Source organism: Atlantibacter hermannii (genome assembly GCF_009907385.1).
Classification (GTDB): domain Bacteria; phylum Pseudomonadota; class Gammaproteobacteria; order Enterobacterales; family Enterobacteriaceae; genus Atlantibacter; species Atlantibacter hermannii_A.
Map to the genome: position 1 here is coordinate 1 of NZ_JAAATR010000002.1, position 115,343 is coordinate 115,343.

Annotated in this window: 98 protein-coding genes, 1 tRNA gene, 2 pseudogenes and 1 riboswitch (1 of these 102 running past the window's edge); of the genes and pseudogenes, 48 read left to right on the plus strand and 53 right to left on the minus strand. The window is 55.9% G+C overall.

Features of this window, described 5'->3' with window-relative positions; all coding sequences use genetic code 11:
- The 4 genes and pseudogenes from GV764_RS00355 to GV764_RS00370 all read left to right on the plus strand — a co-directional run.
- Nucleotides 1–329 (plus strand): hypothetical protein (locus GV764_RS00355; protein ID WP_236651807.1); only part of this gene is annotated, 329 nt, incomplete at its 5' end.
- Between the two features lie 236 nt (nucleotides 330–565).
- A pseudogene (locus GV764_RS00360) lies at nucleotides 566–1,413 on the plus strand (RHS repeat-associated core domain-containing protein); the annotation flags it as partial.
- Nucleotides 1,414–1,820: 407 nt separating this feature from the next.
- Nucleotides 1,821–2,201, plus strand: a complete 381-nt coding sequence (locus tag GV764_RS00365; protein WP_161658540.1) for a hypothetical protein — start codon at nucleotides 1,821–1,823, stop codon at nucleotides 2,199–2,201.
- 129 nt (nucleotides 2,202–2,330) lie between these two features.
- A pseudogene (locus tag GV764_RS00370) lies at nucleotides 2,331–3,009 on the plus strand (IS1 family transposase).
- A gap of 300 nt (nucleotides 3,010–3,309) precedes the next feature.
- Here GV764_RS00370 and GV764_RS00375 read toward each other — a convergent pair.
- The 4 genes from GV764_RS00375 to GV764_RS00390 form a co-directional block, all read right to left on the minus strand.
- Complete coding sequence (locus tag GV764_RS00375; protein ID WP_161658549.1) at nucleotides 3,310–3,672, minus strand: YibL family ribosome-associated protein; 363 nt, start codon at nucleotides 3,670–3,672, stop codon at nucleotides 3,310–3,312.
- Between the two features lie 56 nt (nucleotides 3,673–3,728).
- The gene (gene mtlR / locus GV764_RS00380; RefSeq protein ID WP_161658551.1) at nucleotides 3,729–4,319 is read right to left on the minus strand and encodes a mannitol operon repressor MtlR; all 591 of its coding nucleotides are present in this window, start codon (nucleotides 4,317–4,319) and stop codon (nucleotides 3,729–3,731) included.
- Nucleotides 4,316–5,464: a mannitol-1-phosphate 5-dehydrogenase gene (mtlD, locus tag GV764_RS00385; protein WP_161658553.1), complete on the minus strand. Its 1,149-nt coding sequence runs from the start codon at nucleotides 5,462–5,464 to the stop codon at nucleotides 4,316–4,318. The genes mtlR and mtlD overlap by 4 nt, the downstream gene beginning before the upstream one ends.
- 105 nt (nucleotides 5,465–5,569) lie before the next feature.
- Entirely contained in the window at nucleotides 5,570–7,489 is a 1,920-nt protein-coding gene (locus GV764_RS00390; RefSeq protein ID WP_161658555.1) for a PTS mannitol transporter subunit IICBA, read from the minus strand.
- Between the two features lie 649 nt (nucleotides 7,490–8,138).
- Here GV764_RS00390 and GV764_RS00395 point away from each other — a divergent pair.
- The 6 genes from GV764_RS00395 to yiaY all read left to right on the plus strand — a co-directional run bounded on the left by GV764_RS00395 (nucleotide 8,139) and on the right by yiaY (nucleotide 14,973).
- Nucleotides 8,139–8,474 carry a DUF3302 domain-containing protein gene (locus GV764_RS00395; protein ID WP_161658556.1) on the plus strand — a complete coding sequence of 112 codons (336 nt, stop codon included), beginning with the start codon at nucleotides 8,139–8,141 and terminating at the stop codon, nucleotides 8,472–8,474.
- A gap of 2 nt (nucleotides 8,475–8,476) precedes the next feature.
- Nucleotides 8,477–9,613, plus strand: a complete 1,137-nt coding sequence (locus GV764_RS00400; RefSeq protein ID WP_161658558.1) for an HlyD family secretion protein — start codon at nucleotides 8,477–8,479, stop codon at nucleotides 9,611–9,613.
- Between the two features lie 98 nt (nucleotides 9,614–9,711).
- A complete protein-coding gene (locus GV764_RS00405) occupies nucleotides 9,712–10,320 on the plus strand; it encodes a glutathione S-transferase (protein ID WP_161658560.1) in 609 nt (202 codons plus the stop codon).
- A 69-nt stretch (nucleotides 10,321–10,389) separates the two neighbouring features.
- On the plus strand, nucleotides 10,390–11,781 hold the full coding sequence (gene selA, locus GV764_RS00410) for an L-seryl-tRNA(Sec) selenium transferase (RefSeq protein WP_161658716.1): 1,392 nt from the start codon (nucleotides 10,390–10,392) through the stop codon (nucleotides 11,779–11,781).
- Nucleotides 11,778–13,622 carry a selenocysteine-specific translation elongation factor gene (gene selB, locus GV764_RS00415; protein WP_161658561.1) on the plus strand — a complete coding sequence of 615 codons (1,845 nt, stop codon included), beginning with the start codon at nucleotides 11,778–11,780 and terminating at the stop codon, nucleotides 13,620–13,622. The genes selA and selB overlap by 4 nt, the downstream gene beginning before the upstream one ends.
- Before the next feature lie 199 nt (nucleotides 13,623–13,821).
- Nucleotides 13,822–14,973, plus strand: coding sequence for an L-threonine dehydrogenase (gene yiaY, locus GV764_RS00420; protein ID WP_161658563.1), 1,152 nt, complete (start codon nucleotides 13,822–13,824; stop codon nucleotides 14,971–14,973).
- Between the two features lie 23 nt (nucleotides 14,974–14,996).
- Here yiaY and GV764_RS00425 read toward each other — a convergent pair whose 3' ends face one another.
- Entirely contained in the window at nucleotides 14,997–15,881 is an 885-nt protein-coding gene (locus GV764_RS00425; protein WP_161658565.1) for an ROK family protein, read from the minus strand.
- Nucleotides 15,882–16,108: 227 nt separating this feature from the next.
- Here GV764_RS00425 and GV764_RS00430 point away from each other — a divergent pair, with 227 nt between their 5' ends.
- Nucleotides 16,109–16,597: a 4Fe-4S dicluster domain-containing protein gene (locus GV764_RS00430; RefSeq protein WP_161658567.1), complete on the plus strand. Its 489-nt coding sequence runs from the start codon at nucleotides 16,109–16,111 to the stop codon at nucleotides 16,595–16,597.
- 4 nt (nucleotides 16,598–16,601) lie between these two features.
- On the opposite strand, the gene avtA is transcribed toward GV764_RS00430, so the two are convergent.
- Nucleotides 16,602–17,858, minus strand: coding sequence for a valine--pyruvate transaminase (gene avtA / locus GV764_RS00435; protein WP_161658569.1), 1,257 nt, complete (start codon nucleotides 17,856–17,858; stop codon nucleotides 16,602–16,604).
- Between the two features lie 134 nt (nucleotides 17,859–17,992).
- Nucleotides 17,993–20,029 carry an alpha-amylase gene (locus GV764_RS00440; protein WP_161658571.1) on the minus strand — a complete coding sequence of 679 codons (2,037 nt, stop codon included), beginning with the start codon at nucleotides 20,027–20,029 and terminating at the stop codon, nucleotides 17,993–17,995.
- A 312-nt stretch (nucleotides 20,030–20,341) separates the two neighbouring features.
- On the opposite strand from GV764_RS00440, the gene GV764_RS00445 reads away from it, so the two are divergent.
- Entirely contained in the window at nucleotides 20,342–21,166 is an 825-nt protein-coding gene (locus tag GV764_RS00445) for a protein bax (protein WP_161658573.1), read from the plus strand.
- 52 nt (nucleotides 21,167–21,218) lie between these two features.
- On the opposite strand, the gene xylR is transcribed toward GV764_RS00445, so the two are convergent.
- From xylR to xylF, 4 genes are all read right to left on the minus strand, one after another.
- On the minus strand, nucleotides 21,219–22,397 hold the full coding sequence (gene xylR / locus GV764_RS00450) for a D-xylose utilization transcriptional activator XylR (RefSeq protein WP_161658575.1): 1,179 nt from the start codon (nucleotides 22,395–22,397) through the stop codon (nucleotides 21,219–21,221).
- 96 nt (nucleotides 22,398–22,493) lie between these two features.
- Nucleotides 22,494–23,675 carry a xylose ABC transporter permease XylH gene (gene xylH / locus GV764_RS00455; RefSeq protein WP_125292803.1) on the minus strand — a complete coding sequence of 394 codons (1,182 nt, stop codon included), beginning with the start codon at nucleotides 23,673–23,675 and terminating at the stop codon, nucleotides 22,494–22,496.
- On the minus strand, nucleotides 23,653–25,194 hold the full coding sequence (locus GV764_RS00460; RefSeq protein ID WP_161658577.1) for a xylose ABC transporter ATP-binding protein: 1,542 nt from the start codon (nucleotides 25,192–25,194) through the stop codon (nucleotides 23,653–23,655). The genes xylH and GV764_RS00460 overlap by 23 nt, the downstream gene beginning before the upstream one ends.
- A 68-nt stretch (nucleotides 25,195–25,262) precedes the next feature.
- On the minus strand, nucleotides 25,263–26,255 hold the full coding sequence (gene xylF, locus GV764_RS00465; protein WP_161658578.1) for a D-xylose ABC transporter substrate-binding protein: 993 nt from the start codon (nucleotides 26,253–26,255) through the stop codon (nucleotides 25,263–25,265).
- A gap of 571 nt (nucleotides 26,256–26,826) precedes the next feature.
- Here xylF and xylA point away from each other — a divergent pair.
- The 4 genes from xylA to GV764_RS00485 all read left to right on the plus strand — a co-directional run bounded on the left by xylA (nucleotide 26,827) and on the right by GV764_RS00485 (nucleotide 31,211).
- Nucleotides 26,827–28,149 (plus strand): xylose isomerase, encoded by a 1,323-nt coding sequence (xylA, locus tag GV764_RS00470; protein WP_161658580.1) that lies wholly within the window; start codon nucleotides 26,827–26,829, stop codon nucleotides 28,147–28,149.
- A gap of 43 nt (nucleotides 28,150–28,192) precedes the next feature.
- Nucleotides 28,193–29,647, plus strand: a complete 1,455-nt coding sequence (gene xylB, locus GV764_RS00475) for a xylulokinase (protein ID WP_161658582.1) — start codon at nucleotides 28,193–28,195, stop codon at nucleotides 29,645–29,647.
- A 107-nt stretch (nucleotides 29,648–29,754) separates the two neighbouring features.
- Nucleotides 29,755–30,297, plus strand: a complete 543-nt coding sequence (locus GV764_RS00480; RefSeq protein ID WP_161658584.1) for a cysteine hydrolase family protein — start codon at nucleotides 29,755–29,757, stop codon at nucleotides 30,295–30,297.
- Nucleotides 30,294–31,211: a helix-turn-helix domain-containing protein gene (locus GV764_RS00485; RefSeq protein WP_161658586.1), complete on the plus strand. Its 918-nt coding sequence runs from the start codon at nucleotides 30,294–30,296 to the stop codon at nucleotides 31,209–31,211. The genes GV764_RS00480 and GV764_RS00485 overlap by 4 nt, the downstream gene beginning before the upstream one ends.
- Here the strand turns inward: GV764_RS00485 and GV764_RS00490 are convergent.
- A complete protein-coding gene (locus GV764_RS00490) occupies nucleotides 31,204–32,199 on the minus strand; it encodes an acyltransferase (protein WP_161658588.1) in 996 nt (331 codons plus the stop codon). The genes GV764_RS00485 and GV764_RS00490 overlap by 8 nt on opposite strands.
- Before the next feature lie 173 nt (nucleotides 32,200–32,372).
- Here GV764_RS00490 and GV764_RS00495 point away from each other — a divergent pair, with 173 nt between their 5' ends.
- From GV764_RS00495 to GV764_RS00515, 5 genes are all read left to right on the plus strand, one after another.
- Nucleotides 32,373–32,681: a YsaB family lipoprotein gene (locus tag GV764_RS00495; RefSeq protein ID WP_161658590.1), complete on the plus strand. Its 309-nt coding sequence runs from the start codon at nucleotides 32,373–32,375 to the stop codon at nucleotides 32,679–32,681.
- Nucleotides 32,682–32,842: 161 nt separating this feature from the next.
- Nucleotides 32,843–33,754, plus strand: a complete 912-nt coding sequence (glyQ, locus tag GV764_RS00500; protein WP_125292786.1) for a glycine--tRNA ligase subunit alpha — start codon at nucleotides 32,843–32,845, stop codon at nucleotides 33,752–33,754.
- 9 nt (nucleotides 33,755–33,763) lie between these two features.
- Entirely contained in the window at nucleotides 33,764–35,833 is a 2,070-nt protein-coding gene (gene glyS, locus GV764_RS00505) for a glycine--tRNA ligase subunit beta (protein WP_161658592.1), read from the plus strand.
- 291 nt (nucleotides 35,834–36,124) lie between these two features.
- Nucleotides 36,125–36,283 carry a Hok/Gef family protein gene (locus GV764_RS00510; RefSeq protein ID WP_161658594.1) on the plus strand — a complete coding sequence of 53 codons (159 nt, stop codon included), beginning with the start codon at nucleotides 36,125–36,127 and terminating at the stop codon, nucleotides 36,281–36,283.
- A 325-nt stretch (nucleotides 36,284–36,608) separates the two neighbouring features.
- Nucleotides 36,609–36,767 (plus strand): Hok/Gef family protein, encoded by a 159-nt coding sequence (locus GV764_RS00515; RefSeq protein ID WP_161658596.1) that lies wholly within the window; start codon nucleotides 36,609–36,611, stop codon nucleotides 36,765–36,767.
- Nucleotides 36,768–36,914: 147 nt separating this feature from the next.
- Here the strand turns inward: GV764_RS00515 and GV764_RS00520 are convergent, their stop codons facing one another.
- From GV764_RS00520 to GV764_RS00550, 7 genes are all read right to left on the minus strand, one after another.
- Nucleotides 36,915–37,205, minus strand: a complete 291-nt coding sequence (locus tag GV764_RS00520) for an HTH-type transcriptional regulator (RefSeq protein WP_125292777.1) — start codon at nucleotides 37,203–37,205, stop codon at nucleotides 36,915–36,917.
- Between the two features lie 274 nt (nucleotides 37,206–37,479).
- Nucleotides 37,480–41,052, minus strand: a complete 3,573-nt coding sequence (gene uca, locus GV764_RS00525) for an urea carboxylase (protein WP_161658598.1) — start codon at nucleotides 41,050–41,052, stop codon at nucleotides 37,480–37,482.
- A gap of 74 nt (nucleotides 41,053–41,126) precedes the next feature.
- A complete protein-coding gene (locus GV764_RS00530; RefSeq protein ID WP_161658600.1) occupies nucleotides 41,127–41,762 on the minus strand; it encodes an urea amidolyase associated protein UAAP2 in 636 nt (211 codons plus the stop codon).
- Nucleotides 41,756–42,475 carry an urea amidolyase associated protein UAAP1 gene (locus GV764_RS00535; RefSeq protein ID WP_161658602.1) on the minus strand — a complete coding sequence of 240 codons (720 nt, stop codon included), beginning with the start codon at nucleotides 42,473–42,475 and terminating at the stop codon, nucleotides 41,756–41,758. Before GV764_RS00535 ends, GV764_RS00530 begins: the two co-directional genes overlap by 7 nt.
- 9 nt (nucleotides 42,476–42,484) lie before the next feature.
- Complete coding sequence (locus tag GV764_RS00540) at nucleotides 42,485–43,285, minus strand: ABC transporter ATP-binding protein (protein WP_161658604.1); 801 nt, start codon at nucleotides 43,283–43,285, stop codon at nucleotides 42,485–42,487.
- 9 nt (nucleotides 43,286–43,294) lie between these two features.
- Nucleotides 43,295–44,107: an ABC transporter permease gene (locus GV764_RS00545; RefSeq protein WP_161658606.1), complete on the minus strand. Its 813-nt coding sequence runs from the start codon at nucleotides 44,105–44,107 to the stop codon at nucleotides 43,295–43,297.
- 15 nt (nucleotides 44,108–44,122) lie between these two features.
- Nucleotides 44,123–45,178 (minus strand): putative urea ABC transporter substrate-binding protein, encoded by a 1,056-nt coding sequence (locus GV764_RS00550; protein WP_161658607.1) that lies wholly within the window; start codon nucleotides 45,176–45,178, stop codon nucleotides 44,123–44,125.
- 54 nt (nucleotides 45,179–45,232) lie between these two features.
- Nucleotides 45,233–45,327, minus strand: a riboswitch (guanidine-I (ykkC/yxkD leader).
- 311 nt (nucleotides 45,328–45,638) lie between these two features.
- On the opposite strand from GV764_RS00550, the gene GV764_RS00555 reads away from it, so the two are divergent.
- The 3 genes from GV764_RS00555 (at nucleotide 45,639) to GV764_RS00565 (ending at nucleotide 49,492) form a co-directional block, all read left to right on the plus strand.
- On the plus strand, nucleotides 45,639–46,349 hold the full coding sequence (locus GV764_RS00555; protein WP_161658609.1) for a DUF3053 domain-containing protein: 711 nt from the start codon (nucleotides 45,639–45,641) through the stop codon (nucleotides 46,347–46,349).
- Nucleotides 46,350–46,544: 195 nt separating this feature from the next.
- Nucleotides 46,545–48,125, plus strand: a complete 1,581-nt coding sequence (locus GV764_RS00560) for a PTS transporter subunit EIIC (protein ID WP_161658611.1) — start codon at nucleotides 46,545–46,547, stop codon at nucleotides 48,123–48,125.
- Nucleotides 48,122–49,492 carry a family 4 glycosyl hydrolase gene (locus GV764_RS00565; RefSeq protein WP_161658613.1) on the plus strand — a complete coding sequence of 457 codons (1,371 nt, stop codon included), beginning with the start codon at nucleotides 48,122–48,124 and terminating at the stop codon, nucleotides 49,490–49,492. The genes GV764_RS00560 and GV764_RS00565 overlap by 4 nt, the downstream gene beginning before the upstream one ends.
- A gap of 13 nt (nucleotides 49,493–49,505) precedes the next feature.
- Here GV764_RS00565 and GV764_RS00570 read toward each other — a convergent pair whose 3' ends face one another.
- Nucleotides 49,506–50,228 (minus strand): MurR/RpiR family transcriptional regulator, encoded by a 723-nt coding sequence (locus GV764_RS00570; protein WP_161658615.1) that lies wholly within the window; start codon nucleotides 50,226–50,228, stop codon nucleotides 49,506–49,508.
- Nucleotides 50,229–50,306: 78 nt separating this feature from the next.
- Here GV764_RS00570 and GV764_RS00575 point away from each other — a divergent pair, with 78 nt between their 5' ends.
- Nucleotides 50,307–51,500: an MFS transporter gene (locus GV764_RS00575; protein WP_161658617.1), complete on the plus strand. Its 1,194-nt coding sequence runs from the start codon at nucleotides 50,307–50,309 to the stop codon at nucleotides 51,498–51,500.
- Between the two features lie 9 nt (nucleotides 51,501–51,509).
- On the opposite strand, the gene ghrB is transcribed toward GV764_RS00575, so the two are convergent.
- From ghrB to GV764_RS00605, 6 genes are all read right to left on the minus strand, one after another.
- Nucleotides 51,510–52,487, minus strand: a complete 978-nt coding sequence (gene ghrB / locus GV764_RS00580; protein ID WP_161658618.1) for a glyoxylate/hydroxypyruvate reductase GhrB — start codon at nucleotides 52,485–52,487, stop codon at nucleotides 51,510–51,512.
- Between the two features lie 66 nt (nucleotides 52,488–52,553).
- Nucleotides 52,554–53,834, minus strand: coding sequence for an MFS transporter (locus tag GV764_RS00585; protein WP_161658619.1), 1,281 nt, complete (start codon nucleotides 53,832–53,834; stop codon nucleotides 52,554–52,556).
- Nucleotides 53,835–53,877: 43 nt separating this feature from the next.
- Entirely contained in the window at nucleotides 53,878–54,837 is a 960-nt protein-coding gene (locus tag GV764_RS00590; RefSeq protein ID WP_161658620.1) for a sugar kinase, read from the minus strand.
- 3 nt (nucleotides 54,838–54,840) lie between these two features.
- On the minus strand, nucleotides 54,841–55,590 hold the full coding sequence (locus tag GV764_RS00595) for a sugar phosphate isomerase/epimerase family protein (protein ID WP_161658621.1): 750 nt from the start codon (nucleotides 55,588–55,590) through the stop codon (nucleotides 54,841–54,843).
- 108 nt (nucleotides 55,591–55,698) lie between these two features.
- Nucleotides 55,699–56,718, minus strand: coding sequence for a LacI family DNA-binding transcriptional regulator (locus GV764_RS00600; protein WP_161658622.1), 1,020 nt, complete (start codon nucleotides 56,716–56,718; stop codon nucleotides 55,699–55,701).
- Between the two features lie 113 nt (nucleotides 56,719–56,831).
- Nucleotides 56,832–57,494, minus strand: coding sequence for an OmpA family lipoprotein (locus GV764_RS00605; RefSeq protein WP_125292748.1), 663 nt, complete (start codon nucleotides 57,492–57,494; stop codon nucleotides 56,832–56,834).
- Between the two features lie 166 nt (nucleotides 57,495–57,660).
- On the opposite strand from GV764_RS00605, the gene GV764_RS00610 reads away from it, so the two are divergent.
- Complete coding sequence (locus GV764_RS00610) at nucleotides 57,661–59,994, plus strand: molybdopterin guanine dinucleotide-containing S/N-oxide reductase (RefSeq protein ID WP_161658623.1); 2,334 nt, start codon at nucleotides 57,661–57,663, stop codon at nucleotides 59,992–59,994.
- Here GV764_RS00610 and GV764_RS00615 read toward each other — a convergent pair.
- Together GV764_RS00615 and tag are read right to left on the minus strand one after the other, a co-directional pair.
- The gene (locus GV764_RS00615; RefSeq protein ID WP_161658624.1) at nucleotides 59,957–60,403 is read right to left on the minus strand and encodes an N-acetyltransferase; all 447 of its coding nucleotides are present in this window, start codon (nucleotides 60,401–60,403) and stop codon (nucleotides 59,957–59,959) included. The genes GV764_RS00610 and GV764_RS00615 overlap by 38 nt on opposite strands.
- A complete protein-coding gene (gene tag / locus GV764_RS00620) occupies nucleotides 60,400–60,963 on the minus strand; it encodes a DNA-3-methyladenine glycosylase I (protein WP_161658625.1) in 564 nt (187 codons plus the stop codon). Before tag ends, GV764_RS00615 begins: the two co-directional genes overlap by 4 nt.
- A 182-nt stretch (nucleotides 60,964–61,145) precedes the next feature.
- Here tag and GV764_RS00625 point away from each other — a divergent pair, with 182 nt between their 5' ends.
- The 4 genes from GV764_RS00625 to GV764_RS00640 all read left to right on the plus strand — a co-directional run bounded on the left by GV764_RS00625 (nucleotide 61,146) and on the right by GV764_RS00640 (nucleotide 65,368).
- A complete protein-coding gene (locus GV764_RS00625) occupies nucleotides 61,146–61,856 on the plus strand; it encodes an autotransporter domain-containing protein (protein ID WP_161658717.1) in 711 nt (236 codons plus the stop codon).
- A 174-nt stretch (nucleotides 61,857–62,030) separates the two neighbouring features.
- Nucleotides 62,031–63,230, plus strand: a complete 1,200-nt coding sequence (locus GV764_RS00630; protein WP_161658718.1) for an L-lactate MFS transporter — start codon at nucleotides 62,031–62,033, stop codon at nucleotides 63,228–63,230.
- Nucleotides 63,231–63,525: 295 nt separating this feature from the next.
- The gene (eptB, locus tag GV764_RS00635) at nucleotides 63,526–65,202 is read left to right on the plus strand and encodes a kdo(2)-lipid A phosphoethanolamine 7''-transferase (RefSeq protein ID WP_161658626.1); all 1,677 of its coding nucleotides are present in this window, start codon (nucleotides 63,526–63,528) and stop codon (nucleotides 65,200–65,202) included.
- Nucleotides 65,203–65,291: 89 nt separating this feature from the next.
- A tRNA-Pro gene (locus tag GV764_RS00640) sits at nucleotides 65,292–65,368 on the plus strand.
- 79 nt (nucleotides 65,369–65,447) lie between these two features.
- Here GV764_RS00640 and GV764_RS00645 read toward each other — a convergent pair.
- The 7 genes from GV764_RS00645 to GV764_RS00675 form a co-directional block, all read right to left on the minus strand.
- On the minus strand, nucleotides 65,448–66,992 hold the full coding sequence (locus GV764_RS00645; RefSeq protein ID WP_161658719.1) for a diguanylate cyclase: 1,545 nt from the start codon (nucleotides 66,990–66,992) through the stop codon (nucleotides 65,448–65,450).
- 137 nt (nucleotides 66,993–67,129) lie between these two features.
- Entirely contained in the window at nucleotides 67,130–68,728 is a 1,599-nt protein-coding gene (locus tag GV764_RS00650) for a regulator (protein ID WP_161658627.1), read from the minus strand.
- Between the two features lie 17 nt (nucleotides 68,729–68,745).
- A complete protein-coding gene (locus GV764_RS00655; RefSeq protein ID WP_161658628.1) occupies nucleotides 68,746–69,141 on the minus strand; it encodes an allophanate hydrolase-related protein in 396 nt (131 codons plus the stop codon).
- A gap of 54 nt (nucleotides 69,142–69,195) precedes the next feature.
- Nucleotides 69,196–70,149 (minus strand): carbamate kinase, encoded by a 954-nt coding sequence (locus tag GV764_RS00660; RefSeq protein ID WP_161658629.1) that lies wholly within the window; start codon nucleotides 70,147–70,149, stop codon nucleotides 69,196–69,198.
- On the minus strand, nucleotides 70,146–71,549 hold the full coding sequence (locus GV764_RS00665; protein WP_161658630.1) for a YlbE family protein: 1,404 nt from the start codon (nucleotides 71,547–71,549) through the stop codon (nucleotides 70,146–70,148). The genes GV764_RS00660 and GV764_RS00665 overlap by 4 nt, the downstream gene beginning before the upstream one ends.
- Before the next feature lie 3 nt (nucleotides 71,550–71,552).
- Nucleotides 71,553–73,103 (minus strand): acyl-CoA synthetase FdrA, encoded by a 1,551-nt coding sequence (gene fdrA, locus GV764_RS00670; protein ID WP_161658631.1) that lies wholly within the window; start codon nucleotides 73,101–73,103, stop codon nucleotides 71,553–71,555.
- A gap of 70 nt (nucleotides 73,104–73,173) precedes the next feature.
- Nucleotides 73,174–73,833, minus strand: coding sequence for a cysteine hydrolase family protein (locus GV764_RS00675; protein WP_161658632.1), 660 nt, complete (start codon nucleotides 73,831–73,833; stop codon nucleotides 73,174–73,176).
- 239 nt (nucleotides 73,834–74,072) lie between these two features.
- Between GV764_RS00675 and GV764_RS22265 the strand changes: the two genes are divergently transcribed.
- A complete protein-coding gene (locus GV764_RS22265; RefSeq protein ID WP_161658633.1) occupies nucleotides 74,073–74,903 on the plus strand; it encodes an oxamate carbamoyltransferase subunit AllH family protein in 831 nt (276 codons plus the stop codon).
- Here GV764_RS22265 and GV764_RS00685 read toward each other — a convergent pair.
- The gene (locus tag GV764_RS00685) at nucleotides 74,886–75,794 is read right to left on the minus strand and encodes a LysR substrate-binding domain-containing protein (protein WP_161658634.1); all 909 of its coding nucleotides are present in this window, start codon (nucleotides 75,792–75,794) and stop codon (nucleotides 74,886–74,888) included. The two genes, GV764_RS22265 and GV764_RS00685, sit on opposite strands and share 18 nt — an antisense overlap.
- Before the next feature lie 729 nt (nucleotides 75,795–76,523).
- On the opposite strand from GV764_RS00685, the gene dppA reads away from it, so the two are divergent.
- The 5 genes from dppA to dppF all read left to right on the plus strand — a co-directional run bounded on the left by dppA (nucleotide 76,524) and on the right by dppF (nucleotide 82,169).
- Nucleotides 76,524–78,128 carry a dipeptide ABC transporter periplasmic-binding protein DppA gene (gene dppA, locus GV764_RS00690; RefSeq protein WP_161658635.1) on the plus strand — a complete coding sequence of 535 codons (1,605 nt, stop codon included), beginning with the start codon at nucleotides 76,524–76,526 and terminating at the stop codon, nucleotides 78,126–78,128.
- A gap of 114 nt (nucleotides 78,129–78,242) precedes the next feature.
- Complete coding sequence (gene dppB / locus GV764_RS00695) at nucleotides 78,243–79,262, plus strand: dipeptide ABC transporter permease DppB (protein WP_161658636.1); 1,020 nt, start codon at nucleotides 78,243–78,245, stop codon at nucleotides 79,260–79,262.
- 9 nt (nucleotides 79,263–79,271) lie between these two features.
- Nucleotides 79,272–80,174: a dipeptide ABC transporter permease DppC gene (gene dppC / locus GV764_RS00700; RefSeq protein ID WP_161658637.1), complete on the plus strand. Its 903-nt coding sequence runs from the start codon at nucleotides 79,272–79,274 to the stop codon at nucleotides 80,172–80,174.
- Nucleotides 80,175–80,185: 11 nt separating this feature from the next.
- Nucleotides 80,186–81,178 (plus strand): dipeptide ABC transporter ATP-binding protein, encoded by a 993-nt coding sequence (gene dppD / locus GV764_RS00705; RefSeq protein ID WP_161658638.1) that lies wholly within the window; start codon nucleotides 80,186–80,188, stop codon nucleotides 81,176–81,178.
- Nucleotides 81,165–82,169, plus strand: a complete 1,005-nt coding sequence (dppF, locus tag GV764_RS00710) for a dipeptide ABC transporter ATP-binding subunit DppF (RefSeq protein WP_161658639.1) — start codon at nucleotides 81,165–81,167, stop codon at nucleotides 82,167–82,169. Before dppD ends, dppF begins: the two co-directional genes overlap by 14 nt.
- Before the next feature lie 94 nt (nucleotides 82,170–82,263).
- On the opposite strand, the gene pgaD is transcribed toward dppF, so the two are convergent.
- The 5 genes from pgaD to GV764_RS00735 all read right to left on the minus strand — a co-directional run bounded on the left by pgaD (nucleotide 82,264) and on the right by GV764_RS00735 (nucleotide 89,164).
- Nucleotides 82,264–82,761 carry a poly-beta-1,6-N-acetyl-D-glucosamine biosynthesis protein PgaD gene (gene pgaD, locus GV764_RS00715; RefSeq protein WP_161658640.1) on the minus strand — a complete coding sequence of 166 codons (498 nt, stop codon included), beginning with the start codon at nucleotides 82,759–82,761 and terminating at the stop codon, nucleotides 82,264–82,266.
- A 2-nt stretch (nucleotides 82,762–82,763) separates the two neighbouring features.
- Nucleotides 82,764–84,092: a poly-beta-1,6-N-acetyl-D-glucosamine synthase gene (gene pgaC / locus GV764_RS00720; protein ID WP_161658641.1), complete on the minus strand. Its 1,329-nt coding sequence runs from the start codon at nucleotides 84,090–84,092 to the stop codon at nucleotides 82,764–82,766.
- Complete coding sequence (gene pgaB / locus GV764_RS00725; RefSeq protein ID WP_161658642.1) at nucleotides 84,085–86,103, minus strand: poly-beta-1,6-N-acetyl-D-glucosamine N-deacetylase PgaB; 2,019 nt, start codon at nucleotides 86,101–86,103, stop codon at nucleotides 84,085–84,087. Before pgaB ends, pgaC begins: the two co-directional genes overlap by 8 nt.
- 9 nt (nucleotides 86,104–86,112) lie before the next feature.
- Nucleotides 86,113–88,569: a poly-beta-1,6 N-acetyl-D-glucosamine export porin PgaA gene (gene pgaA, locus GV764_RS00730; RefSeq protein WP_161658643.1), complete on the minus strand. Its 2,457-nt coding sequence runs from the start codon at nucleotides 88,567–88,569 to the stop codon at nucleotides 86,113–86,115.
- A 370-nt stretch (nucleotides 88,570–88,939) separates the two neighbouring features.
- On the minus strand, nucleotides 88,940–89,164 hold the full coding sequence (locus GV764_RS00735) for a hypothetical protein (protein WP_161658644.1): 225 nt from the start codon (nucleotides 89,162–89,164) through the stop codon (nucleotides 88,940–88,942).
- A gap of 497 nt (nucleotides 89,165–89,661) precedes the next feature.
- On the opposite strand from GV764_RS00735, the gene hmsP reads away from it, so the two are divergent.
- The 3 genes from hmsP (at nucleotide 89,662) to GV764_RS00750 (ending at nucleotide 94,793) form a co-directional block, all read left to right on the plus strand.
- The gene (hmsP, locus tag GV764_RS00740; RefSeq protein WP_161658645.1) at nucleotides 89,662–91,656 is read left to right on the plus strand and encodes a biofilm formation regulator HmsP; all 1,995 of its coding nucleotides are present in this window, start codon (nucleotides 89,662–89,664) and stop codon (nucleotides 91,654–91,656) included.
- Between the two features lie 177 nt (nucleotides 91,657–91,833).
- A complete protein-coding gene (locus tag GV764_RS00745) occupies nucleotides 91,834–93,120 on the plus strand; it encodes a dicarboxylate/amino acid:cation symporter (protein WP_161658646.1) in 1,287 nt (428 codons plus the stop codon).
- A gap of 197 nt (nucleotides 93,121–93,317) precedes the next feature.
- On the plus strand, nucleotides 93,318–94,793 hold the full coding sequence (locus GV764_RS00750) for a M16 family metallopeptidase (RefSeq protein WP_161658647.1): 1,476 nt from the start codon (nucleotides 93,318–93,320) through the stop codon (nucleotides 94,791–94,793).
- Nucleotides 94,794–94,832: 39 nt separating this feature from the next.
- On the opposite strand, the gene GV764_RS00755 is transcribed toward GV764_RS00750, so the two are convergent.
- Both GV764_RS00755 and pdeH read right to left on the minus strand, forming a co-directional pair.
- Complete coding sequence (locus GV764_RS00755) at nucleotides 94,833–96,893, minus strand: AsmA family protein (RefSeq protein WP_161658648.1); 2,061 nt, start codon at nucleotides 96,891–96,893, stop codon at nucleotides 94,833–94,835.
- A 58-nt stretch (nucleotides 96,894–96,951) separates the two neighbouring features.
- Complete coding sequence (gene pdeH / locus GV764_RS00760; protein WP_161658649.1) at nucleotides 96,952–97,725, minus strand: cyclic-guanylate-specific phosphodiesterase; 774 nt, start codon at nucleotides 97,723–97,725, stop codon at nucleotides 96,952–96,954.
- Between the two features lie 231 nt (nucleotides 97,726–97,956).
- Here pdeH and kdgK point away from each other — a divergent pair, with 231 nt between their 5' ends.
- The gene (gene kdgK / locus GV764_RS00765) at nucleotides 97,957–98,889 is read left to right on the plus strand and encodes a 2-dehydro-3-deoxygluconokinase (RefSeq protein ID WP_161658650.1); all 933 of its coding nucleotides are present in this window, start codon (nucleotides 97,957–97,959) and stop codon (nucleotides 98,887–98,889) included.
- On the opposite strand, the gene rsmJ is transcribed toward kdgK, so the two are convergent.
- On the minus strand, nucleotides 98,861–99,640 hold the full coding sequence (gene rsmJ, locus GV764_RS00770; RefSeq protein WP_161658651.1) for a 16S rRNA (guanine(1516)-N(2))-methyltransferase RsmJ: 780 nt from the start codon (nucleotides 99,638–99,640) through the stop codon (nucleotides 98,861–98,863). The two genes, kdgK and rsmJ, sit on opposite strands and share 29 nt — an antisense overlap.
- Nucleotides 99,641–99,648: 8 nt before the next feature.
- A complete protein-coding gene (prlC, locus tag GV764_RS00775) occupies nucleotides 99,649–101,691 on the minus strand; it encodes an oligopeptidase A (protein WP_161658652.1) in 2,043 nt (680 codons plus the stop codon).
- A gap of 177 nt (nucleotides 101,692–101,868) precedes the next feature.
- Between prlC and GV764_RS00780 the strand changes: the two genes are divergently transcribed.
- Nucleotides 101,869–102,711, plus strand: a complete 843-nt coding sequence (locus tag GV764_RS00780) for a 23S rRNA (adenine(2030)-N(6))-methyltransferase RlmJ (RefSeq protein ID WP_161658653.1) — start codon at nucleotides 101,869–101,871, stop codon at nucleotides 102,709–102,711.
- Between the two features lie 71 nt (nucleotides 102,712–102,782).
- Nucleotides 102,783–104,135: a glutathione-disulfide reductase gene (gorA, locus tag GV764_RS00785; RefSeq protein WP_161658654.1), complete on the plus strand. Its 1,353-nt coding sequence runs from the start codon at nucleotides 102,783–102,785 to the stop codon at nucleotides 104,133–104,135.
- A gap of 106 nt (nucleotides 104,136–104,241) precedes the next feature.
- Here the strand turns inward: gorA and GV764_RS00790 are convergent, their stop codons facing one another.
- Genes GV764_RS00790 through GV764_RS00800 form a run of 3 tightly spaced genes read right to left on the minus strand, consistent with a single transcriptional unit; the run spans nucleotide 104,242 to nucleotide 106,412 of the window.
- Complete coding sequence (locus tag GV764_RS00790; protein ID WP_161658655.1) at nucleotides 104,242–104,487, minus strand: putative Se/S carrier protein; 246 nt, start codon at nucleotides 104,485–104,487, stop codon at nucleotides 104,242–104,244.
- Nucleotides 104,484–105,251, minus strand: coding sequence for a putative 2-hydroxyacyl-CoA dehydratase activator YjiL (gene yjiL / locus GV764_RS00795; protein ID WP_161658656.1), 768 nt, complete (start codon nucleotides 105,249–105,251; stop codon nucleotides 104,484–104,486). Before yjiL ends, GV764_RS00790 begins: the two co-directional genes overlap by 4 nt.
- 9 nt (nucleotides 105,252–105,260) lie before the next feature.
- Nucleotides 105,261–106,412 carry a double-cubane-cluster-containing anaerobic reductase gene (locus GV764_RS00800; RefSeq protein WP_161658657.1) on the minus strand — a complete coding sequence of 384 codons (1,152 nt, stop codon included), beginning with the start codon at nucleotides 106,410–106,412 and terminating at the stop codon, nucleotides 105,261–105,263.
- A 414-nt stretch (nucleotides 106,413–106,826) separates the two neighbouring features.
- Between GV764_RS00800 and GV764_RS00805 the strand changes: the two genes are divergently transcribed.
- Both GV764_RS00805 and GV764_RS00810 read left to right on the plus strand, forming a co-directional pair.
- Nucleotides 106,827–107,273, plus strand: coding sequence for a DUF4231 domain-containing protein (locus GV764_RS00805; protein WP_161658658.1), 447 nt, complete (start codon nucleotides 106,827–106,829; stop codon nucleotides 107,271–107,273).
- A gap of 27 nt (nucleotides 107,274–107,300) precedes the next feature.
- On the plus strand, nucleotides 107,301–107,708 hold the full coding sequence (locus tag GV764_RS00810) for a hypothetical protein (RefSeq protein WP_161658659.1): 408 nt from the start codon (nucleotides 107,301–107,303) through the stop codon (nucleotides 107,706–107,708).
- A 39-nt stretch (nucleotides 107,709–107,747) separates the two neighbouring features.
- On the opposite strand, the gene GV764_RS00815 is transcribed toward GV764_RS00810, so the two are convergent.
- Both GV764_RS00815 and GV764_RS00820 read right to left on the minus strand, forming a co-directional pair.
- Nucleotides 107,748–108,665 (minus strand): manganese catalase family protein, encoded by a 918-nt coding sequence (locus tag GV764_RS00815; RefSeq protein WP_161658660.1) that lies wholly within the window; start codon nucleotides 108,663–108,665, stop codon nucleotides 107,748–107,750.
- Between the two features lie 70 nt (nucleotides 108,666–108,735).
- Nucleotides 108,736–109,248, minus strand: coding sequence for a ferritin-like domain-containing protein (locus GV764_RS00820; protein ID WP_161658661.1), 513 nt, complete (start codon nucleotides 109,246–109,248; stop codon nucleotides 108,736–108,738).
- Between the two features lie 676 nt (nucleotides 109,249–109,924).
- Here GV764_RS00820 and GV764_RS00825 point away from each other — a divergent pair.
- Both GV764_RS00825 and GV764_RS00830 read left to right on the plus strand, forming a co-directional pair.
- A complete protein-coding gene (locus tag GV764_RS00825; RefSeq protein WP_161658662.1) occupies nucleotides 109,925–111,202 on the plus strand; it encodes an MASE1 domain-containing protein in 1,278 nt (425 codons plus the stop codon).
- A gap of 23 nt (nucleotides 111,203–111,225) precedes the next feature.
- Entirely contained in the window at nucleotides 111,226–112,557 is a 1,332-nt protein-coding gene (locus GV764_RS00830) for an HdeD family acid-resistance protein (protein ID WP_161658663.1), read from the plus strand.
- Here the strand turns inward: GV764_RS00830 and GV764_RS00835 are convergent.
- Together GV764_RS00835 and GV764_RS00840 are read right to left on the minus strand one after the other, a co-directional pair.
- Nucleotides 112,554–113,294 carry a MipA/OmpV family protein gene (locus GV764_RS00835; RefSeq protein ID WP_161658664.1) on the minus strand — a complete coding sequence of 247 codons (741 nt, stop codon included), beginning with the start codon at nucleotides 113,292–113,294 and terminating at the stop codon, nucleotides 112,554–112,556. The two genes, GV764_RS00830 and GV764_RS00835, sit on opposite strands and share 4 nt — an antisense overlap.
- Before the next feature lie 16 nt (nucleotides 113,295–113,310).
- A complete protein-coding gene (locus GV764_RS00840; protein WP_161658665.1) occupies nucleotides 113,311–114,075 on the minus strand; it encodes an Lnb N-terminal periplasmic domain-containing protein in 765 nt (254 codons plus the stop codon).
- Nucleotides 114,076–114,174: 99 nt separating this feature from the next.
- Between GV764_RS00840 and GV764_RS00845 the strand changes: the two genes are divergently transcribed.
- Nucleotides 114,175–114,396 (plus strand): hypothetical protein, encoded by a 222-nt coding sequence (locus GV764_RS00845; protein WP_161658666.1) that lies wholly within the window; start codon nucleotides 114,175–114,177, stop codon nucleotides 114,394–114,396.
- A 321-nt stretch (nucleotides 114,397–114,717) separates the two neighbouring features.
- Nucleotides 114,718–115,308 carry an ATP-dependent Clp protease proteolytic subunit gene (locus GV764_RS00850; protein WP_161658667.1) on the plus strand — a complete coding sequence of 197 codons (591 nt, stop codon included), beginning with the start codon at nucleotides 114,718–114,720 and terminating at the stop codon, nucleotides 115,306–115,308.
- Here GV764_RS00850 and GV764_RS00855 read toward each other — a convergent pair.
- On the minus strand, nucleotides 115,301–115,343 hold the final stretch of the coding sequence (locus GV764_RS00855; RefSeq protein WP_161658668.1) for a P1 family peptidase. It continues 920 nt past the right edge of the window; 43 of the gene's 963 nt are visible here — the last part of the coding sequence; its start codon lies off the right edge, out of view; it ends in the stop codon at nucleotides 115,301–115,303. The genes GV764_RS00850 and GV764_RS00855 overlap by 8 nt on opposite strands.

The window sequence follows — 115,343 nt, forward strand, 5'->3', positions numbered from 1 at the left end:
GTACATATACTGTAATGAGTGATAAAGAATTACAATTACGGTATGTTTACAAGCTTGAAGTAATTAATGTCAAAGAGAGCCCTGAGTATGGAGGGATTAAAAAAATGTTAAATATTAAATATTTAAATCATAACAAGAAAAGCGATATAAGATGGGGAGTTCGTATTTCATCTGAAGATAATAAATTTTGTCAATTATATTTTGATGGTTTTGGGAAATATGGCAAAATTAATGATGCAAATGTGCTATTTGAAAAAAACAATATTATTGAATGGGTTAGAAAAAAAGCTCCACTATTCGTTGAGTATGATAACCTCCCATCGGGGTAAGTTGAATAAATATAATAACGAGTACTTGGCTTGGTGGGAAAACTATGGTCATTGAGTGTAACTGCTAGAAAAAGATCACCGTGTGCTGCTGACACACGAGTTAGTGATACAACGGAAGTGACGCTAACTCATGTATAAGCTTATGAAAAGATGGTGGCAGGCCCACCGAAAGCTGCTGTCGGAAGCCGCTTTCAAACAGCCCCGGCAGTTGTTGTAAAGAGCCATGGTGGTGAGCGCACCGGCTGGGGCATTATGTCCGCACACAGTACGACAAACGCAGTCGAAGGGGCGGTATGTGTACGACCCGCTGGGGCGAAGAATCGGAAAACAGGTGTGGAAACGGGAGCGGGAACACCCGGACCATGAGCAGATGGCGCTGTCGCGCAGGCCATACACCACCTGGTACGGATGGGAGGGCGACAGGCTGGCGACCATCCGGACGCAAAAAACGAAAATCCAGACAATCTACGGGCCGGGGAGCTTCACGCCGCTCATCAGGATAGAGACGGACAATGCGGAGCTGGAAAAGGCGGCGCACCGTACGCTGACGGAGACATTACAGCAGGACGGGAGCGAGGATGGCGGGGACGTGGTGTTCCCGGCGGAGCTGGTGCGGATGCTGGACAGGCTGGAGGGGGAAATCCGGCGCAACCAAATCACGGAAGAGAGCCGGGAATGGCTGGCGGGGTGTGGACTGACGGTGGAGCAGATGGCGGCGCAGATGGAGGAGGCGTGTGAGCCGGAAAGGCAAATTCATCTTTACCACTGCGACCACCGCGGGCTGCCGCTGCCGCTGGCGCTGGCGCTTGTCAGCCCGGACAACAGCATCGACTGGCGGGGGGAGTATGATGAGTGGGGAAACCTGCTGAGTGAGGAGAGCCAGCACAACACGGAACAACTTATCAGGCTGCCCGGGCAGCAGTACGATGAGGAATCGGGGCTGTACTACAACCGTCACCGGTATTATAACCCGGAGCAGGGGCGGTATATCACGCAGGATCCGATAGGGTTAAAAGGCGGGTGGAACTATTATAAATATCCCCTAAATCCAATTGAATATATTGATCCGTTAGGGCTTGATGTACGGTTGGTAAATACCGATGCTGTAGGTGGCTGGCATAGAAAAGTTGAAGTAGATGACGGCACAGGAACCTATGGTATAAGCTTTGGGGTCTACACTGCTGACCCTGATATATGGGGAAGTATATCTGGAACCCCTGATGTAGGCAAAGCTGGAGATGGGATGGTATATGTAGACAATGATAGCGCTATTAAAGTAGCTGAGTCATTTAAAACCACACCAGAAGAAGATGCTTTGATAAAAAAACATTTGGAACAGCAGGTAGGTAAGACAGGTTCATACAATGTTATTTTAAATAATTGTAGAACCTATTCTAATGGGGAATATAATGAAATGGTTCGCATGATTATGAAAAAAAGAGTGAAAGATAAAATAAATAATGTAATAGATACAGTGAAAGGGTTCTTTAAATGAATAAAGTCGCATTCTTTATTCTAACTTTTATACCTTGGTATAAAACTAGTGTGCCGATAGATTTTCTATCTGGTTCATATCATTATGCTTTATACGATTCAGGAAAAGTGATTAAACAGGGGGATATTTTAGGTGGAAGGATTAAAGCGCTTTTCCTGAGAAAGGGAAACTTATCTGGGTGGTCTTATGATATAAAAAGCTATGCCCCAAAATTAAAATTAACATCAATATCTGGTTCTATTGTTTGTAATGATTCTGGTATTATAATAATTAATCAATTAAAAGAAAATACAGGTTCAGTACAATTGTCAAAAAATGATCCTGCTCTATGTGAATTGATATATTTTGTAATAAAAAATGATGGTGGAATTGAATGAGATGAGAACCATAAATTATCCGCCGAAGAGGTATATAAATAGCTGCGCCTAATACCGCTACACCTGCCATTTGGTCAGGTATTCAACGTGTTGATCGTGTTGTAGGATCACTCTTTTTTCCGAGTGCATCTGACGGCTAAAGTTGACGTAAAATGCCCGTTTTGTGAACAGACTGAATCCGTTAAAAAAACATGGACTCGGTAAGGCCAAACTTCAGCGTTATCGGTGCCAGTCATGCTGTCGTACTTTCCAGCTCGATTACGCTTATCGCGCGTGCCAGCCCGGCATGAAAGAACAAATTGTTGATCTTGCCATGAACAACGCAGGTATCCGCGATACCGCACGGGCGCTGTATATCAGCATTAATGCCGTTGTCCGTACTTTAAAAAACTTGCGCCGCGATGTGTAACTACACTCCCGCTGGACAATCTCCAGATTCAGCTTATTTGTGAAGTTGATGAAATGTGGTCGTTTGCTGGCAACAAAAAGCAACAGCGTTGGTTGTGGTATGTATGGGAACCTCGCCTGAAACGCATTATTGCCCATGTTTTCGGGAGTCGGGGCAAAAAGATGCTACGTAAATTACTAGGGTTATTGTCGGGCTTCGGTGCCGCCTTTTGGTGTATATGAGCTGTTGTCGGGTAAAAAACACATCACAGGCAAGCTTTATACACAAGGATTGAGCGAGAAAACCTGAACCAACCAGTTAAAACGACTGAATCGCAAGACTCCTGGGTATTCAAAATCAGGGGAAATGCACGACAAAATAATCGGTACATTCATCGAACGTGAGCATTATTTGCAATGACCTAATCTACACATTGAATACGCGACCCTGTATCAGGCGTCGTTCGTCATGGGGAATGGGTGCTATGATCGGCATCACTCAGTCGGACGGGTAGTTTTGATTGGTTTGGCGATTACACAGATCGCACAATCCAGGCGGAGTTCTCTTGAAGTAATCTACTATTTGGCGCAGCTATTTAAAGCTTAAAGAGCCCCTATAAGATGAAAGCAAATCCGCCTTCTCTTAAGGCGGATTTTTACTGTAAACATCTTGTACTAAAGAATATCTCTTATTGTTCGTGAGTCGTATTCTGATCAAGAACTAAAACTCGCCCTTCGCAAATCCGGTCATGACTTTCAGACCCATTTCCCGGCCCAGCGCGGTCATCGGGTGAACCACCACCAGACCGCGGACGCTTTTTTTCAGCTTGCCCATATCTGCCTGCTCTTTTTTAGTGATGGCGCGCTTAAACGGCATATCCATCAGCTTTTGCGCTTCTTTGCTGAGCTTCTGGCTGACCACGCCGTGCAGACGGGCGATTTCGGTTTCCAGGGTCGCTTTTTCTTTTTCCAGCTCGGCGTATTTATCCGCGTGCTCAACCAGCGACAGGCCTGCCTGCTGGTGGCGAATGGCGTCCAGACGATCGCTAAGACGTTTAATTTCGTTTTTTTCGACTTCTTTCATGATAATGGCTCAAAACTGTGGGAATTCACTGCAAGGATACACTATTGTGCGCGGGCTTACTTCTGGAAGGCTTTTTTTAAGCTTACCCGGGAGATAAGCTCAGTCAGGGAGAGAACCATGGTGGAGCGGACAATTTGCTGGTAGCGCTGTTTCTGCATCGCGTTAAGCGCCGGATCGCCGCCAACGTCAAAAACCGGCGCGGGAGGCAGGGCGCTGACGCAGTGCAACTCGCCAAACGGGCCGAGAATTTCATCGTCAGTGAAGGCGTATTCATTGCCGTCGTGATTCAGCTCTTCGCGCAGCGCCATTAATAACTCGCAGTCTTCATATTCGGCGCGGCTGATCACGCCAAGGCCGTAAATGAGCTTTAATCGCACGGAAAGATCGCCCAGCGGGCCGTCGCCGTCCAGCAATGGCTCAACCGCGTATTTCACCGCGTAGTCATCTTTGCGGAAGACCTGAAGCACCAGGATATTAACCGCCTCGGTAAGCAATTCTACCGCGGCGATTAACAGGCTTCGGACGGTTTTGCCAGCATTCAGACGCTCAAGCACACGGTTTTCAAAAGCCTGTGTTTCTTCCATTTTTGCCTGCATATCTGACAATCTTAAAACGGGTGCGGGCTGCACCGCACCCGGACACATCATGGTTGCGCGTTATACGCGTTAACTGCCGCCGCCACAACCTCGCTGTTGGCATCCAGACCGGAGATCTCAGCCAGCGTGGCCTGCGGACCTTTCTCAGCCAGCAGCTGCGCCAGTTCCTGAGCTTGCGGATCCTGTTCGCTGCGATAGTGCATCGCGGCGGCAATTCCCAGCACCAGGTTATCGTGCGGCAAACCGTATTCCAGCGTGCCCAGTAATGGCTTGATCAAACGGTCACCCGCGCTCAGTTTACGCAGCGGCTGGCGGCCTACGCGCTCAACGTCGTCTTTTAAATACGGGTTTTCGAAACGGCCGAGGATTTTCTGGATGTATGCCGCATGCTTATCGGCATCAAAGCCGTAGCGCTTAATCAGCACCGCGCCGCTCTCTTCCATCGCGCCTTTCACCACGGCGCGGATTTTCTCATCGAGAATGGCGTCGCGAATGGTCTGATGACCCGCTAGTTTTCCAAGGTACGCGGTTATAGCATGCCCGGTGTTAAGGGTGAAGAGCTTACGCTCGACAAACGCCATTAAATTGTCGGTCAGTTCCATGCCCGGAATGTTCGGCAGATCGCCTTTAAACTGGGTTTTATCAACAATCCACTCGCTGAAGGTTTCTACCGTCACTTCCAGCGGATCGTGGGTAGCGGATTCGGACGGCGGCACGATGCGGTCAACGGCGGAGTCCACAAAGCCGATATGCTCATCCACCCACTCCTGATCGTCAGCCGCCAGCGCCGCCATGACGTGGCCTTTCAGTTGGCTGGTGCCGCGCACCATGTTTTCACAGGCGATGATATTCAGCGGGGCGGTGTTGCCGTTAGCTCTGCGCATCATCAGGCCTTTGGCGATGGCGGGCGCGATGCGCTCTAATACCACCGGGCCGACCGCCGTGGTGACTAAATCGACTTCTGAAATCAACGTAACCACATCGTCGCCAATGCTGCTGACCGCGTTCACGCCGGATACCGTGTCGACCTGTTCGTTTTCGCCGACAACGTGTACCTGATAGCTGTGACGCGCGTTCAACGCATCCAGGACGGTCTGGTTTACATCGGCGAAAGTGAGGCTGATACCCGCGTCCGCGAGCAGTTTGCCGATGAAACCACGTCCAATATTACCTGCGCCAAAATGTAATGCTTTCATTGTCTGAACCTTCCTAAATTTGAATCACCCGAGAGGGTTGGGGTGAAGAGCCGAACGTCGTGCCCCTCACCCAAACCCTCTCCCGTGAAGGGAGAGGGAAAGGAATTACGCTTTCTTGCCGCTTAACAGGTCGAGAACTTCCTGAACGCTGGTGGTATTCGCCAGACGCTCAATCACGGTTTCATCATCCAGCGCGTTGGTCAGGCTGGTGATCACCTGGATGTGCTCGTTGTTGCGAGCCGCGATGCCGATAACCAGACGGGCAATATCGTCTTCCTCTTCGCCAAAACGCACGCCTTGCGGGTACTGGCAGAAGACTACGCCGGTTTTCAGTACGCGATCTTTCGCTTCTACGGTGCCGTGCGGTACCGCGATAGACTCACCCAGATAGGTCGGGGTCAGTTTTTCACGCTCCAGCATCGCATCCACGTATTCCGGCTGCACGTAGCCGCCTTTTACCAGTTGCTCGCCGGCAAAGCGAATCGCTTCTTCTTTGTGGCTCGCGGTGCGGCCCAGGAAGATGTTTTCCGCGCTCAGCTTAAACAGGTGGGTGTCGTTGGCGTCAAAGCTGTCCTGCAGGCTGGTGCGGACTTTCGCTTCGTTGTCAGTATGACGCTGCGCGGCAACCAGACGCTCGGTCAGGCTGGTGTACAGGCCGCTGTCCAGGAAGTTGGTCAGCGAAATATGCTGGGCCTGCGGCGCCTGGCGCATCGCGCGCTCGGTCAAATCGCGGTGGGTGATCACCACATCCACGTCAGACGGCAGGCTGTTGATCGCGCTGTTGGTCACAGAGATGTTGGTCAAACCCGCATCCTGTACTTTCTTACGCAGCACGCCTGCACCCATGGCGCTGGAGCCCATACCGGCGTCGCAGGCCACGATGATTTTACGCACGTGGCTCAGGTCGTTGGTCACTTCGCCAGCAGACAGTGGGCTGGCCACGCCTTTGGACTGCGCTTTCATATCCTGCATACGGCGAGTAGCGGCTTCGATGTCGTCTTCTTCTTTCACCTTGCTGGTTTTCAGCAGGATGGCGGCGATCACGAAGGATACGCCCATTGCCGCGAAGATCGCCACCAGGTTGGCGAAGTAGGCGCCTTTCGGGGTCATGGCCAGCACTGCCAGGATAGAACCCGGAGAAGCCGGAGAAACCAGGCCGCCGTCCAGCACGCTCAGGCAGAACACGCCGGTCATACCGCCGAGGATGACGGCGATCAGCAGACGCGGGTTCATCAGCACATACGGGAAGTAAATTTCGTGGATACCGCCCAGGAAGTGAATGATTGCCGCGCCGCCCGCAGACTGCTTGGCGCTGCCACGACCAAAGAACATGTACGCCAGCAGGATACCCATACCCGGGCCCGGGTTGGCTTCAATCAGGAAGAAAATAGATTTGCCGAGTTCATGAGACTGCTGAATACCCAGCGGCGAGAAGATGCCGTGGTTAATCGCGTTGTTCAGGAACAGAATTTTTGCCGGTTCAACGAAGATGGACGCCAGCGGCAACATATCATGGACAACCATGAAGTTAACGCCTGCCGCCAGTGCCTTAGAGAGCACTTCTACCATCGGGCCAATGCCGAGGAACGCCAGAATCGCCAGGATCATACCGATGATGCCAGCGGAGAAGTTGTTCACCAGCATTTCAAAACCGGATTTGATCTTACCGTCTACCCAGTTATCGAAGTGTTTAATCGCCCAGCCGCCCAGCGGACCGGCAATCATTGCGCCGAGGAACATCGGCATATCCGCGCCCACGATCACGCCCATGGTGGTGATGGCGCCGACTACGCCGCCGCGGTCACCGCCAATCAGACGGCCACCGGTGTAACCGATCAACAACGGCAGCAGATAGGTGATCATCGGGCCGACAAGCTTCGCCAGCGTTTCGTTCGGCAACCATCCGGTGGGAATAAACAGCGCCGTGATAATACCCCAGGCGATAAATGCGCCGATGTTTGGCATTACCATGTTACTTAGAAAACGACCAAAGCTTTGCACCTTGATCTTGATATCGGATGACATAAAACACCCCTTCTTATGTTTACGCGCAGGCTTGCGGCCCGAGGTTTATTGTGAACGTGGCGGCAGAGGTAGCCGGCTCAATGTCCTTGTGATGCGAAATCTGGCACTGAATCGTTCAACTGTCCAGTCGACGGGAAATAGTGTGATTTAGATCTCCTTTTTCAGGGGGTAGGCCAGGTATATGAAGTGATTATGATCACAAATTCACTGTGTAGAAAAAGAACAAAGATAAAGAAAGTGCCGTTTTAGAGGGTTAAGTGTGACAATAATCACATTTTATGACGGCTGGTTTGTTATTTGTTTGTGATGACGATCACAATAAATTTTGACTCGGATTTAACTGAATGTGATCAACAGCAAATCTGACTACGGCTTAGCTGCGGCCTGTAATTTTGCGACATTCAGAAGGGTCATCATCCTTCAGTATGAGGCAAAGCGCCCGTAGCTAAATTATTCTATTATTGAATTATCAAGCGGTACGGGCCTGCAATGGGCTACTTAATAACAGTAAACCATGACAGCCAGATAACAGCCTGATCTCCGCATTAACTTGCTGGCTGGCGTATTTTCAAATCACGGATAACAGATGCTTTGCGCCTGATGCGCTGGCTGTGCCGCGCGCCGGGTGGGTTTCTCGTGGGAGGCCGACATGTTTCTGAATTATTTCGCACTTGGCGTATTAATCGTGGTTTTTCTGATTATTTTCTATGGGGTGATCATTATTCATGACATCCCTTATGAAATTGCCAAAAAACGTAATCATCCTCATGCGGACGCTATTCACGTCGCGGGCTGGGTTAGCTTATTTACGCTACATGTCATTTGGCCATTCTTATGGATTTGGGCCACGCTTTACCGCCCCGAACGCGGGTGGGGTATGCAGGATACTCAACGAATAGATGCGTTAAATCAGCGGATTATCGTGCTGGAAAACGAACTGGCGCGTCAGAAGAATCATCAAAAAACTAATGAAACGGGTGAATAATCATGGACCTGCTCATTATCCTCACCTATGTCGCGCTGGCCTGGCTGATATTTAAAATTTTTAAAATACCGGTAAATAAATGGACCATCCCCACAGCGGCGCTGGGCGGCGTATTTCTGGTGGGTGCGTTAATTTTATTAATGAATTACAACCACCCATATACGTTTACCGCGCAAAAAGCGGTGATTTCTATTCCCATCGTTCCTCAGGTCACCGGTGTGGTTGTTGATGTAACGCAAAAGCAAAACCAGCTCATTAAGAAAGGCGAGATGCTGTTTAAACTTGACCCCACGCGTTATGAGGCCCGCTTACGAAAATTGCAGGCGGATTTGGTGACGGCGGAAAACGCCACCAAAGTGCTGGAGTCGCAATTGCAGGAAGCCGAAGCGATTACCGCGCAGGCTACTGCAGAACGCGACAGGTTCTTCAAGGATTATCAACGCTATTTGCGTGGCAGCCAGGCGAAGGTTAATCCGTTTTCCGAGCGGGATATTGATACCGCTCGCCAGCAATATCTGGCCCAGGAAGCCGTGCTGAAAGCATCGCTGGCCGATCAGCAGCAGATTAAAAGCCAGATTAACAGCCGTTTGTTCGGCGATCGGTCTGAAGTGGCCAGCCTGCGCGCCCAGGTGGCGGAAGCCACCTATAACCTGTCGCAAACCGTGGTGCGCGCGCCGGAAAATGGCTATGTCACGCAGGTTCTGGTACGGCCCGGCACCTATGCGGCAGCGTTGCCGCTGCGCCCGGTAATGGTGTTTATTCCTGAGCAAAAACGCCAGGTGATTGCCGCATTCCGCCAGAACTCGCTGCTGCGCCTGCAACCCGGCGATGACGCAGAGGTGGTATTTAACGCGCTGCCGGGACAGGTATTCCACGGCAAGCTGGCGATGATCAGCCCGATTGTGCCTACCGGCGCGTATCAGTCGCAGGGCACACTGCAAACGCTCAACATGACTCCCGGCGGCGACGGCGTGATCGCGACGATTATTCTCGACCCCAGTGAAGATATTGATGCGCTGCCGGACGGGATCTACGCCCAGGTCGCCGTCTATTCCCGGCATTTCACCCATGTTTCCGTGATGCGCAAAGTGCTGCTGAGGATGACCAGCTGGATGCACTATCTCTATCTCGATCACTAATCCAGACAACGGGACGGCAAGTTGCCTTGCCGTCCTGCCATTTCACCCGATCTGCGCCATACTTATCGTTTTATTGGCGTTTATCCAGGGAGTCAGTCATGAAGCTTGTCGGTAGCTACACCAGCCCGTTTGTACGCAAGATTTCGATAATCATGCTTGAGAAGGGGATTACGTTTGAATTTGTCAACGATGCCCCGTATGAAGCGCAGAACAAAATCGTCCAGTACAACCCGCTAGGCAAAGTGCCGGCACTGGTGACCGACGACGGTGACGTGTGGTTTAACTCCCCCATCATCGTGGAATACCTGGAGCTGCTGGGTATCGCCCCGGCGCTGCTGCCGCGCGATCCCATGGCCTCGTTAAAAGTGCGCCAGATTGAAGCCCTGGCCGACGGTATTATGGATGCGGGGCTAGTCTCAGTGCGCGAACAGGCTCGCCCGGCTGCGCAACAGTCCGGGACCGAGCTGCTGCGCCAGCGTGAAAAAATCAGCCGCAGCCTCGATACCCTGGAAAAGTACGTGGCGGACGGCACGCTGAAAGCGGATGAACTGAATGTCGCCACCATCGCCGTCGCCTGCGCCATTGGTTATCTCAATTTCCGCCGGGTATCGCCGGGCTGGTGCGTGGACCGCCCGAAGCTGGTGAAACTGGTAGAAACATTATTCCAGCGCGAGAGCTTTGCCCGTACCGAACCGCCCACAGCTTGATCTCCTGATATGACAGGGGGTATTGCCCCCTGTACACTGATGGGTATTTTCCCTAACCCATTCAGCGCCATGACTACAGAAAACCGTTCGCTCTATAGCCAGATCCCTTCTACGGACAGCCTGCTGCGGGATGCGGCATTTCAACCGCTACTTAAACACTGGGGCCATACCCAGGTCGCCGAAATGCTGCGCCAGCTTCAGGACGAGGCCCGGCACAACGTGCGGGAATGCCATGCGTTGCCGGACTGGTGCCAGCAGTGGGCTGCTGCCTGTGAACGTCGGTTAAGCGCCGCCACGCAGAGCGCGTATCGTGCGGTGTTCAATCTCACCGGTACAGTGTTGCATACCAATCTGGGGCGCGCGTTGCAGTCAGAAAGCGCCATTGAGGCTGTGGCGAAAGTGATGCGTTCGGCGATCACTCTGGAATACGATCTGGACGATGCCGGGCGCGGTCATCGCGATCGGGCGCTGGCGCAGCTGTTGTGCGAGCTTACCGGCGCGGAAGATGCCTGCATCGTCAATAACAACGCCGCCGCCGTGTTGCTGATGCTGGCAGCCTGTTCCGATGGCAAAGAGGTGGTGGTATCACGCGGCGAACTGGTGGAGATCGGTGGTTCATTCCGTATTCCCGATGTGATGCGCCAGGCGGGTTGCCAGCTGGTGGAAGTGGGCACCACCAACCGTACGCATCCTGCGGACTACCAGCAGGCGATAGGTGAAAATACCGCCTTGCTGATGAAAGTTCACACCAGTAATTACCATATTGAAGGCTTTACCCGGGCCATCAGCGAAGCGGAACTGGTGCAGTTGGCCGATCCGCTCGGCGTGCCGGTGGTATCGGATTTAGGCAGCGGCTCGCTGGTGGATCTGAGCCGTTACGGCTTGCCGAAAGAACCCATGGTGCAGGAGCTGATTGCCGCTGGCGTCAGCCTGGTGAGCTTTTCTGGCGATAAACTGCTGGGGGGCCCGCAGGCAGGTATTATCGTTGGTAAAAAAGCGCTGATCGAACGCGTACAGCGCCACCCGTTAAAACGTGCGCTAAGGGCGGATAAAATGACGCTCGCCGCGCTGGAAGCCACGCTGCGCCTGTACCAACATCCGGAGGCGCTTGAGCAACAGCTTCCCACGCTGCGGTTATTAACCCGCGATGCCGGGGCGATCCGCCGGCAGGCGCAGCGCCTGTTGCCCGGTTTGCAGCAGCGTTTTGGCGAGGCGTTCGACGTTGCCGTCATGCCGTGCCAGTCGCAAATCGGCAGTGGCTCGTTGCCGGTAGATCGTCTGCCCAGCGCGGCGATAACCTTTACGCCTCGCGACGGACGGGGCGGCACGGCGGAAAAACTGGCTGCCGATCTGCGCAATTTAACGACGCCGGTGATTGGCCGCATTTACGAGGGTCGGGTATGGCTGGATTTACGTTGCCTTGAAGATGAAGCGCGCTTTATGGAGATGTTGACCAAATGATTATTGCCACCGCAGGACACGTTGACCACGGTAAAACCACGCTGTTGCAGGCGCTGACCGGCGTAAACGCCGACCGTTTACCAGAAGAGAAACAGCGCGGCATGACCATTGATTTGGGTTACGCCTACTGGCCGCAGGAGGATGGCCGGGTGATTGGTTTCATCGACGTGCCGGGCCATGAAAAATTCCTCGCTAATATGCTGGCGGGCGTGGGCGGTATCGACCATGCGCTGCTGGTGGTGGCGTGCGATGACGGCGTGATGGCGCAAACCGAAGAGCATTTAACCTTGCTGCAACTGGCCGGACGCCCCACGCTCACGGTCGCGCTCACCAAAGCGGATCGGGTGGATGACGCGCGCGTTAAGGCGGTGAAAGCCGAGGTGGAAAACCTGCTGGCGCGCATGAACTGGCCTGCGGCAGCGCTGTTTGTCACCGCCGCCACGCAAGCGCAGGGTATTGACGCCCTACGCCAGCACATCCGTGAACTGCAACCGCAAACGCACCCCGTAGCGCACCGTTTTCGCCTGGCGATTGACCGGGCGTTTACCGTTAAGGGCGCGGGCCTGGTGGTGACCGGCACGGCGCTAAGCGGTGAAGTGAATGTCGGCGATACGCTGTGGCTGACGGGCGTTGACAAACCAATGCGGGTGCGCGGTTTGCATGCGCAAAACACCGCTACCCAGCAGGCGCGCGCCGGGCAGCGTATTGCGCTGAACATCAGCGGCGACGCTCAAAAAGAGCAGATCAGCCGTGGCGACTGGCTGCTTTCCACCGCGCCGCGCCATCTTTGCGATCGGGTGATTATCGAGACGCATGCCCTGGCACCGTTCCAGCAGTGGCAACCGCTGCACATTCATCATGCTGCCAGCCATATCACCGGGCGCATTTCCCTGCTCAACGAGCGCTTTGCCGAGCTGGTGCTGGATACCCCGCTGTGGCTGTGCGACGACGATCGGGTGATTTTGCGCGATATCAGCGCCAGGCACACGCTGGGTGGCGGAAGCGTGCTGTTGACCGATCCGCCGCGTCGCGGCAAGCGGCAGAGCGAGTTTCTCGACTGGCTGGCGCGTCTTGCTGATGTGCAGGACGATGCCGGAGCGCTGACGCTGCACCTTGAGCGCGGCGCGGTATCGCTGCCGGATTTCGCCTGGCATCGTCAGCTGACGCCGCAGGGGCTGGCGGCGTTGCTAAACCGGCCCGAGCGGCTCCAGGCGGGCGAGCATCTACTCAGCGCCGAAGTGGCGGCGCGCTGGCAGCGCAAACTGCTGGATACGCTCAGCTACTATCACGATCAGCATAGCGATGAACCGGGGCCGGGGCGCGAACGCCTGCGCCGTATGGCGCTGCCTTCGCAGGAAGATCCGCTGGTGCTGGCGCTGATTGAGAAGATGCGCGAGGCGGGGTTGATTGTCAGCTATCAGGGCTGGCTGCATTTACCAGGGCATCAGGCGGGCTTTACGCCCGAACAGCAGCAGCGCTGGGATAGCATCGCCGGCTTGTTTGGCGACGACCCGTGGTGGGTGCGCGATCTGGCCCGTGAAACCGGCACCGACGAACAGGAGATGCGTAAATTTCTCCGTCAGGCGGCGTTGCAGGGGCTGATTACCGCGATCGTTAAAGATCGTTATTACCGTAACGATCGGATTGTGATGTTCGCTGACCTGATCCGCCGGCTGGACAGTGAAAAAGGATCCACCCAGGCGGCGGATTTCCGCGACAGTCTGAATGTGGGCAGGAAACTGGCGATTCAAATCCTGGAGTACTTTGACCGTATCGGTTTTACTCGCCGTCGCGGCAATGAGCATTTATTACGGGATGCGGCATTATTCAGCCATCAGTAACGATGCGCCGGGGAAGTGATGTATTTGTATAAATAAATACATCACTTTGATTCATTAATATTAATAATAAATAACTTCTTAATTTTTCTGTATTGTTATTCCTGGTGTCATTTATTATTTGTTTTTATTGTGGGTCGCTATCTTTTTGAATGGCGCAGGTATATTACGGAAAAAGTTTTTAAATCCACTAAGGAAGAAAATGATGACATCCGTATTTTATATTCCCGCCGTCAATATTATTGGCATGAATTCCTTACATGATGCGTTAAATACCGCCCGCGATTATGGTTATAAAAGTGCGCTGATCGTTACCGATGTAATGCTGGCGAAACTGGGGATGGCGGAGCAGCTTCAGCACGCGCTGACTGAGCGCAATATTAAAAGCGTTGTGTTTGATGGCACGCACCCCAATCCGACAACGGCCAATGTGGAAGCGGGCCTGGCGATATTACGCGCTAACCATTGTGATTGTGTCATTTCACTGGGCGGCGGCTCTCCTCACGACTGCGCAAAAGGTATTGCTCTGGTTGCAGCGAACGGCGGTGATATTCGGGATTATGAAGGCGTCGATCGCTCGCCGAAACCGCAGCTGCCGATGATTGCCATTAATACCACGGCGGGCACGGCGTCAGAAATGACCCGCTTCTGCATTATCACTGACGAACAACGTCATATAAAAATGGCGATTGTTGATAAACATGTTACGCCGGTAATGTCGGTTAACGACCCGGCCTTAATGATGGGAATGCCAAAATCCCTGACGGCGGCTACCGGTATGGACGCGTTGACCCATGCTATTGAAGCCTATGTATCCATTGCCGCCACGCCGATTACCGACGCCTGTGCACTGAAGGCAATCACCATGATCGCCAAAAACTTGCCGGTTGCCGTCGATGAAGGCGATAACATGGTCGCGCGTGAAGCCATGGCGTATGCGCAATTTATGGCGGGTATGGCCTTTAATAACGCCTCGCTCGGCTACGTTCACGCTATGGCGCACCAGCTCGGCGGCTTCTACGATCTGCCGCACGGCGTATGTAATGCCATCCTGCTGCCGCACGTCGAGCATTTTAACAGCCGTGTGGCTGCGGCACGTTTACGCGACTGCGCCGAGGCGATGGGCGTGGATGTCAGCGCCATGAGCGCCCAACAAGGGGCGAAAGCCTGCGTTGAAGCCATCCGCCAACTGGCGAAACGCGTTAATATTCCGGCTGGCTTGCGCGATCTGAACGTCAAAGAACAGGATTTTGCGACGCTTGCCACCAATGCGCTGAAAGACGCCTGTGGTTTAACCAACCCTGTTCAGGCGTCGCACGATGAGATTGTGGCTATCTACCAGGCGGCATTTTGATTATTAGCAACGTCGATCGCGCCTCATTTCCGGGGCGCGATTTTTTTCTTCGCCAGCCAGACTGCGCCGAGTCGCCCTGCCTGATTCCCCAGTTGGCAGGGCTGGATCGGGACCTGCAAGTCATCCCACAGCTCAAAAGTTTCCAGATGGCGGCCCAGCAGCTGGAAAACTTTCTCCTCTTCGCTAATGCCGCCGCCAATCAATACCACCTGCGGATCAAACATTGAAATCACGCTATAAACGCCGCGCGCCAGATTGCGCGCCCATTCATTAATTGCTTCGCGTAAATGAACATCGTTGTTCATCCTTTCAAACAGCTCTTTGCCGTGGGGCATTTCGTCTACTGACAGCGCCAACGCCTGGCGGCAGGCCTCCATCAACCCGCTGGCGGAGGCCACTTCATGCATGCATTCACCGTTATTACCCACCGGGATCACACCAAACTCGCCGGCGCGGTAATGCGAGCCCCGGTAAAGTTCGCCGTCGAGAATAATCCCGCCGCCGATGCCGGTCCCAACGGTAATGCACACAAAGTTTTCATACTCTTTTCCCGCACCGCGCCACAGTTCGCCCAGCGCCGCGCAATTGGCGTCGTTTTCAACAACGGCGGGAAGATCGGTCAGTTCAGCAAACAGCTCCAGCAGATTAACGCCGTCCATATATTCCAGCGCGCCGGCTTTGGCGGCCTCGCCGGTATGCGCGTTAATGTGGCCGGGAAAGCTGACGCCTATGCCAACAATCTCGTGTTCATTCTGGTACGCCTCAACCACTTCCTGCCATTTTTTGCGGAACGTTTGCTCGTCTTCCGGCGTGTCGTACTCATCGGAAGCCAACTCATTACCTTCTTCATCAATCACGCCATGTTTGATGTGCGTTCCACCTACATCGAAGCCAATGAAATGCTGCATATGATTTTCCTTTCAGGGAGGCATACGACTAATTATGGCTGAGGCCCGGCAGCGGAATGTAAATAAAGGTAATGGTTTAAAAACAGGAGGCTAGCCAGGATTTATGAGCGACCGGCAAGGGCATATTGACCCGCTAACGAAATCTGGCCTCTTTACCCGCCAGGATCAAAGAGACAAGCAGGAATTTTCTGGCAATCTGGCTCTTTCAGGGTCTGATGGAGTGGGAAATGAACCGCTTTATTGTTGCCGAAGCGAACAAATGTATCGGTTGCCGTACCTGTGAAGTGGCCTGCGTTGTCTCGCATCAGGCCTCGCAGGATTGTTCAGAGATTAGCGCTGAAGCCTTTCAACCGCGGATTCGGGTCGTCAAAACCGGCATGCTGTCTACGGCGGCGGTGTGTCGGCAATGTGAAGACGCGCCGTGCGGCGCGGTTTGCCCCACTCAGGCGATCTCTCGCCGTGAGGATTTTGTATATGTGGATCAAGCGCGCTGTATTGGCTGCAAGACCTGTATGGTGGCATGTCCGTACGGGGCGATGGAAGTGGTCACTGTCGCGGCACATCAGGTGCAGGCGCTGAAGTGCGATTTATGCTGGCATCGGGACGCGGGCCCGGCGTGCGTTGAGGCGTGCCCCACATCAGCGTTGCGCTGTATGGATCCGAAACAGCTTGAGCAAATTAGCGCGGAAAAACGCCGCCGGGCGGCGGCGTGGTAATCGATTATGCGCTGGCCTCTTGCCAGGCGAGCGCAATCTCTTCCGCCAGGATTTTCACCCCAGCCTCAATTTTTTCCAGTTCCGGCACGTAATTCATGCGCATACACTGATGGGTATGCGGCCACGGTTTATCGAGACCCGGGAAGAAGTAATCCCCCGGCACCATCAATACGCCGCGCTTTTTCAGGCGCTGATACAACAGCTCGGTGGTGATGGGTAAATCTTTAAACCACAGCCACAGAAAAATCGCGCCTTCCGGCTTGTGGATCAGGCAACGCTCTTCCGGCAAATAGCGGCGAATAACGGCAATCGTTTCCTGAACGCGCTGCTGATAAAAGGGTTTAATCACCGTTTCCGACAAGCGCAGCAGGTCTTTACGCTTAATCATTTCACAGGCGATAGCCGGGCCGATGCCCCCAGGTGCCAGGCTGATAATACCGTTCATATTGCTGACGGCGGAGATGATCTTTTCATTGGCGATAATAATGCCGCAGCGGCTACCCGGCAGGCCCAGTTTCGACAGGCTCATGCACAGAACAATATTGGGGTTCCACAGCGGGCGCGCTTCAGAAAAAATAATGCCCGGGAAGGGGACGCCATAAGCGTTATCAATGACCAGCGGGATACCGTGCTGGTTAGCAAGGGCGTCCAGCTTCATCAGCTCGTCATCGGTGATCACATTACCGGTCGGGTTGGTGGGGCGCGAGACGCAGATCATCGCGGTTTCTTCACCAATATGCAGATGCTCGAAATCCACGTGATATTTAAACTGGCCTTCCGGCAGCAGTTCAATATTTGGGCGCGCCGAGACGAAAAGCTCCTCTTCCAGGCCGGAATCCGCATAGCCGATGTATTCCGGCGCCAGCGGGAACAGCGCTTTTTTAGTCGAGCCGTCCGCCTGGCGACCTGCGAACAGGTTAAATAAGTAGAAAAATGCGCTCTGGCTGCCGTTTGTTAGCGCAATATTCTGTGGTTCGATATCCCAACCAAATTCTTCGCGCAGCATACCGGCGAGCGCGTCCAGCAGTTCGCTTTTACCCTGCGGGCCGTCATAATTACAAAGCGCTTCAGTGACTTTGCCGGTTTCCAGCATCTCACCCAGTAGTTTCTGGAAATAGTCGTTCATCTCCGGGATTTGCGCCGGGTTCCCACCGCCCAGCATGATTGCGCCAGGAGTGCGTAACCCGTCGTTAAGGTCTTCCATCAGGCGCGTAATGCCTGCATGGCGGGTGAATTTGTCGCCGAAAAGAGAAAAAGTCATAGCCGTCTTGATATCGAATACTTATAAAAGAGGCTCACGATAACGCTACCGGTTCAACGGCGCAAACAGGCCAGTCCAGACAAGGATTGCCGATTATGCCAGGCATATGTAATTTGCTGGCATAACCTGCTACATCACTTTTGCGGTTCGCCTGCCCAGAGCACCATCACCGTGTCGTCGCCCTGAACGCGGCTGAAACCATACATCTTGTCGTCGCTCAGCGGGATGTGTTTACCTTCGCCAATCGCCGGGTGGCGCGCGCGGAACTGAGCGATTTTCTGCCAGTGCGCCAGCGTCGCGGCCTGTGCGCTCTCAACGTCCTGCCAGTTCATCGACGAACGGGTGCCCTGCAGCGGATCGGACCCGGTGGGTCCAAACGGGCGCGCCGTCTCATCACCATAAAAAATCTGCACCGCACCGGGCGCTAACAGCAGCAGCTCTGCCGCGCGGGTGCCGCCTTCACGGAATAACCGGGTATCGTGCGAAGAGAGATAGCTTAAGACGTTAAACTGCTGAAGTTTGTCCGCCATTTGTTGCCAGATGGGATCCATATTCGCCAGACAATCCACCGCGCCCGCTGCCTGTTCCTGATAATCAAAATTGATCATCGCGTCAAAGCCGTTGCGGTAGTAATCGCTCTGCATGACGCCATGCCCCCAGGCCTCGCCAGTCATCCAGAAAGGGGCGTCGTCCAGCTTTTTATCCGGATGAGCGGCTTTCCATTCTGTCAGCGCGTCGTTGGCCTGATTTTTCAACTGCTGCCAGGCGCCCAGCTCGACATGCTTTGCCGTATCGACCCGGAAACCGTCAATGCCGTAGTCCCGCACCCACTGGCTGAGCCACTGGGTCAGGTAATCACGCGACGTATAGTTGGGCCGCTCTTTGGCCCGGGTGTCAGGTTTCTGGCTATAAAAGTTGGGCAGCCCGGTGGGCGTAACGGATTCGGTTTTCAGGTCTGGTAGAAACGCCAGCGACATGGTGAGATCGTCAAAGCCGGGGCTGTCGTAGTCGCCAATATCGGTGCGGATCCAGTTTTTACCCCACCATTTCTCCCAGGCGGCCTTATCGCTGAAGTTGATGTAGTCATTAAAGCTGTGCCAGCTCTGGCCCGGACCGGGTTTCCAGTCGGTCCAGTTCTCGCCGAGGGTTTTGGCGATCTCATCGCCTTTCAGATACAGCGCGCCAAACTGGTATTGCTGCATATCCGCCAGAGTGGCGTAACCGACGTGGTTCATGACGATATCAAAAAGAACGCGGATGCCGCGCTGGTGCGCGCCGTCAACCAGCTTCTGGAGATCGTCGCGCGTACCCATATTGGCGTCGAGCGTGGTCCAGTCCTGAGTGTAGTAACCGTGATAGGCATAATGCGGGAAATCGCCTTTCGTGCCGCCGCCGACCCAACCGTGGATCTGCTCAAAGGGGGCGCTTATCCATAACGCGTTAACGCCAAGCGCCTGTAGGTAATCCAGTTTTTGCGCCAGGCCCTGCAAATCGCCGCCGTGGAAGGTGCCGATCTCCTCCATCCCGTCCTTGTGCCGTCCGTAGCTGTTGTCGTTATCAGGGTTGCCGTTCTCGAAGCGGTCGGTGAGCACAAAGTAGACGGTGGCGTTATGCCAGCTAAAGGGCGCTTTATCGTTCGTTTCTTCCGCTTCCAGAAGTAGCAGCCCATTGCTGCTTGCGGCGGGCATCAGGGTAATTCTGCCGTCGGTTACGGTTGCGCTATTGCCGCTGTAGAAGTCGCGTACCTGTGAACCTTCTTCAAAGCGATCGTTAACCGAAACGGTCACCGGGCCGCCATCCCATTTTGGGCACTGGCGAACGGTTGCCGCGACGGTTTGCGGCGCATCCTGTTTCACGCTCAGCATCAGGGTCGGCGTACCCGAACGGGTATCGATTTGTACCTGATAATTGCCGCTACGAAACAGCCGCCACTCAGGCGCATCGCCCGCGCAGGGCGTAAGCGACAGCATCTGATTTAATTTAATTGCTCCGCTCGGCTGCCAGCATTGTTCACCCTGGGTTAAACGCAGGGGACGTTCACCTTTTTCCAGCGCGCCCTGGGCGATAAATACGCCGGGGCTTTGTTCAACAAAAGCAGGTAAGTCGGGCAGGCTCCACTGCGCGAATGCAGCGCCGGGCAGTAACAGCAGGGCAGGAATAGTTTTCTTCATCAGGCGGCTCCCATTAGGGTTTTTGCTATTTTGGCAAAATTTTCGCCAGCCGGTCTCATCCCTGTTTCAGCGTTGCGAGGCTGAATCCACAGGATGAGTGAGTCATCTCTCATTTTTGCTTTTTTCTGCGATAAGCATCAGATAAATCATTATTTTTAACTACGATAAGAAGGTCGTACGTGACAAGGTTTCGGATTTGTATTATTTCTTTTACTGCTCTTGAAGGTTATTTTTGGTAAGATTTGAAATTCGGTTCACAAATTTTTCTCATGAATAAGGTGTTGGAATGCATTTATCCGACCAGGAGACCTAATGATATCGACTCGATTACGACGAATCGGGGCGGCGATACTCATCTTTTTCACCTATGCAGTTTCAGGTGAAGTGCTGGCAAAACAGCACACGACGACGAGTCACACAGCTCAGATTAAGAAAACCAGCGGTAAGCACCAGGCAAGCAGTAAGAAAGAGTATTCTCGCAATAGTGAAATAAGCGGTTCACTTCCTGATTTGCGAAAATACCCTTCCGGGACCCCAAGAAAAAAAGCGTTTCTCCGGACAGTCATGCCTTACATTACCAGCCAAAACGCGGTAATTACTGCGGAACGTAACTGGCTTATCTCTAAACAGTATGACGGACGCTGGTCGCCGAGCGAACGCGCGCGTCTGAAGAAAATTGCCCAAAACTACGACGTAAAGTGGAACGGTAATACCAAACGTATTCCGTGGAACACATTGCTGGAACGCGTAGACATTATTCCAACCAGCATGGTTGCGACGATGGCTGCGGCAGAAAGTGGTTGGGGAACGTCAAAACTGGCCCGCAGCAATAACAACCTTTTCGGCATGAAGTGTGCGAAGCGCCACTGCAACAGCGGGACAGGTAAAGTGAAAGGTTATTCGCACTTTGATTCCGTGAAAGAGTCTGTGTCGGCGTACGTGAACAACCTGAATACCCACCCGGCGTACTCATCGTTCCGTAAATCCCGCGCGCAGCTGCGCAAAGCGGATCAGGAGCTGACGGCGAGCAATATGATCCACAAGCTCCAGGGCTACTCCACCAAAGGGCAGAGCTATAACAACTACCTGTTTGCCATGTATCAGGATAACCAGCGGTTGCTGGCGGCGAATATGTAATTCATCGCGACGAACCGAAAAAACCCGGCTAATCAGGCCGGGTTTTTTATTGCTAACGAGAAAATTCGCTGTGTCGTTCGCGGTAATCTTTCGGTGTGGCGTCGTACTCCTTTTTGAACACCGAATAAAAATATTGCAGTGACGGGTAACCGCAGATTTGCGAAATTTCGTTAATAGACAACGAGGTGGAAATCAACAGGCTGCGGGCTTTATGGAGTTTTTCCGCATGCAGTACGGCGTGAATGGTCTCGCCGACCTCTTCTTTAAATCGCTTCTCAAGATTGGAGCGCGACATGCCGATGGCATCCAGCACCTGCTCAACTTTGATTCCCTTACAGGCGTGATTACGGATGTAATGCATCGCCTGAATCACGGCCGGATCGTGCAGAGAGCGGTAATCCGTGGACTGACGCTCAACCACCTTGACCGGCGGCACCAGCAGGCGTTGCAGCGGCAGGGTTTCACTGGCTAACAGACGGTGGAGTAATTTGGCCGCCTGAAACCCCATCTGGCGGGTGCCCTGCGCCACCGATGACAGGGCGACCCTTGAAAGGTAGCGCGTCAGTTCTTCATTATCGATGCCAATCACACAAATCTTCTCCGGCACCGGAATATGCAAATGCTCGCACACCTGCAAAACGTGGCGCGCGCGGGCGTCGGTGACCGCGATAATACCAGTTTGCGGCGGCAGGGTTTGCAGCCAGTCCGCCAGCCGATTCTGGGCGTGCTGCCAGTTGTCTGGCGCAGTTTCCAGGCCCTGATACACCACCCCGCGATATTTTTCCTGGGCGACGAGCTGGCAAAACGCATGTTCACGTTCTGCCGCCCAGCGTTTGCCGCTGGACGCAGGCAAGCCATAGAAAGCAAAGCGGTGTACGCCTTTTTCTTTTAAATGGAGAAAGGCCTGTTCGACCAGCGCGTGGTTGTCGGTGGCGATGTAATGAACCGGAGGATAGTGCTCAGGCTGATGATAGGAGCCACCCACGCCGACAATCGGCACGTTTACATCCGCCAGCAACTGCTCGATTTCCTTATCGTCAAAATCAGCGATGACGCCGTCACCCAACCACTCTTTAATGTTATCGATGCGCGCCCGGAAATCTTCTTCGATAAAAATATCCCAGCTCGATTGAGTCGCCTGAAGATATTCTCCTACACCCTCAACGACTTGCCGGTCGTAGGCTTTATTAGCGTTAAACAGCAAAGTAATACGGTGACGTTTTTCAAACATGACGTAGCCCTGACAGTTCTTCCCTTTCCTGAATAGCATAAATGACAAGGCGCCGGAGATTTTACCCTCCGGCATTGCGATCGGTTACGCAGTTTATTAGCCGCGTCGCTTGGTTGCAGAATCCATCCAGACAGCCAGCAACAGAATCGCGCCTTTAACGATGTACTGCCAGAACGTCGGCACGTCCATCATGCTCATGCCGTTATCCAGCGAGGCCATGATAAATGCGCCCATCACCGCGCCGGCAACGCTGCCGATCCCGCCGGCCAGACTGGTGCCGCCGATCACGCAGGCGGCAATCGCGTCCAGCTCGGCGATGTTCCCGGCGGAAGGCGAGCCTGCGCCGAGTCGTGAACTTAATATCAACCCGGCAATCGCCACCATCAGGCCGTTAATGGCAAATACCGCCAGTTTGGTGCGCTCGACGTTAATCCCGGACAAGCGCGCTGCCTCAATGTTGCCGCCGATGGCGTAAATGCGACGGCCAAAGGCAGTACGCGTCGCCATAAACATTCCGCCGAGCAGTAAAAATGCCAGGATCAGCACCGGGGTCGGCACACCGCGGTAGTCGTTAAGCAGCCAGATTGCGCCCAGAACGATCACGGCGATCAACGCCTGTTTGCCCACCGTGCCGCTGGCTGCGTTAACCGGTAGCCCTAAGGTCTGGCGGCGTACCCGGCCGCGCCATTGCCATGCCATAAACGCCATCAGCCCGAGCGTGCCCACGACAAAACCAATGCCGTTAGACAGATAGCTTTGACCGATTTGCGACATTGCATTACTGGTCGGCGACACGGTCGTTCCGTTAGTGATACCAATTAAGATGCCGCGAAACGCCAGCATGCCCGCCAGCGTGACGATAAACGACGGCACTTTACGGTAAGCCACCCACCAGCCGTTCCAGGTACCGAGCAGCAGGCCGAGCGCCAGCGTGACCACCACAGTCAGCGGCAACGGCCACCCCAGCCAGACGTCAAATATCGCCGCCGCCCCACCCAGCAGCCCCATCATCGAGCCGACAGACAGGTCGATTTCCGCCGAGATGATCACAAACACCATGCCTACCGCCAGGATGCCGGTAATAGCGGTCTGGCGCAGCAGGTTCGAGACGTTACGCGCGCTGAGATACGCGCCTTCGGTCATAAAAGTAAAAAACAGCATGATGACAATAATGGCGGCGATCATGACAAACACTTGTAAGTTAAGCGCTTTCAGGCCACCGGATGTTTTCGCCAGCGGAGCAGCGAGTTTTATTTCAGACAGGTTGCTTTTCGACATGGGGTTCGCTCCTCAGGGCCGCTTCCATTACCTGTTCCTGGGTCAGGTTTTGGTTGATCAGATTGGCTTTCAGACGTCCTTCATGCATCACCAGCACCCGGTCGCTCAGGCCGAGTACTTCTGGTAATTCTGAAGAAATAACGATGACAGCGATGCCTTGTTGCACCAGTTGGTTAATCAGCTTGTAGATTTCATATTTGGCACCGATGTCGATGCCCCTGGTCGGTTCATCAAGGATCAGAATGCGCGGGTTAAGCAGCAGGCAGCGGGCCAGAATGGCTTTTTGCTGATTCCCGCCGCTTAACCGGCCAATCGCCAGTTCCGGTGATGAGGTTTTCACCTTCAGCCGGGCGATGGACTGCAAAATGCACTGTTGTTCCGCCGCATCATCCAGGGTACTTACCGGCCCGGTAAAATCGCTTAACGAGGCCAGGGTGATATTTTTCCCCACCGCCATCACCGGCACGATGCCGTCTTTTTTGCGATCTTCCGGCACCATTGCGATGCCGTGGGCAATTGCCTGCTGGCAGTTTTTAATCGATACCGGCGCACCATCGATTAAAATTTGGCCTTCCCAACGCCCAGGCCAGACGCCGAACAGGCATTGCACCGCTTCGGTCCTGCCTGCGCCGACCAGGCCAGCAATACCGAGGATTTCCCCGCGTCGAAGGCTGAACGAGATATCGTTAACGCGTTTAATATGCCGATTCACCGGATGCCAGGCGGTCAGATGCTCCACGCGCAAAATTTCATCATGAATCTGGTGCGGCTCGTTGGGGTAAAGCGAGGTTAATTCGCGGCCTACCATCATGGTGATAATGTCGCTTTCACTCATCTGCCCGGCATCGCGGGTACCGATATGTTGGCCATCGCGGATCACGCAGATGGTGTTGGAGATGGCTTTAACTTCATTCAGCTTGTGGGAAATATAGATGCAGGCGATGCCGTGATTTTGCAGGTCGCGAATAATATTCAGCAATACTGTGGTTTCCTGCTCGGTCAGCGAGGCCGTCGGTTCATCAAGGATCAACAGCCGCACCTGTTTATTCAGCGCCTTAGCGATTTCGACCAGTTGCTGGTGGCCAAGACCCAAATCCCCCACGCGGGTATCGGGCGACAAATTCAGATTCACCTGCGCCAGCAGTTTCTGGCAGCGCAGCGTCATGGCGTCGTAATCCATCACGCCGTGACGGGTGATTTCCGCGCCCAAAAAAATGTTTTCCAGAATGGTGAGATGCTTAACCAGCGCCAGCTCCTGGTGAATGATCGCGATGCCTTTGCGTTCGGTATCGCGAATATGGCTCGCTTCGAGCTTTTCTCCGGCGAACCAGATTTCGCCGTCAAAGCTGCCATGCGGATAAATGCCGCATAACACTTTCATTAACGTGGATTTACCGGAGCCGTTTTCTCCGCACAGAGAAAGCACGTCGCCGGCGTTGACGTTCAGGCTGACGTTATCCACCGCTTTCACAGCACCAAACGCTTTGGTGATGTTTTTCATCTCAAGTAAGTAAGGCATGCCAACCCCGTTGTTCACGGTTGAATTCAGGCCGATGGCGCCCGCAAAGGGCTGCGGGCGCCCAGAGATTACAAATCGCTTTGCTTGTGGAAGCCGTCTTTGATGACGGTAGATTCGATGTTGGTTTTATCCACTTCGATAGGGTTCAGCAGACGAGCCGGTACATCTTTCAGCCCATTATTCAGCTTCGCGTCGGCTTTCGGCGCTTGCCCATTACCCAGCTCCACGGCAATTTGTGCGGCGGTATTGGCGAGTTCGGTAATTGGTTTATACACCGTCATGGTCTGGGTACCGGCGATGATGCGCTTCACGCCAGCCAGATCCGCATCCTGCCCGGAAATGGCGACTTTGCCCGCCAGCCCCTGGGCGCTCAGTGCCTGGATCGCGCCGCCTGCGGTCGCATCATTGGAAGCGACCACGGCATCGATTTTGTTGTTGTTGGCCGTTAAGGCGTTTTCCATGATTTTCAGGGCGTTTTCAGGCAACCAACCGTCTACCCACTGATCGCCGACGATATGAATTTTGCCGTTATCGATAAACGGCTTCAGCACTTTCATCTGCCCGGCGCGGAACAGTTTGGCGTTATTGTCCACCGGCGAACCGCCCATCAGGAAGTAATTACCCTGCGGCACTTTATCGACCAGCGTTTTAGCCTGCAATTCACCGACTTTTTCATTATCAAAAGAAATATAAAAATCGATGTCGGCGTTATTAATCATCCGGTCATAGGCTAATACTTTAATTCCTTCGCGTTTGGCTTCGGCCACTACGTTACTTAATACCTGGCCGTTGTAGGGAATTATCACTAATACATCGACGCCGCGGTTAATCATGTTCTCAATCTGCGACATTTGGGTTTCTTCGTTGCCATTCGCTGATTGTACAAAGACTTTCGCGCCGAGCGCTTCTGCTTTATTGACGAAAATATCGCGGTCTTTTTGCCAGCGTTCCAGTCGGAGGTCGTCAATTGCCATGCCGATTTTTACTTCTTTGGCGATACCGCTCATGCTGGTCAGTAGCAATGAAGCGCACAGGGTGAGGGTAAGGTTCTTTATCTTCATAGTGTTAGTACCTGTTGTATACCCGTCATGCTTCAAGTTGCCGGTGCGTTGGCTGCGCTCACTCATCCCAGCCATGTACTTATGTACACTCCTGGGATTCGCTCCCTTGCCGCGTGACTCAGCCTTCGGCTTCGCCCCTTAGGGGCCAGCGCAAGCGCTGTTCAAAGCCCTTAAGGCTTTGTCCTGCAACTCGAATTATTTAGGGCATAGAGTGATAGTGACGTATTACAACTCAGAGTAAAGAGACGCTCTTTCAGTAAACGTTTAAAGTTTTGACCTGGAAGCGGCGAACCTTCAATTACAGATTTTCGTCCCGGCATTACGTTTTTTTGTTTGTTTTCTGTTTTATGACCGCGATCGAACTTTAAATTTAACAAATAACCCGAATTGCCTGGATTTGGATAATCTCTCGCACTTTTGTTATTTCTGTAAATATAGTTTTTGTGACCGGTGGCGCGTTTGTGCATTATCTTAATGGCAGTGTGAAATAACGTAATTGAGTAACGTGCGGGTAATATCCAGGATTATTTTACACAGTGCTCGAACCCGCTCTCTGATTACGGAGTTAATTATGCAAAGTTATTTCGACCAGCTTGAACGTGTGAAATATGAAGGACCCGAGACATCGAATCCTCTGGCGTTTCGTCATTACAACCCGGACCAAAAAGTGCTGGGTAAACGTATGGAAGATCACCTGCGGTTCGCTGCGTGTTACTGGCACACATTCTGCTGGAATGGCGCAGATATGTTTGGCGTGGGTTCTTTCGATCGCCCCTGGCAGCAGCCGGGCGATGCGCTGGCGCTGGCGACCCGTAAAGCGGAAGTGGCGTTTGAATTTTTCCATAAGCTGAACGTGCCATACTACTGCTTCCACGATGTGGATGTCTCGCCGGAAGGGGCGTCGCTTAAAGAGTATCTCAATAATTTCAGCCACATGGTCGATGTGCTTGAGCAGAAACAGCAGCAGTCAGGCGTGAAACTGCTGTGGGGCACCGCCAACTGTTTTACCCACCCGCGCTATGGCGCTGGCGCAGCGACCAGCCCGGATCCGGAAGTGTTCTCCTGGGCGGCTACGCAGGTGGTGACGGCGATGAACGCCACGCACCGTCTGGGCGGTGAAAACTACGTGCTGTGGGGCGGTCGCGAAGGGTATGAAACGCTGCTCAATACCGATTTACGTCAGGAGCGCGAGCAGATTGGCCGCTTCATGCAAATGGTGGTCGAGCACAAACATAAAATTGGCTTCCAGGGGACGCTGCTGATTGAGCCGAAACCGCAGGAGCCAACGAAACATCAGTACGATTACGATGTGGCGACGGTATACGGTTTCCTGAAACAGTTCGGACTGGAAAAAGAAATTAAGGTCAATATTGAAGCCAACCACGCTACGTTGGCCGGGCACTCTTTCCATCATGAAATCGCTACCGCAATCGCGCTGGGCGTATTCGGTTCCGTTGACGCCAACCGTGGCGACCCGCAGCTGGGCTGGGATACCGACCAGTTCCCGATCAGCGTGGAAGAGAACGCGCTGGTAATGTATGAAATCATCAAAGCGGGCGGCTTTACCACTGGCGGGCTGAACTTTGATGCCAAAGTGCGCCGTCAAAGTACCGATAAATACGATCTGTTTTATGGGCATATTGGCGCGATGGATACCATGGCGCTGTCGCTGAAGGTCGCGGCGCGCATGATTGAGGACGGCGAGCTGGATAGCCGCGTCGCCAAACGTTACGCCGGCTGGAATGGTGAACTGGGCCAGCAAATTCTGAAAGGGCAGCTCTCGCTGGAGCAATTAGCGAAGTACGCTGAACAGCAGAACCTGGCGCCGCGTCATCAGAGCGGGCATCAGGAGCTGTTGGAAAATCTGGTGAATCATTATCTGTTCGATCGTTAAACCCCTGCGCCACAACGATGGCGCTGATTAAGGAGTTGCCGCCATGTATATCGGGATTGATTTGGGAACCTCGGGCGTGAAAGTCATTTTGCTGGGCGAGGAGGGCGAGCTGCTGGCGACGCATTCCGAACCGCTGACGGTATCGCGTCCTCATCCGCTGTGGTCAGAGCAGGATCCCGAATCATGGTGGCGAGCCACCGACAAGGCAATGCAGGCGCTGGGCGCGCAGCACAGCCTGAAGGCGGCGAAGGCATTAGGCATCGCGGGGCAGATGCATGGCGCAACGCTACTGGATAAGCAACAGCGAGTACTGCGCCCGGCGATATTGTGGAACGACGGCCGCTGCGGTGAAGAGTGCCAGCTGCTTGAAGCCAGCGTCGCCGATTCCCGAACCATCACCGGCAATCTGATGATGCCGGGCTTCACCGCGCCCAAGCTGCTATGGGTGCAACGCCATGAACCGGCGGTGTTTGAGCAGGTCAATAAGGTTTTATTACCTAAAGATTATTTGCGTTTGCGGATGACCGGTGAGTTTGCCAGCGATATGTCTGACGCCGCGGGAACGATGTGGCTGGATGTCGGCAAGCGTGACTGGAGTGATGAAATGCTGGAGGCATGCGGGCTAACGCGTCAGCATATGCCCGCATTGTTTGAAGGCAGCGAGGTGACCGGGCATTTAACGGCGGATATTGCCAGCCGCTGGAATATGCCTGCGGTGCCGGTTGTGGCAGGCGGCGGCGATAACGCCGCAGGCGCAGTCGGCGTGGGCATTGCCGATGCCGGGCAGGCGATGCTCTCCCTGGGAACGTCCGGCGTATACTTTGCCGTCAGCGATGGCTTTCTGTCGAAGCCGGAAAGCGCCGTTCACAGCTTCTGCCACGCGTTGCCCAAACGCTGGCACCTGATGTCCGTCATGCTGAGCGCCGCGTCCTGCCTGGACTGGGCGGCCAAACTCACCGGTTTGGGCAGCGTTCCGGCGTTAATTGATGCGGCAAAACAGGCCAACGCCGATGCGGGTCCGGTGTGGTTTCTTCCCTATCTCTCTGGCGAGCGGACCCCCCATAACAACCCGAACGCTAAAGGCGTTTTTTTTGGCATGACGCATCAGCATGGTCCGGCGGAGCTGGCGCAGGCGGTGCTGGAAGGGGTGGGATATGCGCTGGCTGACGGGATGGACGTCGTACACAGCTGCGGATTGCAACCAAAGAGCATCACCCTGATCGGCGGCGGTGCGCGTAGCGAATACTGGCGGCAAATGCTGGCAGATATCAGCGGGCAAATCCTCGATTACCGCACCGGCGGCGATGTCGGCCCGGCCCTGGGCGCGGCGCGTCTGGCACAGATTGCGCTTTCGCCTGGGGGATCCTTGCAGGAGTTACTCCCGCCGCTGCATCTTGAACAGCAGCATCAGCCTGACGATGCAAACGTCGCACGCTATAGCGAAAGACGTGAAACCTTCCGGCAGATTTATCAGCATCTGGAGCCATTGATGAAGTAACGGCGCGAGACGTCCTGGTTTAACCGTTCTTTGTCCGTTTTTGGTATTACCGGCCTTCAGACGCCTTGCCAGAATGGGGTTACACCCACTGAGCGAGGCGTCCTGAAATGTCACATTCCGCATTGATTAACATCGATACCCAGGTTTCTTTCTTTCATCGCGATTACTGGGAAGATATCGACTTCGCTGATTTCCAGCTGGCGATTTCCCAACTGATTACCGGTTGCCAAAAGTTGGAAATTCCAGTGGTGGACATTTTCCACGTTGCCGATCAGGGGCCGTTTTCGCTGGCGTCCGGCTATGTGAAGCCGATGCCTTTTCTGACTCATCAGGCAGATGTCACTTTTCATAAGCATGTTCATAACGCGTTTACCGACACCGGGCTGGACCACTGGTTACGCGTCCGGGGAATCAACCACCTGATTATTTGCGGGATACGCACCGAACAATGCTGCGAAACCACGGCCCGCGTGGCGTCTGACCTGGGATACCGGGTGAGTTTTGTTTCTGAGGCGATGCTGACCTTTGCGATGCGCTATAAAGACATTACTCTGGATAGCCAAACCCTGCGTCATCGTACTGAAACGGTGCTGGAAGGCCGTTTCGCCACGGTGCAGACGGTCACTGAATGCCTGGAGTCGCTGAGATGAAAACGGATGTCTGGTTTTTGGTGTTGCCCGGTACGCTGGCGCTGGACATGATCGGGCCTGCGGAAACGCTCGGCCTGGCAAGCGACGCGTTCAATCTGCATTACATTGGGCCCGAGCCGGAAGTCAGCACCTCGATCGGGTTAACTATGGGCGGCATCGGCCCGCTTCCTGAGCAACTACCAAAAAAAAGCCTGCTGGTGCTTTCCGGCGTTAGCGATTCAACGCGCTACTTCGATACGCCGCAGGCGGTGGAGGCGCGTCGCTGGCTGGGTCGCCAGCTCGCTGCTATCCAGCGCGGGGATATCCAGCTGGTCTGCGTCTGTTCCGGTTCGCTGCTGGCGGCGCGTTCCGGCCTGCTGCACGGTGTAGAATGCACCACTCATCACGATGTGATAACGCGGCTAAAAGCCGCCGAACCGGGCGCTATCGTGCGTGAAGGGCGGATCTTTGTTGAAGATCGCGGCATCTGGACCAGCGCGGGTATTACCTCCGGCATCGATTTATCACTGCATCTGATTAACCGGCTGCACGGCCCGCAGCTGGCGTTAGACGTGGCCCGTGAGATGGTGGTGTGGTTTCGCCGTTCGGGAGAGGATCCGCAGCTGTCGCCCTGGCTGCGCTATCGTAATCATATGCATCCGGCGGTTCATAAAGCGCAGGATTTACTGTCGGGTTCGCCGGAAATTGAATGGCGGCTGCCGGATATCGCCGCGCGGGTGTTTGTCAGCCCGCGTCACCTGTCGCGCTTATTCCAGCAACTTCTGGGCATCAGCGTGCGCGATTATCTGGAGCAGCTTCGTCTGGCGCAGGCTGAACAACGCCTGTTGCAAGGTCAGGGCGTTGAGCAGGCTTCCCATGCGGCAGGGTTTTCGTCACCGCGCCAGTTGTATCGCGCCCGACGGCGCGCTAGCTAACCAGCCTGCGCGTATCAATCCGCTGTAACAGCATGGAAAGTATTAGCGAACCCATCAGCGTGGCGCTAAAGATCCAGATGATATCCAGCACCGGCCAGTGGGTGATTTCAATATGACGAGTGCGTAACGCATGAATAAACAGGGCATGGAAGCCGTAAATGCCGAGCGAGTAGCGAGAAATTAATGCCAGCCCCGGCAATGGCCGGGCGTTAAGGGAATTTTTGACCACCACAAACAGGCTCAGGGCGGCGATAAACACCAGCGGCCCGCAGTAGAGATAAAAGGTGTCGCTAAAATTGCCTTGTCGCGCCAGTTCCGAATGCGTTCCCAGGCTGATTAACGTGACGCAGGCGATAAACAGCAGCGCGGCAATAATGGTATAGCGGCGATATTGCGTTTCCAGCATGCCGATGGCGCGACCCAATAACCCGTACAGCACGTAATAAAACGTATCACCGTTAATATACAAATTAACCGGTAGCCATTTCATGCCGTAGAAACTTTGCGGCACTGTATTGGGGTTCGCGATCACCCCTGCCACTAACAGCAACCCAAAAATGACCGGCAAACTAACCTTTTTTACCGAAATCAATGGAGATAGCAGGTAAATAACGATAATCGCGAAGAAGAACCACAGGTGATAAAACACCGGCTTTTGAAACAGATTGATTAACGATAAACGCGGGCTGATTGAAGTAAACAGCGCGATATAGAGAAACGCAACGGTGCTGTAAAACAGCAGACACAATCCGATGCGTAAAAAGTGGCGTCGTTCAGCGCTGCGTTCGCCAAAAAACAGGTAGCCTGAAATCATAAAAAACAGCGGAACGCTGACGCGCGAGGCGGAATTCAGGACATTGGAAAAATTCCAACTAAACGGCGTAACGACATCGGCGTTGGTAATATACCAGGTCGTGGTATGGATCATAATCACCATCAAACAGGCGATGCCGCGCAAGTTATCTATCCAGTTTATTTTTTGCTGCATTTTCTCCCCGGCTCACACGTTGCTATTCCGCTAGTGTCGGTCTATTAATTATCACTGTACTCCGGATCATTCCGAGTTTGCTTTCCAGGGCTTGCGGCGTGCCGCGCGGGCCAGCCACAATGCATTCTGACGTGAATGCACGGAAAACCCTTAAAAACGGATAGCAAAGTATAATGACTACGACACCCATACGCTTTTCTATGCTTGCCGCCGTCATCCTCCTCGCCGGTTGCGCCAGCCAGGAAACGCAACCGCAACATGCTCAGAAAGCGAAAGTCACGCCGATCCATTCGCTGGCGATGGAAAACCAGTGCCGGGAAAATGCCGCCCATCGCTATAACCTTACCAGCCAGAATATCCGTATTACCGATTTCGACGCTTTCCAGGGCAGTTACGAAATGCAGGGCAGTACCGCGCGCCAGGAAGGATTTACCTGCGCATTTGATATGAATGGGCAGTTTTTACACTTATCGATGCGTTAATTCTCTTCACTACCGCAGATAACCCTACTTAAACGCGGGAATTCCATTCTGAAGCGCGATTAGACGCCTCGTTCCGTTGCCCCTGTGATGCAACGTTTAGTCTTTTGAGTATATACTGGTCGCTTCCACTTAAACCCACTCGTATCGCGTGCGAAATCAACATGCAAAAGTTTGATACCAAGACCTTTCAGGGCTTGATCCTGACCTTACAGGATTACTGGGCCCGCCAGGGCTGCACCATCGTTCAACCGCTGGATATGGAAGTCGGCGCCGGCACCTCACATCCCATGACCTGTCTGCGGGCGCTCGGGCCTGAGCCCATCGCTGCCGCTTATGTGCAGCCTTCCCGCCGCCCGACCGATGGCCGCTACGGCGAAAACCCCAACCGTTTACAGCACTACTATCAGTTCCAGGTGATCATCAAGCCCTCGCCGGACAATATTCAGGAACTGTACCTGGGATCGCTGAAAGAACTGGGTATGGACCCAACGATTCATGATATTCGCTTCGTGGAAGATAACTGGGAGAACCCGACGCTGGGTGCCTGGGGTCTCGGCTGGGAAGTGTGGCTGAACGGTATGGAAGTCACTCAGTTTACCTACTTCCAGCAGGTTGGTGGCCTTGAATGTAAGCCGGTGACCGGTGAAATCACCTACGGTCTTGAGCGCCTCGCTATGTATATCCAGGGCGTGGACAGCGTTTACGATCTGGTATGGAGCGACGGTCCGTTGGGTAAAACCACCTACGGCGATGTGTTCCATCAGAACGAAGTGGAACAATCGACCTACAACTTCGAATATGCGGACGTGGACTTCCTCTTCACCTGCTTCGAGCAGTATGAGAAAGAGGCCCAGCAGCTTCTGGCGCTGGAAAACCCGCTGCCGCTGCCAGCCTATGAACGTATTCTGAAAGCCGCCCACAGCTTTAACCTGCTGGATGCCCGTAAGGCCATCTCGGTAACCGAGCGTCAGCGCTATATCCTGCGCATTCGCACGCTGACCAAAGCTGTGGCGGAAGCCTACTACGCTTCTCGTGAAGCGCTGGGCTTCCCGATGTGTAACAGAAACAAATAAGAGGCTGCCATGTCTGAAAAAACTTTTCTGGTGGAGATCGGCACTGAAGAGCTGCCACCAAAAGCCCTGCGCAGCCTGGCGGAATCCTTCGCTGCGAATGTTACTGCTGAACTCGATGCGGCCAGTATCGCCCATGGCGATGTTAAATGGTTCGCTGCGCCGCGTCGCCTGGCACTGAAAATCGCCAATCTGGCGGAATCTCAGCCGGATCGGGAAGTTGAAAAACGCGGCCCGGCAATTGCCCAGGCCTTTGATACCGACGGCAAGCCGAGCAAAGCGGCGGAAGGCTGGGCGCGCGGCTGCGGTATTACCGTCGATCAGGCCGAGCGGTTAACCACCGATAAAGGCGAATGGCTGCTGTATCGCGCGCATGTAAAAGGCGAAAGCGTTGAAACGCTGCTGCCTGGCATGATCGGTGTTTCGCTGGCAAAACTGCCCATTCCCAAACTGATGCGTTGGGGCGCGTCTGACGTTCACTTCGTGCGTCCGGTGCATACCGTTACGCTGCTGCTGGATGACAAACTGATCCCGGCTAATATCCTTGGCATTCAGTCCGATCGCGTGATCCGTGGGCATCGTTTTATGGGCGAGCCGGAATTCACCCTTGAACATGCCGATCAGTATCCGGAAATCCTGCTGGAGCGCGGTAAAGTCATCGCCGACTACGAGCAGCGTAAAGCCAAAATCAAGGCCGACGCAGAAGATGCGGCGCGTAAAATTGGCGGCAATGCCGATCTGAGCGAAAGCCTGCTGGAAGAAGTCACCTCGCTGGTGGAATGGCCGGTCGTGCTGACCGCTAAATTCGAAGAGAAATTCCTGGCGGTACCGGCAGAAGCGCTGGTTTACACCATGAAAGGCGACCAGAAATACTTCCCGGTTTATGACAATAACGGGAAGTTGCTGCCTAACTTTATCTTTGTGGCGAATATCGAATCCAAAGATCCGCAGCAGATTATCTCCGGTAACGAAAAAGTGGTGCGCCCGCGTCTGGCGGATGCGGAGTTCTTCTTTAATACCGACCGCAAAAAACGTCTTGAAGATAACCTGCCGCGTCTGGAAACCGTGTTGTTCCAGCAGCAACTGGGCACCCTGCGTGATAAAACCGACCGTATTCAGGCGCTTGCCGGTTGGATTGCCGGGCAGACCGGTGCGGATGTGAATCATGCGACGCGCGCGGGCTTGCTGTCTAAATGCGACCTGATGACCAACATGGTATTCGAGTTTACCGACACCCAGGGCGTGATGGGGATGCACTATGCCCGTCACGATGGTGAAGCGGAAGACGTTGCCGTGGCGCTGAACGAACAGTACCAGCCGCGTTTCGCGGGCGACGATCTGCCGTCTAACCCGGTGGCCTGTGCGGTAGCGATTGCCGACAAAATGGATACCCTGGCGGGTATTTTCGGCATCGGCCAGCATCCGAAAGGCGATAAAGACCCGTTTGCGCTGCGTCGCGCTGCGCTCGGCGTGCTGCGTATCATCGTTGAGAAAAACCTGCCGCTCGATCTGCAAACCCTGACCGAAGAAGCGGTGCGTTTGTATGGCAGCAAGCTGACCAACGCCAACGTGGTTGATGACGTTATCGACTTTATGCTGGGCCGTTTCCGCGCCTGGTATCAGGAAGAAGGCCACAGCGTGGATACCATCCAGGCGGTGCTGGCGCGTCGTCCGACCAAACCGGCGGACTTTGATGCCCGTATGAAAGCGGTATCGCATTTCCGCACTCTGGAAGCGGCTTCAGCGCTGGCAGCAGCCAACAAACGCGTATCGAATATTCTGGCGAAATCCACCGAAACGCTGCATGACCATGTCCGCGCTTCGGTATTGAAAGAGCCGGAAGAAATCGAACTGGCGCGGCAGCTGGTTATTCTGCGCGACAAACTGGAACCGGCCTTTGCCAAAGGCGAATACCAGCAGGCGCTGGTGGAACTGGCAGCGCTGCGCGCGCCGGTCGATGCCTTCTTCGATAAAGTGATGGTAATGGCAGACGATCAGGAGCTGCGCGTTAACCGCCTGACGCTGCTGTCTAAGCTGCGCGAATTGTTCCTGCAAGTCGCGGATATTTCACTGCTGCAGTAACAGTTGCTGTAATAATTGAAAAAACCCGCTAATCGAGGCGGGTTTTTTATTTTTGACGTTATCTTAAAACAAGTTTATTGATTAAAAATAGCCGTGCTGTTAACGGTTGTGCTAATTATAGGTAAGACAAATATCGGTATTATCATGACCGGGTGCTCAAGGCTATTTAGCCGGAGCATGACGCAAAGGTTGGATAGACGAAAGCCCCGTAATTAAATCCATTTAATTAACGGGGCCGCAATCACTAACCTAACAGTATGATTGTAGCCCCTTCCAACGAAGGAGGCAATTATGCCTGTAAAGCATAAATACACATTTTTAAGTGTATTAGTAATATGTGTAACTATTCTCTGTTTTATCTGGATAGTGCAGGATCGTCTTTGCGAGTTCAGCATAAAAGAGAAAAACAGTGAATTAAGGGCAATGCTTGCCTGCGAAGCAGGGAGGTAAAGCAGTGCGGGAGAGTCATCTCCCGCATTTCAGTCAACTGTATGGGTTGAGCCTGAAGGCACCCAAATTTATTCCTGAATGTCGTCTCAGCCATTATCTGAAAACAATTTCATTTGTTTAAAACACGTATGCTATTAACGATTCCGTTAATTATCTGCGATACAAATATCATTATTATACTATTCGGGTGCTCAAGGCTATTTAGCCGGAGCATGACGCAAGGGTTGGATAGACGAAAGCCCCGTAATTAAATCCATTTAATTAACGGGGCCGCAATCCCAACCAGACAGTTGGATTGTAGCCCCTTCAACCGAAGGAGGCAATTATGCCTGTAAAGTATAAATACACATTTCTTTGTGTATTAGTCGTATGCGTAACGCTGCTTTGTTTTATCTGGATGGTGAAAGATCGTCTGTGTGAATTCACCCTTAAAGAACAAAACAGCGAATTACGGGCGGTCCTTGCTTACGAAGCAGGGAGGTAATTGCAGTGCGGGAGAGCGATCTCCCGCATTTCAGTCAACTGACGGGTTGGGCCTGAAGGCACCCGCACTTATCTCTAAACACACAACCCCCGTATAAGACGGGGGTTGTCACGACCAGGAAAACCTAAAGGATACAGAGCAATAAAATTATTCCATCAACTGCTTACTGAGCATCGGGTTCGCCTGAATCAGGCGCATCAGCTTCAGTTCGGTGCTGGAGGGTTTTACGCGTTTTGATTCCCATTCATGCACCATGGCAACACTCACGCCCATCACCCGGGCCAGGTCATCAACTTTCAAACCGGTACTCTTTCGCAACTGCTCAAACTCGGAAAAAGCGGACGGTTTATGGGTCAGGGTCACTTTCTGTGAATCATCTTTAAAAACAATCTGCTCAAGGCTGCTGAGCAACTCAACCATTGGATCTTTATATTCCATTGAGAACTCCTCATAAATCACACTGCGGGATCGTGAACGCTAAGAAGCACATTAAGAATAGTCCCTAAATGCAATCAGGGATCGTTGCGCTGGTGATTAATCGCGCGATTAGATTTTTTTTAAGCGGCAAAGCGCAGTAAATTTCATGCTAACAGGCTGATTATGAAAGCTAATAAAGAGTAAGAAAATTTATGTCTTTGGATAGAAATAATGGGTAAATCAGCGATGCGTCCAGGATCTGGCCTGCCGGGAAGATCGCCGGCAGGCCTGCACGTTACGCGGCGCGTTCAATCACCATCAATAATTGCCCCGCCTGTACCTGATTTCCCTGCTGACGCTGGAAAGTGCGGATCGTTCCGCTAACCGGCGCGGTAATCGGGATCTCCATTTTCATCGATTCGAGAATGCCGATCAGTTGGCCTTCTGCGACCTGTTCTCCCGGCTTCACCAGCCACTGCCAGACGCTGCCTGCCACCAGGCTTTCAACACCGCAGCAGCTATCGGGGATAGTGTCGTCGCTGTCGTTTTGCGCGTTGGATTCACTTTCGAAGGTGAATTGCCCGTCGGCGCGCCAGCGTGCCAGTTCCTCATCAAAGGCTTTCTGGCGTTTATCCAGAAAGGCGGCGATATCCGTTGCGTCCTGCTCCAGCATCTGTTGCCAGTCGCTCAGGCTGAACTCGCCCTGTTCGATACGCAAGGGATGGTCGCCCCACGGGAAGCGCTCGCGCAGCGTTAACAACTCTTCATGGCTGACCGGATAGAAGCGGATCTGGTCGAAAAAGCGCAGCAGCCATGGCTGGGTGAAGGCTTCTGTTTTACGATCGCGATTCCACATCTGTACGGTACGGCCCACGAATTGATAGCCGCCAGGCCCTTCCATGCCGTAGACGCACAAATAAGCGCCGCCGATGCCCACCGAGTTTTCCGCCGTCCAGGTGCGCGCCGGATTGTACTTCGTGGTCACCAGACGGTGACGCGGATCGACCGGCGTGGCGACGGGCGCGCCGAGATAGACATCTCCCAGGCCCATCACCAGATACGAGGCGTTAAACACAATCTCTTTGACCTGCTCGACGCTATCCAGCCCGTTGATGCGACGAATAAATTCGATATTACTCGGGCACCACGGCGCGCCGGGGCGCACCGACTGGGTGTAGCGGGTAATCGCCTCGCGGCAGGCGGCGTCGTCCCAGCTGAGCGGCAGCCAGACGGTGCGTGACGGCACGCTGGCGTCACGCAGATCCCGCAACTGGAGATCGGCCTCGCGAACAATGGCGATCAGCGCATCGCGCGGGCACCGCGTCGGATCGAAATGGATCTGCAGGGAGCGGATCCCCGGCGTCATCTCCAGCCGCCCGTCGATCGTCATGGCCTCCAGGTGCTGCATCAGCGCGTGGACGCGAAAGCGCAGGGCGATATCCAGCCGCTGCTCGCCATATTCCACCAGCAGAAAGCGGTCGCCTGCCGCCCGAACGGCAATCGCAGGCATGCCGTCACGGGCGTGGTCCTGCCATAAAATCGGCGAGGGCAGCGCATTGAGCGCCACATCAGCAGAGGCGCTGGCGGTTTGCGTTGTGCGGTCGGCCTCTTCCAGCGTGACCGGCGCAAAGGAAATCGTATCGCCCGCTTTCAGCTGGCCGAGCTTCCACAAATCCTGATGGATCACCGTGGCCGGGCAGACGAACCCGCCCAGCGACGGGCCGTCAGGCCCGAGGATCACCGGCATATCGCCGGTAAAATCCACCGTGCCGAAGGCATAGGCGTTATCGTGGATATTGGACGGATGCATTCCCGCCTCGCCGCCGTCCGGGCGCGCCCAGGTGGGCTTTGGCCCTATCAGACGGATGCCGGTGCGGCTGGAGTTGTAGTGCACCTGCCAGCGGGCCGTGAAAAACGCTTCAATGTCTTGTTCGGTAAAGAATTCCGGCGCGCCATGCGGACCGTAAATCACCCGTAGCTGCCAGTGGCTGGAGATAACCGGATAAGCATCGGCGGCCAGCGTGGCGTCAGGGCGGATCGCCGGTGCGGCAAGATGAATAACATCCCCCGCCCGCAACGCGCGTCCGGCATGGCCGCCGAATTTTCCCAGCGTAAAGGTACTGCGGCTGCCCAGATAATGCGGGCAATCCAGACCACCGGCAATCAGCAGGTAACTGCGGCAGCCCGCGCCCTGTACCGCGCCGAGTTTGAGGATCTGGCCTGCCTGCACGTTTATCACCCGGCGCATCGCGACGGGCGTATCGTCTAACATGGCGTCGATATCCGCGCCGGTCAGCACGATGGAGCATGCCTGATTAACGCGCAGCGTCGGGCCGCGCAGCGTGATTTCCAGCCCGGCGGCGTCGCGTGGGTTGTGGAGCAGCTGGTTGCCCAGCTCAAATGCCAGGCTATCGAACGGGCCGGAGGGCGGGACGCCAACGTCCCAGTAACCCACGCGCCCCGGTAAATCCTGGATCGTGGTCATCGTGCCGCCGCTCAGTACGTCCAGGGTGGCGGGTTGCCAGCTCACGTCGCTTAAAGTGGCGGTAATGACCTTGCCTTCGCGCACCTGCGGCAGCGTCAGCAAATGACGCAGCCATTTCAGGTTAGTTTCGATGCCGTAAAGCCGGGTTTGATCCAGGGCGTTTTGCAACGCCGCTAACGCCTGCGGGCGGCTGTCGGCATGAACAATCACTTTTGCCAGCATCGGATCGTAAAAAGCCGATACCTCGCAGCCGCCGGAGATCCAGCTGTCGATACGCAGTTGCGCCGCCTCCACGCTGTCGGGGAAAACCACTTCGCTGAGCAAACCGGCCACCGGCTGAAAGTTTTTTGCCGGATCTTCCGCGTACAGCCGCACCTGGATGGCGTGGCCGGTTGGCGCAGTCACCAGCGTATCCAGCGCAGGCAACGTTTGTGAGCCCAACTCCACCATCCAACGCACGATATCCACCCCGTAGACCTTCTCGGTGACGCCGTGCTCCACCTGCAGGCGGGTATTCACCTCCAGGAACCAGAACTGTTCAGAGACATCGTCATAGACGTATTCCACGGTGCCGGCGCTGCGATAATTCACTGCCTGGCACAGGCGGATGGCGGTGTCGTGCAGCGCCCGGCGGTTAGCGTCCGAGAGGCGCGGCGCGGGGGTTTCTTCGATCACTTTCTGGTTGCGGCGCTGGGCGGAGCAGTCGCGTTCACCCAGCGCGATAACGTTGCCGTTGCCGTCGCCGAAGACCTGCACTTCAATATGCCGCGCCCTTGCGATAAATTTCTCTAAAAAGACGCCATCGTCGGCGAAATTATTGCCTGCCAGACGTTTTACGCGGGTAAACGCCTCGTCAAGCGCCGCCGCGTCGTCGCAACGCTGCATCCCGATGCCGCCGCCGCCCGCCGTGCTTTTCAGCATCACCGGATACCCGATTTTCTCCGCTGCTTGCTGCGCGGCTTCCGGCGTGGTCAACAGACCGCTACCGGGTAGCAGCGGCACGTGGTTTTGCTCCGCCAGTTCGCGGGCGCGGTGTTTCAGGCCAAAAGCCGCCATTTGCTCGGTTGTCGGACCAAGAAATACCACGCTTTCGCGTTCGCAACGCTCAACAAAGCTGGCGTTTTCACTCAGAAACCCGTAACCCGGATGGACGGCCTGCGCGCCGTGTTCGCGCATGATGGCGAACAGTTTGTCCTGATTGAGATAGGTTTCGCGCACATTGCCGTCACCCAGCGATACGGCGATATCTGCCTGGCGCACGTGCCCGGCGTGTTTATCGGCTTCGGCATACACGGCAAGGGTGGTGATGCCCATCTGTTTGAGGGTGCGGATAATGCGCACTGCAATTGCGCCACGGTTGGCGATAAGGATTCGCGTTAACATAACCGGCTCTCCGGCGGGCAGGTCGTCCTGCGTCATTGATAGCGCTGTGTTGCGGGTCGTCCCGCAGCGCCGGATCACCACACCGTGACGGCAATGGGGGTCGGGTTATACCCGTTGCAAGGATTGTTGAGCTGCGGACAGTTGGAGATCAGCACCAGAACGTTCATTTTGGCGACCAGTTCGACGTACTTTCCCGGCGCGGAGATGCCATCAGCGAAGCACAACCCACCGTCCTGAGTGACCGGCACATTCATAAAAAAATTGATGTTGTGGGTGATATCGCGGCGCGTCAGGCCGAACGCCGGATGTTCGGCAATCGCCAGCATCCACGAGTCGCGGCAGGCGTGCATATGGCGCTTTTCCAGGTCGTAGCGCACAGTGTTGCTTTCGGTGGCGCAGGCGCCGCCCAGGGTATCGTGGCGGCCACAGGTATCCGCGACGATTTCCAGCATCGGACGGTCGTCGCTGGAGCGCAGCACCGTGCCGGTGGTCAAAAAGACGTTGCCCTGGCCGCGTACCGTGTCCGACATGCTGTAGCGTTCCGCGATGTCATCGGCATTGAAAAACAGCGTATCCGCCGCCTGATTGCCTTCCAGATCGGTAATGCGCAGAGTTTGCCCTTCGGTGATCTTATACAGCCAGTAATCCCCGGCCTTAACGGTGGCGCGATAGACCGCATCCGCCGGGTTACGCGCGCTTTCAGTCAGCATAAACAGGCTCCTTCACTGAGATGATAGAGATGGTTATTACACAGCCCGCGCTGGTTTTCGGCGCGTTCAAGGCAGTGAGCGGGAAGGGGTTTGCGCTCGCCGTCGATGCGGATGCCCAGCGGCTGGCGCGGGTATGCCGTTGCGTTGCTCAGCGGATGCGGGCAGGTATGTAACACAACCAGCGTATCCATCGCGAAACGCAGGGTGACGCTCGCGCCCGCTGCGCCCTGGCGTACCAGCGCCAGTCTGCCGTCATCGTGAGCGGCGACGTGGGCGAACAGGTTCAGGCAGGCCGCCATATCGCGTTTGCCAAGGCCGTATTTCGCCAGCTCCACCAGAAAGCTGTCGTAACCGTTCTGGTGGCGATCGTTACGCGCCTGCTGGTAATCGCTCGCGCCGAACTGTTTTTCTGTGAGCGCCGCGTTGGCAGTGCCGCAGACCGACTCATGCCAGCCGAAGCTGTCCTGTTCGATGCCGCAAAAAATCCGTCCCATATCGGAATAGAGACAGTGGCCCGCCGTCAGCCGAAAGGTGTGCTGGCACTTCAGGGTATCGGGGGCGTTATAGCGCTCCAGCAGGTTTTCCGGGTTGTAAAACAGCACGCCTGCGTTGACCCCGCCCGCCAGATCGGTCAGGGTCAGGGCGGTGCCCTGGCGCATCATCAGCGACCAGTGGCTGCCCGCCGGTAATTGGGTTTGATAAGCGTTCATCATGGCTCCTTGTTAATGGCCAAACAGCGCGGCGGGCTGTTCGGCGAGGGGATAGGGCGCGTGAGGGAACAGCGGCGTGACGCTGCCTGCGGGTTTACGATCCAGCGGAATGTCGTAAGTGATGCTCGCGCCATACGCTTCCGGCGCCTGCGGATCGTGGCGCACTTTGTCGAACACCCACAGCCGCGAGCCCAGCGAGAATCCCTCTTTCAAATCGTGGGTGATCATAAAAATGGTCAGCTTGTGGCGTTCCCAGAGCGAGCTGATCAGCACATGCATTTCCGCGCGAATGCCGGGGTCCAGCGCACCGAACGGCTCATCGAGCAGCAGAATACGCGGCTGTTTCATCAGGGCCTGCGCCAGCGCCAGGCGCTGCTGCATCCCGCCGGAAAGCTGATGCGGATATTTATCCTGCGCGCCCAGCAATCCGACCTGTTTCAGCATCACCCGCGCCTGCTCGCGGATAGCGGCGCGCTTGCGCCCCCAGACGCGGCCCAGCCAGCGCGCCTGGCTGAACTCTTCCGCCAGCATCACGTTTTCAATCACCGTCAGATGCGGAAATACCGAGTAGCGCTGGAACACGATGCCGCGCTGGGCGTCGGGCTCCTGGGTCAGCGGCTGGCCGTCGAGCAAAAAAGTGCCCCTGGAGGGCGATTCGGTGCCGAGCAGCATTTTCAGAAAGGTGGTTTTACCGCAGCCGGACGCACCGACGATGGTGATAAATTCCCCCTCTTCAACGCTGACGTTCAGCCGCTCCAGCACCACCTGGCTGTCGTACTCTTTTCCGACGTTTTTCAGTTCTAATAAAGACATAGCGGCTCCTCAGCGGGCGTAGTACCAGGGGAAACAACGACGGTTCACGACGCGCAGCAGCAAATCGAGGGCGAAGGCGAGCAGGGTGATCCACGCGACGTAGGGCAAAATCACGTCCATCGCCATATAGCGGCGCATCAGGAAGATGCGATAGCCCAGCCCTTCGGTAGCGGCGATGGCTTCCGCAGCAATTAAAAACAGCCACGCCGAGCACAGCGACAGGCGCACGGCGTCAATCAGGCGCGGCAACAGCTGCGGCAGAAACACCCGCCACAGGATTTGCCCGCTGTGCCCGCCCAGCGTCTGGGCTTTGATCAGCTGTTCATGAGGGATCGCCATCGCCTGAAGCTGCAAATCGCGGATGATAAACGGCGTAATGCCAATCACGATCAGCACGACTTTCGACACTTCCCCCAGGCCAAAGCAGATAAACAAAATCGGCAGTATGGCCAGCGGCGGGATCAGCGCCAGGGTGGTGATCAGCGGCGACAAAAAGGCGCGCACCGCAGGCAATGCCCCGCAAAACAGGCCGAAAGTCAGGGCGATCATCGCGCTGAGCGCCGCGCCGCTCAGCAGACGCAGCAGGCTGGCGGCGGTGTCGGTCCACAACAGATATTCCCCGGTGCGCGGGCTGGGGGTAAACGCCATCCGGTCGATGGCGCTGAACATGGCGTCAAAACCGGGCAGCAGTTTATCGGCGCTGTTGGCCGCCAGCCGCGCGTCGGAGGCGATCAGGTAAACAAACAGCATCGCCAGTAGCGGAAGGGCGCCCAGCAGCACCCGGCTCATCGGCTGCGGTTGTAGGTTGATGATTTTGCGCATGGGACGCCTCCGTGGTTACAGTTGGTTGTTGGCCGCCAGGCGGACAAACTCGTCGCTAAAACGTAATTTGACGTTCTGGCTGTCGCCCCAGACGCCCGCCGGCGTTTCAATGCCTACCACGTCAGCGGACGGCGCGGCTTCGCCCAGCAAACCGTGGTTAAAAGAGAACTCCGCGACTTTCTGCATGGTGGTTTTCAACTGCGGGCTACTGGTGAAAGCCAGCGCCAGCTGTGGCGTGGTGAACAGGTGGGTGGCGGCTAATTGCGCGTCGAAGCCCGCCAGGTTAGTGCCCGCCGCTTCCCCCATTTGGGTGCGCGCCGCTTTGGCGGTTTCGCCATCGCCCTGCATGGTTTGCAGGGTTTCGAACCACGCGCCGGTCAGCGCTTTGCCCAGTTCGGGGTGTTTTTTCAGGGTGGCGGTATTCACCACCAGCAGGTCGAGGATCTCGCCGGGAATTTGCGCCGAAGTGAAAAGCGTTTTCGCGCCCGGCTGCTTTTGCGCTTCCGCCAGCAACGGGTTCCAGGTCACGATGGTTTTGACGTCTGGCGTGGTAAAGGCCGACACCAAATCCGCATCCGCCGTGTTGACCACCCTGATGTCTTTTTCGCTAAGGCCCGCGGTTTCCAGCGCCCGCGCCAGCAGGTAGTGGGAAACGGAAAGTTCCACCAGATTCACCGGCTGGCCTTTCAGCGCCGCGACGCTGTCGGCGGATTTGGTCAGGATGCCGTCGTTGCCGTTGGAGTAGTCGCCGATAATCAGCGCCGTGGAATCCACGCCGCCGCTGGCGGGCAGGGTCAGCGCATCCATATTGGTCATGGTGCAGCCGTCAAATCCGCCGGCGGTGTACTGGTTGACGGATTCGATATAGTCGTTAACCTGCACAAACTGGATATCGATGTTGTATTTGTCGGCCCATTTTTTGATGATGCCGCTCTGTTGGGCGTAATCCCAGGGCATCCATCCGGCATAAATCGACCAGCAGAGTTTGAAAGCGGGTTTCGCCGCTGCGGCGGTGGCGCTAAACAGGATCAGCGCGGCGAGCAGAATTCCTTTATGGCAGGCTTTAAGCATGATGGTTCCTCTGACGTTGACGGAATAAGCAGGAGGGCGCGAGCCAGTCGCGTATCCTCCCGGGCTTTTGTCCCGCCGTGTAACCGCCAGAGGGCGGTCGATCGCTCTCGGACCAGCGTCTTGCGACCGGAACCCTAGCGATCCATTTCCAGATTGTCTGGCGACGGCGGCGTACCGCCTGTCCCCCCTGCACAGTCATCAGAGCAAGATGAATGCCAGTTTCGGTAAATCGTTAAAAAACGTTTGCAGTACAACGGGCTGCACGCTTTTACACTCACCACGGGTTAAAAACCGCTGCGTCATGGCGGTGCAAGGCAGGTTCAGACGGCGCACCGCCATGAAGCAACGGGCAAAGAGTTTGTGTTATGGGGGTATCATGCAGGGCGTGACTGCACTATCCTTGTCAACGTTGAAGGCATACGGGTTGTCGTGTGCATATTTTGGGTGAAGGAGTTTAAAGATGGCGACAGGTAAGTCCTGCTCTCGCTGGTTTGCGCCTTTGGCGGCGTTACTGATGGTGGTCAGCCTGAGCGGTTGCTTCGATAAAGAGGGCGATCAACGCAAAGCGTTTATCGATTTTCTGCAAAACACGGTGATGCGCAGCGGCGAACGTTTGCCGACGCTGACGGCGGATCAGAAAAAACAATTCGGGCCGTTTGTCTCGGATTACGCCATTATTTATGGCTATTCCCAACAGGTTAATCAGGCTATGGATGCCGGTATTCGTCCGGTGGTCGATAGTGTTAACGCCATCCGCGTTCCGCAGGATTACATGGCTCAAAGCAACCCGCTGCGGCAGGCTAACGGCTCGCTGGGCGTGCTGAGCCAGCAGTTGCAGAATGCGAAAATGCAGGCCGACAGTTCAAAAGCGTCTTTGAAGCAAGCGGATGATTTGAAACCGGTATACGACAAAGCTTATGAAAAGGTCGTCACCAATCCGGCGAATACGCTGCAACCGTTGATCCCGGCGGCACAGACCTTTACCCAGCAGTTGGTGCAGGTGGGCGATTTCATCAGCCAGCAGGGGACTCAGGTGAGCTTTGTGGCGAACGGGATCCAGTTCCCAACGTCCCAGCAGGCAAGCCAGTACAACCAGCTGATTGGGCCGTTGGCCGCGCAGCATCAGGCGTTTAACCAGGCTTATTCCGCCGTGGTTAACTCGCTGCAGTAATCCCCGCGCTTCCTCGCGTTACAGACGTGAGGAAGCTTTTTTTTGCCCCAGGATCGAAACTGGTGTGCATTTCCTGTCGCTTTGTGCCTATTTAACCGGCACAGGTTTCATTCCCGCGCCCCGCTTGTTATAACTTTGCCACTGGAAGTAATAAAAAAACGCACCTCTACCCTAACAAAAGCGTAAGGACATCCCATGTCTGAAATTCGGCAACGCACCGTGGAAAATATGCAAAAGTTTTCCAGAGCGATGATCGGGGCAGTATTATTTTTACCGGTAATCGGATTAATTCTCGCACTCAGTTCAGTATTAACCAATCCCTCTCTGATCCCTGAAAACAGCGTTATTCATAATATCGGCCAGCTGTTAGGTGATACTTTCTGGCCGCTGTTTGGAAATTTAGGTTTATTATTTTGCGTGGGGATAAGCTACGGCCTGGCAAAAGATAAAAAAACCGAAGTCGCCCTGGTGGCGGTGATGTGCTTTATTATGTTTTTGGGCGCGAACCACTCCTGGCTGGAATTAACCCATCAGGTTGCGGAAACCATCAACGGCGAATATTACGGCACCGGGCAAACGCGGTTGCTGGGTTTTGTCGTGGTGGATATGGGGGTATTTCTCGGCATTATCCTGGGCTGCACTATTGCGTGGGTTCACAATAAAGTGTCGCAGATTGAATTACCCGGCGCGCTTTCCATGTATGGCGGGGCGAAATTAACCCTGATTGCCATGACGCCGGTGGTGCTGCTTTACGCCATCGCGTTTACCACCATCTGGCCGGTGATGACTCACGGCATTACCGCGCTGACCGGCTTTATGAAAAACGCCGGTGTGGCGGGCGTGTTCGTCTACGGCTTCTTTGAAAAATTCCTGATCCCGACTGGCCTGCATCACTTTGTCTGGTCGCCCTTCCAGTTAACCCAGATTGGCGGCACCCTTACGGTGGACGGGCAGACAGTATCCGGCACTCAGGCGATTTTCCTGGCCTATATGCGCCACCCGGATTTAACGCCGATAATGAACGACGCGCTGCGTTTCTCTCAGCAGGGGATGACCACCATCTTTGGCTTGTCCGGCGCGGCGCTGGCGTTCTATCACACTGCCAGCCCGGCGAAAAAACAGATGGCGAAGGCGATACTCTTACCGGCGATCATTACCTCTATTTTGACCGGTATTACCGAGCCGATTGAATTTACCTTCCTGTTTGTTTCTCCGCTGCTGTGGGTGATCCACGCCACATTAACGGCGGCGTCCCAGGCGATTTGCGATCTGTTTAGTGTTCGTCCGTGGGGCGCGTCCGGGTTAATTGAATTTGTGATCTATAACCTGCCGCTACCGGTGGCTTTAACCCGCTGGCCGTTATATATCGTGATCGGCATTGGGCAGTTCGCCGCCTATTACGTCATATTCCGTACCCTGGTGGTGAAACTGAATCTGAAAACACCGGGCCGCGAAGATGACGATGAAGTGAAGCTGTACAGCAAGCAGGATTACCAGGCGAAGAATAAGCAAAAAAATAAAGATGTCACCGACGAGATTATTAAAGGCCTGGGTGGCCGGGAAAATATTCTCTCAGTCGATAACTGCTTTACCCGCTTGCGCGTGGAAGTAAAAGATTTAACACAGGTTAATGACGCCATTCTTAAATCGACCGGGGCTAACGGCGTCGTGCGAAATAATAATGAAGTGCAGGTTATTTATGGCGTGAGAGTAGGGCAGATCCGCTCACGAGTGGACCTCTGGCTCGCGCAAACACCAACCGGGAGTAACGTATGAAATTAGCAGTATTAGGTGGCGGCGGCGTTCGCTCGGCATTTCTGGCCAAGTCTCTGGCGTACAATGCCCATCGCATCAATCTTAAAGAAGTCGTTTTCCTGGACAGCTCGGAACAGAACCTGGCGCTGTTTGGCGAACTGGCGCGCTATGTGTTTACCACCATTCGCCCGGATATTGACTTCAAACTGACGCGCGATCCGCTGGTGGCGCTGAAAGACGCCAATTATATCATTACCACCTTGCGCGTCGGCGGTGATGAAAGCCGCATTCGCGACGAGCGTATCGCGCTGAATTTCAACACGCTCGGCCAGGAAACCACCGGCGCAGGCGGTTTTGCCATGGCATTGCGCTCGGTGCCCGCCATTCTGGAATACTGCCGTCTGATTGAAGAGCATGCGGCCAGCGACGCGATCCTGTTTAACTTTACCAACCCGTCCGGGCTGGTAACGGAAGCGATTGTGAAATCCGGCTTTACGCGCCGCGTTTACGGCATTTGCGATGCGCCGTCGGAGCTGATCCGCGAATTACCGGCGCTGCTCGGCTGTGAAGAGCGCGATCTGCGCGTGGAATGCTACGGCCTGAACCACTTCTCCTGGTTTACCAACATCACGGTAAACGGCGAGTCGGTGACAGAAAAACTGGTCGCTATGCCGGAACTGTATACCCGCACCGCCATGCAGTATTTCTCGCCGGAGCTGGTGCGCCTGTGTGACAACCAGTTACTGAACGAATACCTCTATTACTACTACTACAAAGAAGAAGCGCTGGCGGCTATTCAGGCATCCGGCGAGACGCGCGGCGAGCAGATCGCCCGCATCAACCGCGAAATGCGTGAAGAGCTGTCGGGCATTGATGTTAAAGCCGAGCCGCAACGCGCCTTCGGCGTATGGATGAAGCACTATTTACGCCGTGAAAACAGCTACATGCAGAATGAGTCGCAGCAGGAGAAATTCCACACCAGGGAGCCTCTTACGCTGCAGCAGTTCATCGAAGAGCCGGATACCGGCGGCTATGCGGGCGTGGCGCTGGATATCCTCGAAGCGGTCAACAGCAAAGAAACCAAGCGCATCGTGGTGTCGATCCCCAACAACGGCACTCTGGACTTCCTGCGCCCGGATGATGTGATTGAAATCAGCTGCGATCTGAGCAAAGACGGGCTGAAGCCGGTCACGCCAGCTCATGTGCCGCAGGCGCAGAAGAACATGATTGCCTGTGTGAAAGAGTACGAGCGGCTGGGCGTGGAGGCGATCCTCACCGGCGATCGCAGCCTGGCGGTGCGGGCGCTGATGGCGCATCCGCTGATCGGCTCATGGAGCCTGGCGGAAAAACTGGTTCATGCCTACATCGATGAACCGAACAAAGCCTGATAATAAAGGGGCGTTAAGCCCCTTTCGTTTTCTGGTTAAACCACAGCTTTAACAGATGTTCAAAACCTAAAATGCAGTAGCCGAAAAACGGATTGGACCAGTAAATATCATCATCATATTTTTGCGGGTCGTGAATAATAAACGCGGTATCCGCCTGGGTTGCCAGCGGGCTTTGGTAATCCCCGGTAAAGCAGACGATATTGATATTTTTATTCTCCAGCGCGTTTAGCCAGTTTAATGCCGAACTGCTGCGTCCGGATTTGGATATTATCCAGATAGAATCGAATCTGGCGGCGGTCTTTTGTTCAAGAATTTCATAATCTGGCCAGAGCGCCAGGCTGGCATTCACGCCGGTGACCAGGAATTTATTATAAATATACTGGGCGATAAGCTGAGAAAACCCGCTGCCGTGAATGAGGATTTTTTCGTGGCTCAGGCCATGAAGCAGCGTATCCAGTGACGCGACGGGCTGGATGTTCATAAAATCGACATCATTGGTCACATCCCGGCGCGGCATTGTGATGTTGAATTTGATGAAATAAACCATTTCCAGCCAGCCGCTAAATTTTAGCTTTTTAGCCAGCCGGACTAAGGTGGAAGGATTGCTGTAACATTTTTCTGCAACGCTACGCACGCCTTCTTTAAGACACAACTCAGGATTATCCTGAATGGTATTCAGTACCAGTAATTCGGTCCGGGTGAATTTAATATCACGGAATAAATTTTGGATGTCCATTTTGCGCTCCCGATAATTCTTAAAACTTTATCACAAGACGGCGCGGGGCGGCATAACGCGTAAAGGAAATAACGGAAGATGGCGAAAACAACAGGGGTGTTAATTCTGGTTTTCTTTTTATGGGGAACCCTGACCGCAATCAATAGTACTTTACCGCTTTATTTTTTAGATTATTTCCAGCTCACCTGGCAACAGGCCATCAGCATGAATACGCTGTTCTATCTGGCGCCGTTTCTGACCTGTTTGCCCTGCGGATGGCTGTTATCCCGATTCGGTTATCGGCGCATGTTGTATAGCGCGCTGCTGTTAACGGCGGCAGGGGCAGTGCTACTGGCGTGTGGCCTGATGATCTACCAGTTTCGCCTGAGCCAGGGCGCGGTATTTGTGATGGCGTCTGGCGTGGCGGCGCTACAGGTGGTGACTAACCCGTATCTGGCGGCGTTAAGCGGACCGGAACGCCAGGTTAGCCAGCTGTCGCTGGCCTCGGCGCTTAATTCATTGGGCACCACGCTTGCCCCCTTAGCCGTCGCTGTCCTGCTGGCGAATTTCCCCCTTAACAGCACGCTGCATCAGGAGCCGCTGCGCTGGCTGTGGATGGCGCTGGCGCTGTTTGCGGTGTTGATTATCGCGCTGGGCAAAGCCAGCCGTCTGCCGGATATCACGGTACGCGTGGCGACGCCGAGTTTTCGCACGCTGTTTCAGCGTAAACGGATGATTTTCCATATTCTGGCGCTGTTTATTTACGTCGGCGTTGAGGTATCGCTGGCGACCAGTACCGCCAACTGGTGGGTGCAAACCGGCGGCAAGCGTATCGATCAGGCAATGTCGCTGATGGCGATTTACTGGGGCGGGGCGCTGGTCGGGCGTTTTGTGTTTAGCGGTGTGGCGCATCGCATCAGCGTGCGGATGGCGACGCTGTGCATGACCTGGAGCGCCATGCTGCTGGTGCTGGCGGCGGTGATCCTGAATAACGCCCATGGCGGCTATTTATTGCTGCTAACCGGCTTAGCGAACGCCATCCTCTATCCGGTGATTTTTAGCCAGTTGTTGAGAGACGCGCAGGATCAGGCCGGTCTGGCGTCGGCGCTGGCGATCATGGCGGGAATAGGCGGCGCGGTGCTGCCGTGGTTGCAGGGCGTGTTAATCGACGGGGTGACGCTGCGGTATAGCTTTTTACTGCCGGTGGCGCTGTATGGGCTGTTAACGCTGTGGGCCGGTTTTTTGTGCCCGTCGCCGCGCGCTCAGCCGCTTTCCGAAGCAGAAAGCGGCTGAAAAGCACGATTAGCCGTTAAGCACCTGCGGGTTAACGCAGTTCTTTTCGACCTTGCCGTTGAGCGCGTCGATCAGGTTATCCACCGCGCAGGCCGCCATGTTGTAGCGGGTTTCATGGGTGGCGGAGCCGATATGCGGCAGTGCCACCACGTTCGGCAACTTCAGCAGTTCAGAATCTACCGGCAGAGGCTCCTGCTCGAATACGTCCAGACCGGCGGCGTGGATTTCACCGGCTTTCAGCGCCGCGATCAGGGCGTGTTCATCCACCACCGGTCCGCGACCCGCGTTAATAAACACGGCAGACGATTTCATGGCTTTGAACTGTTTCTCGCCGATCAGATGGTGCGTCTCGTCAGTCAGCGGCAGTACCAGGCAAACGAAATCAGATTCCGCCAGCAGGGTGTCGATATCGCAGTAACGGGCGTTAAAGCGCTCTTCCGCTTCGGCATGATGGCGGCGCGCGTTATACAGGATCGGCATTGAGAAGCCGAAATGCGCGCGCTGCGCCAGCGCCAGGCCAATACGGCCCATGCCGATAATGCCCATGGTTTTATGGTGCACATCAATGCCAAACCAGTCCGGTCCGATGCTCTTTTGCCATTCGCCTTTCTTCACGCGTTCCGCCACTTCCACCGCGCGGCGCGCGGTCGCTAACACCAGCGTCATCATGGTATCGGCGACGGTTTCGGTCAGCACGGTGGGGGTGTGCATCAGCGCCACTTTGCGGGCGGTTAACGCATCGACGTCAAAGTTGTCGTAACCCACTGAAATGGTCGAGGCGGCGCGCAGCTGCGGCATCTTTTCCAGCAGGGCGGCATCGACGTTCTGGCTGGAGCCCAGCAGGCCCACCGCGTTAGCGAACAGCTCAGCATGTTTCGCCTGGCTCTCTGCGTTAATGCTGTCGAGCTCGGTCACCTCAAAGTGGTTTTGCAGACGGGTTAGCAGGTCATCGGGTAAGGATTTATAGAGAATTACAGACGGCTTCATTCACTCTCTCCGTGGAACGTGTCGGATGTGATGGCAAAACGGGCGGCCTGTCGCCGCCCGTCGCCTTTAAGCATGGCGTGCGCCTGCCGGAAGTTTTTGATGATTAGCAGGCTTAACAATCAGAGTAAGCCACACTGAGGCGAAAAGTGCCACACCCATAAAAATGTAGGAGGCAGACGGGTTGCCGGTCGCGCCGTTGAGATAGCCCACAAACCACGAGCCCACGAACGACCCCAGCGCGCCCATACTGTTGATCAGCGCCATCGCGCCGCCCGCCACGTTTTTCGGCAGCATCTCCGGGATAATCGCAAAGAACGGGCCATACGGCGCGTACATCGCGGCGCCGGCAATCACCAGCAGGGTATAAGAGAGCCAGAAGTTATTCGCGCCCACCGCCCAGGAGCCGATAAAGGCGAATGCGCCGATCAGCAGCAGCGGCCACACGAACAGTTTGCGGTTCTGCATTTTGTCCGATGCCCAGGAGACCACAATCATCGCGATAGTGGCGGCCAGGTAAGGTACGGAAGAGAGCCAGCCCACTTCCACCATGCCCATGTTTTCACTGCCGTTGCGGATAATCGACGGCAGCCACAGTACAAAGCCGTACACGCCGATGCTCCAGGCGAAATACTGCATGCACAGCAGCACCACGTTGCGCGAGCGGAAGGCTTCGCCGTAGTTGCGCACCGGTTTAATGCCTTTCTGCTCTTCTTCCAGCTGCGCCTGCAAGGCGGCTTTTTCGCTCTCCGCCAGCCAGTTCACCTGGTTCGGTTTGTCTTTCACCAGCACCCACCAGCAGAAGGCCCAGATAATCGCCGGAACCCCTTCGATGATGAACATTTCACGCCAGCCGAAGGCCTGAATCAGGTAGCCGGAGACCACCGACATCCACAGCACCGTCACCGGGTTGCCGAGGATCAGGAAGGTATTGGCGCGCGAACGTTCCGATTTGGTGAACCAGTTACTGATGTAAATCAGCATTGCAGGCATCACCGCCGCTTCCACCACCCCGAGGATAAAACGGATGGCCGCCAGCATCGGGATATTGCTGACCATCCCGGTCAGTGACGCGCAGCCGCCCCACAGGATCAGGCAGATGAAAATCAGTTTGCGCACGCTGCGGCGCTCGGCGTACATCGCGCCGGGGATCTGGAAGAAAAAGTAGCCGAGGAAGAACAGCGCGCCCAGCAGCGACGATACGCCTTTGGTGATGCCGAGATCCTCGTTAATGCCAGCCGCAGACGCAAAGCTGAAGTTGGCTCGGTCAAGGTATGCCAGGCTGTAGGTGATAAATATGATGGGCATGATATACAGCCAGCGTTTTGGCGCATTCGTTGGGCTTTTCATAAGCATCTCTCTGTAGTCGTAGGGTAAAAGGCCGATAAAGGGTTTATGCACACAGCGCCGATTCGCGTTCGGCCAGTTCGGCGCGGCAAGGCAAGCCTTCGCTGTCCCCCTGCACCTGAATCGCCAGCGCGCCGATGGTGTTGCCCCGCCGTACCGCGTCGCGAATCGTGAGTCCATCCAGCAAGCCGCTGATCACGCCGACGGCGAAGCCATCGCCCGCGCCAACGGTGTCCACAACCTGCTCAACGCGGCAGGCGTCCACGCTCCCTTGCTCACCCTGAGCCGTTTTGAACCAGGCGCCATCCGCGCCGGTTTTGATCGCCACGCACTGTACGCCGTGGTCGAGATAAAAGTCGGCAATCGCTTCAGGCTGGCGATAACCGGTGAGAATTTCGCCCTCTTTTATGCCTGGCAGCACCCAGTTGGCCTGGAACGCCAGCTTATTCAGCTGCTCCACCATCTGCGCTTCGCTTTTCCACAGCACCGGACGCAGGTTCGGGTCGAAAGAGATGGTTTTGCCCTGATTACGGAACAGCGAGGCCGCATAGTTCAACAGCGCCAGCGACGTTTCGGACAAGGCGGCCGCCACGCCGCTCAGGTGCAAATGCCGCGCCGCGTTAAAGCCGATATAACCCGCGTCTTCCACCGACAAATGGCTGGCCGCCGAGCCCTTACGGAAATATTCCACGATGGGATCGGTTCCATTTTCGGCTTTAGATTTCAACTGGAATCCCGTTGGATAGCGGTCGTCAATCGTCACGGCGCGCGTATCAATGCCCTCGCGCTTCAGGCATTCGAGCACGTAGCGGCCATGAGAGTCGTTGCCGACGCGGCTGACCCAGCCGACGTTAAAACCGAGGCGGGCCAGGCCCGTCGCCACGTTGAGCTCCGCGCCCGCGACGCGCTTAATGAAGTGTTCGACGTTTTCCAGCGGACCGGTTTCGGTGGCGACGAACATCGCCATGGCTTCGCCGACGGTGATGATATCCAGAGAGTCAGACATCGCTTAAACCTCGCGTAACAAATTAACGTAATGACGGGTGACCGCCGTGAGATCGTCGCCTTCCAGCGGGAATTCGATCCCGCGCGGCGCGTCGCCCGGCAGCTGGCGCAGCAGCGCCAGCCAGCGCGGCTCGGCGTCATCCAGCGCTATCGCGTGGAAGCGGGCATGACGGGATTCAGCGGCTTTAACGTGGATATAGCTGACCAGCGGGGCCAGTTTGCTGGCCGCCACTTCCGGTGATTCCCCAACCCACAGCCAGTTGGCCATATCAAAGGTCAGCGTGACCGGCAGGTTCATTACCGATACGGCAGCCTGAAAACGCTGCACTGGCGCGAGCCTGCCGTAAACGGTTTGATCGTTTTCCACCACCAGCGCGACCGGCGAATCCGCCAGTAGCTCGCGCAGCGGTTCGGCTGCGTGGCTGGACTGGAAATTGCCCAGCGACAGTTTTAGCCAGGCTGCATTCAGGATCTGCGCTTCTTCCAGCAGGGCGGGGATATTGGGGTTGAGCGTGCCGTCATCGCTAAACAGCGCCTGCGGCGCGGAGTAGCAGGCTTTGAGATGGTGAGACGCGATAGCGGCGGCAAGCGTCGGGAGCGCATTCAGTTCCGGCCCGGACAGCAGTTCCCGGCGGATTTCCACGCCGTCGGCGCCTGCGCCAGCAATAATCGGCAGTAGCGCCTGTTGGCCGCCCAGGGCAGCCACGCGCGAATTCCCGTAGGCCGCCGTCACAACAATAATCGCGTTTTTCATGGTGATTCCTCAGCGACGTTTTTTTCATCGATAAGGAATACGCTAGTTGGAACCGGTTCCAAAGAAAAGGCGGGCATGACGAATTTATGATCGCCATCACGAAGCAATTTAACGGGACGTGGAGCCGCGAATGATAAGCTCGCCGGAGAAAACCTGCTCGCGAACGGTGTCGCTGACGCCTTCAATCCGGCGCACCACCTGCTCCAGCGCGGCGTAGCCGATCTGCCAGGTGGGCTGTTTCAGGGTGGTAATGCCGACCCCCGCCAGCTCGGCCCATTCCAGCTCGTCAAAACCGAGCAGGCCAATGTCGCTGCCCCAGTGCAGGCCAATGCGCTTCAGGGAGCGGGCTACCTGAAGCGTGAGCGCGCCGTTAGCGGAGATCACGGCTTTACGCATCCCGCGCCAGGTCTGGTGAAACTGACGCAGCGTGTTATCGAGCTTTTCCGCTTCATGCAGCGGGATTTCGGCGTTTTGCGCCACGATGCCGGGGTAGCGCCGGGCGGTATGTTCAAACGCCTGTAAGCGCTCGCGGCGGGTATTCACGGTGCCGAGCGGCTCGCTCAGGAACAGCAGCGCTTCAAAACCCTGTTCGATCAGATGTTCAGTGACGGTGGTGGCGGCCTGGGTATTGTCTAATCCCACCACGTCGCAGGCGAAATCCGGGATTTTACGGTCAATCAGCACCATCGGCAGCGAGGATTGTTGCAGACGGTTCAGGCCCTCTTCGCGCATCCCCACGGCGTTGACCACAATGCCTTCCACCTGATAGCTGCGCAGCAAATCCAGGTAATGCAGCTCCTGATCCACTTCGTTATTGGTGTTACAGACCAGCGGCGTAAAGCCTTTTTCGCGGCAGGCGGCTTCAATGCCGCTGAGGACATTCACCGAATAGGGATTAGTGATATCGGCGATGATCAGCCCAATAAGCCGGGTGCGGCCACGCTTAAGCCCGCGCGCCATCTGGCTGGGGTGGTAATCGAGGGTGGCGATGGCGTGTTCGATGCGCGCCAACAAATCGTCGGAAAGCAGGTGCTTTTCGCCGTTTAAGTAACGTGAGACGCTGGTTTTACCGGTTTTCGCCGCTTTGGCCACATCGCTGATGGTTGCGCGCGCCGTAGATCGTGTCATCGCTGCCCCTGTGCCGTTATGCTCCAGACAATCCCTGTTTGCCTCCTGTAACAGGAGGCAAGGGGGAGGCAACAGTATCACACTTTTTGCGCCGGGCCAGCCAGCGCAGCGGTTTACTGGATCGGGGTGAGGGTGATTTCGACGCGACGGTTTTGCGCTTTGCCTTCGGCGGTATCGTTGCTGGCAATCGGGTTCGCCGGGCCCATACCGCGAGTCTGGATGCGGTTTGCCGCCACGCCCTGGGTGATCAGCGCGCTGGCGACGGAATCCGCACGCTGCTGCGACAGACGCATATTCAGGTCGCTGCCGCCGGTGCTGTCGGTGTAGCCCAGCACGTTAACGGCGGTTTTCGGGTACTCTTTCAGCACCATCGCCACGCCGGTCAGGGTATTCGCGCCCGCCGGTTTCAGGTTGGCCTGATTACTGTCGAAGGTGACGTTATTCGGCATATTTAGCACGATGTTATCGCCATTTCGCGTCACGCTGACGCCGGTTCCCTGCATTTTGTCGCGCAGTTTGGCTTCCTGCACGTCCATGTAATAGCCGACGCCGCCGCCGAGGGCCGCACCGGCCGCTGCGCCAATCAGCGCGCCTTTGCCGCGATCTTTTTTCGAGGAAGAGAGCGCGCCGACGCCTGCGCCAACTAACGAGCCGATGCCCGCGCCGATGCCGGAGCTGCCGGCTTCACGCTCGCCGGTATAAGGATTAGTGGTACAGCCAGAAACTGCCAGTGCGCCGCTGATGACAGCTGCAAGAACCATTACGCGTTTTTTCATTCTCAAATCCCAATGATTTATTTCGTTGCCACAACCGGGCGTAGCGGTTGATTATGACCTGTGAATAGTTAGAAAATTTTGGGAAGTCGTCTGATTTTGTCAGCGAAAGTAACCATGGGGTCGTCAGAACCCCGATTTTGACCTGCAAACATCGCCAGGAGCTGCTTTGGCCACTACATCGCAAACCACATCCGTGTTAACCGCCGCCCACTGGGGGCCGATGCGGGTAGAAACCGACGGGCAAACCGTCCTCTCTTCCGGCAGCGCGCTTAACACCCCGCACCCTAACTCGCTGCAAACCGCCGTGCCGGATCAGGTGCACAGCAAAACCCGCGTGCGTTATCCGATGGCGCGCAAAGGCTTTCTGGCGAACCCGCAAAACCCGCAGGGCGTACGCGGCGATGACGAATACGTGCGCATCAGCTGGGACCAGGCGCTGGCGCTGATTGACGCCCGGCATCACCACATCCGCGAAACCTGGGGCCCGTCGGCGATTTTCGCCGGCTCCTACGGCTGGCGCTCTAACGGCGTGCTGCATAAAGCCGCCACCTTGTTGCAGCGTTATATGAGCCTCGCAGGAGGCTATACCGGCCATCTTGGGGATTACTCTACCGGTGCCGCCCAGGTGATCATGCCCTACGTGGTGGGCGGCAATGAGGTGTATCAGCAGCAGACCAGCTGGCCGCTGATCCTCGAACACAGCGACGTGGTGGTGCTGTGGAGCGCCAATCCGCTCAACACGCTGAAAATCGCCTGGAACGCCAGTGACGAGCAGGGCATCGGCTATTTTGAAGCCCTGAAAAACAGCGGCAAACGGCTGATTTGCATCGATCCGATGCGCTCGGAAACCGTCGCGTTCTTTGGCGACCGCATGGAGTGGATTGCGCCGCATATGGGCACCGATGTGGCGATGATGCTGGGCATTGCCCATACGCTGCTCGAAAACGGCTGGCACGACGCGCAATTTTTGAATAACTGTACTGAAGGTTTTGAGCGCTTCGCCGCCTACCTGACGGGCGAACAGGACGGCGTGGCAAAATCCGCCGACTGGGCCGCGCCCATTTGCGGCGTACCGGCACCGACGCTGCGCGAGCTGGCGCAGCTGTTCAGCCACAACCGCACCATGCTGATGTCGGGATGGGGGATGCAGCGCCAGCAGTACGGTGAACAAAAACACTGGATGCTGGTGACCCTGGCCGCCATGCTCGGGCAAATCGGCACGCCGGGCGGCGGGTTTGGCCTCTCATACCACTTCGCCAACGGCGGCAACCCGACGCGCCGCGCGGCGGTGCTCGGCTCGATGCAGGGCTCGGTGAAAAACGGCACCGACGCGGTGGAGAAAATCCCGGTCGCGCGTATTGTGGAAGCGCTGGAACGCCCCGGCGAACACTATCAGCATAACGGTGAAACGCGGCGCTTCCCGGATATCCGCATGATCTGGTGGGCGGGCGGCGGCAACTTTACCCACCATCAGGACACTAACCGCCTGATCAAAGCCTGGCAGAAGCCGGAGCTGGTGGTGATTTCCGAATGCTTCTGGACGGCGGCGGCGAAACACGCCGATATCGTGCTGCCCATTACCACCTCGTTTGAGCGCAACGATCTCACCATGACCGGGGATTACAGCAACCAGCATCTGGTGCCGATGAAGCAGGTGGTCGCTCCCCAATATGAGGCCCGGAATGATTTCGACGTGTTCGCCGAACTGAGCGAGCGCTGGGAGACGGGCGGCGGCGTGCGTTTCAGCGAAGGTAAAAGCGACCTGCAATGGTTGGCCGAATTTTATGCCATAGCGCAGCAGCGCGGCGCGGCCCAGCAGGTGACGCTGCCGCCGTTTGAGGAATTCTGGCAAGCCAACCAGCTGATCGAAATGCCGGAAAGCCCGCAGAATGCCGAGTTTATCCGCTTTGCGGCGTTCCGCGCCGATCCGCAGGCCAATCCGCTGAAAACCCCGAGCGGCAAAATCGAAATTTTCTCCCAACGCATTGCCGATTACGGTTATGCCGACTGCCCGGGGCATCCGAGCTGGCTGGCCCCGGACGAATGGCACGGCAACGCCGAGCCGGGCCAGCTGCAACTGCTTTCTGCGCATCCCGCACACCGGTTGCACAGCCAGCTTAACTACGCGCAACTGCGCGAACGGTATGCAGTGGCCGGACGCGAGCCGCTGACGCTGCACCCGGACGATGCGCGCTCACGCGGCATCGCAGATGGCGATGTGGTGCGGGTGTGGAACGGTCGCGGGCAGGTGCTGGCGGGCGCGGTAGTGCGTGACGGGATTAAGCCTGGCGTGGTCTGCCTGCATGAAGGCGCATGGCCGGATTTAGATAAACAGGCGGGCGGCCTGTGTAAGCACGGGGCGGTTAACGTGCTGACCAAAGATATTCCCACCTCCCAACTGGCTAACGGCTGCGCGGGGAACACAGCCCTGGCGTGGGTAGAGAAGTATCAGGGGCCTGCGCTTACCGTGACGGCGTTTGATCCGCCTGCCAGTGCATAATCCAGGTCGGGTGCTGGGTTTCTTCCTGCCAGGCGCTGTCTTCAATACGAAACCCCTGGCGGTGATAAAAATTCACCGCCAGGGTGTTTTTCTGATACACCTCAAGGCTTAACGCAGCGTAGTGCCGCTTTGCCTCATTCAACAGCGCAGTGCCGATACCGCGCCCTGCCGCATGTTGCGCGACAAACAGCGCGCCGACAAACGACGCATTCATCACGCTGATAAATCCCAGCAGTTGCGCATCTTCCAGGTAAACCCAGGTATGCGCATCGGGCAGGTAGCTGTCGCGCACGAGCGGCAGGCTTTGCTGCCAGTAAAGCGGATCGATAAACGGGTGCGCCGCGGTGGTGCTCGCCAGCCAGACGTCCAGCAGCGCGGGCAGATCGGAGGGCTGGCATTCACGGATCATGTTGGGTTCTCCGGATGGCAGATGCAGCCGGTGACGTGGTCATTGACCAGCCCACAGGCCTGCATAAACGAGTAGCAAATGGTGGAGCCGACAAACTTAAAGCCGCGTTTCTTCAGCGCTTTGGAGAGCGCATCTGAGGCCGGCGTAGTGGTGGGGATCTCGCTCATGGCGGCGGCCCGGGTCACCTGCGGGGTATTATCGACAAACGACCAGACGAATTCAGAAAACGGCTCGCCGTTGGCTTCCATCGCCAGAAAGGCCCTGGCGTTGTTAATGATGGCTTCGATTTTACCGCGATGGCGAATAATGCCCGTGTCCTGAAGCAGCGTTTCTACGTCTTCGGCCTGCATCTGCGCGACAGCGACGGGGTCGAACTGGTGAAAGCAGCGGCGGTAGTTTTCGCGCTTTTTCAGCACCGTAATCCACGAGAGCCCGGCCTGCTGTCCTTCCAGACAGATCATCTCAAACAGTTTCTGGCTGTCGGTTTCCGGACTACCCCACTCGTTATCGTGATACGCGAGATACAGCGGGTCCTGAGTTACCCATCCACAACGCTGCATAAAATATCCCTCTTTTTGAGTCACCCTACTTGACGTCTGAGTGAAAAAGACAATAGTTAATTCAGGGCTATACCCCTGGTAATTCAAGCCACAGCTGCGCAAATTATTCGGGGAATAAGCCTCTCACTCAGGCAAAAAAATAAAAAACGCCGGATTTTGGCTCTTTCTGGAGTCGCATAATGATGACAACTATAGGTAGTGGCTGCCGCACGTTAAGCAGTGTGGCGATTTTTGCGTGTTGCATTTGTTCACAAGGTGCTTTCGCCTGGCAGCAAGAATATAGCGTTGATGACCCTGAAAGTAATACGTTTGAGCGCTATACCTGGGACAGCGATCACCAACCCGACTACAACGACATTCTGGCGGAACGCCTTAACGCGCCGTTGGATATGGCCTATTCGTCGGGTTTTAACCTTATCACTTCATCACAAAACAGCGCTACCACGCAGCCGTCGACCCTTGGCGTCGGGCTGGCGATCCCGGTATACAAAAATGTGACCACCGGGCCTGTCGCGTCCTGGCACTGGGACGGCAGCACCGCGTCGATGTTTAATGACTATGGCGACAGCATGGGGCGTTCGGGCGGCGCAGACCAGCTCTGGCATGCCAGCGTCAGCACGCTGGGCTGGCGGGTTGATTCGACATTCGGCTACGTGCGTCCGTGGGCGCAGGTGAGCTACAACCAGCAATATGGCGAGAACGTCTGGAAATCCCAGTCGGGCATGCATGCGGTGACTGCGGCGAATCAATATGGCAACTGGATGGACGTCACGGTGGGGGCCGATATGCCGCTGAATAAAAACCTTGCGGCCTATGCGTCGTTTTCCCAGTCCGAAGGGATTATGGCCGGGGATATGACGTCATATAACCTCGGGGTGAATGCCCGTTTTTAATTAAAAACCGCTTTCCGGAAGCAAGGCGGGAATGGAATACAAGGCGTTTCATTCCCGTCTCGTGGCAGTTCATTCCGTTCTTACGGCACTTCATGGCGTTTCACCCCCTGATATGACGGGCTTTCGTTAGGCTTACAGGCAGATACCTTTCCCTTTCTGGATGAGATGACTGCCATGAACGCCCTGCAAAATCGTACCCGTTGGCTTACCCTCTTCGGCACTATCGTGACTCAGTTTGCGCTGGGTTCTGTCTATACCTGGAGTTTGTTTAATAGCGCGCTTTCCGAAAAGCTGGATGTGCCCATCAGTCAGGTGGCGTTCTCCTTCGGCCTGCTGAGCCTTGGCCTGGCGATCTCGTCCTCGGTCGCCGGAAAACTGCAGGAGCGTTTTGGCGTGCGCCGCGTGACTATCGCTTCCGGCCTGCTGCTCGGCCTGGGTTTCTTCCTCACCGCCCATTCCAGTAACCTGATGATGTTGTGGCTGAGCGCCGGGGTGCTGGTAGGGCTGGCGGATGGCGCAGGCTATCTGTTGACGCTCTCAAACTGTGTGAAGTGGTTCCCGGAGCGCAAAGGGTTAATCTCTGCGCTGTCTATCGGCGCTTACGGTCTTGGCAGCCTCGGTTTTAAATTTATCGACAGCCACCTGCTGGCCAGCGTCGGTCTGGAGCGCACCTTTATGATTTGGGGCGCGATTGCCCTGGTAATGGTGGTATTTGGCGCGATGCTGATGACCGATGCGCCGAACCAGCCGGTACAGTCGGTGAATGGCGTGACCAGCAATGATTTCACTCTCGCGGAATCGATGCGTAAACCGCAATACTGGATGCTGGCGACCATGTTCCTCACTGCCTGCATGAGCGGTCTGTACGTGATTGGCGTGGCGAAAGATATCGCCCAAAACCTGGTGAATCTGGATGTGGCTTCAGCCGCGAATGCCGTGACGGTGATTTCCATCGCGAACCTTAGCGGCCGCCTGGTGCTGGGGATCCTGTCCGATAAAATGTCGCGTATCCGCGTTATCACGATAGGCCAGGTGATCTCCCTGGTGGGCATGGCCGCGCTGCTGTTCGCGCCGCTGAATGAAATGACTTTCTTCGCCGCTATCGCCTGTGTGGCCTTTAACTTCGGCGGCACCATCACCGTGTATCCGTCGCTGGTCAGCGAGTTCTTCGGCCTGAACAACCTCGCGAAAAACTACGGCGTGATTTACCTCGGCTTCGGTATCGGCAGTATTTGCGGTTCCGCCATCGCCTCGCTGTTCGGCGGCTTCTACGTCACTTTCTGCGTCATCTTCGCGCTGCTGATTGTCTCGCTGGCGCTTTCCACGACGATCCGCCAGCCGCAACGGCAGGTGCTCAAACACGCACACGCCTGATTTATTAGCCTTTTAAAGCCGTGCGTAAAGCTAAGCGCGGCTTTTTTACCTCCTCGCATACCCCCACAAGTAGACGATCTTTAAGAAAAGAACAGCTCACAGATGAGAATTAAGTAGCATAAATTTGTAAATTCAGTGCCGGAATGCTAACTACTCACAACTTTTACTTAGCGTTATGGTCTACTAGCCGCGCTCTCACCAGGAATCTTCCCGTTTTGCTGGTGCATTGTTGGCTATTAGAACTCGACGCCCGGTAACGGGTCAGAGAATTTTGTACCTGTTCCAGGGGCTTTGCATGAAATACCTGAATTCGATGTCGCATCAGAAGCTGAGTTTTCTGATCGCGGTCTACATCGGCCTGTTTTTAAACTGCGCGGTTTTTATCCGTCGCTTTGACGGATACGCCCAAAACTTTACCGCCATAAAAGGAATTTCAGCCGTCGTGGAGCTGGTCGGCACGGTATTAGTGACCTTTTTCCTGTTGCGCATTCTTTCCCTGTTGGGGCGGCGCGCCTGGAAAGTTCTGACCACATTGATTGTTTTATTCTCGTCCGGCGCCAGTTACTACATGACCTTCCTGAATGTGGTGATTGGCTACGGCATTATCGCTTCGGTGATGACCACGGATATTGATTTATCCAAAGAGGTGGTCGGCTGGGGCTTCTTCGTCTGGATGGTGCTGGTGAGTGCGGTCCCGCTGTGGCTGATTTGGTTTAACCGTTGCGATGACACGCTGTGGAAGCAGCTTACTACGCGCGGCGTTCGGCTGCGCAGTGCAGGCGTGGTCATTATGGCGGGCCTGCTGGTTTGGGCGCCGATTCGCCTGCTGGATATGCAGCAAAAACGCGTTGAGCGCAGCTCCGGCGTGGATATGCCGAGCTACGGTGGTGTGGTCGCGAACTCTTATCTGCCGTCTAACTGGTTATCGGCGCTGGGACTGTATGCCTGGGCGCAGGTCGATGAGTCCAATGATAATAAATCGCTGATCAACCCGGCGAAGAAATACAGCTATCAGGCCCCTGCGGATATTGATGATACCTACATGGTGTTTATCATCGGTGAAACTACCCGCTGGGATCATATGGGTATGCTGGGTTATGAACGCGATACCACGCCGAAGCTCGCGAAAGAGAAGAACCTGGTCGCTTTCCGGGGGTATTCCTGCGACACCGCGACCAAACTCTCTTTGCGCTGCATGTTTGTGCGCGAGGGCGGCGCGGAAGATAATCCGCAGCGTACCCTGAAAGAGCAAAACGTCTTTGCGGTACTGAAGCAGTTGGGTTTTAGCGCCGACGTACTGGCGATGCAAAGCGAGCTGTGGTTTTACAGCAACACCATGGCAGATAACATCGCTTACCGCGAGCAAATTGGCGCGGAGCCGCGCAATCGCGGTAAACAGGTGGACGACATGCTGCTGGTTAACGAAATGCAGAACTCTCTTGCCGGGCACCCGAACGGGAAGCACATGATTATCCTGCATACCAAAGGGTCGCATTATAACTATGTCCAGCGCTACACCCGCGATTACGCGAAGTTTCAGCCGGAATGCATGGGCATCGATAAAGATTGCAGCAAGCAGCAATTAGTGAACGCATTCGACAACACCGTGCTCTACGTCGACAGCTTTATCGATAAAGTGATCGACCAACTGCGTGATAAAAAAGCGATTGTGTTCTACGCAGCGGACCATGGCGAATCCATCAACGAGAAAGAACATCTGCACGGCACGCCGCGCAACATCGCGCCGCCGGAGCAGTTCCGCGTACCGATGATGGTATGGATGTCGGACAAATATCTGGAGAGCCCGGCGCATCAGCGTTCGTTCCAGCACCTTAAGCAGCAGGCCGAGATGAAAGTGCCGCGCCGCCACGTGGAGCTGTACGACACCATCATGGGTTGCCTGGGCTACACCTCGCCGAACGGCGGCATTAATGAGAACAACAACTGGTGTCACGTCCCGGAAGGGAAGTAAGGTTGCTGGCTTTTCAGCCGATTGGATGGCTTTTTTTGATTAAGGGATTGACGGTTGGGGTGCGCGGCAGTAAGATGCGCCCCGCAATTCGGTGATTGGCGCAGCCTGGTAGCGCACTTCGTTCGGGACGAAGGGGTCGGAGGTTCGAATCCTCTATCACCGACCAAATTTAGAAAAACCCAACCGCAAGGTTGGGTTTTTTGCTTTCCGGGGCCGATGAGGATTTGAACCTCCGGGGTGCTACTTTATTTCCCTTCAGCATCCACATCGCACGACCCGCACGATGCCCGATTTCGCCCCTGTTCCTTCGACTGATACAGCGCGCGGTCTGCGCCCTGTATCAGCGCCGCCATATCCTGTTCTGAACCGGTGCCGATAATCGAATAGCAGCCCGCGCTGAGGGTCACGATATGTTCTGCATTATCCGTTGCCGGATGCGGTATTTTTTTATCGCGCACCCTGTGCACCGCCCGCCAGGCCACCTTAAGCGCATCTTCCGCCGCCGTATTCGGCAGGATAATGGCGAACTCTTCACCGCCGTAGCGGGCCACCAGATCGTCGGTACGCAGCGCCGCTGTTTCCAGCACATTCCCGGCGATACGCAGGCAGGCGTCGCCAGCCACGTGGCCGCAGGCATCGTTGTAACGCTTGAAGTAGTCAATATCGAGCAGGATCAGCGAAACGGGTTTTCCGGTAATCGCTGAATCCGCCAGCGCCTGTTGCAGCGCGGCATCAAATTTCCGGCGATTCGCCAGGCCGGTAAGCCCATCCACCATCGCCATGGTCTGAAGGGTCTGGTTTATCTTCACCAGGTCGTCTCGCAGATGCGACATTTCAAGCTGGTCGTCGCTGTTGATCCGTACCTGCCTGAACATCACCCGTCCCATGACCAGTAGCCCGGCAAGCAGCAAAACGTTGATCAGCCAGTCGGTCAGGTTCGATGCCACCCAGTGGCGGCGCAGCGCTGAGCGATCGAAGCCGGCGACCACCACCAGCGGGTAGTTTTCAATGCGGGCAAAGCCATATACGCGCACGATGCCATCCAGCGCCGACAGCCAGGTGGCGCTCCCCTGGTCCACGCGCACCAGCTCCCGTTTAAACAGCGGGCTGTAGGAAAGGTTGCGGTTGATCACCGTTTCAGAAAACGGGCGGACATACAGCGCGGTGCCGTCCAGCAGCAGTAACGCCAGCAGATCCTTGTTGCCCATTTCAAAATAAGCATAAAACTTTTTAAAGTAATCCAGCTTGATGGTCGCCAGGATCACCCCAACGAAAGCGCCATCCGGATCGCTAATGCGCATGGAAACGGGAATGATCCAGTCGCCGGTAGTGCGGCTGCGAATCACGTGACCGATATGGGTGCCCGTCTGCCGGTTTTGTTGGTGATAAGTAAAATACTCGCGGTCTGCGTTATTCACATCCGGCGGGGCATAGTTAAACGAGGTGCTTTTCCAGTTGCCCTGGGCGTCAAAAACAAACAGGCCATGCAACTGGGGGAGCCGGTCTTTTAAGTCGGACAGCAGGTAGTTATACCTTTCATCAGGCGCATCAGTGCCCACGGCGCGCCGGATCTGCTGGAGCGCCAGATCGGTTTGCAAAAAAGTATCTTCAGCCTGCCGGGCCTGGGAAATGGACAGGTTAATCGCCTCGCTTTCCGCCTCCTGGACGGTGCGCTCCCAGGACAGGTAAAACGATAAAATATTGGCGGCGAGGGTGCCAATCAGCAAACAGGCGATAAAAATCGTCAGGGTTCTGCCAAGAGAAGTATCAAGCGCAAGCGTTCTGCTCATGTTGTGGCGAAAAGACAAATTACAGCTCCCGTTGAAAAAGTCTCATCCTGAAGCTTACCTATACTTAAGAAATTTTGCGGAGTTAAATGATCAAAAGCCCAACGCGAAGGTTGGGCTTTTAGATTACGGCACGCTAATTAGTGCATCGGCTCATCGCCGTTATCAATCGGCGACCAGTCGGTTTTACCGTCGGCTTTGCTCTGTTGCAGGGCCATCACGATAAAGATCAGCGTGGCGACGCCATAGCCAAAGGTCACGGTCGGCGAGGCGTTAAACGCCATCTGGTGCCCGTGAATAAACCCGAAGAACGACAGAATAGTGGCGGCGGCGGAATAGACGGCCGCCCAGTTGAACCGCCGGTCAATAATAAACGCCGCAATCGCGCCGAGCATCAGACCCGCCAGCACCGCGCCGCCGCCGGTAGTCGCCATGCCGTGATACAGCACGCCGTTATTCGCCATACTGGCGGCGATCTCCGCCGGTAGCTGCACGGGATTCGCGCCCGCCGCAGACAGCGCGCCGTCCACCTGGGTTTTCGCCCATTCGGCGATGTTCGGCACCAGCGCCAGCACAATCGCCGGAGCATGGCGTTTTGGCGACACCTGAAACGCCTGCGCGCCAATCACCAGCCCGATAAACAGCAGGATCGGGACGATAGCCACCAGCGGAATGATGGACAGCAGCAGGGCGGTCAAGCCAAGGAAGCACACCAGCGCCATACAGATACCGGTGCCGAGGGAGTAACCGATGCGCCCGCCCATAGCTTTCCAGCCCGGATGGCCGATATACACCGCTGGCGGGAACGGCGACCCCAGCAGCGCGCCGACGATAGCGCCCACGCCGTCCGCCGCCAGTACCGCGCGCAGATTGTAGCTGTCGCCGCCTACGGCTGCGGATTCGACGTTATTAAGGATTTCGGTGAAGTTGAAAATACCCAGCGGGATAGCGGTAACCAGCAGCGGCCACACCAGCTCCATCGGCACCGAAAACACATCCCCGGAAATCGACGGCAGATGCAACGAGAAGCGCTGTGCCGCTTCGCCCACCGCCGCCGGGTTCATGATATCGCTAAAGCCCAGCAGGGTCGCGCCCCAGCCCAGCACGCAGCCCACCAGCACCACCGCCAGGCCGCCCGGCAGGCCGAATGGCAAGCGCACATTACCGACCCAGTTCAGCAGAATGATGGCGAAGCAGACCACGCCGATCCACGCGGTATCAAACATCTGATACGCCGGACGCATGGCGATAAACGCAATGGCGATGCCGGCCAGCGTCCCCAGCATGGCGGCGCGCGGCGTGTATTTACGGATGGTTGGCCCCACGATCACCCCGGCCAGCACAATCACGCCGACGATCATCGCCCAGATCAGCCCGAGCTTCCAGGCCAGCATCCAGTCTTTGTGGATCAGCAGCGTCGGCAGCATCACCACAAACACCACGATAAACATATGCGGCACGCTGGGGCCGTAAGGCAGGGCGGTCACATTATTGCGCCCTTCGCGCTTCGCCAGTTTCCAGGCGAGCCAGGCGTAAAACAGGTTGCCGAGAGGCAGGGCGATGCCCAACGCGGGCAGAATACGGCCAAACACCGTTTCCGCCGGGATTTGCGCCACGTACAGCGCCAGTCCGCTCAGGACCAGCACGTTTAACAGCACGTTGGTGAATAGCCCGAAAAAGGCGTTGAGATCGCCCGGCACCCAGAGTTTGGGGCGAAAAGCAGAAGACTGAGAACCCATGATGCTCTCCTTATCTGTTATTCATCCAGGAGCTGGCCAGTGTATGCGCGCCAGCCTCCCAGTTCGGTAATTTCCTTTTGACCTTCAATCAGCCAGGGCTCCGCTAACACCCCCAGCACCTCGCGCCCGTCGTCCAGCGCCACTTTGCCGATGCACAATCCGGCGGGTTCGTTTTGCAGGATTTGACCCAGCCCGGCAGGCGGCACCGCCCACAGCTCCAGCGCAATGCGTGCGCCTTCGCCCGGCGTGCGCAGCATACCGGGATGGTCGTCATTGATCGTCCAGCAGCGGTAACACGGGGCCGTGTTAGCGTCACTGACGAATTCGGCGCCGACCGCCAGCATGTTGGGGTTGAGCTTTAGCCCCCTCATCAGCGTGCCGTTTACCGCCAGAAGAATATTGCCGTTCATCATTACTGTTCCTTAAGTGTGTAGAAAGGGGTCCCTGGTGTCGGAAAAAATCCAAAATTAATCGGTAATACGCGTGCCTTTGCGGCCCGCAACGGCATCGCCCATGGCTTCCGGGCTGGTGATAATGCCGGTTTTCCCCGGCGCGTGGCGAAGCCAACTGACAATCGCCTCGACTTTCGGGGCCATGCTGCCTGCGCCGAATTCACCGGAATCCAGCAGCGCCTGCGCCTGTTCACAGGTCAGCGTGTCGAGCCAGCGCTGTTCCGGCGTGCCGAAATTGATCGCCACCTGTTCGACCCCGGTTGGAATGAGCAGCATGTCGGCATTCAATTCCTGTGCCAGCAGTGCGGAGGCGCGGTCTTTATCGATTACCGCCTGTGCGGCGCTGAGCGTGCCGTCTTCGTTGCGGTAAACCGGAATGCCGCCGCCGCCGCAGGCCACCACCAGCACGTTCTCCTCCAGCAGGCGGCGGATCACCGGGCTTTCGATAATTTGCAGCGGTTTCGGCGAGGCCACCACGCGCCGCCAGCCGCGCCCGGCGTCTTCGGCGATTTTCCAGCCCTGGCTGGCGGCCAGGCTTTCCGCCACGTCACGATCCATATGCGCGCCGATGGGTTTATCCGGCGCGTTAAACGCCGGATCGTTGGGGTCAATCAGCGTCTGGGTGACCAGCGCGCTTACCGGTGTGTCGCCAATACCGCGCCGTTGTAACTCGTTGTACAGCGCGTTCTGGAACATAAAGCCAATCGCGCCCTGGGTGTCGCCCACCGCGTATTCCAGCGGCACCACCGGCACGTCGTCCCGGGCGATTTCGCTGCGCCGCAGGATGAACCCCACCTGGGGGCCGTTGCCGTGAGTCAACACCACGCGCCAGCCCGCCTCGATCAGCGCCACCACGTGAAAGGCGGTCTCTTTTACCGCCTGGTACTGCGCGTCCAGCGACACGGCGTCGCGGCTGCGGATCAGCGCGTTGCCGCCCACCGCCACAACGGCGATTTTTTTCTGGCTCATGGTTTCCCCTCCAGAGTTTCCGCCAGCGCGGCGATAGCCTCGATAAAGCACGGCAGCGGCGCGGTGGTGATGCCTGCACCGATCTGGCCCACGCCTGCACGCTTATGGGCAATCCCGGTGTTAATCACCGGCAGGATATTGCGGTCGATCACCCGACGCGCGTCGATGCCGCTACCGGAACCGGCGAAGTTAAGCGCGGGCAGGGTAAAGGCCGGGTTTTGCGTCAGGGTGATTTCCTGCATGGTCATGCTGTGACGGGTGGCGTCCACCGGCGTGCCGCCGACGAATTTCACAATGGCCGGGGAGGCCGCCATGGCGAAGCCGCCAATGCCCGCCGTTTCCGTGATGGCCGAATCGCCGAGATCTGCCGCCGCGTCTTCCACGCTAAAGCCGGGGAAGAACAGGCCGTCTACCGGGTTGGCCGGGGCCTGGAACCAGCGGCTGCCGGTGCCGGAAAGCTGAATGCCGAAATTCACGCCGTTGCGCGCCATCACCGTCACCATCGAGCTGAACGGCACATCGCGCGCGGCGTCGAGCATGGCTTTACAGGCCGCCATTGACAGGTTCAGAAAGAAGTGGTCGTTCGCGGCGATAAACTCCAGCGCCTGCGGGCCGTTTTCGATACGCGCCAGCGCCGGGGCCACGCGTTTGAAGAACAGACCGCTGGCGGCGGCGTTGCGGTTATGGCACTCGTCGCCCATATGCAGCGCCTGGGCAATCATTGGCTTCAACTCAATGCTGCCGGTGCTTTCCAGCGCTTTGGCAAGCGCCGGGGCTAACACATCGCCCATCCAGCGCAGGCGGGTGAGGACTTCCTCGCCGTTCGCCCCAAAGCGTAGAACTTTGCCCAGCCCCTCGTTGAAGTTACAGAAGGTGCGGTTGCCGTGGGTGCGGTTTTCCACCACCCATACCGGCATCGACGGGCTGATAATCCCCGCCATTGGCCCGACCGCGCCGTAGTGATGGCACGGCTCCAGGGCGATATCGCCGCGTGCCGCCATCGCCATTGCCTGGTCGACATCGCTGGCCCAGCCTTCATAAACAATCGCGCCGGCAATGGCGCCCTGCACCGGGCCGCACATATCCTGCCAGGCGATAGGCGGGCCGGAATGGAGGATACGTTTCTGTCCGTTAAGCGCCGGGATCGCCGTCCGGGCGGTGCTGACGCCTACCAGTTCCGGCTGCGCTTCCAGATAACGGGCAATCGCCTGTTCGTTAGCGGCGTTGACGCGCGGATCGTTAAGCAGCGTGGCGAGTTGCCAGTTGGCCTGCGCGTCGCCCTCTGCGACCGGTTTCCAGTTCAGGTGCAACACGTCGCCGCCCGCTTCGCGTAAGTTGTCGGCAAAACTGCTCAGCCCCAGGCTGATCACGTTGAGCGGTTTTTCAAAAAGCGTAGTCATAATCTATTTCCGTAATTGAGCGACAAACGCCGCCATCTGTGCGGCCTGTACGTTGCTGTCTGCGACCAGCACGCCTGCGTCGGTGAGTGCGGCGATCTGCTGCTGGCGCGATTGCGGATCGCGTTCGGTGCCGCACACGTGAGCGATAATCAGCAGATGGCGGCCCTGCTGTTGCGCGTTCTGCTGCGCCTCGCGCAACAGCGGCAGCAGTCCGGCACACGGATCGGCGCTGGCCCCGTAGCCGAGCACCACATCAAACAGCAGCACGGCGGTTCCCGGGCTGGCGGCCTCGCGTTTTAAGCGCTCATCGCGCAGGGTCGGGTCGATCATCGGGTGCGGACGGCCCTGGGTGAACTCGTCGTCGCCCATGTCCACAAAACTGTGGCCCTGGCCGCGATGGCTGTCGTGTAACGGCGTTGCGCCATGCACCGGTGAGTTGGATTCGCAGGTCAAACCGGCGGCAATCAGTGCCAGCTGGGCTTCGTAACAGAACGTGCCGCCGGCGAACACGCCGCGAATATCGCGCTGCCCGGCGGCCATTTTCCCGGCTTCAGCGCGCAGCCGCTCGCACTGCTGCGGGGTCAGGTTTTCCGGCGCAGGCGGCGTCTGGCCGCGCAATATCGCCACGGAGACGGCGGCGGCATGTTGCAGGCTACTGGCTGCCGTTACGCCATAGCGGGCGATCTCCTGGCTGTCGGCGCCGAGGAAATGCACCACCACCGGCTTGCCGCAGCCTGCGGCGAGACGCAGCACCGTCCCGGCGACCGCAGGTGCGGGGGGTTTGGAGATCAGGGTGATGAGTCGGGTGTCGGGATCGTCGGCCAGCATGCGGATCGCCTGGATCATGCTCAGGCCGCCGATCTCCTCATGCAGATCGCGCCCGCCGGTGCCCAGCGCCTGAGAAACGCCTTCGCCGAGATGGTGGATGGCGCAGCTCACTTCCTGAAGCCCGGTGCCCGAGGCCGCCACCAGGCCGATAGCGCCGGGGCGGATCACGTTGGCGAAGCCGAGCGGCAACTGATTAACGATAGCGGTGCCGCAGTCCGGCCCCATCACCAGCAGGCCCTGTTCGGCGGCGTACGCTTTAATGGCGCGTTCTTCATCTTCCGGCACGTTGTCGCTGAACAGCATCACGTTCAGACCGTTCTGCAACGCTTTCATCGCTTCGCCGCCCGCATAGCGGCCCGGTACGGAGATCAGCGCCAGCGTGGCGTCCGGCTGGTCTTCCACGCCCATGCTGATGCTGGTGGGCTCGCGCTTTTCAAGGCTCTGCTGGCCGTCGCGGCTGTTATCCGGGCGCAACAGCGCGTCGGCCATCTCCAGCGCCGCCGCGCCGGTTTCGTCGTCCGCCATCAGGGCGATCAGCAGGTCGTTCGGGCGCGCGTCCATCTCAACGTTCATTCCGGCGTCACGCATCCGCTCGATGTTGGCGTCGGTCGCCATCGCCACCGATGCCTGGCTTACGCCGTCAAAGGCGTTGAGTCTGGCGGAGACCTGCATCAAAGAAACCGAGTCTTTGTACAGGTTGGGGTAACTCTTGCAATGCAGTTTCATTATCATTTCCTGAGATAATAGGGTGCCTGCACCGCAGCGAGCGGCGCAGAAACATTTCCTCTGTGGGGGATTAACGCAGGGCGTCGATAACGGCGTCGGCGTCGCTCACCCAGCCAACAATCGCGCCCTGTGCTTTGATCATCTCAAGGGCGGCCCGGTGAAATTCCGGGAAATACGAAGCGCAGCAATCTTCGGGGATAAGCACTTCATAGCCCCGGTCATTGGCTTCCCTGGCGGTGGTTTGAACACAGACTTCGGTGGTCACGCCGCAAATAATCAGCGACGTAATGCCCCGGGCCTGAAGAATGAGGTGAAGATCGGTGGCGAAGAATGCCCCTTTGCCGGGCTTATCAATAATCGGCTCGCCTGCCTGTGGATAGAGTTCGGGAATGATGTCGTGACCGGGCTCGCCCTGGATCAGAATGCGGCCCATGGTGCCCTGCTGACCGATAAAGGTTTTACCGCCGCGCGTCAGTTTGGCTGCCGGACAGTTGCTGAGGTCCGGGCGGTGCCCTTCGCGGGTATGCACTACAAAGAGTCCGGCGCGGCGTGCCGCTTCCAGCAGGCGGCGACAGGGATCGATAGCCCGGCGCAGCAGGGAAACGTCATTGCCCAGCGCCTCACCAAAGCCGTGGGGCTCGACGAAATCACGTTGCATATCGATCACGATAAGCGCAGTGGTTGCCGGGTCGAATGAATACGCAAAAGGTTGTGCATCAAGAGTTTTCATACCTGCTCCTTGCTGGTGTATGTTCTTTGGTCAGTGTAGGAAAGCGCTACGGCGCACGCCCAAAAAGGATTTCTGCTTAACCCTCAAAAAAACTGAGGGCAGCGAGGTTTTAATGCAGGCACAATGGCTCAGGCCTTGCGGCTTCTGGCCTGGCGAAAACATCGCCCATAGACCATTACGGTAGACGTGGAAAAAGCAAAGCGCGAATTTGTGATCGCGATAGAAAAAGGCGGGGAAACGTGAACGGAAAACTCAACGATCTAACGGCCATTGTGATGTGCAATAGCGTACCGCAGCAGCTGAACGGCGGAGCGCTGGTGGTGCACTCGGTCTTTCATCACGCCTGCAATTTCACCACGCCGGACAATCATGTATTAACGCTGTTAACCCAGGACACACCGCTGGCCCCCGGCGCGGTGCGGATGGCATGCGCGGATTTGCGCCCGCGGTTTTCGGCTGGCGAGACGCTGAGGCGGCAGGCTGACGGCACGTTTGCCGCTGCGGGTTGTCGTTTAACGCTGACAGACGTTCCCTGCCAGTCCACTCGCGTGCCGCCCGGCGCGGCGTTCCCGGAAAATTTACTGGCGCAACTGCGGGTATTTTTGCCCGTTATCGCGCCGGAGTACGGCATCTGGAATATTCTGCACAGCAGCAATGAACGGATGATGCAGGCGGTGCGGCGGCTGGCGGCCTGGCTGGATGATGACGCGCAAACGCCCGGCGACGCGCTAAAAACGCTGATTGGCGCAGGGGCGGGCCTGACGCCGTCCGGCGATGATTTTTTACTGGGTATGCTGTTCGCGCTGAAAGCGACGCGTCATCGCCGCGTTGATGATCTGGCGGCGGCGATAACCGCGCTGTTGGATCGCACCACCACGATCAGCCGGGCAATGCTGTACTACGGCTGTCGCGGGCATTTCGGCGAACAGCTGTTGGCGTTGACCACGCCCACAGACATATCGCTCAATTACCGGTTATTGCGCGTGGCGGAATACGGCCATTCGTCCGGGCACGATATGTTGACCGGCCTGTTTTTTACCCTTCGGGCGCTGTCAGGCCAGCGGCTGTAAAAACTGCTGCTGGATAGCCGGTTTGCGTAACTGCTCCATCCACCAGGAAAAACAGGGGCGCGAATGCTCTGACGACCACGCGAGATAGAGCGGCGTCGGCTGTTTGGCTTCTTCGATGGTCATGCAGACTAAGCGCCCGTCATCCAGCCACGGCTGGCAGATGTGATACGGCAGAAAACCGATCCCCAGCCCCGCCAGATGCATGGCGATTTTGCTGTGATAATCCGGGGCGACCAGCGCTTTTTGGCCGCGCAATAGCCAGGCGACCTTTGGCTCCAGCCGCACCGACGTGTCGCGTATACAAATCGCCGGCCAGGGGCGTAAATCTTCGGCGCGCAGCGGGCGCTGGTACGCGGCCAGCGGATGATCCGGGCTAATGGCGAACACCCATTCCGCCGTGCCGATATCTTCACAGCGAATTTCATTTCCGGCTTTTAAATTCGGCGCGCCAATGGCGATATCCGCACGCTTTTCCAGCAAAGCGTCCCAGACGCCGTCATGCACATCAATAGAAATATGAATTTCGGTTTGGGGAAAATGGCGCTCGCTGTCGCGCAATAATTCATAAATCGGCTTCATGCTGATGATGTTATTCAGCGACAGGCTCAGGCGCGTTTCCACGCCTGCGGAAATACGTTGGGTGGAAAAACTTAATTCATCCAGCTCCGCCAGAATCAGTTCACCTTTTTTAATAAAAAAGCGACCGGCTTCTGTCAGGCGCAGTTGTTTTCCATCGCGCTCAAATAACCGCACGCCCAGACTGCTTTCCAGTTTATGCACGGTATAACTCAGGGCCGTCGGGACCTTATGTAATTCTTCCGCCGCGGCCGCGAAACTTCCGCAACGCGCGGTGGTAATTACTACCTGGAGAGCCTGGGCCGTAATGTGCATAAACCTTCCTCCTGAGTACGTGATTAAGGGCTATCAGGCTACCAGAATTAGACGGCTGAAACTGAAACTTAATTCGTCATCGATAATTAGCAACGTTTTTACCGCGTCGTCACCGTTTTGTGACATTTTTCATTGAATTTTATTATGAAAGCCGGTGTGGGTTTTCCGCTCTACTTATGGATGGCGTCAGGATTTTTTGCTGAAAGGCGTAAACTTTTCGGCATTTAGCGTTCATATCTTCGCCATTACTCAAGAAATTTTAAATATCGTCAACAAATGAATATGGCTGGTCAGAGCAGATAAGCAAGACGATTATTCTGCCAGGTTGCCGGTAGCATAATTTTCCGTGCTGGAAATAGCGGTGCGAAGTTTTTTTAATCTTTGTCTGCCGTTTCTCACCCCGGTTGTAAATAACGGAGTCCTGTATTGACGTTTTCACATTCTGTTGACAGATTGTAGGGCGTGAGGGGCACTTTATGGACGATCTGTACTGCAACTCAGACATTCAAATGAAAGGATTCCCCATCCTCACATTGCCCTTCGGGCAGATTCCGTTAAGACCGGTAAAAAACAAAAAAAGGTCTGACGGTAATTACTCAACGTATTTCGGTTTACAGCTACGGTAACGCAGCCACACCCGGAGTTTCTCCCGGTGCGTACGCGTCTCCGCAGAGAAGTAAAACGGACCAGGGCGAGTAAACACAACACAAATCACATTGGAGCAGAATAATGAGTATTTCCTTGAAGAAGTCAGGGATGCTGAAATTTGGTCTTAGCCTGGTGGCGATGACTGTCGCAGCAAGTGTACAAGCGAAAACCCTGGTTTACTGTTCAGAAGGTTCCCCGGAAGGCTTCAACCCGCAGCTTTTCACCTCTGGCACCACTTATGACGCCAGCTCCGTGCCAATCTACAACCGCCTGGTTGAGTTCAAAACCGGCACCACCGAAGTGATCCCGGGCCTGGCTGAGAAATGGGAAATCAGCGAAGACGGTAAAACTTATACCTTCCACCTGCGCCAGGGCGTGAAGTGGCAGGACAGCAAAGATTTCAAACCGACGCGCGAATTTAACGCCGACGACGTGGTGTTCTCTTTCGATCGCCAGAAAAACGAGCAGAACCCGTACCACAAAGTGTCTGGCGGCAGCTATGAATACTTCGAAGGCATGGGCCTCCCGGCGCTGATTTCTGAAGTGAAAAAAGTCGACGACAAAACCGTTCAGTTCGTGCTGACTCGCCCGGAAGCGCCTTTCCTGGCGGACATGGCGATGGACTTCGCGTCGATCCTCTCTAAAGAGTACGCTGACAACATGCTGAAAGCCGGTACGCCGGAAAAAGTGGACCTGAACCCAATCGGCACCGGTCCGTTCCAGCTGCAGCAGTACCAGAAAGACTCCCGTATTCTGTATAAAGCGTTTGAAGGCTACTGGGGCACCAAACCGCAGATCGACCGCCTGGTGTTCTCCATCACTCCGGACGCGTCCGTGCGTTACGCCAAACTGCAGAAAAACGAATGCCAGGTGATGCCGTACCCGAATCCGGCAGACATCGCGCGCATGAAGCAGGACAAAAACATCAACCTGATGGAACAGGCCGGTCTGAACGTGGGCTACCTGTCTTTCAATACCGAGAAGAAACCGTTTGATGACGTGAAAGTGCGTCAGGCGCTGACTTACGCGGTAAACAAAGAAGCGATCATCAAAGCGGTTTATCAGGGCGCGGGCGTGGCGGCTAAAAACCTGATCCCGCCGACCATGTGGGGCTATAACGACGACGTTAAGGATTACACCTATGACGTTGAGAAGGCCAAAGCGCTGCTGAAAGAAGCCGGTCAGGAAGGCTTTACCGTTGAGCTGTGGGCGATGCCGGTACAGCGTCCTTACAACCCGAACGCGCGCCGTATGGCGGAGATGATCCAGGCTGACTGGGCGAAAATCGGCGTTCAGGCCAAGATCGTGACCTACGAGTGGGGCGAGTATCTGAAGCGCGCCAAAGCGGGCGAGCATCAGGCGGTGATGATGGGCTGGACCGGCGACAACGGGGATCCGGATAACTTCTTCGCCACCCTGTTCAGCTGCGACGCGGCGAAAGACGGTTCCAACTACTCTCGCTGGTGCTACAAGCCGTTTGAAGATCTGATCCAACCGGCGCGCGCGGCGGAAGACCACAACAAGCGTATCGAACTGTACAAACAGGCGCAGGTAGTGATGCATGACCAGGCTCCGGCGCTGATCATCGCTCACTCCACCGTTTACGAGCCTGTGCGTAAGGAAGTTAAAGGCTATGTGGTTGATCCGTTGGGTAAACACCACTTCGATAACGTTTCTGTCGAATAATAAAAGTTAAAAGAGCTTTTATTCCCCTTCTCCGCCAGGAGAAGGGGTGAAAGATTTGTGAGCAATACAATCCTGATGCGGCAACGCGCCGGGAGATTACTGAGAATTCGGGATATGTTGCAGTTCATCCTTCGACGCCTGGGGTTAGTTATCCCCACCTTCATAGGCATCACCCTACTCACCTTCGCATTCGTTCATATGATCCCTGGCGACCCGGTCATGATTATGGCTGGCGAACGCGGGCTCTCCCCGGAACGTCACGCTGAAATGCTGGCAGCGCTCGGCCTTGATAAGCCGCTGTGGCAGCAGTACGTCAATTACATCTGGGGCGTCATGCACGGTGATTTAGGCATTTCGTTAAAAAGCCGCCTCCCGGTCTGGGAAGAATTCGTGCCTCGCTTCCAGGCGACCCTGGAACTCGGGGTGTGCGCCATGATTTTCGCCGTTGCGGTGGGTATTCCGGTTGGGGTGCTGGCGGCGGTGAAACGTGGCTCCATCTTCGATCACACCGCTGTTGGCCTGGCGCTGACCGGCTACTCGATGCCGATTTTCTGGTGGGGCATGATGCTGATCATGCTGGTCTCGGTGCAATGGAACCTGACGCCGGTTTCCGGGCGGGTAAGCGACATGGTGTTCCTTGACGACTCCAATCCGCTGACCGGCTTTATGCTGATCGACACCGCGATTTGGGGCGAAGAGGGCAACTTTATTGATGCGCTGGCCCATATGATTTTACCGGCCATCGTGCTCGGCACCATTCCGCTGGCGGTGATTGTGCGTATGACGCGCTCCTCGATGCTGGAAGTGCTGGGTGAAGATTACATCCGCACCGCGCGCGCCAAGGGTCTGACCCGTATGCGCGTCATCATCGTCCACGCCCTGCGTAACGCGATGCTGCCGGTGGTGACGGTGATCGGTTTGCAGGTCGGCACGCTGCTGGCGGGCGCGATCCTCACCGAAACCATCTTCTCCTGGCCGGGCCTGGGTCGTTGGCTGATTGACGCGCTGCAACGCCGTGATTATCCGGTCGTGCAGGGCGGCGTATTGCTGGTGGCGACCATGATTATCCTGGTCAACCTGCTGGTCGATTTGCTGTACGGCGTGGTGAACCCGCGTATTCGTCATAAAAAATAAGGGGCCATCATGACGCAAATGACAGAAAACAAGGTGGTGGCCGCACCGGTGCCGATGACGCCGATGCAGGAATTCTGGCACTACTTTAAACGCAACAAAGGCGCGGTGGTCGGGCTGGTGTACGTGGCGGTGATGATTTTTATCGCCGTGTTCGCCAACTTTATCGCGCCCTATAACCCGGCGGACCAGTTCCGCGACGCGCTGCTGGCGCCGCCTGCCTGGCAGGACGGCGGCAGTCTGGCGCATTTGTTGGGAACGGATGACGTGGGCCGCGATGTGCTGTCGCGCCTGATGTACGGCGCGCGCCTGTCGCTGCTGGTCGGCTGCCTGGTGGTGGTCCTGTCGCTGGTGATGGGCATCGTGCTCGGTCTGATCGCCGGTTACTTCGGCGGCATCGTCGATAACGTCATCATGCGCGTGGTCGATATCATGCTGGCGCTGCCCAGCCTGCTGTTGGCGCTGGTGCTGGTGGCGATTTTCGGCCCGTCGATTGGTAACGCCGCGCTGGCGCTCACCTTTGTGGCGCTGCCGCACTACGTGCGCTTAACCCGCGCGGCGGTGCTGGTGGAAGTGAACCGCGATTACGTCACCGCATCCCGCGTGGCGGGCGCTGGCGCGATGCGCCAGATGTTCATCAACATTTTCCCTAACTGCCTCGCGCCGCTGATTGTTCAGGCATCGCTGGGCTTCTCTAACGCCATTCTCGATATGGCCGCCCTTGGCTTCCTCGGCATGGGTGCGCAACCGCCAACGCCGGAGTGGGGCACCATGCTCTCCGACGTGTTGCAGTTCGCACAAAGTGCCTGGTGGGTAGTGACCTTCCCCGGTCTGGCTATCCTGCTGACGGTGCTGGCATTTAACCTGATGGGTGACGGCCTGCGTGATGCGCTCGATCCCAAACTCAAGCAGTAAAGAGGCACGAGATGGCGTTATTGAATGTAGATAAATTATCGGTGCACTTCGGCGACGAAGGCACCCCGTTCCGTGCCGTTGACCGTGTCAGTTACAGCGTGGAGCAAGGCCAGGTGGTGGGTATCGTCGGCGAATCCGGTTCCGGTAAGTCGGTAAGCTCGCTGGCGATTATGGGGCTGATTGATTACCCGGGCCGCGTGATGGCGGACAACCTGGCGTTTAACGGCCAGGATTTGAAACGCATTTCAGAAAAAGAACGCCGTAATCTGGTGGGCTCGGAAGTGGCGATGATTTTCCAGGATCCGATGACCAGCCTGAACCCCTGCTACACCGTGGGTTTTCAGATTATGGAAGCCATTAAGGTGCACCAGGGCGGCAACAAGAAAACCCGCCGTCAGCGGGCGATTGATTTGCTTAACCAGGTGGGGATCCCCGACCCGGCCTCGCGGCTGGACGTGTATCCGCACCAGTTATCCGGCGGGATGAGCCAGCGCGTGATGATCGCCATGGCGATTGCCTGTCGGCCAAAACTGCTGATTGCCGATGAACCGACAACGGCGCTGGATGTGACCATCCAGGCGCAGATCATCGAGCTGCTGCTGGAACTGCAACAGCGCGAGAACATGGCGCTGATCCTGATCACCCATGACCTGGCGCTGGTGGCGGAAGCGGCCCACAAAATCATCGTAATGTACGCGGGCCAGGTGGTGGAAGCGGGCGATTCGCGGGATATTTTCCGCGCGCCGCGCCATCCGTACACCCAGGCGCTGCTGCGCGCGCTGCCGGAGTTCGCTCAGGATAAAGCGCGTCTGGCGTCGTTACCGGGCGTGGTTCCGGGTAAATACGACCGCCCGAACGGCTGCCTGCTGAACCCGCGCTGCCCCTACGCCACCGACAAATGCCGCAGCGTAGAACCCGATTTGAATACCGTCGACAACGGTCGTCAGTCGAAATGCCACTACCCACTCGATGACGCCGGGAGGCCAAACTATGAGTACGCTTGAGGCCACCACGCAACCGCTGTTGCAGGCTATTGATTTAAAGAAACACTACCCGGTCAAAAAAGGGATGTTCGCTCAGGAGCGTCTGGTAAAAGCGCTGGACGGGGTGTCGTTCAGCCTGGAGCGCGGCAAAACCCTGGCGGTGGTGGGCGAGTCCGGCTGTGGGAAATCCACTCTGGGCCGTCTGCTGACCATGATTGAAACGCCCACCGGCGGCGAGCTGTACTATCAGGGTCAGGATCTGCTCAAGCACGATCCGCAGGCGCAGAAGCTGCGCCGCCAGAAAATCCAGATCGTGTTTCAGAACCCCTACGGATCGCTCAACCCGCGTAAAAAAGTGGGCCAGATCCTCGAAGAGCCGCTGCTGATCAACACCGATCTCAGCAAAGACGCGCGTCGCGAGAAAGCGCTGGCGATGATGGCGAAAGTCGGCCTGAAAACCGAACATTATGACCGCTATCCGCATATGTTCTCCGGCGGCCAGCGCCAGCGTATCGCTATCGCCCGTGGTCTGATGCTCGACCCGGACGTGGTGATCGCTGACGAGCCGGTCTCTGCGCTGGATGTGTCGGTGCGCGCCCAGGTACTGAATCTGATGATGGATTTGCAGCAGGATTTGGGGCTGTCCTACGTGTTTATCTCCCACGATCTTTCGGTGGTGGAACACATCGCCGATGAAGTGATGGTGATGTACCTGGGTCGCTGCGTGGAGAAGGGCACGAAAGACCAGATCTTCAGCAACCCGCGCCACCCGTACACCCAGGCGCTGCTCTCCGCGACGCCGCGTCTGAACCCGGACGATCGCCGCGAGCGCATCAAACTCACCGGCGAGCTGCCAAGCCCGCTCAACCCGCCGCCGGGTTGTGCGTTTAACGCCCGCTGCCGCCGCCGCTTCGGTCCCTGCACCCAGTTGCAGCCGCAGCTTAAGTCCTACGGCGGGCAGCTGGTGGCCTGCTTCGCGGTGGACCAGGATGAGAACGGGGAAATCCGTTAATCACAAGAGCCGGGATGATGTCCCGGCTTTTTTTCGTCTACCGGGTAGACAAAAACGCCAGCATCTCGCTGGCGTTTTCCTTACGGTCTCTGTGCTACGTCGCCGACGCCCTCTGGCGCAGCGGCGGGGACATCATTTGCAGCTTTAGCGGTGGAGCAGGCAGCAGGTTATCGTTAATCCCCTGCTTAATATCCACATACGATATCCCGCCCGTTGAATTGTGATGCACCGACAGTACCCGCGCTTTATTGAGCTCGGTAACCAGTTCCGGGGTGATATGGAAACTGACCGCCAGCTCTTTAGCCGCCAGCGCCGGGCGGCGTTTACGGCGTTCTACCCGAAAGCGCAGCTGGTTATATTTGGCCCACAGGATCAGCACCAGCCCGTTCACCAGCGCGATAAGGAAATAAAGCGCCAGGGTAACCAGCGTCGATTCAAACGGGCGCGGCCCCATAAAGGCGTTTTCCGATAGCGCCTTAACCAGCCCAAGAAAGATCAAATAAGCGAATCCCAGCCAGGCGGCAACGGTCATCACAAAATCGATAAACTTTGGCAGCTTGCGCTGTTCAGTGAAAATTAATGGATGTTCCATCGTTATATTCTCCCAATACCGCGGTCAGGGCTCACCCAACGCGCGCGGGCGCGCTGGCGTTTCAACATGACTTTCGGGAAGGCCACGAGCGTCGTGAACAGGCTGAGCATCCAGTACACCACCGGGAACCAAATCACCCAGAACAGCGAGCCGGCGATGCCATTTTCGTAACGGCGCTCAATCAGCAGGCTGACCAGGAACTGGACTAAACACACCACACCCAGCATCAGGCCGGTAAAAGCCGGCGGGAACAGGCTGTGGATCTGTAAATCCTCCGGCATCGGCACCAGGTAACCGAGAACAAACAGCATCACGCTCATGGCGTAGGCGAAGGCCCAGGTGGTGGACAGCGTAAACTCCCAGTACAGCGGCCACATGCGGCGATATTCCCAGGCGGCCAGGCGGCGCATATTCACCAGGAATACCTCCGCGCCGCCCTGCGCCCAGCGCAGACGCTGTTTCCACAGGCCTTTTAGCGTTTCCGGCATCAGGATCCAGCACAGCGCGCGCGGCTCGAAGAAGATTGACCAGTGGCGCAGCTGCAATTTCCAGCTGATATCAATGTCTTCGGTGATCATATCCGGGCTCCAGTAGCCCACTTCCGCCAGCGCGCTGCGGCGGAATGCGGCAATCACCCCGGAAACGGTGAACACCTGCCCGTAAATACGCTGGGTACGCTTAATCAGCCCGATGATGGAGGAGAATTCCCCTACCTGAACGCGGCCTATCAGCGTGGAGCGGGTACGGATGCGCGGGTTGCCGGTCACCGCGCCGACGCGCGGGAACTGTAGCAGCGGCGCGACCAGATAAGCGGCGGTATCGCGATCCAGCAAAGCATCGCCATCGATACACACCAGGAAGTCGCTGCGCGCGGCGGCGGCCCCGGTCTTCAGCGCCACCGCTTTCCCCTGGTTTTCCGCCAGGTGGATCACGCGCAGGCGCGGATACTCCGCAGCCAGCTTATCGAGCACGTCGGCGGTGTTATCGGAAGAACCGTCGTTAATGGCGATCACTTCAATGTTTTCATAGCGCTGCGCCATGGCGGCTTCCACCGTTTCCCGCGCGTTCAGCCCCTCGTTGTAACAGGGGATCAGAATGGAGATCAGCGGATTGCCCTCCAGCACGGGGGGCGGCACCTCTTTGCCCCACGGCCATTTGCGCTCACGGTAAAACCAGAAGTAAATCCCGCCGGTGATCCAGATGGCGGACATAAACAGCGGCCAGAAGAACACGAAGTTCAGCATCATTTCGCCGGTAAAGATCACCGCCACGCCGAGCGGGATACTGAATACCAGGCAAAGAACGAGAAAAGCTATTAAGCGATCAATCATTTTTCGGATACCAGTAAGATGAGAATGCCGGTCTGACCAGGGACATCTCAGGCTTATCGTTTATGAAATCATCAGGGTAGTAACCAAAATGTCTGGCGCCGCTCATCTGGAGCTGCTTCATCCATTCGGCTAACTGCGCACCGCGGATTTCCGAGTGATTGTCATCCTTGTTCCAGTCCCTGGCTTGCAGTTCAAAGACCGTCTTATTCAACGCCTTCGGGTCTTTTGCTACGGTTCGTACCAGCTTATCCAGCCAGGCATTACTCTCATTCAAAGGAACGCCTTCCATAAGCGGCATCGCCATTGGCGCGGTCCAGTCATAGGTCGAGAGGAAATCGTTAAGGTTTTGCGCGAACCAGGCTTCGCTTTCCGGTTCGAGGATCGGCATCGCGTAGATGTTGCGCGACGTTTTGACATACGGGCCGCGGATATCCCGCACCGCCTGAGTCAGGGAGCGGGTAAAGTCGATCAGGTAGCGGCTCTTGTAGCGCGTCCAGCGCTGGAACGTATCCGGATTGCTGCGAATATCGCTGATCGTGCCGTTGAAACCGGCGGCGCGGTAGGCGTTCATCGCCACCGGGCTGGCGTCTTCAAAATCCGTCAGCATGGCATCGTCATGGAACAGCACGCCGCGGAACGAGGCGTAGCGCGCCAGATCCTGGTAAAGCTGGGTGATTTGCTGGCGGCCTTGCGGGCTCCACGGCGAGATCCGCTGATAGTGCTGTTTACTGGTCTCTACCCGACTGGTTTTCGGGTTCCAGGCCTGCACGCGAGGGATTGATTTCTCGAGATCAACGGCCAGCACCGGCATCCACGCATACACGACGACCCCGGCTCGGGTTTGCAGCTGCCAGGCCATATAGTTAAACAGGTCCTCGCGTACCGGCAGAACGCTGTTATTGAAGTACACCGACCGCACGGTCCCGTCGCCCGTCGGGTCGGCGAAGGCCTGTAAATAGACATGAGTGATTTTCATGTCGAATACGCGTTGGATCAGCTTGTCGATATTGCGTTTCTGCTGCGCCGGATTTTTGTCGTACACGTAATCGAGATCGATGTGCATTACGCGCTTCGGCCAGACTTCCTGCACCTGATTCAGGGTGTTGGCGAATTCGCGGATATTCGGGTTACCGGAAATCAGCACGCGCGGAATACTGCTGAGATCGTTAGCGTTCGCCAGGCCATCCTGGAGAGTAAACGCCATCTGGTAGCCATGTTTTTGGGCGATAGACAACGAGGTGCCATTGGAGGCGCCGTATGGCCAAACCCAGGCGCGTGGCGCTTTGCCGGTGACTTGCGTGATTTTATCGGTGATGCGCACCACATCGCTTTCGATACGCTGAGTGAACTGCTCATCGGTTTCATATTTACCGGTGTTTTTGTCATACAGCCGGTTCGCCACGGCAGGCAGTTGGCTGCCCTGCGGGTTGGCCTGGCTGCCGTAGTGCGAGTTCCAGGTATGAGAGCCGATTTCCACCAGATGCGACTGGCTTAGCTCGCGCACCATATCCCAGGTGGCAAACTTTTTGCGCTCGGTCATTAAACCGCCGAAATTCACCTTTTGATTTGGCGGCGCATCGACCCAGCTTCCCACCGGGGCCCACAGCGCAGGGAATTTATAGGCCTGCAACAGCGGCCAGACGCGGTCATAGAAACTGCGGTAACCGTCATCGAAAGTCAGCAACACCGCTTTGGCGGGTAACGGGCGGACGCCGTTATGGGCATCGAGGATTTGCTGAACGCTGACCGGGTGGTAGCCATGGTCGCGCAGCCAGGCCATTTGATCGTTCAGGGCGCTGGTACGCACCGACAGATAACGCTGATCGGCGGCGTTATCTTCCACGTCATGGTATCCGAGTACCAAAAAGCTGTTCTGCGGCCAGGGGCTGTTCGCTTCCAGCTGCGGACGCTGATCCGGCGGTAAGAAGCGTGGCTTTTGCGCGTTACCGCAGGCGGTGAGCAGTAACCAGGACGCCACCAACAGTGCGATACGGAACACTTGTTTCAGCATGATTAATCCTTAAAACCGTACATTCAGATCAAAGGCGACGCCAAGGTTTTGCTCACGTTTCCCGTCGTAGGGACGTTTGTCCCAGGTCAACATGACGCCGGCGTCGAAGGTATTGTTTAACTGCAACCGCTGACCGTATCCCACCTGGGTAATCAAACCGGTGTCGTAATTTTTCTGCCAGTAGGCCCCCACGCCCGCGACCAGACGCTGGCTCCATACGGTTTCGTAATGGCGGTACATGACATGTTCCGCCTGAATGGCTGGCGTAACGGAAAAATCCTGTTTCGGGTTGAAGTAGGGCACGTTCTCTTTGCTGTTCACGCTGCCGTACAGGCTGGGAGTGAAATCGAGCGTGAAGTTCGGGCGCGTCAACATCCGCTCTTTGCCGCTCAGGCCAAATTCCCACCGGTTGTTGCCATCGGAGAACCAGCTCGGCGCGACACTAAACTGATATTCGCGACGTTCGTTTTGGTACCAGCGCACATACGCGGTGCCGCCATCCGCCGTCACGTCGTTACGCATCGCGCGCAATGGCGTGTTTTGCGACAGCCGCTCGGCGGAACCGCCGACGCGCCAGTTGTCGTTGAAGTCGTGCCAGCCGGAAAGCCGCGCGCCTAATTTGTCGCCGCCGTTGTAGTTGCGGTTCGACAGCTCGGCTTCAATCCAGTAATCGCGGGCGCGCCATTCGATGCCGCCCAGCGCATCGCGGGTAATGCCTTTCCCTTCTTCAAATTCGCTGTTGGCATAGTTGAACCCGGCAAACAGCCGCCAGTTATCACCCATTGGCGGGCCATAAATCGCCGAGTTGAGCGTAAAGTCATGGCTGCCGCTTACCGGGCTGTCGGAGTCGATACCCTGCGAGCCGCTGATGCGCAGTTCCGATTTATGATGAATATCGCGGATGCGGTCGAGCCGTTGGGTCGCCGGATCTTCACCGCTCCGGTCGACCACGTCGTCAGTCAGCAAATCCATCTGCTGAAACTCCTGAAGATCCAACGCGACGTAGGCCTGCTGGCGCTCCAGCTCCAGGTTAGCGGGCTCCAGCGCCTCGGCGATTTTCAGCTCCCGCTCGGCGGCGCGGGGCAGGCCGCGCGCGTCCAGCACCGAGGCATAGTTTATGACCAGCCCCTGGTTGCCCGGCGCGCTGCGCGCCAGGTTATAGCTGAGTTTCTCGGCGGCGGGCAGGTCGTTGGTCATCACCTCGTACTGCACCAGCAGAGTGCGGCCCAGCAGCCATTTATCGTTCGGGCCCGGTGTCGGCGAGCCATAGAAGTGACGCTGGTACGGGCTTTTTTCGAGGATCTGCACCACTTCCTGTTGGGCCAGGTCGTAGTTTTCGCTTTCCATGTAGGCGTAAAACAGATCCTGCTCATCATCAGTCGGCAGGTTAACGGCGTTGGTGGGGCCGAACAGCTCGGAAAACAGCTTTTGCGCTTCCTGCGGCTTACGGTCGGCCAGATACGCCGAGGCGGCCCAGCGGCGCGCGTAGTCCGGCACCGGTTTGCCGTCAGCGAGCAGGGATTCATATTCGCTGACTACTTCACTGTAACGATTACGGTTCAGCAGCGCGCCGAGGCGGTCAACGCGGGCGCGGCGATATTCCACGGCGGCAGCGGGATCGTCTTTCCATTTCTTCAGCAACACGTCGTAACGGGCGAGGGCTTTGTCGGCCACTAAAAAGCGATCGCGCTCGCTGCGTGTGGAGGTGAACGACATGCGCACCAGCTCGGCGGCGGCGTCGGCTTCCAGCGTGCGTTCGAATTGCGGAGAGATTCTGGCGGACTGCGACATATTCAGCGCCGGGCCGGAGATGCGGTTGGCCGACAGCGTGCCGAGCAGCGACTGTTCCAGCTCGGCGTTGGTTGGCTCAATCCCCTCGGCTCGGGTGGCGGCGAACAGCGTATCCCAGCTTTTACCTTGTGAGCGATACACATAGGCCAGCAGCTGATAGTTCCTGGCGCTTGGGTCGGCAACCAGCATCGCTTCGGCTTCCTGCAGGGCGCGGTAGTTTTGCTTCGCGTCGGCCAGCGTCATGACCCAGCCGACGTGCAGGTCATCGTTGTTGGGCTCAAGCTGGCGCGCCTGCTCCCATAAACTGAGCGAGGTATTCCACTGCTTTTGATTGCGGTATGCACGCGCGGCGGCAGACACGCCCCTCACCGGGATATCCATGCTGGTGTGATAGCGCTGCCAGACGCGGGTGACTTCCGCATCATTGCCGGACCATCCCGCCACCTGGAGCCAGTCGGCTACCTGATTAGCGTTCAGTTCATTTTGCTGTTCCTGGGCACGCATATAATCGAGCAACCCGCGCGTATTCCCTTCACGCGCCTGAATAATGAGTTGGTCGTAGTAGTTATCCGCTGCGTTTGCCAGGACGGGAAAAAATAAACATAAACCCAGCGCGCAGGACGCCCGTAGACCTTGCCTGAAGGCAATCTTTTTATATTGCTGTGCGGTACGCATAACACCCCTTATATTTTTTATTCCTGCCCGAGACAGTCAACGCTACACATTGCATATTGCAATACGTACAAAACAAGGTCGGGGAATTACTGAGTTTCCCCAGATTTCATAAGTAAGTTCATACGAAAGGCTTATTGACCACCCGGTCAGAGATATTTGCAGCAATCCATGTTGCAAAAATGAAAACGAAAAAAGTATATCAAGCGAAATTTGTGTGTCCAGATTATTTACAGGTGAAAATTAATACGTAACAAAGCTCATCAAGATTATAGTTAATATCCTCTGACTGAAAGTATGATTCTGAAAAAATTAATTTTCAGTTAATTGATTATAATTCATGGTGTTATGTGATCCTTCACCTTAAGGATAATTAATGGTTTCTGTTTTTATCTGTGATTTTTTTAGACAGGTTAGTGACGGCGATCATGATTTCAAACACGCGCGCTTCCAGCAGGCATGATGCTGTTTCGTCTATATTTACGGACTTGATAACGTAATTTTGTACATCTTTGATCTTCACCTGTACAAATTTTTCAGCATTATTTTGCCTGAGGTTTTGCGGCTCTAATGAAAAAGGGGGATGGGTTATATCCATAGTCATTCATTAATTGCAGTGGCGGATGATTTAAATAACGTTAGCGTAAAAAATTATTCTATTTTCGTATTGTCATTTTTATAAAACAGGCTAGCAGGATTTATATTGCCTGAAAGTTTCATGTCCCGTTATTTTCAGAAAAGCTGAGAATAATGCGCACAGACCTGTCTCTACGCCAGTGATCGATACGGTTAGTCAGGTACAATAAACGCAGCGCTTTCCGTAAGTGAGAAACCACCGATGATGGCGGACTTAACGGCTATACTCTTCGCCAGAGGATGACAACAGGCGCAGAAAAATGGCATGCGGCAATACGGGTTTACCTGTTGATGAGCGGGATGAAACATAAGAGATCCGCGCAGCGGCTAACCGTTGACCGGAATAATCTTTAAAGCCCCGGCAGGCCTGATTAAAACCCACCGCAATGCAGTATACTCTGCCCGCGCAGGATAATGATGAGCGTATCCTGTGAGTAGCCGTGTCTTTGGAGAAAGAGCTTGCGAGTCAGTCGTTCGTTAACGATAAAGCAGATGGCGATGGTTTCTGCCGTCGCCGTGGTTTTTATTTTTGTTTTTGTAGTGATTTTGCTTTTCCATTTTGTGCAGCAAAATCGTTATCACACCGCGATGCAGATGGAAAGCATCGCCCGTTCCGTGCGCCTGCCGCTTTCTGCCGCTGTGCTGAAAGCCGATATTCCGGAAGCGGAGGCCATCCTTAAGCAGATCAAGCCCGCTGGCATCATCAGCCGCGCGGATGTGGTGCTGCCCAATCAGTTTCAGGCGTTGCGGGTGAGTTTCACCCCGGAACGACCGATTCCAGTCATGATTGCGCGTATCTTCGAAATTCCGGTGCAAATTTCGTTGCCGCTCTATTCACTGGAGCGCCCCGCCAATCCGCAGCCGCTGGCCTATCTGGTGCTGCAGGCCGACTCCTGGCGGATGTACAAATTTATCATCAGCGCCATTTCGACGCTGGTGACTTCGTGGCTGCTGCTGTCGCTGATGCTGTCTGTGGCGATCACCTGGTGCATCAACCGGCTGATAGTGCGTCCACTGCGCAAGCTGGCGCGCGAGCTGAACCATCTGGATGCCCAGGATGTACTGGGGCATCAACTGACCCTTCCGCGCCTGCATCATGATGATGAGATCGCCATGCTGGTGCGCAGCTACAACCGCAATCAGCAAACGCTGCTGCGCCAGCATGAAGAGATCACTTCTCAGGCCACGCGGTTCCCGGCTACGGAATTGCCCAATAAACCGCTGCTGATGGCGCTGCTGGAACAGTCAACCGGTAACAGCCATCCGCTGGCGTTGCTGGTCATTGCCTGCGAAACGTTGCAGGACGTCGCGGGCGTATTGAATGAAGAACAACGCGAGGTCCTGCTGCTGACGCTGGTGAGCAAACTGAAAGCGACACTGCCGCCGCGCATGGTACTGGCGCAGGTCAGCCATTACGATTTCGCCGTTATCGCCCATGGCGTGAAAGAGCCCTGGCACGCCATTACCCTGGCGCAGCGCCTGCAAAAAGCGCTGGGCGAAAAGCTGCCGATTAACGGGATCCAACTGCGCCCCACCGCCAGCATCGGTATCGCCATGTTTTACGGCGGCCTGACGCCGGAGCAATTGTATCGCCGCGCGATATCCGCCGCCTTCAGCGCCCGTCGCAAAGGCAAAAATCAGATCCAGTTCTTCGATCCGGTGCAGATGGCGCTGGCGCAAAAGCGTCTGACCGAAGAGAGCGACATTATTAGCGCGCTGGACAGCGATCGTTTCGCCATCTGGCTGCAGCCGCAGGTGGATTTACGCAGCGGCGCGCTGGTTAGCGCGGAGGTGTTGCTGCGCCAGAAACAACCGGACGGTAGCTGGGCGTTGCCGGACGATTTAATCGAACGCATTGAATCCTGCGGGTTGATGGTCACGGTGGGGCACTGGATCCTGGAAGAGTCCTGCCGGCTGCTGGCGGCCTGGCAGGCGCGCAATATCGAGTTGCCGCTGTCGGTGAACCTCTCGGCGCTCCAGTTATTGCATCACAATATGATGAATGACGTGCTGGAGTTGCTGTCGCGTTATCACATCAAACCGGGAACCCTGATCCTGGAAGTGACCGAAAGCCGCCGTATCGACGATCCGGACGCGGCGGTTAATATTCTGCGTCCGTTACGCCAGGCCGGTGTCCGTATTGCGCTGGATGATTTTGGGATGGGGTACGCCAGCCTGCGTCACTTGCATCATATGAAGTCCGTGCCGGTAGACGTATTAAAAATCGACAAAAACTTCGTGGAAGGCATTCCGGATGACCACAGCATGGTCTCGGCGATTATCGCGATGGCGAAAAGCATGGAGCTGGACGTGATTGCTGAAGGCGTGGAAAACGATGCCCAGCGCCAATGGCTGGCCGACGCGGGTGTCGTTGTCGCCCAGGGTTATCTGTTTGGCAAAGCGGTGACGCCAGCCGAGTTTGAAAAAAACAGGTTACCTGACCCGAAAGTATGAGGTTTTAGCGCAGCGCGACGACAGGGGCTGGTGCGAGTCAGCTCATGTTTCTTAACATTTATGTTTCAATTTTGATGCATTGTTATATCTGCACTGTTTGGCGGGTGTTATTTTTAGCGCCACGGGTTGCATAAAGACCTTATGCAGTCTGTGGACATTTCCTCGCAAGGACACCCTATGAAAATCTCATTATTCAAAAGTCTTTATTTTCAGGTTCTGGCCGCCATCGCTATCGGGATTTTACTCGGTCACTACTACCCTGAACTCGGCGCGCAGATGAAACCGCTGGGCGATGCATTCGTTAAGCTGATTAAAATGGTTATCGCGCCGGTTATTTTCTGTACCGTAGTGACCGGCATCGCGGGTATGGAAAGCATGAAAGCGGTGGGGCGCACCGGCGCGGTGGCGCTGCTCTACTTCGAAATTGTTTCGACGCTGGCGCTGATTATCGGTCTGGTGATCGTGAATATCGTGCAGCCAGGCGCGGGTATGAATGTCGACCCGGCAACGCTTGATGCGAAAGCCGTCGCCGTGTATGCCCAGCAGGCGGAACAGCAGGGGATTGTGGCGTTCCTGATGGACGTGATCCCGAATAGCGTCATCGGCGCGTTCGCCAGCGGCAACATCCTGCAAGTGCTGCTGTTCGCGGTGATGTTTGGTTTTGCGCTGCATCGCCTGGGCAACAAAGGCCAGCTGATTTTCAACGTGATTGAAAGTTTCTCGCAGGTGATTTTCGGCATCATCAACATGATTATGCGTTTGGCCCCTATCGGCGCGTTTGGCGCGATGGCGTTCACCATCGGGAAATATGGCGTCGGCACCCTGGTACAACTGGGCCAGCTGATTATCTGCTTCTACATCACCTGTATCCTGTTCGTGGTGGTGGTGCTTGGCAGCATTGCCCGCGCGACCGGTTTCAGCATCTTCAAGTTCATTCGCTATATCCGTGAAGAGCTGCTGATCGTACTCGGCACCTCGTCTTCTGAATCCGCACTGCCGCGGATGCTGGATAAAATGGAAAAACTGGGCTGCCGTAAATCGGTGGTGGGGCTGGTGATCCCGACAGGTTACTCCTTCAACCTCGACGGCACGTCGATTTACCTGACCATGGCGGCGGTGTTTATCGCCCAGGCCACCAACAGCCATATGGATATTTTCCATCAAATTACGCTGCTGGTAGTGCTGCTGCTCTCCTCCAAAGGCGCGGCAGGGGTGACCGGCAGCGGATTTATCGTGCTGGCCGCCACCATTTCCGCGGTGGGGCATTTGCCGGTGGCGGGCCTGGCGCTGATCCTCGGCATTGACCGTTTCATGTCTGAAGCGCGCGCGTTAACCAACCTGGTGGGCAACGGTGTAGCAACGGTCGTGGTGGCGAAATGGGTCAAAGAGCTGGACCAGAAAAAGCTCAATGACACCCTGAATAACCGTGACGGTAACGAAACGAAACAACAATTATCCTCTTGATATCACTCATTTGCCCGCGGCGGCTTGCCCTGGCCGCGGGCTCCTGCGCATAATTGCCCTAATTTTTACTTTTTAACGTGACGTTTTTCGGTTTGCGCGGTCAAACGCTGTAGCGAAACGTTACCTTAGGTGGCCCACGTAAAAAGGACGGGCCGCCTTTGCTTGTTTTTAACCAGGAATGTTGATCAGGGGTTCACATGCAGGGCACATTTACTCGAATTTTCACCGGCGGTTTGCTGTTAGCTATCGTCGGTAACGTGCAGGCAGAAGCGCTCCAGCCGGACCCGGCATGGCAACAGGGCACACTTTCAAATGGTTTTCAGTGGCAAGTTCTGGCTACGCCGCAGCGTCCCAGCGACCGCATCGAAATCCGACTGCTAATCAATACCGGTTCACTGACCGAAAGCACCCAGCAAACGGGATATAGCCACTTTCTGCCCCGGGTCGCGTTGACCCAAAGCGGCAGCCTGCAGCCGGTTCAGGCTCGCTCCATGTGGCAGCAAAGCGTTGATCCTAAACGCCCTATGCCACCTGCTATCGTTTCTTATGACTTCACGCAATACAATCTCAGCCTGCCGAATAGCCGCAATGACCTGCTGAAAGAGTCGCTAACCTGGCTGGCGGACGCCGCAGGCAATCTGAACATCACCCCACAAAGCGTAACCCACGCGCTGCAAACCCAGGATATGGTGCTGACCGCCCCCGCCGACACCAAAGAAGGGAGCTGGCGCTACCGCCTGAAAGGCTCGACGCTGTTGGGCCACGATCCCTCCGAATCGCCGAAGCAACCGGTGGATGCCGGGCATTTAAAGGCGTTTTATCAAAAATGGTACACGCCGGATGCGATGACGCTGATCGTGGTGGGCAATATCGACAGCCGCGCGGTTGCAGAACAAATCAATAAAACCTTTGGTAGCCTGAAAGGCAAACGTGAAACGCCAGCGCCGGTGCCGACGCTTTCTCCGCTGCGCCATGACCCGGTCAGTATTATGACGACTGCGGTGCGCCAGGATCGCCTGGGCATCACCTGGGATACCCCCTGGTTGCCGATCCGCGAATCCGCCGCACTGTTGCGCTACTGGCGCGCCGATCTGGCTCGCGAAGCGCTGTTCTGGCACGTTCAGCAGTACTTAACCCGCAGCAACGTTAAAGATCTTAATCTGGGCTTTGACTGCCGGGTACTGTTCCAGCGCGCGCAGTGCGCCATTAATATTGAATCGCCGGGCGAGAAGCTGGACAGCAACCTGAATCTGGTCGCCAAAGAGTTGGCGAATGTGCGCAGTCACGGGCTGGCAAAAGAGGAGTTTGACGCGCTCATCACCCAGAAAAAAGCCGAGCTGCAAAAGCTGTTCGCAACCTATGCCCGCACCGACACCGATATTCTGATTAACCAACGGTTGCGCACGCTGCAAAATCAGGTGGTGGATATCGCGCCAGAGCAATACCAGAAGCTGCGCCAGGATTTCCTCAACGGCTTAACGGTTGATCAACTGAATCAGGATCTGCGCCAGCAGTTATCCCACGAGATGGCGCTGATTCTGTTGCAGCCGCAGGGCGAGCCGGAATTTGATATGAAGGTGTTGAAGGCGACCTGGGACAAGATTATGGCGCAGGAACCCGTGGTAGAAGAACCCACGCCTGAAGGCGATGCGGGCGCGCCTGCCGCTCAGTAATTAAAAAACCCGGCTTTAAAGAGAGCCGGGTTTTTTCTGTTACTTCTTCATCTGCGACAAAATCACCTGACACTGATTCGCTTCGCCTTCCGACGGAGAAATCAGCGCCAGCAGCGCGGCGGCCGGTGTGACCAGCGTCGCCAGCGCCGCTGCCACCGCGCCGCGGGCAATCAACGGCCCCGGCTTCACGCCGTAATCCGGGTTTTTAAAGGTCCCGCGCACGTACAGCGGCGAGCGCAGCGTGACGATGCGTATCCCTTTACTCTCCGGATCGATGGTTAAATCGAGCTGCTCCGAGGCGAAGCTGGCGGTGCCGGTAATGTTGACCACCGCGTTTTCCGTGTCGAAGGCAAAAATTTGCGGGCGCGCCACGCCGCGGCGGATATCCAGATTGGCGGCCGCGCAGTTGACGCGCACTTCTTCGTCACCAAAAATTTGCCCGACCAGGAAGTTACCCACGTTCAGGCCGAGGATTTCCATCAGGTTGCGGCTAATCAGCCCGTCGTTCATCAGCAGCTTGAGATTACCGTCGCTGCTGCCCAGCAGGGCGGCGATGGAGTTGCCGGTGCCGCGGAACTCCGCATCGCCGTTCAGCTCGCCGAGCGTTTTCTGCATCAATTCTACATCCGGCATCAGCTGTTTGAGCTTCAGGCGGCGCGCCTGAATATCGGCCTCGCCGCGCATCGGGTTCTTTCTGCCGTCGAGGTGGATGTTGGAAGCGATGGTGCCGCCCGCCATGCCGAACTTAAGCGGTTTGAGGCGCAAATCGCCGTTATTCAACAGGATATGGGTGGAAAGATCGCTCAGCGGCAGGGTCGTGCTGTGCTCGATGCGCCGTCCTTTAAACCGCACATCGGCATCCATGGTATCCCACTTATCCGTCTCGAATTTGTCATACGGTAAGACCTTGCCCGCCGGTTGCGCGGACTTCTCGCCTTTTTTCTGCTCTGACTGGCGGCTCTTCTCCGCGCCTTTGCCGGAATCCACGCCAATCAGCGGGCCTAAATCCGCCAGTCGCAGCTGGCGCGATTCCAAATCGCCTTCCAGTTTCGGGCGCGGTTCACGCTGGCTGTAGGTGAGCGAGCCGCGAATGTCGCTGTCGCCGATACGCCCACGGAAGCCGCGATAGTCGTAAACCGAGCCTTTTTCAGCATCGATTTTCGCCACCAGCCGTCCGTCGGTTTCGAAAGGCGGGGTATCCGGCAGCAGTACGCCGGTCAGTTCATACAGTTCCCCTAATGAATCGCCGCTGAATTTGAGCTGGAGATCCACGCCGCCCATTTTCATCGGATCGTTCACGGTGCCCTGAAACGCCACCCGCGTGTTGCCGGAGCGAATGTCGGCCTGCACCGGGAAGGGCGTGCCTTCGCTGCGCAGCGCCAGCATACCGCCAATTTTCCCGCTGCCCTGCACGCTTTGCTCGTTATAGCGGCCCTTCATTATTAAGCCGAAAATGTAATCGCCAGGTTGTTTTTCATCGTCTTTGGCTTTCTGGCCGCTCACTTCGCTGTACGGCAGCGGTTTGCCCAGCGGGTCGACCAGGATTTCCACATCGGCCTTAGAGACGCTGTCATCCACCGCGATGCGGCCTTCATCAAACAGAATATTGTCCAGACGGAACGACCACGAGGAGGGCTGCTGCGGCTCGTCTTCGTTATCGCTTTTCGCCATATCGAAGGTCCAGTTATTGGTTTTTTCATTAATACGGATCAGCCTGGCATCGGGTTTAACCAGCTTAATCCAGGGTAGATACACGGTTTTCGACAGCAGCGCCAGCGGGGCCAGCGTGGCTTCCACGCGAGGGAGATGCACCATAGTGACAGCAGGGATGTCGGGCGGGTTGCCGAGGATAATATCGTTGGCGTACACGTGGGGCCACGGCACCCAGCTGCGCCAGCCCGGCTCGTCGCGGTTGCGCGCCCAGGCGACGCTAAGATCGCCGCGAATAGCAAATGGACGGTTCAGTTCAGTAGAAACTTTTTGGTTGATGGTTGGCTTCAGCCGATTCCAGTCAAAAGTCGCAATAACAATCACAACCACCACAATCAACAACAAAAAAGCGCCTGCTACTCCGCTTATAATTTTTCCGGTTCGCGTCATGCCCACCTCTGTCTGATTATCTTTTTTAATAAAGATAGTTCAGCACAGAGAAAGGGCATCAAAGCAGCAGCATTTCTACCTCATCCAGGGTGCTGAAACAGACCGGGCGCGACAGGTAATAGCCCTGGGCCGCCAGCGCGGGCGATCCCTGTACGTCCTGCCACTCTTCCACGGTTTCGACGCCCTCGACGATCACGCCGTTGCAGTAGCGGTTCATTAGCTGGAGTAGCTGAGTGAACAGATTGCGGCCTTCCGGCGTGGTGCGCAGCATGATAAACAGCTCGCGCGCCACTTTGATGTAGTCATAGCGCACTTCGCTTAAGGCTGAGAAATTCGCCATGCCGGTGCCGAAATCGTCCAGCCACAGCGGGCCGAATTCGCTCATCCCCGCAAGGTTGGAGTCTTCCGGCAGGCGGATATGCTCCACCAGTTCAAAGCGCACCCAGGGCAGTTGGTTGACCAGTTGCAGAATGTCGCTGCGCTCGCGCATGGCGATAAGCGTGGGACCATCGACATTCACCGACGCCAGCACCGCGTGGCGCAGGAAAAAATGTTCCCGCTGCTGGAGCATCCGCAACTGTTCTTCAATCACGCTCAGGCGCAGGCGTACCGGGATAGCGGCGAAATAGCGATCCGGCGCGATGCGTTGTTGGGGATTGGCAGGATGCGTGACGACCGTCAACAGCTCCACGGCCAGCAGCTTGCCGTCGGTTTTATAGATTGGCTGATAAGTATAAGCACGCTCACACTGCAACCAATATCGATGCTCTTCTAAATTTTCGATACTCGCGGCGGGCATTGTCAGCCGGTGAGTGACCTGCTTTAACTTCATCGTCATCGTCCTGTTAAACGGGGGGTGACATACCTGGACATTGGGATTATCGGCCCCGCGCTTGAGAACTTTATGTTCCGGTCGACACCAATTCTGGCAGTTTTTTGGGGTTTTAGTTTCGGGATCGCCACCTGGCTCAAAAAAATTATCGGAACATTGTTTTAAAATATTTGACGACTTTTCGTTCGCAGCACACACTGCGCATAATATTGATAATCCGGGTTGGCCACTATGTCGTTGAAAAAGATTGCCGTCATTGGCGAATGCATGATTGAACTGTCGCAGAAAGGCGCGGAAGTAAACCGCGGATTTGGCGGCGATACGCTGAATACTTCTGTGTATATTGCGCGTCAGGTTGATGCCCAGGCGCTGGGCGTGCACTACGTAACCGCGCTGGGTCAGGACAGCTTCAGCCAGCAGATGCTGGAAGCATGGCAGGCTGAACAGGTGCAGACATCGCTGATCCAGCGTATGGAAAACCGTTTGCCGGGCCTGTACTACATCGAAACCGACGCTACGGGCGAGCGCACCTTTTACTACTGGCGCAACGAAGCCGCCGCGCGTTTCTGGCTGGAGAGCGAGCAGGCACCGGCAATTTGCGCCGAACTGGCGCAGTTTGATTACATTTATTTAAGCGGCATCAGCCTGGCGATCTTAAGCCCGGAAAGCCGTGAGAAACTGCTGGCGCTGCTGCGCCAGTGCCGCGCCAACGGCGGGAAAGTTATTTTCGACAACAACTACCGTCCGCGCCTGTGGGCCAGCAAAGAAGTGACTCAGCAGGTTTACCAGCAGATGCTCACCTGCACCGATATCGCCTTCCTGACGCTGGACGACGAAGACGCGCTGTGGGGCGAGAAGCCGGTTGAGGACGTGGTTGCCCGCACTCAGGCGGCGGGCGTCAGCGAAGTGGTGATTAAACGCGGCGCGGATTCTTGCCTGGTGGCGATTGCCGGCGAACCGCTGCTGGACGTCCCGGCGGTGAAACTGCCGAAAGAGAAAGTGATCGACACCACCGCAGCGGGCGATTCGTTCAGCGCTGGTTATCTGGCGGTGCGCCTCACCGGCGGCGATGCCGAAGCGGCGGCGAAGCGTGGTCACCTCACCGCCAGCACCGTGATCCAGTATCGCGGCGCGATTATTCCGCGTGAGGCGATGCCGCAGTAATGTCTGCCAGCGGCGGGTAGATATCAAAGCGATGGCTTTTGGTCGTCACCGCCGACTGGGTGGCGACGCCCGCCAGCGGCGGCGCATAGTCGGGGCGTTTGACCACAATGCGTTTGGTCGCCAGACGCCGGGCGGGTTCCAGTAATCCGTCCGCGTCGATATCCGGCCCCACCAGCGACTGAAACACCCGCATCTCTTTCTTCACCAGCGCGCTTTTCTGCTTGTGGGGGAACATCGGATCGAGATACACCACCTGCGGACGCGGCGTGATATTTTCCAGCGCCGTCAGGCTGGAGGCGTGGATCAGATGCAGCCGTTCCCGCAGCCAGGGGCCGATTTCCGGGTCCTGATAGCCGCGCGCCAGACCGTCATCCAGCAGCGCCGCCACCACCGGATTGCGTTCCAGCATCCGCACATGGCACCCCACCGACGCCAGCACAAAGGCATCGCGCCCCAGTCCCGCCGTGGCATCCACCACATCCGGCAGATAATTGCCCTTAATCCCCACGGCTTTAGCGACCGCTTCGCCGCGTCCGCCGCCAAATTTGCGGCGATGGGCCATTGCGCCAGAGACAAAATCGACAAAAATCCCGCCGAGCTTAGGTTCATCGCGCTTGCGCAATTCCAGATGCTCCGCTGTTAATACCAGCGCCATCGGGTTATCCGCGTCGTGGTTCAGCCCCCAGCGCTGCGCCAGAAGTGATAAGGCGCCGTCTCCGGCGCCTGTTTCATCAATTAAACAGATGTTCACGAGTGGGGTTAACCCTTAATGCCGTAGTGTTCCAGCATCGCATCCAGTTGCGGTTCGCGGCCCCGGAAGCGTTTGAACAGCGCCATCGGCTCTTCGGAACCGCCGCGGGTCAGGATGTTGTCGAGGAACGACTGGCCGGTTTGACGGTTGAAAATCCCTTCTTCTTCAAAGCGGGAATAGGCATCCGCCGCCAGCACATCAGCCCACAGGTAGCTGTAGTAGCCCGCCGCGTAGCCGCCGGCAAAAATGTGGCTGAATGCGTGCGGGAAACGGCCCCATGACGGACCCGGGATCAGCGCCACCTGGCTCTTAATTTCCGCCAGGGTTTCGAGGATTTTCGCCCCCAGATCCGGGCTGAACTCCGCATGCAGGCGGAAATCGAACAGGCCGAACTCCAGCTGGCGCAGGATAAACATCGCCGCCTGGTAGTTTTTCGCCGCCAGCATTTTCTCCAGCAGTTCCGGCGGCAGCGGTTCGCCGGTTTCATAATGGCCGGAGATAAACGCCAGCGCGTCCGGCTCCCAGCACCAGTTTTCCATAAACTGGCTCGGCAGCTCTACCGCATCCCACGGCACCCCGCTGATGCCCGCGACCCCTGGGGTTTCGATGCGCGTCAGCATATGGTGCAGGCCGTGGCCGAATTCGTGGAACAGAGTGATCACTTCGTCGTGAGTGAACAGCGCCGGTTTGCCGTTCAGCGGACGGTTGAAGTTACAGGTGAGATAGGCCACCGGTTTTTGCAGCGAGCCGTCGGCTTTGCGCATCTGGCCGACGCAGTCGTCCATCCACGCGCCGCCGCGTTTGTTTTCACGGGCGTACAGGTCGAGATAGAAGCTGCCGCGCAGTTCGCCGCTGTCGTCATACAGTTCGAAGAAGCGCACGTCCGGATGCCAGACGTCCACGTCTTTACGCTCTTTTGCGGTAATGCCGTAAATGCGTTTAACGACTTCGAACAGACCGTTAACCGCTTTCGTTTCCGGGAAATACGGGCGCAGCTGCTCGTCGCTGATGCTGTACAGATGCTGCTTCTGTTTTTCGCTGTAGTAGGCGATATCCCACGGATGGAGTTCGTCCACGCCGTGCTCCGCTTTGGCGAATGCGCGCAACTGGGCCAGCTCTTTCTCACCCTGAGGGCGGGCGCGTTTTGCCAGATCGGTTAAGAAATCCAGCACCTGCTGTGGGTTTTCCGCCATTTTGGTGGCGAGGGATTTATGGGCGTAGTTTTCAAAGCCCAGCAGTTCCGCCAGCTCATGACGCAGCGCCAGGATCTCTTCCATAATCGGGCTGTTATCCCATTTTCCGGCGTTTGGACCCTGATCAGAGGCGCGGGTGCTGTAGGCGCGGTACATCTCTTCACGCAGCGCCTGGTTATCACAATAGGTCATCACCGGCAGATAGCTCGGGATATCCAGCGTCAGCAGATAGCCCTGCTGCTCTTTGGCTTCGGCCTGCGCTTTGGCGGCGGCCAGCGCGCTTTCCGGCATCCCGGCGAGTTCAGATTCGTCGGTAACCAGTTTGCTCCAGCCCATGGTGGCGTCGAGTACGTTATTGCTGTAGGTGGAACCCAGCTCGGACAGCCGCGCGGCGATTTCGCCATAGCGCTGCTGTTTGTCTTTTGGCAGACCGATGCCGGAAAGTTCAAAATCGCGCAGGGCATTATCCACGGCTTTTTTCTGGGCGGTGTCGAGGGCGGCGTAGTGCTCGCCGTCGCGCAGATCGCGGTACGCGTTATACAGCCCTTCATGTTGGCCGACCCAGGTGCTGTATTCAGACAGCAGCGGCAGGGTTTGCTCGTAGGCTTCGCGCAGTTCCGGGCTGTTCTGCACCGAATTAAGGTGGCTGACCGGCGAGAAAATGCGCCCTAAACGATCGTCCACTTCCGCCAGCGGCTGGCACAGCGTCTCCCAACGGTACGGCGCGCCTTTCGCGACCACTTCTTCCACACGCTGACGGCAGGCATCCAGCGCTTGCGTCACAGCGGGTACCACGTGTTCAGGTTTAATGGCGGAGAAGGGCGGCAACTCGAAAGGGACGAGTAATGGATTGGTCATAAGCGCGTTCCTGATTAAAAGGTAAGTGAAGCGCGTCGAGCGGCGCTTTGTTCATTGTGTGGTGATCTGGGGTTTAGTGTAGTGGATTTCAATGGTCGCCGTCGGCAATCCCCGGTCGGGTTAACTTTCCGGTATACTGTCGCCATACCCTTAAGATCCCATCTGGAAACGTTCTACATGCTTAGCTATCGCCACAGCTTCCACGCCGGCAACCACGCCGATGTGCTGAAGCACACTGTACAAAGCCTTATCATTGAATCCCTTAAAGAAAAAGAGAAACCGTTTCTCTATCTGGATACCCATGCGGGGGCAGGGCGCTATCAGTTAAGCGGCGAGCATGCGGAGCGTACCGGCGAATATCTCGAAGGCATCGCGCGCATCTGGCAGCAGGACGATTTACCTGCGGAACTGGAGCCGTACATCAGCGCGGTGGCGCATTTCAACCGTGGCGGGCAGCTGCGTTATTACCCTGGCTCGCCGCTGATCGCGCGCCAGCTGCTGCGCCCGCAAGACAGCATGCAGCTCACCGAACTGCATCCCAGCGATTTCCCGCTGCTGCGCGCTGAATTTCAGAAAGACGATCGCGCCACCGTCAGCCGTTCCGACGGCTATCAGCAGCTCAAGGCTAAACTGCCGCCGGTGTCGCGCCGGGGGTTGATTCTTATCGACCCGCCCTATGAAATGAAAACCGACTATCAGGCGGTGGTGACCGGGATTAAAGAAGGCTACAACCGCTTTGCGACCGGCGTGTACGCGCTGTGGTATCCGGTGGTATTGCGCCAGCAGATCAAACGTATGGTTCACGCGCTGGAAGAAACCGGCATCCGGCGTATTCTGCAAATCGAACTGGCGGTACTGCCGGACAGCGATCGTCGCGGCATGACCGCGTCGGGGATGATTGTGATTAACCCGCCGTGGAAGCTGGAACAGCAGATGAACAACGTGCTGCCCTGGCTGCACAAAAAGCTGGTGCCTGCGGGAACCGGACACGCCACCGTCAGCTGGATCGTGCCGGAATAATCGCAGCCATCGATGGAACCTTTTGATTTCAGGTATACAATCGCGGCAATCAGACATTAAGGACCAGAATCATGACCAGACATTACGACTACCTCGCTATCGGCGGCGGCAGCGGCGGTATTGCCTCCATTAACCGGGCAGCCATGTACGGGAAGAAGTGCGCGCTGATTGAAGCCAAAGAGCTGGGCGGCACCTGCGTCAACGTCGGTTGCGTGCCGAAAAAAGTGATGTGGCATGCGGCGCAAATCGCGGAAGCTATCCATCTGTACGGCCCGGATTACGGTTTCGATACCACCGTGAATCATTTCGACTGGAAAAAGCTGGTCGCCAGCCGTACCGCCTATATCGATCGCATTCATACCTCGTATGAGACGGTACTGAAGAAAAATATTGTCGATGTGATCCGTGGTTTTGCGCGTTTTGTTGATGCGCATACCGTGGAAGTGAACGGCGAGACCATCACCGCTGATCATATTCTGATTGCCACTGGCGGTCGTCCGTCTATCCCGTCGGTTCCGGGCGCGGAATACGGTATTGATTCCGATGGCTTTTTTGAGCTGGACGCGATGCCAAAACGCGTTGCGGTCGTCGGCGCGGGTTACATCGCCGTGGAAATCGCCGGCGTGGTTAACGCGCTGGGCGCGGATACCCATCTGTTCGTGCGTAAACACGCGCCGCTGCGTAACTTTGATCCGCTGATTGTGGAAACGCTGGTGGAAGTGATCAACACCGAAGGCCCGACGCTGCACACGCAGGCGATCCCGGAAGCGGTGGTGAAAAACGCCGACGGCAGCCTGACGCTGCAACTGGAAGATGGCCGTAGCGAAACCGTTGACTGCCTGATTTGGGCGATTGGCCGTGAACCGGCGAACGATACCTTCAACCTGGAAGCGACAGGCGTTAAAACCAACGAAAAAGGGTATATCGTCGTCGATAAGTTCCAGAATACCAGCGTTGAGGGCATTTACGCGGTGGGCGATAACACCGGCGCGGTAGAGCTGACGCCGGTTGCCGTTGCTGCCGGACGCCGTCTCTCCGAGCGCCTGTTTAACAACAAGCCGGAAGAGCATCTGGATTACACCAACATCCCGACCGTGGTGTTCAGCCACCCGCCGATCGGCACCGTGGGCCTGACCGAACCGCAGGCGCGCGAGCAGTACGGCGACGATCAGGTGAAAGTGTATAAATCATCTTTCACCGCGATGTACACCGCCGTGACCTCTCACCGCCAGCCGTGCCGCATGAAATTAGTGTGCGTCGGCCCGGAAGAGAAAATTGTCGGCATCCACGGAATTGGCTTCGGCATGGATGAGATCCTGCAAGGCTTCGCGGTGGCGCTGAAAATGGGCGCGACCAAGAAAGACTTTGATAATACCGTGGCGATCCACCCGACGGCGGCGGAAGAGTTTGTGACAATGCGTTAATTCGCCGTCAGGATTAATGAAAACAGTGCCCGCCTGAACGGTGGGCATTTTTTTTGCCCGTCACGTCCCGATGGGCGTTCGTTGGAAACAAGCGGCTCAAGGCCATTCAGGGATACGTGGCGATGCACGTCATCTTTTCCCCGTCCACCCGATACACTGATTCCGTCAGCCCGGCCATGACCCACTGCTGATACCCGTCTTCAGGGCAGGCGATCCAGATACACAGCCCGCAGCCGCCGCGCAGCTGGCGTGGGATATCGGTAACGCGAAAATCGCTTCCCGCCGCCTGGAGCGCCCGGCGGGTTTTCACCACGCCGAGGGTACTGTGAAACAGAAACAGGTATTCGGTCATCGGCGTTTCCCCGGCTGCTGGCCGATCAGCGCCGCGCCGACCGCCCCGGCATACTGGGCGTCGGGATGGGTTTGCACCGTCATGCCCACGTGTTGCGTCAGCTTCTCGACAAACACGGCGCAGTGGCTGACGCCGCCGGTAAACAGCACCGGCCCCTGCGCCGACAGCCTGCCGATAAAGTTTGCGCTACGACGCGCCATGGCGTTGACGATCCCGGCCAGAATGGCTTCCGGGGCGACACCCGCCGAACGCAGGCTGATGACTTCTGATTCCGCAAATACCGTACACATGCTGGTGATGGCGTGCGGCTCCACGCCATGGGTAATCGCGTCGAGCTGGTCAACGCTGGCGCCGAGGGTACGGGAAATCACTTCCAGAAAGCGTCCGGTGCCGGCGGCGCATTTGTCGTTCATCAGAAAGTCGGTGAGGTTGCCCTGCTCGTCGAGCTGGATGACTTTACTGTCCTGGCCGCCGATGTCGATCACCGTGCGGGTGTCCGGCACCAGCAGGCGCGCGCCCAGACCGTGGCAGGAAATTTCCGTGACCTGTTTATCGGCGAAATCCACCAGTTGCCGCCCATAGCCGGTGAGGGTGAGAAACGGGCGTTCATCCAGCCCGGCGCTGAGGTTTTGCCAGGCATCGCGGATGGCCGTTTCCGGGCGGAACGGCGTCGGGCACAGGAAGCGGCGCACAATCGCGCCGTCCTGCAACAGAACGCCTTTGGTGGTGGTCGAACCGGAATCTATGCCTACTGATACAGCCACAACCGCTCCTTAAAGCATTTCGATAAAGGCCGCCACGCGAGTGCTGAGTTGCCCGATATCCGAGGTAGAGTAATCGGTCTCGATAGCGATATACGGGATGTGGTGGTTTTCACGCACGTGGCGCTTAATCGCCAGCGATTCAACGGCGTAGGTATGACAGGCCTGCAAAATCACATCCACCACGCCGTCAGCCTGGTACTCTTCCACCATCTGGCTAAGCAGTTTCAGGCGCTGGTCGTTCGGGGAAATGCAGGAACAGCCAATCGCCAGATATTTGTCGGTCAGCGCGTCGTAGACATCGCCGGTTTCATCCACGCAGTGTTCGGTCGCTTTCGCGCCGGTGCAGTTTTCAAAGCCCACCACCCAGCCGCCGTTCTCCTCAATGGCGCGCACCACTTTTTCCGCCGCGCCGCCGATGGGGCAACCGGTGATCAGAATACGCGGGCGGGCTTCCAGCCGCTTGCCGTCCTGCCACTCCTGGCGCACGCGCGCCGCCATGCCGTTCAGTTCGTCGATCAGCGCTTTTTTGTCGAAGCGGAAGGTCGCGCCGTACACCACTTTGAGGATATCCATGCCGCTGAGCGCTGGCGGATTAAGCTGCCCGACGTGGTAAAAATTGGCGGTCGCGCGGCGCTCCTGGTTTTTCAGCGCGATAGCATCCCGCAGCGCCTGCTCGGTGATTGTCGCGCCAAAACGCTGTTCAACAGCCTCTTTCAGGCGATGGATTTCCGCTTTCCATAACGCGCGGGACGCGGCATCGACGGCGCTGTTCGGGAGTTGCATCACATGCACGGCCTTAAAATCGGCCATGTACTCGTACATCTTTTTCTTGCCGTCGCAGGTGGTTTCACCCACCACCAGGTCAGAGAAATAGAAGTAGGGGCATTTATCGGTTTTCCCGAAACCGTAGCTGCTTTTAATCAGCGGGCACAGGTTGCGCGGCAGGTCTTTTTCGGCTTCTTCGATGGTCTCATCGGAAGTGGAGCACAGCGAGACGACCACCGCGCCGGCCGCCATGGGGATCTCCTGAGGCATAAAGGTGCAATAGGTTCCAACCAGCGGAACGCCTTGCTCTTTGAGATCCATGACGGTGATAAAACCTTTCTGACGGGCTTCGGAGAACTGATCGAAAATGGCGGGTAATTCAGTGATAAGAGACATATTTTTCCTTCCCCGTTACACGGGCGAGAGTAAAATTGGCCCCGCATTATAGCCATACAATATAAAAGGTTTTCTTGATCTCTCCCGGGTGCAGGCAACTCTTACGCGTTGTTGCGACGGCGTTCACTTTTTTAACCATAATGCAGCGCCAGGTCTTGATGGTATAAAGCATTCTGAACGATAACCTGTACAGAGAATGTTAATGCGGCGCTTAATTAACCAGAAAGTTATTAATTGAATATGCTCATATTAATTTAACGCTGTGCATTTTGTAACCCATTAAATCCTGTACAGTCACAGCGTATATAAATCTCAAGCCTCACACGTTTATCAATAAAATACATACTTTACGCGTATTGTGCCCCTCGTTTTGCCTGCTGATATTTTTATATGGCTCGCAGTGGGGAAAAAACAATGTCAGAAGAGGATGGTAATACAACATTAAAGCGTCTTGACGAGCAGATAAGCTGGTATGCCCGCAAAAGCCGCATAGCCTGCTTCCTATATAAATCATTGAAAATATTGCAGATAATGATATCCGCCATTATCCCGTTGATTTCATTATTTATTAATGAGGAAGCCGAAAGAATTATGGCCGTTCTGGGCGTTATCATTCTTTTCATTGAGGGCTTGCAGCAGTTAAATCAGTATCAACAAACCTGGTTAATATACCGTTCGACCTGTGAAATGCTTAAACATGAGAAATATACTTACCTTGCAGGCGCCGGGGTTTATACAACGGCGGATAATGCAGAAATAATGCTTTCAGAGAGAACGGAAGCACTGATGTTGCAGGAGCATTCCAGGTGGTACTCGTTACAGGAAAAAACGCATAGCTCGGCCCAAACGAACGGTAAATAAAAGCCGGCCCCCGACAGGTGAGGCAACATGAAACTGCATGCTTTTGTCGCTATGCCTTTTGGCGTAAAAAATGACAGTCAGGGCCGTAGGATTGATTTTACCCGGGTTTATCAGGAATTAATTAAGCCGGGGCTGGAAATGGCTTTGCCAGATATCAGCACGAACAACGACGCAGAGCATGACACCTGTTGCGGTGTGAATATTGCCAACGTGGTTTTTAACCCGCTGTATTCAGAGAAATCGTCTCTGGCTACCTCAGAAGCGGAAGCAGACGATCAGCGTGACGAAGCCCTTTTTGATACGCGCTTTAGCGCCTTAAAAATCGAGTCAGGCCGCGACCAGCCTGTGGTGCTTGGCGTACCGCCATGGGGAGAAAGGTTACGGGAAAAACTGCGTGAAAGCGTTTATCAATCAACATCACCAAGCCATCATTGAGCAAAACGGTGACGGCTCTGTGAGCCGTCACCGGTGACGTTATTTCTTCGGCTTTTTCGCCGGCGATTTGCTGGCGGCGGCTTCATTTTCGATCGGCGGAACCGAGCCGATATCGGTGCCGGTCACCGGGTTAACCGAAGGATCGGACGCGGTACGTGCAATCATGCTATCCAGATTGGCTTTCTGCGAGGCAGGAAGCTGAACGCTTGCCAGGCCGTCGCCGCCATCTACTGCGGGTTGCGGATCGGCGACATAGGTGAAGTTCTCGTCGGAATTCCAGCTGCCGCGCATTTCGTCGCCTTCGGACATATTGAAATAGACGTTGGAGTATTGTTCGATCGGCGGCAATTTCCCGGCCGGGAAATTATTGCGAATCGAATACAACGCTTTCTCAAATGAAATCTGGTGCGCGACTTCACGCGTCATCAGGAAGCCCAGCGCGTCTTTTACACCAGGGTCGTCGGTCAGGTTGATCAGGCGCTCATAGATGATTTTGGCGCGGGCTTCCGCCGCAATGTTGGAGCGCAAATCGGCGGTAACTTCGCCGATGGTGTCGATGTACGCCGCTGTCCAGGGTACACCCGCCGAGTTCACCAGCGCCGGGCCGCCGCCATACAGCAGCGAGGTGAGGTGGCTGTCATTGCCGTTGCCGGTAATGGTGCGATAAAGCTCGCCTTCTTTTTCTGTGCCTTCGGCCATGTCGCCTTTGGCGCCTTTGTTCAGCATCCCCACCAGTGAACCAATGATTTCCAGGTGGCTCAGCTCCTCGGTGGCGATATCCATCAGCATATCTTTACGGCCTGGATCGTCATCGCCCAGCCCCTGAGTAAAGTAGCGGCACGCCGCTGCCAGCTCGCCCTGTGGGCCGCCAAACTGTTCGAGCAGCAGGTTCGCCAGGCCGGGATTCGGTTCTGATACGCGCACTGTGTACTGTAGTTTTTTAACATGTCTGAACATGGCTCACTCCGCAAAAGTAAAAGGCAGTAAAATGCCCGCGTTAGCGGCGGGCATCCTGCAAAAGAAGGGATTATTTTTTGGCTTCGACGCCAGGGGCGGCGTCACGAACCAGGAACTGCTCGGTGACATCCGGAATATGATTTAACGCCCACTCCGCCATAGCGATTTCCTGCTCGCGGATCTGTTCAAAGATGCGTGCGCCTTCCTGGTCGCCGACCAGCTGCGCCGCCGCAATCAGCGAGGTGTAGCAAGCCACTTCAAAGTGTTCAAAGGCATAGCTGCTGAGCGCGCCTTTCACCACTTCGTCATCGGCAAACATACCGCCCATCGCCTGGCCGGTAGCCGCCATCTTGCCCATCACGTCTTTGAAGGTGGAGTTGGAGGTGTTATGACGATCGATAACGGACTGAATCAGCGTTTGCTGCTGGCGAGTTTCTTCAATGTGTTGCTCAATGCGCGCTTTCAGATCCGGATAGTGCTCCAGTCGTCCAGCCATTTTTTCAAGCATGGATTCAGCCTGTTTCTCCATCGCATGCGCATCTCTTACCCAGTCCAGATAGTTTTCTTCGTAAGTCGTTGCCATGATTATTCCTCTTAGATTAAACACCTTATCGAAAATCTCCCGGCGCGTTTTCGACACCTGTGATCCTCGTCGAAAATAACGGTCGGCTTATTCTCCGTTCCGTTCTGCAATAACAGAACCACCCACGGATAAATACCAGGTCTTCGATTGATCGGTAGTTTTTTCAGACCGTAACCCATCGTTTTTTAATAAAAAATAATGAGTATTATCGTCGTGCCAGTTTTTTTCTCTGGCCTGGATAAGGATAGACGCCAAAGCCCGATTGATCCTCGGTTGTGGCCGATTAGAATAGTTTCAGGATTTTTCTTAAATGCGCTGCTATAAAACTTTACAGATAAAGCATGCGTCGGCATTCAGGGTTTGTTACTGAAAATATTTTATATATTTCGCCATCACCATTTTGCTGAAAACGAAGCGGTAAATAAAATGTGTGTGCAAAAATAAATTTCGGGTGGCGCTTGCTGTCAGGCGCAAAAAATAACGTAAAACGGCCCGGTAAAAATAGCCAAAACCCGGCGGTGAAATTAAAAAATTTGATAAAACAGTTTATATGATATATCAGCGCGACGCGGAGGGGTAAAAGCGTAAAAATCAACGCTGCGTTTACCCTGGCGCTATGAAACTTTTCGGATTATCGCCGATACTACAGACTTCATAAAACCAACGAGACGACCCTATGAAAGGCCCACTCTCACCGTTTATGCATCTGGCCGTTTCCTTTGCCATCTGGATGCTGATTTATTATCTGTCCGGTCTGGTCTCGCTGCAGCTTGACGATCCGAGCCTTGATTTCTCCATCGTCTGGTTCCCGGCAGGGGTCGCGACGGCGGCGTTTCTGTGCGCGCCCTGGCGGCAATGGTGGCTGTTTCTCGCCGGCTTCATTGTTCTGAATCTGATTCTGGACAACACCACCACGGAAAACTTTCCCACTAACCTGATGTTTGCCGTGTTATCCATGCCGTCCACGATGGCTATCGCCTGGCTTGTGAGACGGTTTTCACGTGAAGGCGATGATCTGCACCAAATCGTGATGTGGTTGATTGCAACGGTGCTGGTGAGCGTGGTGGATGCGCTGGTGCTGTCGTCCGGGCTGTGGTTCTTCCGCAATGAATCCTTTACCGGCACCTTCTGGCCGGGCTTAATCGCCGACGTCACCGGCATTTTGTTTGCCACGACGATTATTATGGGCTTCCTGAATAACCATCTGCGCACCGAAGGTATGCACCGCAGGATAATGATTGCCGGGTGCTTTGTCTGGGTGCTGCTGATCCTGATTACGACCTGGATATTCAGCGATTCGGTGAAATATGTCACCGATGCATTTAATACTCACCGCTACGATGTACTGCGTTTTGCCGCAGCCTGTATTCCCATCGTGTTAACGGTGGCGCTGGCGATATTGTGGGGTAACCGGGGCGGCTCCTTTGCGTTATTAACCCTCGGCGCGATTGTTATTTGGTTCTCGATCCAAAAAATGGGACCGTTCTTTATTAAAGGGCTGCGCACCGGTGAGCCGCTGCTGATTGCCCAGTGTTATTTAACCGCGACGGCGCTATTAATGGTGTTTATTCGGGTATTAACCCGCAGTGCCCAGCGGCTGGATAATCGCACCGGCGTACAGAGCGCGCGCGATGCTATTTACCAGCTCAATCTGGTTACCGGGCAGCTGTACTGGGATCACACGCTGGATGTGCTTGACGACATCGCCACCAATGAACTGACCGACAAAGAAAAAATGCTGGCGCGCGTTCATCCGGACGACCGCGAGAAATTCCAGCGCCAGTGGAGCGATATCGGGCAGGCGCATAAGCTGCCGACTATCTCATTTCGCTTTAAAGATAAAAATGACCGCTGGGTGACCATCACCGATAGCGGCAACGTGCTGATTAATAATCAGGCGCAACCCATCATTATCGGCAACTGGCGAATCAGTGGCACAACCACATTCAGTTAAGCGCAGAGAGGCGGAGAGTCGTTATGTTACAAATCGCATTATTGCTTTTCGGTGCTCAATTTGTCCGTGATAAAGCCAAATATCTCTGGATAAGCGGCCTATTATGGGGTATCGCAGGGGTATTAATTTTTATTGATGGCTTTGACGGACAAACGTATTTCCCGCTGAAAACCTTTGGCATCGTGTTGTTATTAGAGAGCCTGATTACCCTTAGCGTGGCGGCAAGCGGGATCGGCGCGCAAAAAGCGGTGCTTTATTTTAAAGGCGGTGTCTTTTTCTTCGTCTCGTTAATTATGCTGGTGGACGCCCGCTACAGTAATATTCTGCTGTCGGTCATTTTCGGCTTCTCGTATTTCGTGATCGGCCTGTTCGTTATTGCCTCCGCCTGGGTGGTGCGTTTCCCGCGCTGGCGCGCGTCGCTGATTATGGGCTGCCTGCAAATCGCCTTTGCCGGGTTTTTAATTACCCATTCCAGCGCGACGGTGTCGTTTTTCCTGGGCGTATTGATGATAGCGGGCAGCATTAATACGCTGCGCGTGGCGATGCGGGCAAGGCAGTTGAAAAATGCCACCTCGGTGTTCCAGCTGATGGTGCCGCGTGAATTTGCCAAAGGCTTTACCACCAAAGTGAAAGGCAGCCCGGCCCCGGAAAAGGTCGCCGGGACGCTGACGCCGCCGCTGGAATTTACCTCGCCGCTGACGGTGCATATCTGGACGCCGGAGGGATCCGCCAATGAACCGGCGGTGCCGCGCCCGGTCATCAACCGCTATATTGCCGCCGTGGATGCCCACGGCGTGATCTCGACCGGCCATGCGGCGCTGGAGGCCTCGCCCCATGTCTACGTGAGCCTGTATCCGGCGGAGGATATCGACCGCTCGCCGTCCGAGTTTTTCCGCCTGCTGAAAGCCACCCACGACAACGACATTGCCGGGAAATACCAGCCGGATTACGTTACCGAATCCAGCAACTGGTGCCATTCCGATAAGAAAATCCATTTCCACGGCTTTAACGGCGAGGCGCTGCACCGCTTCTGGACGAACTATCGCAAAGATGAAATTTATAATCTGACTTACCGCAACTGCTCAAGCAGCGTGGCGTATTCGCTGGAGGCGGCCCTCGACGGGGTGTTAGCCAACCGGCGGGGCAGCTGGCTGACCACCCTGAAAGTGTTGTTTATGCCGGAGCTGTGGATTGCGTCGCAGGTGCGTAAACGAGCCTTAACCATGGCCTGGACGCCGGGCCTGGTAATGGATTACGCCCGGGCGCTGAGCGCCATCGTACATCCGGTTCCCCAGCCCTGGTATAAACGCATGCCGTGGAAATGGCGTTCCACGGCGCGGGACCAGGCGAGTTAAAACGACCAAACCAGCCCGGATTCAATATCGGCGAGGATGTTGTCGTCCACCATCGGGCTGTGGCGAATCGTTGAGGGCAGGAAGGTGATACGCGGTTGCAGATAGAAATGCAGATCGTCGGTCACCTTCCAGTCTGCAGCTACCGCCAGCCAGGGCGCGAAAGCGTCATTCGGCGACCAGGCCTTCAGGCCCGATTTCGCGGCTTCCCGCTCGCTGATACCGTAGTAATAACGCGCCAGTTTGTCGCTATACCAGTCGATGCCCGCCTGAGGATAAATCGTCACCGGCTCGGCAACGATCTGTCCGGCCCAGGCCAGCGTTGCCATCAGGCCGTTGCTGGTATTGAGCGTGTCGCCGGAAAACTCCCCGCGAAACGCGCCGATATCCGTGATGCGCTGATAGCTCACTCCGGCCATCATGGTGCTGTGGCGGGTCTCCAGTTGGCGGATCGCCCACTGGCGGGCATTGTCCGGATCGAATTCCACATCCAGATACCAGACGCGCGCCTTGAATTCGTTTTTGTCGTCATTAACGAAATAGACGCCCGCTTCGGTGCCGTCCAGATAAACGATCTTATTGTCATAGCCCAGATAGGGAATGAACGAATAGTCGGTTTTATAGCTTTTGTAGGGGTTGAACTGCGCTTCGCCTTCAACGCCCAGACCCATCTCCGCCGCTGTGGCTCCGCTCAGCGGTAGCCATAACGCCATCCCGATGGCGGCACTATTTCTCTTCATCTTGAATCCCTTATTGTTATGGCTCACGGTAGCCTGGCCGGATCCGTTGTGAATAATCCTCATTGAGGATGCCGGTAACGGGCGCGACTTTGCTATTGGCCCGTAACGCTTCAATGGTTAACGTGTTGTCGAGCAACCCTAAATCGTAGCAATACCGATCGACATGGCCGCTAAACAGCACCATCCAGTTATATTTAAAATCCGGCGCGGCTTTACGGCTGTGGCGTAGGATATTGGTCGTGCAGTTATTTCTCAGCGTGTTGTAAAATTCATCGTTATTTTTCAGGCTGTTAATCCGCCCGGCATAATCTAAAAATACCTGCCGGCATACCTCTTTGGTCACGTTGACCCGATAAATATAGACGTCCTCTTTACGGATATTGGCCCGCACGCCGATTAAATCTCTTTCATCCGCGACCACATAAATGAGTTCATAAGTATTGAAGAACCCTTTCCAGGTAGAATAATGTTGTGACGCCCGACGCCGGGTTTCAATGGAAATCGCCACATAGTCGCCACCGGAAAAACCAAAAGAAAGAAACACATGGGCAATATGTCGGCTGGACCAGTAAGAGATAACCAGATCGACACTGGCGATATCATCCAGATTAAGCGTTTTGTCCTGCCATTCAAAATGCAGCGTATTATCAATCATTAAGGCATTACGAAAGTTCCTGATGGTAAAGCTATTGTCTTGCCCAAACAGGATTTCCGGTTTTTCTTCATAACCGGGAAACCAGTGGAGCTTGTTGTTATCCCGAAAGAATAACCGTTTAACCACTCCGCACTCCTTATTTTTAACGCTATATTGATAATTGGTTGATAAATCCAGGCGTAAGCTTCAGTCATTAAGCAAGCCCGCTACTGAATGGTGATCGTGATGAATCGAAATAACCGTAAAGCTAATCCATTTACTAAACCAAAATTTCTGGTGCTGATGACCTGTATTTATTTTGTCATCATCCTGGGCTGCGACTATCTTTCTGAAATCGTGCAGAAAAAGATGGGCTATGAATTGAACCCGCATATCGTTGCGCCATTGATAATCGCCCTGGTTACCTGGTTTGCTTACAAAGCGGTGACCGCCAAAAAAACATCATAGCGTAAAGGAGAAAAAAATGATCTTCTGAAAGAATGCGTTTGACATCAACCTCCCGAGTTAAAGATAGCCCGTCATCGCCTGAAGCCTGACGGGCTATTTTATTAGCCGCGTTCGTTTCCCGGATATATTATATTTCAGTAAAAATAATCTCCCTGAGCGCAATGACTTTTTGTCAAATAAAAAGGCATTTGCTACGCTACCTGAGCCTCATTCTTCTGACACGCTGTCTTTTATAAGGCCACCACAATGCGAAAAATAACCTCGTCGTTAATTATGCTTCTGGGTCTTTGTTCGTTTGGCAGTTATGGGCAATTAATTGAAATGAAAACACAACGGCTGACGCCGCTGGACGTTTCCACCATCAAAATTGTTTATAACACGCCCGTCACCAATGCCAGCATCGCCGACTTAATGAAAGCGCTGGATGGCGTTACCATGAATTACCCGAACACGAAACAGGTCAGTCTGTATATCAATAGCCCCGGTGGGGATATGGATGCCGGTTACGCGGGATATGAAGCCATTAAAAACTTTTCATTATCGATTGAAACCGTCAACCTGTCGCAAGTCGCCTCTGCCGCGACTCTCCTGTATTGCGCGGCACCCAACCGTCGCAGTATGCCCGACGCGCTGTTCCTTCTGCATCCTGCGGCGCTGACCATGCACAATGTCTCTGGCGATTTAAAGCCTAACGATATCAAAACCCTCAGCCAGTCCCTTTCTATGGGCAATAACTTCTTCGCGTCGATTTATAAAAGCTGCACTAAATATGATGAAGCGGAGCTGGATACGATTTTATCCAGCGAGGCGAATCGCAAGCTGCTGTATTACAAAGAGGCGCAAGCCGAGGGGTTAATTACCCAGACGGCGACCGATATGAAACCCACCGACGTGGCGTACTACATTAACTAGCCGCCAGCCCACGTACCCCGTGCGCGCTACGCGCG

Excerpts from the sequence above, each read along its gene's own strand:
- GV764_RS00365 (WP_161658540.1), top strand. The coding sequence starts at position 1,821 with ATGAATAAAGTCGCATTCTTTATTCTAACTTTTATACCTTGGTATAAA.
- GV764_RS00375 (WP_161658549.1), bottom strand. The coding sequence starts at position 3,672 with ATGAAAGAAGTCGAAAAAAACGAAATTAAACGTCTTAGCGATCGTCTG.
- mtlR (WP_161658551.1), bottom strand. The coding sequence starts at position 4,319 with ATGATGTGTCCGGGTGCGGTGCAGCCCGCACCCGTTTTAAGATTGTCA.
- mtlD (WP_161658553.1), bottom strand. The coding sequence starts at position 5,464 with ATGAAAGCATTACATTTTGGCGCAGGTAATATTGGACGTGGTTTCATC.
- GV764_RS00390 (WP_161658555.1), bottom strand. The coding sequence starts at position 7,489 with ATGTCATCCGATATCAAGATCAAGGTGCAAAGCTTTGGTCGTTTTCTA.
- GV764_RS00395 (WP_161658556.1), top strand. The coding sequence starts at position 8,139 with ATGTTTCTGAATTATTTCGCACTTGGCGTATTAATCGTGGTTTTTCTG.
- GV764_RS00400 (WP_161658558.1), top strand. The coding sequence starts at position 8,477 with ATGGACCTGCTCATTATCCTCACCTATGTCGCGCTGGCCTGGCTGATA.
- GV764_RS00405 (WP_161658560.1), top strand. The coding sequence starts at position 9,712 with ATGAAGCTTGTCGGTAGCTACACCAGCCCGTTTGTACGCAAGATTTCG.
- selA (WP_161658716.1), top strand. The coding sequence starts at position 10,390 with ATGACTACAGAAAACCGTTCGCTCTATAGCCAGATCCCTTCTACGGAC.
- selB (WP_161658561.1), top strand. The coding sequence starts at position 11,778 with ATGATTATTGCCACCGCAGGACACGTTGACCACGGTAAAACCACGCTG.
- yiaY (WP_161658563.1), top strand. The coding sequence starts at position 13,822 with ATGATGACATCCGTATTTTATATTCCCGCCGTCAATATTATTGGCATG.
- GV764_RS00425 (WP_161658565.1), bottom strand. The coding sequence starts at position 15,881 with ATGCAGCATTTCATTGGCTTCGATGTAGGTGGAACGCACATCAAACAT.
- GV764_RS00430 (WP_161658567.1), top strand. The coding sequence starts at position 16,109 with ATGAACCGCTTTATTGTTGCCGAAGCGAACAAATGTATCGGTTGCCGT.
- avtA (WP_161658569.1), bottom strand. The coding sequence starts at position 17,858 with ATGACTTTTTCTCTTTTCGGCGACAAATTCACCCGCCATGCAGGCATT.
- GV764_RS00440 (WP_161658571.1), bottom strand. The coding sequence starts at position 20,029 with ATGAAGAAAACTATTCCTGCCCTGCTGTTACTGCCCGGCGCTGCATTC.
- GV764_RS00445 (WP_161658573.1), top strand. The coding sequence starts at position 20,342 with ATGATATCGACTCGATTACGACGAATCGGGGCGGCGATACTCATCTTT.
- xylR (WP_161658575.1), bottom strand. The coding sequence starts at position 22,397 with ATGTTTGAAAAACGTCACCGTATTACTTTGCTGTTTAACGCTAATAAA.
- xylH (WP_125292803.1), bottom strand. The coding sequence starts at position 23,675 with ATGTCGAAAAGCAACCTGTCTGAAATAAAACTCGCTGCTCCGCTGGCG.
- GV764_RS00460 (WP_161658577.1), bottom strand. The coding sequence starts at position 25,194 with ATGCCTTACTTACTTGAGATGAAAAACATCACCAAAGCGTTTGGTGCT.
- xylF (WP_161658578.1), bottom strand. The coding sequence starts at position 26,255 with ATGAAGATAAAGAACCTTACCCTCACCCTGTGCGCTTCATTGCTACTG.
- xylA (WP_161658580.1), top strand. The coding sequence starts at position 26,827 with ATGCAAAGTTATTTCGACCAGCTTGAACGTGTGAAATATGAAGGACCC.
- xylB (WP_161658582.1), top strand. The coding sequence starts at position 28,193 with ATGTATATCGGGATTGATTTGGGAACCTCGGGCGTGAAAGTCATTTTG.
- GV764_RS00480 (WP_161658584.1), top strand. The coding sequence starts at position 29,755 with ATGTCACATTCCGCATTGATTAACATCGATACCCAGGTTTCTTTCTTT.
- GV764_RS00485 (WP_161658586.1), top strand. The coding sequence starts at position 30,294 with ATGAAAACGGATGTCTGGTTTTTGGTGTTGCCCGGTACGCTGGCGCTG.
- GV764_RS00490 (WP_161658588.1), bottom strand. The coding sequence starts at position 32,199 with ATGCAGCAAAAAATAAACTGGATAGATAACTTGCGCGGCATCGCCTGT.
- GV764_RS00495 (WP_161658590.1), top strand. The coding sequence starts at position 32,373 with ATGACTACGACACCCATACGCTTTTCTATGCTTGCCGCCGTCATCCTC.
- glyQ (WP_125292786.1), top strand. The coding sequence starts at position 32,843 with ATGCAAAAGTTTGATACCAAGACCTTTCAGGGCTTGATCCTGACCTTA.
- glyS (WP_161658592.1), top strand. The coding sequence starts at position 33,764 with ATGTCTGAAAAAACTTTTCTGGTGGAGATCGGCACTGAAGAGCTGCCA.
- GV764_RS00510 (WP_161658594.1), top strand. The coding sequence starts at position 36,125 with ATGCCTGTAAAGCATAAATACACATTTTTAAGTGTATTAGTAATATGT.
- GV764_RS00515 (WP_161658596.1), top strand. The coding sequence starts at position 36,609 with ATGCCTGTAAAGTATAAATACACATTTCTTTGTGTATTAGTCGTATGC.
- GV764_RS00520 (WP_125292777.1), bottom strand. The coding sequence starts at position 37,205 with ATGGAATATAAAGATCCAATGGTTGAGTTGCTCAGCAGCCTTGAGCAG.
- uca (WP_161658598.1), bottom strand. The coding sequence starts at position 41,052 with ATGTTAACGCGAATCCTTATCGCCAACCGTGGCGCAATTGCAGTGCGC.
- GV764_RS00530 (WP_161658600.1), bottom strand. The coding sequence starts at position 41,762 with ATGCTGACTGAAAGCGCGCGTAACCCGGCGGATGCGGTCTATCGCGCC.
- GV764_RS00535 (WP_161658602.1), bottom strand. The coding sequence starts at position 42,475 with ATGATGAACGCTTATCAAACCCAATTACCGGCGGGCAGCCACTGGTCG.
- GV764_RS00540 (WP_161658604.1), bottom strand. The coding sequence starts at position 43,285 with ATGTCTTTATTAGAACTGAAAAACGTCGGAAAAGAGTACGACAGCCAG.
- GV764_RS00545 (WP_161658606.1), bottom strand. The coding sequence starts at position 44,107 with ATGCGCAAAATCATCAACCTACAACCGCAGCCGATGAGCCGGGTGCTG.
- GV764_RS00550 (WP_161658607.1), bottom strand. The coding sequence starts at position 45,178 with ATGCTTAAAGCCTGCCATAAAGGAATTCTGCTCGCCGCGCTGATCCTG.
- GV764_RS00555 (WP_161658609.1), top strand. The coding sequence starts at position 45,639 with ATGGCGACAGGTAAGTCCTGCTCTCGCTGGTTTGCGCCTTTGGCGGCG.
- GV764_RS00560 (WP_161658611.1), top strand. The coding sequence starts at position 46,545 with ATGTCTGAAATTCGGCAACGCACCGTGGAAAATATGCAAAAGTTTTCC.
- GV764_RS00565 (WP_161658613.1), top strand. The coding sequence starts at position 48,122 with ATGAAATTAGCAGTATTAGGTGGCGGCGGCGTTCGCTCGGCATTTCTG.
- GV764_RS00570 (WP_161658615.1), bottom strand. The coding sequence starts at position 50,228 with ATGGACATCCAAAATTTATTCCGTGATATTAAATTCACCCGGACCGAA.
- GV764_RS00575 (WP_161658617.1), top strand. The coding sequence starts at position 50,307 with ATGGCGAAAACAACAGGGGTGTTAATTCTGGTTTTCTTTTTATGGGGA.
- ghrB (WP_161658618.1), bottom strand. The coding sequence starts at position 52,487 with ATGAAGCCGTCTGTAATTCTCTATAAATCCTTACCCGATGACCTGCTA.
- GV764_RS00585 (WP_161658619.1), bottom strand. The coding sequence starts at position 53,834 with ATGAAAAGCCCAACGAATGCGCCAAAACGCTGGCTGTATATCATGCCC.
- GV764_RS00590 (WP_161658620.1), bottom strand. The coding sequence starts at position 54,837 with ATGTCTGACTCTCTGGATATCATCACCGTCGGCGAAGCCATGGCGATG.
- GV764_RS00595 (WP_161658621.1), bottom strand. The coding sequence starts at position 55,590 with ATGAAAAACGCGATTATTGTTGTGACGGCGGCCTACGGGAATTCGCGC.
- GV764_RS00600 (WP_161658622.1), bottom strand. The coding sequence starts at position 56,718 with ATGACACGATCTACGGCGCGCGCAACCATCAGCGATGTGGCCAAAGCG.
- GV764_RS00605 (WP_125292748.1), bottom strand. The coding sequence starts at position 57,494 with ATGAAAAAACGCGTAATGGTTCTTGCAGCTGTCATCAGCGGCGCACTG.
- GV764_RS00615 (WP_161658624.1), bottom strand. The coding sequence starts at position 60,403 with ATGATCCGTGAATGCCAGCCCTCCGATCTGCCCGCGCTGCTGGACGTC.
- tag (WP_161658625.1), bottom strand. The coding sequence starts at position 60,963 with ATGCAGCGTTGTGGATGGGTAACTCAGGACCCGCTGTATCTCGCGTAT.
- GV764_RS00625 (WP_161658717.1), top strand. The coding sequence starts at position 61,146 with ATGACAACTATAGGTAGTGGCTGCCGCACGTTAAGCAGTGTGGCGATT.
- GV764_RS00630 (WP_161658718.1), top strand. The coding sequence starts at position 62,031 with ATGAACGCCCTGCAAAATCGTACCCGTTGGCTTACCCTCTTCGGCACT.
- eptB (WP_161658626.1), top strand. The coding sequence starts at position 63,526 with ATGAAATACCTGAATTCGATGTCGCATCAGAAGCTGAGTTTTCTGATC.
- GV764_RS00645 (WP_161658719.1), bottom strand. The coding sequence starts at position 66,992 with ATGAGCAGAACGCTTGCGCTTGATACTTCTCTTGGCAGAACCCTGACG.
- GV764_RS00650 (WP_161658627.1), bottom strand. The coding sequence starts at position 68,728 with ATGGGTTCTCAGTCTTCTGCTTTTCGCCCCAAACTCTGGGTGCCGGGC.
- GV764_RS00655 (WP_161658628.1), bottom strand. The coding sequence starts at position 69,141 with ATGATGAACGGCAATATTCTTCTGGCGGTAAACGGCACGCTGATGAGG.
- GV764_RS00660 (WP_161658629.1), bottom strand. The coding sequence starts at position 70,149 with ATGAGCCAGAAAAAAATCGCCGTTGTGGCGGTGGGCGGCAACGCGCTG.
- GV764_RS00665 (WP_161658630.1), bottom strand. The coding sequence starts at position 71,549 with ATGACTACGCTTTTTGAAAAACCGCTCAACGTGATCAGCCTGGGGCTG.
- fdrA (WP_161658631.1), bottom strand. The coding sequence starts at position 73,103 with ATGAAACTGCATTGCAAGAGTTACCCCAACCTGTACAAAGACTCGGTT.
- GV764_RS00675 (WP_161658632.1), bottom strand. The coding sequence starts at position 73,833 with ATGAAAACTCTTGATGCACAACCTTTTGCGTATTCATTCGACCCGGCA.
- GV764_RS00685 (WP_161658634.1), bottom strand. The coding sequence starts at position 75,794 with ATGCACATTACGGCCCAGGCTCTCCAGGTAGTAATTACCACCGCGCGT.
- dppA (WP_161658635.1), top strand. The coding sequence starts at position 76,524 with ATGAGTATTTCCTTGAAGAAGTCAGGGATGCTGAAATTTGGTCTTAGC.
- dppB (WP_161658636.1), top strand. The coding sequence starts at position 78,243 with ATGTTGCAGTTCATCCTTCGACGCCTGGGGTTAGTTATCCCCACCTTC.
- dppC (WP_161658637.1), top strand. The coding sequence starts at position 79,272 with ATGACGCAAATGACAGAAAACAAGGTGGTGGCCGCACCGGTGCCGATG.
- dppD (WP_161658638.1), top strand. The coding sequence starts at position 80,186 with ATGGCGTTATTGAATGTAGATAAATTATCGGTGCACTTCGGCGACGAA.
- dppF (WP_161658639.1), top strand. The coding sequence starts at position 81,165 with ATGAGTACGCTTGAGGCCACCACGCAACCGCTGTTGCAGGCTATTGAT.
- pgaD (WP_161658640.1), bottom strand. The coding sequence starts at position 82,761 with ATGGAACATCCATTAATTTTCACTGAACAGCGCAAGCTGCCAAAGTTT.
- pgaC (WP_161658641.1), bottom strand. The coding sequence starts at position 84,092 with ATGATTGATCGCTTAATAGCTTTTCTCGTTCTTTGCCTGGTATTCAGT.
- pgaB (WP_161658642.1), bottom strand. The coding sequence starts at position 86,103 with ATGCTGAAACAAGTGTTCCGTATCGCACTGTTGGTGGCGTCCTGGTTA.
- pgaA (WP_161658643.1), bottom strand. The coding sequence starts at position 88,569 with ATGCGTACCGCACAGCAATATAAAAAGATTGCCTTCAGGCAAGGTCTA.
- GV764_RS00735 (WP_161658644.1), bottom strand. The coding sequence starts at position 89,164 with ATGGATATAACCCATCCCCCTTTTTCATTAGAGCCGCAAAACCTCAGG.
- GV764_RS00745 (WP_161658646.1), top strand. The coding sequence starts at position 91,834 with ATGAAAATCTCATTATTCAAAAGTCTTTATTTTCAGGTTCTGGCCGCC.
- GV764_RS00750 (WP_161658647.1), top strand. The coding sequence starts at position 93,318 with ATGCAGGGCACATTTACTCGAATTTTCACCGGCGGTTTGCTGTTAGCT.
- GV764_RS00755 (WP_161658648.1), bottom strand. The coding sequence starts at position 96,893 with ATGACGCGAACCGGAAAAATTATAAGCGGAGTAGCAGGCGCTTTTTTG.
- pdeH (WP_161658649.1), bottom strand. The coding sequence starts at position 97,725 with ATGAAGTTAAAGCAGGTCACTCACCGGCTGACAATGCCCGCCGCGAGT.
- kdgK (WP_161658650.1), top strand. The coding sequence starts at position 97,957 with ATGTCGTTGAAAAAGATTGCCGTCATTGGCGAATGCATGATTGAACTG.
- prlC (WP_161658652.1), bottom strand. The coding sequence starts at position 101,691 with ATGACCAATCCATTACTCGTCCCTTTCGAGTTGCCGCCCTTCTCCGCC.
- GV764_RS00780 (WP_161658653.1), top strand. The coding sequence starts at position 101,869 with ATGCTTAGCTATCGCCACAGCTTCCACGCCGGCAACCACGCCGATGTG.
- gorA (WP_161658654.1), top strand. The coding sequence starts at position 102,783 with ATGACCAGACATTACGACTACCTCGCTATCGGCGGCGGCAGCGGCGGT.
- GV764_RS00790 (WP_161658655.1), bottom strand. The coding sequence starts at position 104,487 with ATGACCGAATACCTGTTTCTGTTTCACAGTACCCTCGGCGTGGTGAAA.
- GV764_RS00800 (WP_161658657.1), bottom strand. The coding sequence starts at position 106,412 with ATGTCTCTTATCACTGAATTACCCGCCATTTTCGATCAGTTCTCCGAA.
- GV764_RS00805 (WP_161658658.1), top strand. The coding sequence starts at position 106,827 with ATGTCAGAAGAGGATGGTAATACAACATTAAAGCGTCTTGACGAGCAG.
- GV764_RS00810 (WP_161658659.1), top strand. The coding sequence starts at position 107,301 with ATGAAACTGCATGCTTTTGTCGCTATGCCTTTTGGCGTAAAAAATGAC.
- GV764_RS00815 (WP_161658660.1), bottom strand. The coding sequence starts at position 108,665 with ATGTTCAGACATGTTAAAAAACTACAGTACACAGTGCGCGTATCAGAA.
- GV764_RS00820 (WP_161658661.1), bottom strand. The coding sequence starts at position 109,248 with ATGGCAACGACTTACGAAGAAAACTATCTGGACTGGGTAAGAGATGCG.
- GV764_RS00825 (WP_161658662.1), top strand. The coding sequence starts at position 109,925 with ATGAAAGGCCCACTCTCACCGTTTATGCATCTGGCCGTTTCCTTTGCC.
- GV764_RS00830 (WP_161658663.1), top strand. The coding sequence starts at position 111,226 with ATGTTACAAATCGCATTATTGCTTTTCGGTGCTCAATTTGTCCGTGAT.
- GV764_RS00835 (WP_161658664.1), bottom strand. The coding sequence starts at position 113,294 with ATGAAGAGAAATAGTGCCGCCATCGGGATGGCGTTATGGCTACCGCTG.
- GV764_RS00845 (WP_161658666.1), top strand. The coding sequence starts at position 114,175 with ATGAATCGAAATAACCGTAAAGCTAATCCATTTACTAAACCAAAATTT.
- GV764_RS00850 (WP_161658667.1), top strand. The coding sequence starts at position 114,718 with ATGAAAACACAACGGCTGACGCCGCTGGACGTTTCCACCATCAAAATT.